Genomic DNA, 91,972 nt, shown 5'->3' with positions numbered 1-91,972 from the left:
GGTCGAGCTGAGGCCCGTGGACAGCGAGTTGATGCCGGTCGACGTCGAGGTGGACAGCGAGCCGATCGAGCTGTTAGCCGACGAGAGGCCGGTCGACAGCGAACTGATCGAGCTATTAGCCGACGAGAGACCGGTCGACGTGGAAGTCGACAGCGAGGCGACCGAGCTGTTGGCGGAACTGAGGCCCGTGGACAGCGAGTTGATGCCGGTCGAGGTCGAAGTGGACAGCGAGCCGATCGAGCTATTAGCCGACGACAGGCCGGTCGATGTGGAAGTCGACAGCGAAGCCACCGAGCTATTGGCCGAACTGAGTCCAGTCGACAGCGAACTGATACCGGTCGACGTGGAAGTCGACAGCGAAGCCACCGAGCTATTGGTCGAGCTGAGTCCAGTCGAAAGCGAGCCGATACCGGTCGACGTCGAAGTCGACAGCGAAGCGACCGAGCTATTGGCCGAGCTGAGTCCAGTCGACAGCGAACTGATACCGGTCGAAGTCGACGTAGACAGGCTGGCAATGCTCGACGTCGTCGTGCTGGCGACCGCATAAAGCTGGCTACCGTTGATCGCGTCCGTGCTGGTCGTGCTGACCAGGCCGGCGGCGACGTTCTGGATGCGCCGCTCCGCCCCGCCCGCACCGACGCTGACGACGCCCGCGGAGGAACTCGCGCCGGCGTAGGTGCCGAACGTCTGGCCGCCGATCGTCGTGCTGGTGACGGAACCCGTGCCGCCGGTCGCCGTGTTCGCGGCGCCGATCGTGGCGGCATTGGAGCCGAGCGCGACCGAGCCAGCCACGTTTGCATTGGCACCGGACCCGAAGGCCTGCGCGTTGGTGGCGCTGGAGACCGCGGTATCGCCGATCGCGACGCCGCCGGCCGCGGTGGCCGCGCTGCTGTTGCCCAATGCGACCGAGCCTTGACCGGTCGCGGAATTGGCATTGCCGATCGCGACGGCGCCCTGGCCGTTCGACGCGTCGTTTGCACCGAGCGCAACGGCGCCCGTACCGATCGCCGAGTTCGGGTCGCCGATCGCGACCGCGCCGTTGCCCGTCGCCGTTTGGCCGCGACCGATTGCCACGGCCCCGCCGATCGCCGTGCTGCTGTTGGCCGTCGTACCGCTCGAGCCGATCGCAACGTTCTGGCCGATCGCGCCGGACACGACGCCATCGCCTTGGGCGATGCCGAAGGCGCCGTTGACCGTCGCGCCGCGACCCATTGCAATGCCGGAAGTCGCGGTCGTCGCGACGGACGACTGGCCACCGATCGCGATGCCATCCGATGCGGCCGACGACGCGGCTGCCGTCGTATTGCCGCCGATTGCGATGGATCCTGCGCCCGTCGCCTTGGCGCCGGAATACGAGCCGGATGCGCCACCGCTGCCGATGGCAACCGAGCTCACGCCCGATGCAGTAGAAAAATTGCCATAAGCCGAGGCGGCCGTACCGCTGGCCGTTGCCGAATTGCCGGCGGCAATGGCGTTCGCACCGCTCGCGGACGAGAAATTGCCGAGCGCTGTGGTGAAGTTTCCGCTTGCGTTTGCCGTGTTGCCGTATGCCGACGCGTCCTGCCCGTTAGCGGTGGCCAGATAGCCGACCGCGGTTGCCGAGGTTGCGGACGCCGTACCCGTCGTGCCTTGCGCAAAGGCATTCTGGCCAATGGCGATATCGCCACTTCCGAGGGCTTTCGACGTACCGAACGCAATCGAGTTGCCGCCGGCACCCGTTGCCGACGAACCCATCACGACCGCATTGTTGCCACTGGCGGTCGATGCGACGCCGATCGCGATCGCCGACGTCGCGCCTGACGTGACTGACGACTGACCGCCGATCGCGATCGAGTCCGAAGCGGCTGCTTGCGCGCCCTTGGTTGCGTTACTGCCGATCGCGATTGCACCCGCACCCGATGCGATGGTCGAGTTTGCCTGGGACAGCGGCGTCGTGCCGTTACCGCCCGCGCCGCCGATCGCGACCGAGTTCAGCGCGTTCGCGGTCGAGCCGAAGCCGAGCGCGGTGGACCCGGCGCCGCTGGCGGTGGTTTCGAGGCCGGCGGCCGTGCCCCACAACGCAGCCGAGCTGAGGAAGCCCATGGCGGTGCCGCCCTTGCCGGTGACCTGAGAGTAGGTGCCGTAGACCGTCGCGGCGAGATTGTTGTTGCCGGATGCGTTACAGCCGGTCACGGTCGACCACGTACCCGAGCCGTCGGTCGGATACGAGTTGGTGTCGCCCATGGTTATGCGCCCGGCTGCCGTGCTGCCGCTGGAGGACGTACAGCTCGATGGCGAAAACTGTCCGAATCCGTTGACTGTCCCGGGGATGTAAGTCGCCGCGCTGGCGAACGATGGCAGACCGATCGTCAGCGCCGCGAGGGCCGCGACCACAACGGCGGACTTGTTCGGCTTGCCCCGTGCCGAATCGTGTTCGGATGCCGCGACCCAGGCGCCAAGGGCTTCGTTCCAGATCGAGCGGTATGTGCGGTTCATGTCCTACTACCTCCAAATATGCACGCCACACACCGGTCTCTTTCGTTAGAGGAATCTGCCGTGCGCTCGCGCGAATCTTAAAATTGATGGGCGGAGTTTATTTGAGGCGATATTTTGAGATTGACAAACAGTGATAAATCGAAGGTTTTGGAAGTTAAAAGATGGTTAATAGATTGTGTTTTGAGCTGTTGGTGTGTAAGAAAGTTGAAAATGACTGGAAGGTGGAGTGAAGGTCTCGTGCGGATGCGGTGATGGATGAAAAAAACCATAAAAATCAACGTTGTGACGTGGTTTTGTGTGTGTTGCCGCACATTTGGTAACCAAAAAAGTAAGACAAATGAAACGACAAACGTTTGCGGCAAACGTTTGCCTTTCTGTGTTGTAATGTTTGGCGGGACACTGGCTTGTATGCATTCGAGACTCTTGTTAATTTATTAATACGAGATTTGATGTGGATTTTTAATTGTATTTATTGATTTTCTGGGATATCAAAAAAAACATGAGCTCCAGATTGTCTGATTATGCTGGTTTGCGCATCTCATCGGCCGCGCGCGCCCGTGGGGCGGGCCTTCGCCGGCCGCCCGTTTCACAAAGTTGTAAAAAAGTGCTACAGGTGCATTGGTACGGCGATTGGGATTCCACTTCGGAATCTGTTCAATTGACGTACTTCATATGACGGGTTGGGGCAGGGGGAGACGAGGTGCCAGATCGCCCGCGCCGGGCAGTCTTGCAACCGGAGTCGTTGCGATGAGGTGGCGGGGCGTCCACGATGACGGCTGAAGACGCGAACGAAGGGGAGCAACGGGGAGCCGCGAGCAGGAAACCCGGATCTGCTTCACGGTGACTCGACCGCGCTGGCAAGGGGGCATTCCGCGGGAGAGAAAGACGATACGCAAGCGCGTCGGATGAGCACCGTCAGGCTGATGGGTGTCCGTTGACTGGCGTGATGTCGCACCCAAATCGCCGGATGCGAGCCGGGATGTGGTTCGTTCTCGTCCGCAAGGGGGAACCGCGATGAGGATGGCAGCCGCGGCAACGCGCCCCGGTTCTGCCACCCGGTCCGGGCGGCGCCGTACATCGTCCCGGACAATGCGCCGGCGGCCGGCCTGCACCGCCGGCAACCCGCCGCCGCAGCCTTATTTCCGCATGAATCGCAGCGCGAGGCGCGCCATGCGCGGCACGAACATCGGGCGCAGCAGCCGTTTGTCGTACCCGGCCATGCGCCGGTCGTTCTCGCTGACGCACAGTTCGATCAGTTCGCGCGGATTTAGCGCATCGCCGATGTCGGCAGTGCTCGTCGCCGGAAAGTTCGCGTCGTGCGCGACGCCGTCCGCATCGATCCCGCGCGCGATGCCGATGCGTTCCCGGATCAGGAATGCCCACACGGCCGCCACCCGCGCGAAGAACCACGGCCGGCGCCACCACGGCAAACTCCGCCAGTACCATGCATACCAGTTCACGAAGAACAGGATGTGCCGGCCTTCCTCCTGGATCACGGGCTCGAAGGTGTCGACGAGTTCGGGCGGGAAATAGCCGGAGCGTTGCGCGGAGCGGAACAGGCCGAACGCGAAGAAGCTGTCGATGCATTCGCTGAAGCCGGTCACCATCCACGACCACTCGGGGTCCTTCGGTGCCGGATAGGCCGGTTCGGGGGCGAGCTTGATGCCGTATGCCTGGACCAGCTTCGACAGCACGACCTTGTGCCGAGCTTCCTCGGCGCCGTCCATCTCGAGCGCCCGGCGCAGCAGCGGATCGCCGACGGTTGCGGCGAAGGTGGCGACGCGGATCGACGCGCGGCCTTCGGTCTGCACGGCGATGTCCCAGATCGGCAGCGACGTGAGCCGCTTGAGTTCGTCGGGCTTGAGCGGCGGCCAGTCGATGACGGCCGGTTTGTACGGGTTGTGCGTATCGAGCAGCATGCGGCAGAACATTTGCCTGTGCGCATCGGAACCGATCCTGACCGGACCTTGACGTTCGAAGGTCCAGTTGCGCATGGCGTGATCTGCCGCTGCATGGTCTTCCTGCAGCGTGTCGGACATGGCTGTTGTTATGCGATTACGAGACGAAAGATTCTTGCATAGCTTCCGTAATCGCGCATTTTCGAGCGGCCCTGCGCTGCCGGGTGCCGCGCTCAGGCCTGTGTATCGACCCAGAGGCGTCCCCAGCGGGACGCATATGCGAGCGCGTGTTCCTCTTCGAAGAAGAAATCGATTGCGTCGAACGATACGGCGCGCGGCGACGGGCCGCCGCTTGCCTTCTCGATCGTCAGGTTCGCGGCGAACAGCCCGTTCGGCAGCCGGGCGGCGGCGGGGGCGACTTCGTAGCCCTTGTAACGGATCGTGCGGTTCATGGCGTGCGCATGGAAGGTTCGGGCTTTCAGCGTACGAAAACCCGCGGCCCGCGTGAACCAATCTTTCGGCCAATGCAAATCACGTGGTGGGCCGGATCGTTATCGGGGTGGGGAGCCGGCATGAACCAGGCGGCAGCGCTGCGATGCGCGCCGGACTGCCAGACGCGCGCAGCCCGCGCGCGGCGAACGTCGTCGGCCGGGCGCGGGCTGCGGGGAGGCGGGGATTACTGGTTGGCGATCTTCAGCACGGGCGCGAGCGCGTCGACCGACGCGGCATGCGTGGCCGCGCGATGCGATGCGAACGCGAGCGCGAATTCGGCTGCCTGCGAGCCGACGGTCTCGAGCTGTGCGACGACCTTCGGATCCGAGCAGCTGTCGGCGCTCTCGAAGCGCGTTTCGAGCGTGTTCACGGTGGCGCCGAACGGGGTCGGCCAGCCGCGCAGCGCGTGGACGATCGAGCGCAGCGACGTCAGCACGGTGCCGGCGGCCTGCCAGCCGTAGGCCGTGACGATCAGGCCGACCGCGCGACCGTCGAGGTACGGGCGCTCGTCGGCGCGCAGTTCCTCGAGCGTGTCGAGCGCGTTCTTCACGAGGCCGGACACGCCGCCGTGATAGCCGGGCGTCGCGATGATGATCGCGTCGGCTTCGCGCACGGTGTCGATCAGTTCTCGCTGCGCGTCGGTCAGCGTCTTGTGTTCGGGGGCGTAGTGCGGCAGCGTATGCAGGAACGGGCCGTCGAACAGGCGCGTGCGTGCGCCGGCGGCTTGCGCGCCGCGCAGCGCGAACGACAGCGCGCGCTCGGTCGACGACGCGGCCCGGGTGGTGCCGCCGATGCCGACCACGAACGGGCGGCGGTGTTGATCGAATGCAGTCAAAGGGCGCTCCTTGGGGATGGCTTGCCCGGCTAAGCACAGGCTTAAAACCAGATGGTAACGACCCCGCCGCCACTCTGAAAACGACTTTTCGTTCTATCGATATGCCAGGCACGCGGGGCGCGCGTGCGCGCGGCGACGCAGATGGATAGCAGAAATGCTTGGTTGGGACGGCGAGCCGCGCTCGATAAGATGGACCCGTCTCCTCCATGAATGTCTCTACTGACATGGGTTGGCCCCGCCGCGCGGATGCAGGCGGGGCTTTTTTTAGTCCGGCGCCGGAAAGGGGGCGCGATGCGCGGGGTTACTCGAACACCGGCCGGAAGAAGCTGCGCTCGTAGCTGACGATGCAGCGTGTTTCCTCTGCATACCGGAATGCGGCCTGACACGCGGGATCGGCCTTCGAGCGTTCGCGATAGCGCTCGTACTCGGCGAGACTCGGGAACGAGAACATCGCGAGCGCGATGTTGCTGGCGCCCTCGGAAGGCAGGAAGTAGCCGTGGTGCGTGCCGCCGAATTGCTCGACGAGCGGAATCCACATCTTGCCGTAGGTTTCGAACTGCTCGAGTTTGTACGGATCGATGACGTAGCGAAGGAAGCAGGTGACCATGGGCGCTCGCGGTGCGGTGGAGGATCAGCGAGTCTGGAGCGCGTCGCCGGGTGTGTCAACGACGACGCGGGGCGCTCGCGCGGGGCATCGCAAGTCCGGAATCGCGCGGCATGGGGTCGGCGACGCAGTGTGCGTCACGCATTGCTTGCAGGCACAACGATCGGTGTGTCCGACCACGTGACCGAAGGCGCCGGACGCATGAAAATGCACACCGTCGCGCCATCGCCTCGCTTCGAATTCTCGTCTTTTTTACGACATTTTTTCTTGCGACGCCTCGCGGCGCGCTCCTAGACTTCGGTCATCCTGACCACGGAGCGCTGCCATGTCGATATCCCGGAACACGATCGCCGAACGTTCACCCGCCGCGCCACCTGCCGTGCGCGCCGACCGGGTCATCGTGCGGCGCTTCGATCCGGCAGTCGACAGCTACACGCAGCTCACCGCGCTGCTGCATCGTGCGTTCGCGCGACTCGGCGCGATGGGGCTCAACTGTACGTGTGTCGACCAGGCCGAGGAGGTCACGCGTCGCCGCGCGGAAGCGGGTGAATGTCATGTCGCGGTGTCTGGTGGTCGCGTCGTCGGCACGATGACGCTCTACGCCACCGATCCGGCGTCGCCGTGTTCGCTGTACCGTCGCGACGGCGTCGCGAGCGTGCGCCAGGTGGCCGTCGATCCCGGCTGGCAAGGCGGCGGGATCGGTGCGACGCTGCTCGCGTTTGCCGGGCAGTGGGCCGCGTTGCGCGGTTATTCGCTGCTCGCGCTCGATACGCCGCATCCCGCGTCGCATCTGCTGGCGTTCTACCGGGCCCAGGGCTTCGACGTCGTCGATATCGTGCGCTTCGCCGGCAAGCGCTATGACAGCGCGATCCTGTGCAGGCGTCCCGTCGCATGCGTCGCGCGTCGCATGCCGCCGGCATCGCGGCGGGGCGTACGGCCTGTCGTGACGGCGCAATCATGGGCGCTTCGCGCGATCGCGGCGATCCGGGCCGACTGGCGTGCGCGTCGCGGTACGCGCTCGCCGGCGATGGGGGCGGCCGGCGCGGCCAGCTGCCGCTCGTCGCCGTGGCGGCCGCGTCCGCACGGCCGCGTCGCGGCGCGAACGGTGTGAACGGTGTGAACTGCGCGAACGGTGCGAGCGGCACCGGCCTGATTCGGCGTGCCGGTGTGCCGGCGTGGTCCTACTCGTCGCGAGCAGGCGTGTCGCCGCCGCCGCGTGCGAGGCGCCATGCGATCGTGCCGAGCACGCCGACCGCGACGACCAGCGCACCCCACAGCACGTAACGGCGGGCCGCATCCGTATCGGCTGCCGGCCCGGGCGCGACCGCCGAGGCCGGCAGCGCCGCACCGACGCGCGCGGGCCGCACCTCAGGCGCCATTCCGACCAGCAGCGCATCGCGGCTCACGGCCGACGACGGCAGCGACGCATTGCCGACACCGAGCGTGAACGGCGGCGTGCCGCGCGCGACGAAGGTCAGGGCGGCCGGATGCCAGCCGACCGCGACGGCCGGCTGGCCGCCGCCGAGCCCGCCGTTGCGCATGTCGACGATGATTCGCCACGCGCGATCGGGATTCGATGCGAACGCCAGCGGAGGGTTGCGCTGTTCGCCGCCCTTGCCCTGCAGCCGGAACAGCACGGCATTGGCGACCTCGCGCCACGGCGCCTGCGCGTCGGGGCGACTCTGCAGCGTTGCGCGCGCAACCGTATTCGGTTGCGGCAGGTCGATGCGCACGCGGTCGACCGGATAGGCGCCATCGGTATCGAACAGATACTCGCCGGGCGCGCCGCCGGCCCGCACGTGTACGGCTTCGCGCCATTGACGCGGCACGGCAGCGGAGTCCGCCGTGCGCGCATCGTGCGGTTGCGTTTCGATCTCGATCGATCCGATCGCGGGCGCGCCGTCGAGCCAGTCGAGCCGCAGGTAGCGCGGTCCCGCGCCCTCGAGCGCGATGCGTTCCTGCACCAGCAGGTCGCCGCCGCGGCCGACCTTCAGCAGTTGCGTGCTGCCGAGCGAGCGCCAGCTGCGCAGGTCGTCGCTCGCTTCGACGGCGACACGGCCCTGGTAGCTGTCGTCGCTCACATGCACGAGCAGCGCGTCGACCTCGCCGTCCGCATGCGACAGGTCGACGAGATCGGCCGCATGTTTCGCGCGAGCCGGTGCGGTGACGGCCGCGCGCAGCGAGCCGTCCGGCGCGACCGACACGCCGAGCGGCGCCTGACCGTCGTCGGCGCGCGCGGGCGGCAGCGGGAACCAGTGCACCGGCGTGCGCGCCGGCGGCACGGCGGCCGCCGCAGGCGCATCGAGCGAATACGGCACGGGCTCGCCGGCGCCGTTGAACACGCGCACGTCGCCGAGATCGTCGCGCCGGCTGGCCGCATAGACGGCCTGCGGCACGGTGAGCTGGTAATACGCGGCGCTGCCGTCGAGATCGAGCGAGAAGCGCCGGGCGACGCGTTCCGCGCCGGGGGCGCCGTCGGCCGTCGCGAACGACGTCAGCAGGCTCAGGCCGAGCAGGGCTGCGAGTCGTTTCATGGTTGGGTGTCGCCCGGTTGGCCCGCGGCCTTCGGCGGCAGCGGCGAGAAATAGCCGATCAACAGCAGCAGGATGCCGATGCCGATGAACGACACGATGCGTTCGATGCCGGTGACGTGCGACAGGTCGAACAGGAACAGCTTGATCACCGTGAGCGCGAGGAGTGCGGCGCCGACGAACCACAGCGGACGCAAGCCGCGGCGTGTGGCCCAGATCATCGTCGCGAGCGCGCAGAGCGTCCAGTACACGGAGACCGACGCCTGCACGAGCGTCGATTCCGCCATCGCGTCGAATGCGTACGGCACGCCGGTCCAGTGATGCAGCGTGCGCAGCAGGATCGCGTTCAGCCACAGGAAGGCCGTTGCGCCGGCCACGCCGAGCAGTTCGACGCGATAGTTGCCGAACGGCCAGCCGAGCGTGCGCGCACGCACGAACCACGACGCGGCGAGCGCATAGACCACCACCAGCACGAGGTCGAGCGGATTGAGCAGAGGAATGCGCGCCCAGCTGCCGCCGTCCTGCGTGAAGTTCGCGTAGAAGGTCCAGGCCCACATCACGACGATCAGCGGCAGCGACGCGAGCGCGCACACGCGCGCGATGCCGTTGCGGCGCGTCAGCCACATGCCGGCGAACGCGAACAGGCTCCAGCCGACCATGAACACCTGCTGGACGCCGAACGACGACAGCACGGCGTCGATGTCGTAGGCCAGGTGGAAACGCTGATGCAGCGTGCGCAGCAGCAGCGCGTTGAACCACAGGAACACGGTCGCGAGCGCGGCGAGGTCGGCCGCCAGCGGATGCCAGGTGACCCCGAGCGTCTTCAGGCGGCGCAGCCAGGTGGCGAACGCGACGAAGATCAGCAGTTGCGCGACGTCGAGCGGATTGAGCAGCGGCAGCCAGAACAGCGGCGACGCATCGCCGTCGCTCGTCACGCTGGCGATGCTCCACAGCCACAGCAGCGCGGCGAGCGGCGCAGCCCCCCATACCTGATACGCGCGCGGGAACGCGGCGACCGGCCAGCGCAGGCGCGAGCCGGGGCCCGACACCAGCAGAAGCAGCGCGCCGAAGCCGTAGGCCCACGCGCTCCAGCTCCACGCGCCTTCGGGGACGAACGCGCGCAGGCGCCAGAAGCCCTCGAGCGAGAACAGCCCGCACAACGTCCAGAACATCAGCGTGTGCAACGGCGCGATCACGGGAACGGGGATGGCCGCCACGGCCAACGTGCCCGCCGCGCCCGCCGCGCCCGCCGCGCCCGCCGCGCCCGCCGCGCTCGCCGCCGGACCGGCTGCCGCCGTGCCGCGCGACTGCCGCAGCAGCAGCGCATAGCATGCGATGACGGCGATCGGCCACGCGAAGGCGCCCATGCCCGACAGCGGCGCCTCGTGCGAATCGAACGCGCGCAACGCGAGGAGCGCGAGCACCGGCGTCAGCGCGAGTGCCGGCCATTCGGCGATCGGCCACGCGAGCTTGCGGCGCGCGACGTGCGCGAGCCACGCGGTGCCGGCGGCGAACAGCGCGGTCGCGTCGACGACGAACCGGTCCGCATGCAGGTCGACGTGACGGCCCGCGTAGACGAGGATCTCGTGCAGTCCGCCGCTCAGCCACCACAACAGCCCCCACGCCGCGGCGGCCGCGCCGACGTCCGGCATCCACGCGTGCCACGCGCGCGCTTCGTCGCGTCCGTGCAGCCACCAGCCCGTGAACAGCCCGGCGAGCGCGATCAGCAGCATCGCGATGTATGCGCTGTTGAGCACCGGCAGCGCGTTCGTGTCGGCCGGGCCGAGCAGGCTCGTGAAGAATGCGCCGGCCGCGGCGATCTGCATCAGCAGGCCGAAGCCGAACGGCGCAAGGCGTTTCTCGCGCACGCCGACCCACACGATCGCCGCGCCTTCGATCGCCCACGCGGCACTGGTCGTCGGGCCCGAGAACGCGAGCGGCACCGCGAGCGTCGCGAAGATCACCGCGAGCGCGAGCATCGCTTCGAACAGCAGCGCGAGACGATCGCGGCGCCGCGCGAGCCAGGCGGCGATCGCGACATAGAACGCCGACAGCGCGACCGCGCTCCATGCGAGCCCGAACGGCATGTCCTTCACGAGCGACGCCTGCAGCGCGGTCGCGACGATCGGCGTGCCGAACACGAGCGTGCCGTCGACATAGTGACGCAGCGCCAGTTCGCGTTTCACCGCGTACAGCAGCGCGATGCCGACATACATCAGGAAGAACAGGATCAGGAACGGCTCGGTGGTCGCGAACAGCGCGGGGCGGTACGCCGTCACGCCCCACGCCGAGCCGATCGTGAACGTGAACACGAAGCCGAGCAGGTTCAGCGGACGCCAGGCCTTGAACCACGCGATCGCGAAGATGCCTGCGTTCAGCAGTGCGTAGTAGCTGAACAGCGCGACATGGCTGCCGTGGCCGGTCGACAGCAGCACCGGCGCGAGAAAGCCGCCCGCGCTGCCCATGAACGCGAGCGGCAGCGCGTTCTGCTTCACCGCGAGGAACGCGCTCAGCGCGCACACCGCGACCATCAGCGGGAACGCCGCGCCGACCGGCAGCAGCGCGTAGAGCTTGGTCGCGGCGAAGATCGTCAGGTACAGGATGCCGATGCCGCCACCCTGCAGCACGAGACCGTACGCCGCGCGGCGCGCACGCACGCGCCAGCCGATCGCGAGCAGCGCGGCCGCGGCGAGCGCCGTGCCGGCCAGGCGGAATTCGATCGGCAGCATGTCGTTGTCGGCCGCGTACTTGAGCAGGAATGCGACGCCGAAGAACAGCACGATGATGCCGACGCGCACGACCGTGTTGCCGCCGAGCAGCCAGTCGCGCGCCGCGCGGAGCGCGCGTTCGGCGATACCGGGTTCGCGGGGTTCGGGCGGGGCGGGTGGGGCGGGCGGCGTGGTCGTTGCGGGCGCACTCGTCGGTGCGCCGGCGGCAGCAGGTGCGGCGCTCGTCCGCGTGGCGACTGCCGGCGCGGGCGCGGGCGCGGACGTCGACGACGGCACGCCGGCGCTCGCGACCGCAGGCTGCACGGATGGTCGAGGCGGGATCGCGGCGGGCGCAGGCGTGATGGCGGAGGGAGGCGTCGACGGCACCTGCGCGGCGCTGCCGGTCGCTGCGGCACCGGCCTTCGCGCCTGCGAGCTGGCCGCGCAGCACGTCGAGCTCGCGCGTGAGCGCGTCGACCGTCGCTTCGAGGCGCGCGACGCGATCGGCGAGCGGCACGGGAGCGGGTTGCGGCGTCGCGGAAATCGCGAACGCGTCGGGGGGCGTACCGCCGTGCGTGTGCTTGCGTTGCTGCAGCGCGTAGCCGATGCAGAACCCGGCCGCCGCACCGAGCAGCGCGCCGTTGGCGGCGGAGAAATCCCCGAACAATGCGGCGATACCGCCCACGATGAAACCGATTGCGGCAAAAGCCCAATTCATCGCCTTGCTCCCTCTCTCATTTCGTTATCGTCCTTCGATCGTCGCGCGGCGCGATCGAGGCTGTTTCCGTATGGCCGGCAGGCGAACCGGCGTGCGCGGACTGCCGGCGCAGCGCCATGCGCAAGGCGCGCGGCGACGTCGCGATCGGCGTGTTTGCCGGAATGTATCACAATGGCCATGGGGGATTTTCTGGGTTGCGGGCGGGCCGCGAAGCATGGCTGCCGCGCGTTCGCGGCGCCTGTTTTCGTACGACCATTCTTTTTCCCGGCGCCGGGCAGGCGAGACGGTCCGATCGGACGTGGAATTGTCGTAAAGCGACGCGCGGTTTTTGCGGGTTGTCGTAAAACGCCGCCGCTCGCGCGTCGCGCTGCTGCGCACAAGTCACGCCCGCGATGCCCGCCGGTGCTGGCTGTGCGCGTATTGCGTCGCCGCAATCGGGGGCCGCCGAGCGCTGCGCCCCGTGGGGCGGGGCTGCGGGGTGTGTCGTATTTGCGCAAGCGTTTGTCGTAATTCGTCGGCAGGTCGGGGTTTTTTCTGGCAACTATGTAGGCACGTTGAGTCACACGCGTGAGTCCCCGCTACACGAGGAGAAGGTTTCGATGGATGCCCCCAAGGTCGTAGTCGAAGGTCTGTGCAAGGTATTTGGAAGCAACCCGCAGCAGGCGCTCGACATGCTCGCCGCCGGCGCAACGAAAGACGATGTGCTCAAGCGTACCGGTCAGGTCGTCGGTGTGCACAACGTTTCGTTCGACGTGCAGGAAGGCGAAATATTCGTGCTGATGGGCCTGTCCGGCTCCGGCAAATCCACGCTGATCCGCCTCGTGAACCGGCTGGTCGATCCGAGCGCCGGCAAGGTGCTGATCGACGGGCTCGACGTCGCGTCGGCACGCCGCTCGGCGCTGACCGCGCTGCGCCGCAAGGACATGAGCATGGTGTTCCAGTCGTTCGCGCTGATGCCGCATCGCACCGTGGTGTCGAATGCCGCGTTCGGCCTCGAGGTCGCGGGCGTCGGCAAGAAGGAACGCGAACGCCGTGCGATGGAGGTGCTCGAGCAGGTCGGCCTCGCACCGTTCGCGCACAAGCTGCCGTCCGAGCTGTCGGGCGGCATGCAGCAGCGCGTCGGCCTGGCCCGCGCGCTGGCCGTGAACCCGTCGCTGATGATCATGGACGAGGCGTTCTCCGCGCTCGATCCGCTCAAGCGCCGCGAAATGCAGGACGTGCTGCTGCAACTGCAGAAGGAACAGCGCCGCACGATCATGTTCGTGTCGCACGATCTGGAAGAGGCGCTGCGCATCGGCAACCGCATCGCGATCATGGAAGGCGGCCGGCTCGTGCAGGTCGGCACGCCGCAGGACATCATCGCGAACCCGGCCGACGACTACGTGCGCGCGTTCTTCGACGGCATCGACACGAGCCGCTATCTGACGGCGGGCGACCTGATGCAGACGGGCGCCGTGCCGACCATGTCGAAGTGCGACGCCGCGAACGTCGCGGCGACGCTGAACGGCAGTGCCGAATATGCGTTCGTGCTCGACGCCGCACGCAAGATCCGCGGCTTCGTCACGCGCGAGGCGATTGGTCAGGACACGCCGTCGGTGCGGCCGATCGAAAGCATCCGGCGCGATGCGTCGCTCGAACATGTCGTCGCGCGCGTCGTCGCGAGCCCGAATGCACTGCCCGTCGTCGACGACGACGGCTGCTACTGCGGCTCGGTCGACCGCGCTCTTATCCTGAAGGCCATCACGCGTTCGCGAGGCTCCCATGTCTGAAATGATTCCGCTCGGTACCTGGGTCGACCAGTCCGTTCACTACCTGCTCGATCATGACGCGGCGACGTTCGATGCGATCGGCCGCGCGATCGAGGGTCTCGCCGCCTTCGTCGAGCACAGCCTGCAGGCGATCCCGATGTGGCTGATGATGGCGATCTTCATCGGCGTCGGCTTGTGGCGCGTGGGCTGGCGCTTCGCGCTGTTCACCACCGCGTCGCTGCTGCTGATCTTCGCGACGGGCTTCTGGGATCAGACGGTCATCACGCTCGGCCTCACGCTGTCGTCGACGATCATCAGCCTCGTGCTCGGCATTCCGCTCGGCATCTGGGCCGCGAAGAGCAAGTGGGTCGCCGCGATCGTGCGTCCGATCCTCGACCTGATGCAGACGATGCCCGCGTTCGTCTACCTGATTCCTGCCGCGATGCTGTTCGGTCTCGGCCGCGTGCCGGGGATCCTGTCGACGGTGATCTTCGCGATGCCGCCGGCCGTGCGCCTGACGAGCCTCGGCATCCGTCACGTGAACCGCGAGATCGTCGAAGCCGGCCAGGCATTCGGCTGCACGCCGTGGCAGCTGCTGTACAAGGTGCAGTTCCCGAACGCGCTGCCGTCGATCATGCAGGGCGTGAACCAGACCATCATGATGGCGCTGTCGATGGTGATCATCGCGTCGATGGTCGGCGCGGGTGGCCTCGGCAACGACGTGCTCGCAAGTATCCAGCGCCTCGACATCGGCCTCGGCTTCGAAAGCGGTCTGTCGGTCGTGCTGCTCGCGATCATTCTCGACCGCATCACCGAGAGCTTCGGCCGCGCGCCGGGCACCGCGAAAGCACCGCTGTTCTCGGGCCTGAAGCAGCTGTTCCGCGCGAAGGCCGCGCCCGCGCAAGCGTAAGCAACCAGCGGCCGGTTCGACTTCCGGCCGCATCTTCCGATTCGATACCGGCTTCCGTGGCGTTTGCCACGGGGCTGGCTGCGTGCAACCTGCTCAACCGTTCGCCAGGAGCTCGATGTGACGTCCGCCGCCGCTGCCGCCGTGCCCGCCGCTCGCGTTTCACCGGTTTCGTCCCTTGCCCATTTCGGCTTCCTGACGCTGCCGCACTTCTCGATGATCGCGTTCTCGAGCGCGGTCGAAGTGCTTCGGATGGCGAACTACGTCGGGCGTGCCGATCACTACCAGTGGTCGATCTATTCGCTCGACGGCGCCCCCGTGCGGGCCAGCAACGGCATCGCGGTGCGGCCGACCCAGGCGCTCGACTACACGAACCTGCCCGACGTGATGATCGTGTGCGGCGGGATTCACATCCGCGAGGTGGTCGACGACGGCGCGCGCGACACGCTCGCGGCGCTCGCCGAACGCGGGCTGCCGCTGGGCGGCATCTGCACCGGCGCGTATGCGCTGATGTCGGGCGGCCTGCTCGACGGCTATCGCTGCACCGTGCACTGGGAGAACCTGTCCGCGCTGCATGCGGAGTTTCCGCAGGTGGGGTTCGCCGACGAGCTGTTCGTCGTCGATCGCGACCGGCTCACCTGCACCGGCGGCACCGCGCCGCTCGACCTGATGCTGAATCTCGTCGGCATGCGTTTCGGCCAGCAGCTCGCCGCGCAGGTGTCCGAGCAGTTCATCCTCGAACGCATCCGCAGCTCGACCGATACGCAGCCGATCCCCGTCGATGCGCGCGTCGGCTTCTCGCGCGCGGAACTGATCGAGGTCGTGCGGCTGATGGAAGCGAACATCGAGGAGCCGCTGTCGCTCGAGGAACTCGCGCGGCTCGTGCGGCTGTCGCAGCGTCACCTGCAGCGGATGTTCAAGGTGTACCTGAACGTGTCGCCCACTCACTATTACCTGACGCTTCGGCTGAAACGCGCGCGCGACCTGCTGCGCACGACGGATGCGTCGATCGCGCGCGTGACGACGACGTGCGGATTCCATTCGCCGTGTCACTTCAGCAAGGCGTATCGCGCGCAGTTCGGTCACGCGCCGAGCTACGAGCGACGGTTGCCGGGGCGCTGACGCAACCCGCGCGAACCATTCGGTCCGCGACGCCGCCGGGATCGCGGCGCGCGGCTTCAACCATCGATCCCGCCCCCATGAAAAACGACGTCACTTTGAGGAGAAGACAGATGAAGCGCCAATTGATCGCAGCGGTATGCGGGATCGGGATGGCCGCGCCGATGTCGGCGGTTTATGCGGCCGACCCGCCCGTATGCAAGAACGTGCGCTTCGCGGACGTCGGCTGGACCGACATCGCTGCCACCACCGGTCTTGCAGCGACGATGCTGCAGGGGCTCGGCTACGCGCCGACCAAGACGATCGCGTCGGTGCCGATCACGTTCGCGGGCATCAAGAGCAAGCAGATCGACGTGTTCCTCGGCTACTGGTCGCCGACGATGGACCCGATCATCCAGCCGTTCACGAAGGCCGGCACGATCAAGGTGCTCACCACGCCCAACCTGACCGGCGCGAAATACACGCTCGCGGTGCCCGACTACGTGTACCAGGGCGGCCTGAAGTCGTTCGCCGACATCCAGAAGTACGCCGACAAGCTCAACGGCAAGATCTACGGGATCGAACCGGGCAACGACGGCAACCTGCTGATCAAGAAGATGATCGACGGCAACCAGTTCGGCCTCGGCAAGTTCAAGATGGTCGAGTCGAGCGAGGCCGGGATGCTGGTCGAGGTGAACCGCGCGATCCGCGACAAGCAGTGGATCGTGTTCCTCGGCTGGGAACCGCATCCGATGAACGTGCAGATGAAGATCGACTACCTGAGCGGCGGCGACGACGTGTTCGGCCCGAACTACGGCGAGGCGAAGGTGCTGACGGCCACGCCGCCGGACTACGCGCAGCGTTGCCCGAACGTCGCGAAGTTCGTGTCGAACCTGCAGTTCACGACGTCGATCGAGAACCACGTGATGTTGCCGATCATGAACAAGGAAGACCCGAACAAGGCCGCCGCCGAGTGGCTGAAGGCGAATCCGCAGGCGCTCGACAAGTGGCTGGCCGGCGTGACGACGCTCGACGGCAAGCCGGGCCTGCCGGCGGTGAAGGCGTATCTCGGCGTGCATTGAGCGTCGACGTGACCGGCGCGCTCGCCGAAGGCGGCGCGCCGGCGTGATGAAACGCGGCCCTCCCGTATCGTGCGGGCGGGCCGCGTTGCTTTCGGGCTGCGCGTCGATCGGCGCGAAGCCGGCCCGCGAACACCTCGTCACGATTCCTTCGTCGCCGCCGGCACGTCGAACACGCGATCGAACGCCCACTGGAACACGAACGCGTAGCAGAAGAAGAACGCGAACAGCCCGATGTCGACGACGAACGCGTCGAACCACGAGATGTCGAGCCACCACGATACGACCGGCACGAGGATGAAGATGAGCCCGCCCTCGAAGCCGGTCGCATGCAGGATCCGTCGCGCGAGCGTGCGCGCGGGCTGCCGGCGCGACGCTTCCCAGCGCTCGAACAGCGCGTTGAAGATCATGTTCCACAGCAGCGCGATCGCCGACATCGTCGCGGACAGCGCGCCCGAATAGACCAGACCCTGCTTGAAGAGCGCCGCGATCGCGGGCGAGATGCAGGAAATGGCGATCGCTTCGTAGAGCACCGCCTGCGTGATCCTGCGCGGTAGGCCTTGCACGTTGGTTCTCCGGTTCGACGGTTGCTGGTGCGTCGATGGTTGGGCGGTGGGTTGGCCGCTACTGCGTGCCGCGGCCGCCGTGCCGCGACGTCCCGGAAGGCTACCCGCGTTGCGCGCGTGCCTCAATTCACCTAATCTCACGCGGATTGAATCGAATTCAACCCGGCCGGATCCGGCCCGCGAGGCGTCGTGTTCTCGAAAATTCCCCTGACCGCATTGCGTGTATTCGAGTCGTGCGCGCGGCTCGGCACGTTCAAGGCGGCCGCCGACGAACTGTCCGTGACGCCGGCGGCCGTGTCGCATCAGATCAAGTCGCTCGAAAGCCGGCTCGGCGTGCTGCTGTTCGAGCGCGGCGCGAGCGGCGTGCGGTTGACGGACGAGGGCGGGCAACTGTTTCGTGCGTGTCACGACGCGCTGCTCGGCATGAGCCGCGGGCTCGATGCGCTGCGGCCCGCGACGGCCGATGCGCGCACGCTGGTGCTGACCACCACGCCCGCGTTCGCCGCGATGTGGCTGATTCCGCGGCTCGGCCGGTTCCGGCGCGTCGATCCGCAGTTGCACATCAAGGTGGAAACCGGCAACGCGCTCGTCGATCTCGAACGCGACGCGCGGGTCGATCTCGCGATCCGCGCGACGTCGCGCGCGTTTCCCGCGCTGCACGAGATCGCGCTGATCGACGAGTATTTCGGCGCGTATGCGGCGCGCGGCCTCGACGTCGGGCGCGCGAACGAGCGTATCGAGCTGATCGAGACCACCTGGGATACGCCGCTTCCCGTGTCGATCGACTGGGCATCGTGGTGCCGTGCGGCTGGTCGCGAAGCATGGCTCGAGCGCGCGGTGTTCCGCCATTACGACGACGAGCATTACGCGCTGCAGGCCGTGCTGCATGGGCAGGGTGTCGGGCTGCTCAGTTCGGTGCTGGCCGCCGAGCACGTCGAACGCGACGCGCTGACGCCGATCGATGCATCGGTGCGGCTCGCCGGCGCGCGTTTCGTCGCGCTGTGCCGGCCCGGGCGAGAGCGCGAGCCGCGGGTCCGGCGGTTTCTCGACTGGCTTGAAGCGGAAATCGTGCAGACGCGCGACGCGGTCGCGCGGATCGCGCCGCCGACGTAAAGCAACGGGCGGGCGCTTGCCGTCGGCACGCGCTGCGTGTGAGTCGTTCGTTATCCGAAGCGCACGCAATACACCGGTGGCAAATGCGCGGAGACCTGCCGCCAGTTTTCGCCGCCGTCCGCGGAGGTCCATAACCCGCCCGTCGTCGACGCCATCGCGAGACGCGTGCCGGAGTCGTCCACCGCGAGCCCGTGCCGATAGACGAGATCGTAGGCCGGCGCAGGCGGCAACCCGTTCGACAGGCTCTCGAAGCTGCGGCCGCCGTCGCGCGTGCGCGTGACGACGAAGCGGCCGTTCACCGGAATCCGGCACGCATCCTTCACGGCGGGGACGAACCACGCAGTGTCGGGGTCTGCCGGATGCACGGCGACCGCGAAGCCGAAGCTCGATGGCTGCGCTTCGATCCGCTGCCAGTGCGCGGCACCGTCGGTCGAGCGGAAGATCGCGCAGTGATGCTGGGTCCACAGCACATCGGGGTTGGCCGCGCACTGGACGACGCGATGCGGGTCCTGCACGTTGGGTTCGCCGCGCCGCTCGGGCGGCATGTAGTCGGCCTCCATGCCGTCGGCGCTGACGCGCCAGGTCGCGCCGCCGTCGAAGGTCTGCCAGACGCCGCCGCACGAGATGCCGATCGTCACGTGCCGGCTGTCGCGCGGATCGACCATCACCGAATGGATGCCCGGCGCATCGTAGCCGCCACCGAACCACTCGGGGCGCTCCGGGCGATCCCACAGCGGGCGGTTGAGCGCCCACGAATCGCCGCCGTCATCGGAGCGGAAGAGGCCGCCCGGTATCGTGCCGGCCCACAATACGCCCGGTTCGTCCGCGCCGCCGGCTTCGAGCGACCAGATCTGCTGAAGCGTCCACGGCGGGCGGGGCGGGGTGGGCGCTTCGTCGTGCGCGTCGCCGGTGCCGGCATGGGCGCTGACGTCGGCGCGCGGTTCATCGGCGGGCTGCGGCGGATAGACGGGGACCGCACATTCTTCCCATGCGGTGGCACCGGCACGCCTGCGGTGCAGCTTGACCCCGAAATGGCCGAGATTGAGCGCCGCGTACAGCGTGCCGTCGCGCGGGTCGGCCAGTGCCATGCTGACCGGTTCGCCGACGAAGTGCGGCTCGCCGAGCGCCCAGCCGCCGTTGCCGTCGGCGTGCAGCACGAACAGGCCCTTGCGGGTCGCGACGAGCAGTCGATCGTTCATGTCGGATGTCTCCTGTGGGCGCGGCCGCGCGCTCGTTTGGATGGCGATGCGTCCCTTTATCCGCCGGACAGCGCCTGCACGACGTACACGCGGCTGCCGTTGCCGAGCGGATCGGACAGATGTTGCCGGTCGCGTACCGGCTGGCCGTCGATGAACACCGACAGGTGCTTTCGCAGCGCGCCCTGGTCGTCGACGATATAGCCGCGCAGCCGCGGCTGTTCACCGAAGACGGTTTCGAGCGCTTCGCCGAGCGTCCGTGCGTCGATGTCGCGCTCGGGCGTGTCGATATGGCGCTGGATCGACGCCGCGAAGAAGAGGTGTGCCATGGCGGTGGCTGGCAGGAGCCGTGCGGGGGGACGGTCTGTAGTGTAGGCGATCGATCGGGCCGGCAGCGACATTGCCGTACGGCCGGCGGCGCGGCGACGTTGCTGCGCCGCGCAACGGCCGTGGTGCCTGATCCCCGTCGATGCGCTATGCGTACTTGTCGCCGACCGTACTGCGGATCGGATAGGTGTCGTAGACGATGATCATGCGCTCGATGCGCGCGTCGTCGTCGAATTCGAAGACGTCGACACACTCGAATTGCACCGCGGTGCCGTCCTTCAGTCCCCAGTCGTAGACGAAATAGCCGGTGGCCCGACGTGCGCCCGTGGCGCTGACGCAAATGTCGATCGGCGTGATCCGGCTTTGTCCGGAGGCCGCCGCGACTTTTTCGAAGAAGGGCAGTGGCGACATCCAGCCGAGGAACGGCGAAAATATCTGCGCATCCGGCGTGAACAATGCGCAGATCGCGACGACGTTGCCGCTCTCGAGCGCTTTGAGGTAGGTATCGACCTGCCGCGTGTATAGTGCGTCGGACGACGAGACCATGGTATTTCTCCGCTGATTGTTGACGAGCCAGCCACGACAGCCGTCGCGAACCGGTTCAACCACGATAGCGATGCAGCGATGACCGAACAAACGAATAATCCGCAACCCGGGTATGCCGCCCGCGCATATCCGCTCGCGGATCTCACCCGTGCGCTGCCGCCGCTGACGGCATTCCAGGCGTTCGTCGCCGCCGCCGAACTCGGCAGCTTCAACCGTGCGGCCGAGCATCTGTGCCGGACCCAGGGTGCGGTGAGCCGTCAGGTGCAGCAACTGGAAGCGCATTACCGGTGCGCGTTGTTCGTCCGTCATGCGTCGGGATTGACGTTGACCGCGGAAGGCGGCGCGCTGCTGACGGTGGCCGTCGACGTACTCTCGCAACTGGCGCAACACGCGCGCGCGCATGCGCATGCCGCGTCGACCCTCACATTGCGCTTGCCCTCCACGTTCGCGATTCGCTGGCTGTTGCCGCGGCTGTCGGCGCTCAATCATGCGTTGCCGCGCACGGAGTTGCGCATTCACACGTCGGCGGACGACACGCCGGATTTCACCGACGCCGGTTTCGATGCGATCGTCGTGCGCGGCAGCGGAAGCTGGGCGGGCATGGTGGCCGTGCCGCTGTTCGACGAATGCCTCACGCCGATGTGTACGCGCGAGGCGGGCGCGGTGCTGAAGTCGATCGCCGATCTCGCGCACGCGACACTGCTGCATCCCGCCAGCAATCGCGACGAATGGCGATGCTGGCTGGACGCCGTCGGCGCAACGCAGGTCGACCCGGGCACCGGGCTCGTGTTCGATACGCTCGAGCTGACATTGACGGCCGCGTCGGACGGGCACGGCGTCGCGATCGGCGATCCGCGCATGGCGGCGGATCGGCTGGAAGCCGGCGCGCTGGTCGCGCCGTTTCCGGAGGTGGTGCGCAACGGTCTGGGCTACTACCTCGTGTACCCGTTGCAGCGCGCCGCTCAACCCGCGATTCAAGCGCTCACGGAGGTGCTGACGCGGCTTGCGCGCGAGGATTGACCGCAACGCGCGTGCGCCGGGCGGGTTGCTAGACCGGAATCGACCGCCCCCGCACCCTGATCCCGAGCCGCACGACGCCGATCACCGCATTCGACAGCCACATCAGCAAGCGCGGCATGCCGCGCCGGCGGATATCGAGCAGCAGCACGATCCGCACTTCGTCACTGTCGTTCCACACTTCGTGCACGAAGGTGTCGTCCCACAGCAGGAAGCAGCCTTCGTCGAGCCGGTAGTCGCGACCGTCGACCTTCAGCACGGCGGCCGGCGTGCCATCCGCGCGCTTCGGCATCGACAGCACCAGATAGCCGCGCAGGATGCCGCGGAACGGCCCGCGATGCGGCGGGATGTGTTTGCCGGGCGCGAGGAACGACAGCGATGCGGACAGCACGTCCGGCGACGCCGCGACGATCGATTCGACGGTCGGGCAGCGCGACAGGTTGCGCGGGAACGGCTGGCCGTAAGCCTGCATGATGAACATCCGCCAGTCGCGCGCATCGTTGGCCGAGATGTCGTGCTGCTCGCGCATGATCTCGTGGAAGCGCGGGATGCGCGGCAGGTCGCGCGCGACGGCCAGCGCTTCCGCGCGAATGGCCGGCCACGCACGAACGAATCGCTCGGCGTCGGGAAACGCGGCCGTATCGAGCACGGCGCCGCCGTCGAGATGGCGATCGTACAGCGTGCGAAGCAGGCCGGCTGCATAGTCGTAAGCGACGGACATGATCGAGGGGCGATCCACAAGGTGTCGTCAGTCTGCCCCACGCGCGGTGGGGCCTGCGTTACGTCAGGTTACGCCGGCTGACGAAAGAATGACAGATCGGTGAAGGTCCGGTGCGAGCGCTCCGGCATTCCGGGAATAAACGTACGCCCCGCGTCGTCATACGGGTGTAGCACCTCGTTTCGTTGACTTCCGAAGGAGTGGAGCATGAATACGCATTGGCTGGTGGCCGCCACGGTGGCGGCGATGTCCGTCGCGAGTGTCGCGACGCCTGCGTCGGCACAGGCACTGACGCGCGCGCAGGTCAGGCAGCAACTGATCGACGCCGAAACCAACGGGCTGCGCTTCGTGACCGATACGTCGTATCCGGACGTAAGTCCGCTGTTCCAGCAGCAGGCCGGGCAACTTCCTCGGCATCAGGCCGAAACCGCGGTCGGCGGCGATCCGGCGGGGACGTCCGATGCGGGCAGGCCGGCGGCGCAACCGACCCGTCCGCGCCCGGCCGCATGCGTCGGCCCCGAGAGCTTTTGCACGCCGTATTTCGGAAGCTGACGCAGCGGACCGCCGCGGCGGGTTCGACATTCACGAAGGTTGATCGGCACGCAACATTGAAGGAGTTGATGATGAAAACTTATATCGCACTACTGATGATGATCGGCGCAATCTCCGGTCAGTCCGCATTCGCGCAATCGAATGCGCCGCTCACGCGTGCCCAGGTTCGCGAGGAGCTGATTCGTCTGGAAGCGGCCGGGTACGATCCGTCGAAGGGGGACGACGGCGAATATCCGGCGGACATTCAGGCCGCGCAGGCGAAGCTCGCCGAGCAGGATCGCGCGAGGATGGCGGCTTCGGCTTCGGCCGCCGCGCCTGCGCCGGCCTCCGTCATGCCGGCGCAGGCCGGCAACTAGGAGCCGACATGTACGTGTGTGTCTTCAGGCCGTCGTGTTCGCGGTATGGCGATACGCATGCCGTTCGCGGCACGCGGCCCGGTCGAACGGCACGGACGGCCAGGCCGTCGATCGCGCGCCGCTTCGCGCGGCGCCGAGACCGTCTCGTTGCCCGATTCCGTTGGGCGCGCAGGTGGATCGCGGGATGAGCGGCGATGCGGGCGAGATGCGATCCGCGATCGCCGGACTGCTGTCCGCGATGGCGCGCAAGGATGCCGGCGGCGGGATTACCAGGGCATCATCCGCTGCATGACCTGGTCGCGCAGGATGAAACGATGCGCGACCGCGGCCGCGACGTGAAGGCAGATGCCGCCGAACAGCACCCACGCGAGGATGCCGTGCACGTCGCCCATCGCATGCCCGAATCCCGATCCGGCCGCCGACAGCGCAGGCAGCGGCACGATGCCGAGCAGCGTCACGGCCCAGGCACGCGACGACGCATTGATCCAGCCGAGCAACGGCACCGCGATCAGCAGCGCATAGAGCCCGAAGTGCGTCGCGCCGGACACGGCGCGCATCGCGGGCGACAGCTGGTCGGCGGGCGGACGATGCGTCACGCGCCAGAGTACGCGGCAAGCCATCGCGGCGAGCAGCGCGGTGCCCACGATCAGGTGCGCGGCGATCAGGCCGACCGGTTGCGTATCGCGATGCACGTCGGGCATCGTCCAGCCGATCGCATACTGCGCGACGACGAGCGCCACGATCAGCCAGTGGAGAAGGCGTGCGACTGCATCGTATCGGGCGGAGATAGACATGAAAGCTCCTGGCAAGCGGGTGGGGACCGTATCTTCCGGAGGATTCTACGGCCGAATCCTTAACAAAACGTTAAGCGTGCGGCCGCGCATCGGATTCGCCCCGTGACGCATGCGCGCTCTCGACCCGGGCGGCGTCGGCCGACGGCAACACGATCGCGACGCCGGGGCCGTATCCGCCGATGCCGGGCCCGAACCGCACGCGGCCGCCGAACCATCGCGCGATGCGCTGGATGATCGACAGCACGGACCCGCTGCCGGGCTGCTTGTGCGCCGGATCGTCGGTTACGAGCGCCACCAGGGAGTGTGTCGTGCCAGCCGGGCTGTTTGCGCCGCGCGTACCCGAAGCGTCTTTCACGGCGATGACATTCCGCATCCGGACCGTCATCGCGACCGCGATCCTGTCGGCCCGTAAGGTGGCCCACGCGGCGTTCAGGGCCGCGGACGTTCGCGGCTGTGTGAGCGTGACCGGAATCGATCGCCGCACGGTAGTCGTGTCATCTGATTGCGCGTACCGTCGGTTGGTCGTCCTTGATATCCGGCTCAACGGGAATCGACACGGCGGCGTGTCCGGGCGAGCGCGCGTTCGCGCGTGCCGGCCGGGGCGTCGCGGTCATTGGGCCACCACTGGGGAGAAGCATGATCCTGTTGCATCTGCTGCACGCGCTGGCCGGCGCGATGTCGATCGCCTGCGGACTGGGCGTGTTGCTCGGCATTGCCTACACGGTCACGGCCAGCGTGCTGGTCGGCCGGTTCTTTTCCCGCGCGCGGGCGGTGCCGTGCGATTATCCGGGCGTCACCGTCGCGAAGCCGCTGCACGGCGACGAATGGAATCTCGTACAGCATCTCGAAAGCTTCTTCGTGCAGGATTATCCGGGGCCGGTACAGCATCTGTTCGGCGTGCACGATGCGGGCGACGCGGCGCTCGCGGCCGTCGAAACGTTGCGCAGGCGCCATCCGGACGCGAACATCAAGGTCGTCGCCGACGCGCGACTGTACGGGCCGAACCGCAAGATCGCGAATCTCGTCAACATGCTCGAACACGCGGAACATTCAGTGCTGTGTCTTGCCGACAGCGACGTGCTGGTCGAGCGCGATTATCTGCGTGCCGTCGTCGGCGCGCTGCAGCAGCCGGAAGTCGGCATCGTGACGAGCGTGTATCGCGGCATCGCGTCGCCGGGCTTCTGGCCCGGTGTCGCCGTCGCGATGACGAACTACCATTTCCTGCCGGGTGTCATCACAGGGCTTTTCATCGGGCGCGCCCGTCCGTGCTTTGGCCAGACGATTGCGATCACGCGCGCGACGCTCGAACGCATCGGCGGGCTCGCGCGTTTCGCGCATCACCTGGCCGAGGATCACGCGCTCGGCGAAGCAGTGCGGCAGATCGGCGCGCAGGTCGTCGTCCCGCCGTTGGTCGTCGGGCACGCCTGTGTCGAAGAGACGTTCGCCACGCTGTACGCGCACGAATTGCGCTGGAGCTGCACGATCCGCGCGGCGGACCGGCTCGGTCACGCCGGGTCGGTGCTGATGCACCCGTTGCCGCTGGCGGTGCTGGCCGTGCTGTTTTCCGGCGGCACGCTCGCCGCCTGGGGGCTGGCGTTCGCGGCGCTCGTCGCGCGGGCGCTGCTGATGTTGAAGACGAGCCGCGCCACCGGCGCGGGTCTGCGCGGCGCGCTCTGGTTGCCGTTCGTCGATTTCCTGCAGTTCGTGGTGTTCGTGTCGAGTTTCTTCTCGTCGCACGTCGTCTGGCGCGGCACGCGCTTTCGCGTCGACCGCGAGGGCTTGCTGTCGCCCGCGGGGAAATCATGACGCACGACACGCATGCCGACCTCGAAGGCGCGGACCGGCGGTCCGAGCGTTGCGACGCGCGCCTGCGGCAAGCGGGGCGCGCGGCGGCGCTGGCCGGGCTGGTGCTCGCGGTGTGGCTGGTCTGGCGCGAGCATCCGCTGGAGATCCTGCACCGGCTGAGGATCGCCGGCGCCGGGTTGCTGGTCGCCGCGCTGGCCCACATCCTGCCGATGCTTGCGAATGCGTGGGACTGGCGGATGCTGATCCGCGGCCCGCGCCGGCCGTCGTTCGCGACGATGCTCAAGCTCGTGTGGATCCGCGAATCGATCAACGGATTGTTGCCGGTCGCGCGAATCGGCGGCGAGATCGTGTCGTTCGGCCTGCTGCGGCAGGCGGGCGTACGCCCGGCGACCGCCGTGGCGAGCCTCGTCGCCGACATGCAGCTGACGTTGATCAGCCAGCTCGTGTTCGCGCTGGTCGCGATCGGCTACGTGCTCGAACACGTATCGTCCGATGCCGCGCAGGTTGCCGCGCGCCTCGCCATCGGCATGGCGGCGCTGGTGCCGGTGCTGCTGCTGTTCGCACTGGTTCAGCACGCGCGGCCGTTCGAGCGCGCGATGCGCGTGGTCAACCGCGTCACGAGCGGCAAGGTGGTGGCGCTGGTCGGCGAATCGGCACGCACCGATCAGTCGATCCTTGTGATCTGGCGCAAGACGGGTATCGTCGTCCGCTATCTGGTGATCTGGCAGACGCTGCAGTTCGCCGGCTATGGGCTGGAAATCTGGCTCGCGCTGCGTTTTCTCGGCGCCGATCCGACGTTCGCGCAGGCGCTCGCGATCGAAGCGCTGATCCAGCTGCTGAGCAGCATCGCGTTCCTGATGCCGGGCGGGCTGGGCGTGCAGGAGGGCGGGTTCGTGCTGATCGGCGGGCTGCTCGGGTTCGACGCGCCGACCTGTCTGGCGCTCGCCGGCGCGCGACGGGTGCGCGATCTGCTGTTCTATCTGCCCGGATTGCTGGCGTGGCAGCATGCGGCCGGCGCGGCGCGCTCGCCATCCGGCGCGAAGCGCGCATCGATACACGTCGGGGAGTCCGCCGGGCCGCGCTGATGCGGCCGGGCGTTGCCGGCCTGCCGGGCAGGCGGCAGCGACGCCGGGGCGGTCGCTCGCCTGCCGGGCGGCGCGGCCGTCAACGCCGTTCGTCGGCGAGATGGCTGCGGATGACGTCCGCGAACGACGTGTCGCCTTTCAGCCCGAGCGCTTCCGCGCGCGTCGTGTCCCAGCGGCCCGGCCAGCTGCCGACGATCTTCTCGACGCGTTCGTCCGGCGCATGGCGGATCAGCTTCACGACCTCGTCGCCCGCGACTTCGCGCAGCGCCGCGATCATTTCGTCGACCGACACCGACAGGCCGGGCAGGTTGATCACGCGCTTGTTGCCGAGCTGCTCGCTGTCGAGCTCGCAACCGGCGACGAGCGCGTCGATCGCGCCGCGCGGCGACAGCAGCCACAGCCGCGTCGACCCCGGCACCGGGCACACGCTTTCCTCGCCGTTCAGCGGCTCGCGGATGATGCCGCTCGCGAACGACGATGCAGCCGCGTTCGGGCGCCCCGGCCGCACGCTGATGGTCGGCAGCCGCAGCACGCGGCCGTCGACGAAGCCGCGGCGCGCGTAGTCGCAGAGCAGCAGCTCGGCGATCGCCTTTTCCGCGCCGTACGACGATTGCGGATTCAGCGCGGTATCGTCCCGCACGACGTCGGGCAGCACGCCGCCGTAGACGGCCACCGAGCTCGTGAACACGACGCGCGGACGATGGCCGCGCGCGCGGCACACTTCGAGCAGCGTGCGCGACGCGTCGAGGTTGATCCGCATGCCGAGATCGAAATCGGCTTCGGCCTGCCCGCTGACGATCGCCGCGAGGTGGAAGATCGCGCCCGTCTGCGTGTCGATCGCGCTTTCGAGCACCGCGCGATCGGCGATGTCGCCGACGATCGACGTCACGCGCGCGTCGCCGAAATCGCTGCCCTCGACGACGTCGAGCAGCACCAGCTCGTCGATCCTGCTGCTCCGGCCGTCGGGGCCGGTCAGCTCGCCGCGTCCGAGCAGCTTGCGCGCGAGACGCTGGCCGAGAAAGCCGGCGCCGCCGGTGATCAGTACTTTCATGTTCTTTGCCCTCTGAGGAATACGGAAATTACAGGTACGGCCTGAGCCAGCCGAGGCCCTCGGACGTGCCGGCCTTCGGGCGATACTCGCAGCCGATCCAGCCGTCGTAGCCGAGCGCGTCGATCAGCGCGAACAGATACGGGTAATTGAGTTCGCCGATGTCCGGCTCGTGACGTTCGGGCACGCCGGCGATCTGGATGTGGCCGATGCCCGCGAAATCGCGCTTGAGCTTCATCGCGAGGTCGCCCTCGACGATCTGGCAGTGATAGCAGTCGAACTGCACCTTCAGGTTCGGCGCGCCGACTTCCGCGCGGATGTCGTGCGCATCGTCCTGGCGGCTCAGGAAATAGCCGGGCATGTCGCGCTGGTTGATCGGCTCGATCAGGATCGTGATGCCGTGCGCGGCAGCCGCCTGCGCCGCATGCCGCAGGTTCGCCACGTAGATGTCGCGATGGCGCGCGCGATCGGCGCCCGGCGCGACCATCCCGGCCATCACGTGCAGCTTCTTGTTGCCGAGCACGCGCGCATAATCGAGCGCCTGGTCGATGCCGCGCCGGAACTCGTCCTCGCGGCCCGGCAGCGATGCGATCCCGCGTTCGCCGGCGGCCCAGTCGCCGGGCGGCGCGTTGAACAGCGCCTGCTCGAGGTCGTGCGCGTCGAGGCGCGCGCGGATGTCCTCGGCGGCGAAGTCGTACGGGAACAGGTACTCGACGGCCTTGAAGCCGTCGTGCGAGGCAGCGGCGAAGCGTTCGAGGAACGCGTGCTCGGTGTACATCATCGAGAGGTTGGCGGCGAAGCGGGGCATGGCAGCGGTCCGGTGAATGAATGGGGCGGGGCGCCCGGCGCCCCGCGTCGAATGAAGGGTCAGCGGTTCACGAGTTTCGCGGGCGTGAGCCACACGGCGATCGCGCCGATCACGAGCATGCCGGCCAGCACGTACATGCCGGACGACGTGCTGTGCGTGACGTCCTTCAGGTAGCCGATCACGTACGGGCTCGCGAACCCGGCGAGGTTGCCGACCGAGTTGATGATCGCGATCCCGGCGGCCGCGGCGGAGCCGGCGAGGAACGCGGTCGGCAGCGACCAGAACAGCGGTGCGCAGGTCAGTACGCCGCCCGCCGCGAGCGACAGGAACACGATCGACACCGCCGTATTGTGCGAGTACGACGCGGCGACCGCAAACCCGACCGCGCCCATCAGCGCCGGCACGATCAGGTGCCAGCGGCGTTCGCGGCGCTTGTCCGCGCTGTGGCCGAACAGGTTCATCACGACGATCGCGACGACGAACGGGATCGCCGACAGCAGGCCGATCTGGAGCGTATCGGTGATGCCGGTCGATTTCACGAGGGTCGGCATCCAGAACGTGAGGCCGTACTGGCCGGTGACGAACGCGAAGTAGATCAGCGACATCCACCACATGCGCGGGTCGGCGAACACGGCCTTCAGCGAATGGCCGTGCTGCTGCTGTTCCTGCGGCTGCGCGGCGATTTCGTCCTCGAGCAGCTGCTTCTCGCGCGCGTCGAGCCACTTCGCGCTGCGGATGCCGTTGTCGAGATACAGGATCGTCGCGATACCGACGAGCAGCGCCGGCACGGCTTCGATCACGAACATCCATTGCCAGCCGTGAAAGCCCGAGCCGCCGTGGAAGCGCTCCATGATCCAGCCGGACAGCGGGTTGCCGAAGATGCCCGACACCGGAATCGCGGACATGAACACCGCGATGATCTTCGCGCGCCGATGCGACGGGAACCAGTACGTGAGGTAGAGGATCACGCCCGGATAGAAGCCGGCTTCCGCGAGGCCGAGCAGGAAGCGCAGCACGTAGAACTGCGTCGGCGTCTTCACGAACGCGAACACCGCCGACAGCAGGCCCCACGTGATCATGATCCGCGCGATCCAGATGCGTGCGCCGATGCGGTGCATCAGCAGGTTGCTCGGCAGCTCGAACAGGAAGTAGCCGAGGAAGAAGATGCCGGCGCCGAGGCCGAACACGGTTTCGCTGAACGCGAGGTCCTGCGACATCTGCAGCTTCGCGAAGCCGACGTTCACGCGGTCGAGATACGCGACCACGTAGCAGAGCATCAGGAACGGCACGATGCGCCAGAACACTTTCCTGTAGGTGCGGTCGAGCTCGGCCGATTGGGCGGGCGCGGCGGGCGAGCGGCTTGCGGCCGCGTCGAGAGCAGTCATCGTCGTCTCCAGATATGTCGTGTGCCGGCGGCGCGTAGGCCGCCGGATCGTGTGTGTGTGCTGACAGAAGGGCCCGCGCACACGGCGGGCATGGGAATCGCTACGGAGTCCTGCGTGATTCGTATACGCGACGCGTTGCGTTACCAGCGCGCGCCGAAGGCCTGGCGCAGTTCGTCGAGCGCGGCGTCGGACAGCGGCTCGGGCTTCGGGTCCGTCATCAGCCACAGCCGCGCGGTTTCCTCGAGTTCCTCGAGCGCATACGATGCGTGCGACACCGACGAACCCCACATCACCGGGCCGAGGCGGTCGAGCAGCACGCCGCGCACCTGGTCGGCGAGCGCCGCGACTTCGGCCGCGACGGCCGGGTCGCCGGGGCGGCGATAGCGGATCAGCGGAATGTGGCCGACCTTCATCACGTAGTACGGCGTGAGCGGCGGCAGCACGTCGGTGTCGCGCCACACGCCCGCGAGCGTCAGCGCGACGAGGTGCGTCGAATGCGTATGGACGATGCCGTGCGCTTGCGCGTTGCGCGCGTAGATCCCGCGATGCAGCGCAAGCGTCTTCGACGGCCTGCCGCCCGATACCGGCTGGCCGTCGAGGCCGACCTTCGCGATGTCGTTCGGGTCGAGGCGGCCGAGGCACGCGTCGGTCGGCGTGATCAACCAGCCGTCGTCCAGGCGCGCGCTGATGTTGCCGGCGCTGCCGACCGCGTGGCCGCGCGCATACAGGCTCGCGCCGACGACGCAGATCTCTTCGCGCAGTGTCGCTTCGTGACTCATCATGCGGCTCCGTCGAGTGCGCGCAGCGCCTTGTCGAAAAAGTCCACCGTGCCGAAGTTGCCGGACTTCAGCGCGAGGCCGAGCGGCTGCGCGTCGATGGTGGCCGTCGCCGGCACACCCGGATCGATCTGCGCGCCGATCTGCAGCGATTTCACGTCGAGCGCCTGCACGACCGCGCCGGACGTCTCGCCGCCGGCCACGACGAACTTGCGCACGCCGAGGTCGCGCAGGCCGCGGGCGATCGCCGCGAGCGTGCTTTCGACGAGATGGCCGGCCGCTTCGACGCCGAGCGCGTGCTGGACGGCCTTCACCTCGTCGGGCGTGGCGGTCGCGTAGATCAGCACGGGCTGCGGCAGGTGCGAGCGTGCGAACGCGAGGGCCGCGTCGACGACGGGTTCGCCGCGCGAGGCCGCGAGCGGATCGATCCGGAAGCTCGGCCGGCTTTCGCGCCACGCGGCGACCTGTGCGTTGGTCGCCTTCGACGCGCTGCCGGCGAGCACCGCCGACGATCCGTCGATGTGCGGCAGCGAGGCTGCGTTGTCGCGCTCGGGCAGTTGGTCCACGCGGCGGAAATTCGCGGGCAGGCCGAGCGCGACGCCCGAGCCGCCGGTGACGAGCGGCAGGCCCGCGCACGCTTCGCCGAGCACGTAGAGGTCGTGATCCGACAGCGCGTCCGCGATCGCGAAGCGCGCGCCTTCCGCGCGCAGCTGCTCGATCCGCTCGCGCACGGCGGCCGCACCCAGCGCGATCGTGTCGTAGCGGATCAGGCCGACTTGCGACTTCGTCTGCCGCTGCAGCACGCGCACGAGGTTCGCGTCCTTCATCGGCGTGAGCGGGTGGTTCTCCATTCCCGATTCGTTCAGCAGCACGTCGCCGACGAACAGGTGGCCGCGATAGATCGTGCGGCCGTTCTCCGGGAACGCCGGGCACGCAATCGTGAAGTCGCCGCCGGCCGCATCGAGCAGCGCGTCGGCCACCGGCCCGATGTTGCCCGCGTCGGTCGAATCGAACGTCGAACAGTACTTGAAGAAGAACTGGCGGCACCCTTGCGCGCGCAACCATTCGTAGGCGGCAAGCGATTGCGCGACGGCGTCGGCGGCGGGAATCGTGCGCGACTTCAGCGCGACGACGATCGCGTCGGCATCGATTGCGGTGCCGCCGGCGGGCACGCCGATCGTCTGCACGGTACGCATGCCGCTCTTGACGAGCATGTTCGCGAGATCGGTCGCGCCGGTGAAATCGTCGGCGATGCAGCCGAGCAGGGGGCGGGAAGCGGAAGCGGTCATGGCGGGAACGTCGTTCGAATCAGCGGGCGGGCGGCAGCGTGATGCCGGGGAAAGTCTTGATCACGGCGGAATCGTCCTCGCCGCCGTGGCCGGCGCTCGATGCGCTCATGAACATCTGGTGCGCGGTGGCCGACAGCGGCAGCGGGAACTTGCTGCGGCGCGCGGTATCGAGTACGAGGCCGAGATCCTTCACGAAGATGTCGACGGCCGACAGCGGCGTGTAGTCGCCGTTCAGGATGTGCGGCACGCGGTTCTCGAACATCCACGAGTTGCCGGCGCTGTGCGTGATCACGTCGTACAGCGCGTCGGCATCGACGCCTTCGCGCAGGCCCAGCGCCATCGCCTCGGCGGCCGCCGCGATATGCACGCCGGCCAGCAGCTGGTTGATGATCTTCACCTTCGAGCCGATGCCGTGCGCGTCGCCGAGGCGATAGACCTTGCCGGCGATCGCGGCGAGTACGTCGTCGCAGGCCGCATACGCGGCGGCGGGGCCCGACGTCATCATCGTCATCTCGCCGGAGGCCGCGCGTGCGGCGCCGCCGGATACCGGCGCATCGAGCATCTGCAGGCCTGCGGCCTCGATGCGCGAGCCGAGCGCAACCGCGAAGTCGGGCGCGACGGTCGCGCTCGCGATCACGACGCCGCCCGGCTTCATCGCCGCGACCGCGCCGCGCTCGCCGAACAGCACCGTTTCGGTCTGCGCGGCATTGACGACGAGCGTGACGACGACGTCGCACTGCGCGCCGAGTTCGGCCGGGTTCGCGCAGGCCACGCCGCCTTCGGCCGCGAATGCCTGCAGAACGGTGTCGCGCACGTCGCAGGCGTGCACGCGGAACCCCGCGCGCAGCAGCGAGCGGGCGACGCCGAGGCCCATCGCGCCGAGGCCGATGACTCCAACATTTCGTGACATGGTCAACCTTGATCGATTCGGAAAAGGTTCGGGACAACGACGGCGCCGGTTCGGCCCGGGCCGCCGCATTCGTTCATCAGCAGATGCCGGCTTCCGCGAGGCGGCGCGCGGCGTTGTACATGTGCGTGCGTGCCGCGTTGCGCGCCGCCATCGGGTCGCGTGCGCGGATCGCGTCCGCGATCGCCGCGTGTTCGTCGCGCACCTGCCGCGAGAAATCCTCGCGCGTCGCTTCGTTGCGCCGCGTGACCTTCACGCCGGCCTCGAGGTACTGGTTCAGGAACTGCAGCGTCTTCAGGAAATACGGGTTGCCGGTAACGGCCGCGATCGTGCGGTGAAACGCGACGTCTTCCGCGACGCCGTCGCGCCCTTCGGCCACCGCGTCGTCGATCTTGCGCAGCGCGTCGTCGATGTCGGCCATGTCGTCGGCGGTGTGATGCAGCGCGGCTTCGGCCGCGACTTCAGCCTCGATCGCGCGGCGCACCGCAAGCAGGTGCGGCAGCGAGCTCGCCTCGACGGCTTCCGCGTAGTCGATCCGCAGCGGCCGGATCGCGCCGTGCTGGTTCACGTACACGCCGCTGCCCTGGCGCGGCTCGACCACGCCTTCGTTCTTCAGGCGCGAGATCGCCTCGCGGATCACGGTGCGGCTCACGCCGAATTCCTGCGCGAGCACGGCTTCCGTCGGCAGCTTGCCGGTGGCCGAGAAACTGCCGGCTTCGATCTGCTTCAGCAGCTGCTGCGCGACGTGGTCGCTCATCGCACGGGCGGGAATTTTCTCGAACATGGCGCTCTGGTTTGTAAGGTGATGAGGTCATCATACAAATTTGAAGGTGCGTCAGCATCCGGAATAACCCTCGATCAATGAGTTGCAACGTCGGTCAAATGGATTGGAACCGGTTCCAAATGCCGGGGAAATGTGGCGATCGTGCCGGGTTCGATGTGCGGTTGGCGGGCGAAGGGAGGGCGGAGGTGAAGGGCGAACGGCGGGGCCGAGACGAAGGGTGAAGAGCGAAGAGCGAAGCCGCGCGCCGGCGGCGCGCGTGATCGTCAATCAGTCGGCGATGTCTTCCACGGGATCGGGATCGGTCGCCGCCGACATACCGCCTTCCGCGACTTCCCCGCCGCGCTCGCGATAGGTCGCCGGCGGCACGCCGAACTGCTTTCGGAACTCGCGGCCGAGGTGTGACGCGTCGGCGAACCCGCAGCTCGACGCGATATCGGCGACGGTGCGGTCGGAACTGGTCAGCAGCCAAGCAGCCGTGCGCAGCCGCACCTGCTTCGCGAACGCCTGCGGGCTCTTGCCCGTCTCGGCCTTGAACAGCCGCTCGAGCTGGCGGGTCGACATGTCCAGCTTGCACGCGAGTTCCTCGAGCGGCAGCGCGCGCCCGACATGCTGTTCCATCAGGAGAATCGCGCGCTTGACCTTCGGATGCGTGGCCGGCTCGAGGCCCGGCGGATGCGGCTGCGGCGCATTGCCTTTCTGCATCTCGCCGACCAGCAGGATGCGCAGCGCCTTCTGCACGGTCGCATGGTCGAAATGGCGCAGCAGGATCGCGGCGGCGACGTCGATCGACGCACGGCCGCCCGAGCAGGTGATCCGGCGCCGGTCGATCACGAACAGGCGATCGGCGATCAGCAGGTCAGGATCGGCGTTCGGGAAGCGCTCGATGAAATCCCAGTAGTGGAACCAGCTCACGCAGGTGCGGTAGCCGTCGAGCACGTTCGCGCGCATCAGCGTGAACACGCCCGTGCAGATGCCGACGACCGTCGCGCCATCCGCCGCCGCGCGGCGCACGAACTCGAGCGTTTCGGGGCCGGCTTGCGGCCCCGAATGCAGCAGCCCGCCGACCACGACCACGTAGTCGAACGGCTCGGCGCTCTCGAAGGTTTCCCACGGCGTGATCTGGATCCCGCAGCTCGCGCGCACCGGCGCCAGCGTTTCGCCGATCACGCTCCACGCGCAGCGCACCGGCTTGCTGTAGTCGCCGTCGTCGGCCGACAGCCGCAGCATGTCGACGAAACCCGAGAAGGCCGTGAGCGTGAAGTTCGGCAGCAGCACGATGCCGAAGCGGATGCGCCGCGGCGCAGGTTCGGCGAGGGGGAAAGCGGGTACGTCGGGTGTCATCGCGGTCAATCTCGTCACGCCGGGAAGGCGGGTCTCACTTGTTGCACTCTGCTTGCGGGCGCGCCGGCCGACTTGTGGTTTTGCGTCGCCGATCATCGTCAAAACGCACTTTCCGGCCGTCCTGCGCGGGGCTTGGCGGCGGTATCCCACGCCGATGCCGTTTTTGTTCTATCGGCCAATTTTACGCTTTGATGTACTGATGCCAACGACATTTCACGTACGCCCACCCAGAGGAAGCCAGATGAACGTCAGCGCGTTCGACCTGTTCAAGATCGGCATCGGCCCGTCCAGTTCGCATACGGTCGGCCCGATGATCGCCGCGTGCCGCTTCGCGTCGCACATCGAGGACGCGAACCTGCTCGGCTTCGTGCGCCGCGTGCGGGTCGAACTATACGGCTCGCTCGGTGCAACGGGCAAGGGCCACGGCACCGACAAGGCGGTGCTGCTCGGCCTCGAGGGCCACCTGCCGGACACGATCGATCCGGACCTGATCGAGCCGCGGCTGGCGGCGATCCGCGCGGAGAAGTCGCTGGCGCTGCTCGGCAAGCAGACGATCCGCTTCGACGAGAAGGAGAACATCGGCTTCTACCGCAAGCTGATGAGCGGCACGAGCATCGTGCATCCGAACGGGATGCGCTTCCAGGCGTTCGACGAGCACGGCCAGTTGCTCGTCGAGAAAGAGTATTACTCGGTCGGCGGCGGCTTCGTCGTGAATCGCGACGGCGATCGCGTGAACGGCGTGCGCGCGGCGGTCGAGGTGCCGTATCCGTTCCGCACCGGCGACGACCTGATGCGCCAGTGCCGTGAACACGGGCTGTCGATCGCCGAACTGATGCTGCGCAACGAATGCGCGCTGCGCCCCGAGGACGAAGTGCGTGCCGGGCTGCTCGCGATCTGGCGCACGATGGCCGCATGCGTCGAGCGCGGCTGCAAGGTCGAGGGCGAACTGCCGGGCCCGATGCGCGTGAAGCGCCGCGCGGCCGAACTGAACGGCCGCCTGCGCGCGCGTTCGGAGGAGTCGCTGCGCGATCCGCTGTCGATGCTCGACTGGGTCAACCTGTATGCGATGGCCGTCAACGAGGAGAACGCGGCGGGCGGCCGGGTCGTCACCGCGCCCACCAATGGCGCGGCCGGCGTGATCCCCGCGGTGCTGCACTACTACGTGAAGTTCGTGCCGGGCTCGAACGAAGCCGGCATCGTCGAATTCCTGCTGACGGCCGCGGCGATCGGGATCATCTACAAGGAAACGGCGTCGATCTCCGGCGCGGAAGTCGGCTGCCAGGGCGAAGTGGGCGTCGCGTGCTCGATGGCCGCCGCCGCGCTGGCCGCGGTGATGGGCGGCACGCCTGACCAGGTCGAGAACGCGGCCGAGATCGGCATGGAGCACAACCTCGGCATGACCTGCGATCCGGTCGGCGGGCTCGTGCAGATTCCGTGCATCGAACGCAACGCGATGGGCGCGATCAAGGCGCTGAACGCGTCGCGCATGGCGCTCAAGGGTAACGGCCAGCACTACGTCTCGCTTGATTCGGTGATCAAGACGATGCGCGAGACGGGGGCCGACATGAAGACGAAATACAAGGAAACGTCGCGCGGCGGTCTTGCCGTGAACGTCATCGAATGCTAACGAAGGATCACTAACATGAGCCGCTACTCGATATTCAGCCTGTTCCGCAACGGCCTCTCGTATCACGAGAACTGGGAAAAGCAGTGGAAGAGCCCGGAACCGAAGAAGGAATACGACGTCGTGATCGTCGGCGGCGGCGGCCACGGCCTCGCGACCGCGTACTACCTCGCGAAGGAGCATGGCATCACGAACGTCGCGATCCTCGAGAAGGGCTGGATCGGCGGCGGCAACACCGCGCGCAACACGACGATCGTGCGCTCGAACTACCTGTGGGACGAATCGGCCGCGCTGTACGAGAAGGCGATGAAGCTGTGGGAAGGGCTGTCGCAGGACCTCAACTACAACGTGATGTTCAGCCAGCGCGGCGTGATGAACCTCGCGCACACGCTGCAGGACGTGCGTGACACCGAGCGTCGCGTGAACGCGAACCGCCTGAACGGCGTCGACGCCGAATTCCTGACGCCCGCGCAGATCAAGGAAATCGAGCCGACGATCAACCTGAACAGCCGCTACCCGGTGCTCGGCGCCTCGATCCAGCGCCGTGCGGGCGTCGCGCGTCACGACGCGGTGGCCTGGGGCTTCGCGCGCGGCGCCGACCGCGCCGGCGTCGACATCATCCAGAACTGCCAGGTGACGGGCATTCGCCGCGAAGGCGGCGCGGTGGTCGGCGTCGACACGGTGAAGGGCTTCATCAAGGCGAAGAAGGTCGCGGTGGTCGCAGCCGGCAACACGACGACGCTCGCCGACATGGCCGGCGTGCGCCTGCCGATCGAAAGCCACCCGCTGCAGGCGCTCGTGTCCGAGCCGATCAAGCCGGTGGTGAACTCGGTAATCATGTCGAACGCGGTGCACGCGTACATCAGCCAGTCCGACAAGGGCGACCTCGTGATCGGCGCGGGTATCGACCAGTACACGGGCTTCGGCCAGCGCGGCAGCTTCCACATCATCGAAAGCACGCTGCAGGCGATCATCGAGATGTTCCCGGTGTTCTCGCGCGTGCGGATGAACCGCCAGTGGGGCGGCATCGTCGACGTGTCGCCGGACGCCTGCCCGATCATCACCAAGACCGACGTGAAGGGCCTCTATTTCAACTGCGGCTGGGGTACCGGCGGCTTCAAGGCGACGCCGGGCTCGGGCTGGGTGTTCGCGCACACGATCGCCCGCGACGAACCGCACCCGCTGAACGCCCCGTTCGCGCTCGACCGCTTCTACACGGGCCACCTGATCGACGAACACGGCGCTGCCGCCGTTGCGCACTAAACCCGACGACCATTGGAGAAAGAAACATGTTGCTGATCGAATGTCCGTGGTGCGGGCCGCGCGCCGAATCCGAGTTCACGTGCGGCGGTGAAGCCGACATCGTGCGCCCGGTGGCGAACGAGACCATGACCGACCGCGAATGGGGCGAATACGTGTTCATGCGCGAGAACAAGCGCGGCCTGCACAAGGAGCAATGGCTGCACACGCAGGGCTGCCGCCGCTGGTTCAAGGTGACGCGCGACACGGTCACCTACGATATCAAGGGCTACGAAAAGTTCGGTGGCGCAGCTGCCGGCAACGCACACGAAGAGGGCACGAGCAAATGAGCCAGAAAGACCGCCTCGGCACCGGTGGCCGCATCAATCGCGCGATTCCGTTGACGTTCACGTTCAACGGCCGCACGTACCAGGGCTTCCAGGGCGACACGCTCGCGTCCGCGCTGCTCGCGAACGGCGTGCACTTCGTCGCGCGCAGCTTCAAGTACCACCGTCCGCGCGGGATCGTGACGGCGGACGTCGCGGAACCGAATGCCGTCGTGCAGCTCGAAACCGGCCCGTACACGGTGCCGAACGCGCGCGCGACCGAGATCGAGCTGTACCAGGGCCTCGTCGCGACGAGCGTGAACGCCGAGCCGTCGCTCGAGAACGACAAGTACGCGATCAACCAGAAGTTCTCGCGCTTCATGCCGGCCGGCTTCTACTACAAGACCTTCATGTGGCCGCGCAACATGTGGCCGAAGTACGAAGAGAAGATCCGCGAGGCCGCCGGCCTCGGCAAGGCGCCCGAAGTGCTCGACGCCGATCGCTACGACAAATGCTACGCGCACTGCGACGTGCTCGTGGTCGGCGGTGGCCCGTCGGGCCTCGCCGCCGCGCATGCGGCAGCGATCGCCGGCGCACGCGTGATCCTCGTCGACGACCAGCGCGAACTCGGCGGCAGCCTGCTGTCGTGCCGCGCGGAAATCGACGCGAAGCCCGCGCTGCAATGGGTCGAGAAGATCGAGGCCGAGCTGCGCAAGCTGCCCGACGTGACGATCCTGTCGCGCAGCACGGCGTTCGGCTACCAGGACCACAACCTCGTGACGGTCACGCAGCGCCTGACCGATCACCAGCCGGTGTCGATGCGCAAGGGCACGCGCGAGCTGCTGTGGAAGGTCCGCGCGAAGCGCGTGATCCTCGCGACCGGCGCGCACGAGCGTCCGATCGTGTTCGGCAACAACGACCTGCCGGGCGTGATGCTCGCAGGCGCGGTGTCCACCTACGTGCATCGCTACGGCGTGCTGCCGGGCCGCAACGTGGTCGTGTTCACGAACAACGACCGTGCGTACCAGACCGCGCTCGACCTGAAGGCATGCGGTGCGAAGGTGACCGTCGTCGATTCGCGTGCGTCGTCGAACGGCGCGCTGCCCGCGGCCGCGAAGCGGCAGGGCGTGACGGTGATGAGCGGTGCGGTCGTGACGGCCGCTTCGGGCAAGTGGCGCGTATCGTCGGTCGACGTCGCGTCCTACTCGAACGGCCAGACCGGCGGCAAGCTGCAGTCGCTGCCGTGCGACCTCGTCGCGATGTCGGGCGGCTTCAGCCCGGTGCTGCACCTGTTCGCGCAGTCGGGCGGCAAGGCGTGCTGGAGCGACGAGAAGGCGTGCTTCCTGCCGGGCAAGCCCGTGCAGGCCGAAGCGAGCGTCGGTGCGGCCGCGGGCGAGTTCGGTCTCGCCCGTGCGCTGCGGCTCGCGGTCGACGCGGGCGCCGAAGCGGCGAAGGCCGCCGGCTTCACGGCCGCGCAGCGCCCCGTCGCGCCGCAGGTCGCGGAAACCGTCGAAGGTGCGCTGCAGCCGTTGTGGCTCGTCGGCAGCCGCGAGGCCGCCGCACGCGGGCCGAAGCAGTTCGTCGACTTCCAGAACGACGTGGCGGCCGCCGACATCCTGCTGGCCGCGCGTGAAGGCTTCGAGTCGGTCGAGCACGTGAAGCGCTACACCGCGATGGGCTTCGGCACCGACCAAGGCAAGCTCGGCAACATCAACGGGATGGCGATCCTCGCGCAGGCGCTCGGCAAGACGATTCCGGAAACGGGCACGACGACGTTCCGCCCGAACTACACGCCCGTGTCGTTCGGTACGTTCGCGGGCCGCGAGACGGGCGACTTCCTCGACCCGATCCGCAAGACGGCCGTGCACGAATGGCACGTCGAGCACGGCGCGATGTTCGAGGACGTCGGCAACTGGAAGCGGCCGTGGTACTTCCCGAAGAAGGGCGAGGACCTGCATGCGGCCGTGAAGCGCGAATGCCTCGCGGTGCGCAACGGCGTCGGCATCCTCGACGCGTCGACGCTCGGCAAGATCGACATCCAGGGTCCGGACGCGGTGAAGCTGCTGAACTGGATGTACACGAACCCGTGGAACAAGCTCGAGATCGGCAAGTGCCGCTACGGGCTGATGCTCGACGAAAACGGGATGGTGTTCGACGACGGCGTGACGGTGCGCCTCGCCGACCAGCATTTCATGATGACGACGACCACCGGCGGCGCGGCGCGCGTGCTCACGTGGCTCGAGCGCTGGCTGCAGACCGAATGGCCCGACATGAAGGTGCGGCTCGCGTCCGTCACCGATCACTGGGCGACGTTCGCGGTGGTCGGCCCGAAGAGCCGCAAGGTCGTGCAGAAGGTATGCCAGGACATCGACTTCGGCAACGACGCGTTCCCGTTCATGAGCTACCGGAACGGTACCGTCGCGGGCGCGAAGGCGCGCGTGATGCGGATCAGCTTCTCGGGCGAACTCGCCTATGAAGTGAACGTGCCGGCCAACGCGGGCCGCGCGGTGTGGGAAGCGCTGATGGCAGCCGGTGCCGAGTTCGACATCACGCCGTACGGCACGGAAACGATGCACGTGCTGCGCGCGGAGAAGGGCTACATCATCGTCGGCCAGGACACCGACGGCTCGATCACGCCGTACGACCTCGGGATGGGCGGGCTCGTCGCGAAGTCGAAGGACTTCCTCGGCAAGCGTTCGCTGTCGCGCTCCGATACGTCGAAGGAAGGCCGCAAGCAGTTCGTCGGCCTGCTGACCGAGGACGAACAGTTCGTGCTGCCGGAAGGCGCGCAGATCATCGCGAAGGACACGCAGGTGTCGGCGGTCGATCCGACGCCGATGATCGGCCACGTGACGTCGAGTTATTACAGCCCGATCCTGAAGCGCTCGATTGCGCTGGCGGTGGTGAAGGGCGGCTTGAACAAGATGGGCGAGAGCGTCGTGATTCCGCTGGCCAACGGCAAGCGCATCACCGCGAAGATCTCGAGCCCGGTTTTCTACGATACCGAAGGGGTGCGCCAGCATGTGGAATGAAACGAGAAACCAGACGCCGGTGGCGGGCGCGGGCGTGACGCTTGAATCGCCGTTCGTCGGCGCGGCCGATGTGCTGAAGCTGCACCAGGCACGCGCATCGAAGAAGTTCACGCTGCGCGAGCGGCCGTTCCTCGATCTCGTGAACGTGCGCGGCGAGCTGAGCGACCCGGCATTCGTCAGCGCGTTCGAGCGCGTGGTCGGCTGCCGGCCGCCGTCGGTGCCGAACACGGTCGCGCGCGGCGCCGAGTACGACGTGCTGTGGCTCGGTCCCGACGAGTGGCTCGTGCGCTCGAACGGGCCCGTGCAGGCGGGCGTGCTCGAGGCGCAACTCGCGGAGGCCGTGCAGGGTTCGTATGCGGCGGCCGTCGACGTCGGCAGCGGCTACACGGTCGTCGAGGTCAGCGGCGAACGCGTGCGCGACGTGATCGCGCGCGGCTGCCCGCTCGACCTGCATCCGCGCGTGCTCAAGCCGGGCCAGTGCGCGCAGTCGCACTACTTCAAGTCGCCGATCACGCTGATCCCGACCGGCGACGATACGTTCGAGATCGTGCTGCGCCGCAGCTTCGCCGACTATTTCGTGCGCATCATGCTCGACGCCGCGGCGCCGCTCGCATCATGAAGCCGTTCGACGAACCGTTCGTGGCGATCGACGCGCCGCGCCTGCGCGGGCGTGGCTGGAGCGTGTTCGTCGACGAACTGAAGGTGCCCGCGCGGATCGGCATTCACGCGCACGAGCACGAGGCGCCGCAGCCGATCGTGATCGATGCGCGGCTCGGGTATCGCTGCGAGCCGAGCGAGCAGGGCGAGTGGATCGACTACGACGGCTACTGCGCACGCGTCGCGTCGTTCCTGTCGCACAAGCCGCATACGCGGCTGCTGGAGACGCTCGTCGCCGATCTCGCGGTGCTGTCGTTCCGCGAATGGCCCGCGCTGGAGTCGCTGACGCTGTCGATGTACAAGCCGAAGATCCGGCCGGGGACGAAGCGCGTGGGCGTGTCGCTCGACTGGACGCGCGGGGATTACCTGCGGTGGACGGGGGCGGCGGGGCAGCTTTGAGCGGGTCGGCCGGTCGGCGGGATCCGGTCAGTGCGAGACGGCGGCGCGGAGGCGTCGCCGTTTCCATTTATAATTCCTGAAATATGCGAATAATCGACGGTCACGTGCCGCTCTCGATTTTATTCCTGAAATACCCGAACAATTGGCCGCTCGGCCGTTGAACCACTATAATTCCGATATTTACGTAACTATGCCGTCAGCTGCCTGTGACGGCGCTTTGTTCCTGAAATTTCGGAATTATGGCTCGAACCTTACCGCAACCCATCGCAGCACCCGACCCGTTCGCACCGGACCTTGCCGCCCTGGGCGCGCTCGTGCGCAACCGGCGCGCGCAGAACCAGATGCGGATCGACGATGCGGCCGACATGCTCGGCGTCTCCAAGGACGTGCTGTCGCGGCTCGAAAACGGCCGCGCGGTGAGTCTCGACAAGCTGTTCAAGGTACTGGACGGCTTCGGCCTCAATTTGCTCGTCGTGCCGAAACGCGACGTCCCGGTGGCGCGCAACGCATTGCGTGACACCGCCACGGTGCGCGCCGCTCCGCCAGGCTCGTCCGGTTTGCCCGAGGGCCCGTGATGATCCATCGTCTGCGCATCTCGGCCGATGGCTCGCCGGTCGGGCAATTGACTTACGATGCCCGCCGCGACGACTACGGCTTTTCCTACGATCCGGCGTGGCTGGCACGCGGCGATGCGTTTGCGCTGTCGCCGTGCATTCCGCTCGACGGGGGGATCCCGCCGTCGGGTGCGATCCAGCGCTTCGTGGGCAACCTGCTGCCCGAGGGCCGCGCACTCGACGTGGCCGCCTCGATGTATCAGATGTCGAAGGACAACGTTTTCGGCCTGATCCGAATGCTCGGCAAGGAGCCCGTCGGTGCGTTGAGCTTCGTTCCGGACGACGGTTCGCCCGCACGAGCGCCTGAGACCCTCGAACCCGTGCGCCGACCGATCTCCGCGGAGGAACTGACCGATCGGATCCGCAAGCGCGATGCGATTCCGTTTCCCGTCTGGGACGATCAGGTACGTCTGTCGATCGCCGGCCATCAGGACAAGCTGCAGGTGCTCGTCGAGGGCGAGCGGTATGCGCTTGTCGACGGGTCGCTCAGCAGCTCGCATATTCTGAAGCCCGAGTCGCGCAGCCCGCAGGCGCCGTTCATGGTGGCCAACGAGCATTTCTGCATGACGCTGGCGGCCCGCATGGGCTTGCCGGTCGCGCGTGTCGAGATTCGGCGCATCCCCGAACCGATTCTGCTGATCGAACGATTCGACCGGGTCGTGACGACCGATCCGGAGCATCCGCAGCGCGTGAGCGCGGTGCGGCGACTTCATGTCATCGATGGATGCCAGGCCCTCGACTTGCCGGCGACACTCAAATACGAACGCAATCTCGGCAACAACGCGGACGTACGCAATATCCGCGAAGGCGTGAGCTTCGAAAAGCTGTTTTCGCTGACGCCGTTTCTCGAGACGCCCGCCGCCGCGCGTTCGGCCATGTTGCGCTGGGCGTTGTTGCAACTGCTGATCGGCAACAGCGACGCGCACGGCAAGAACATTTCGTTTTTCGTCAGCAGCGGCGGGCTCGATCCGGCGCCGCTTTACGACCTGGTGTGCGTGTACGTCTACGGCGACGCCTATGTGCAGGACATGGCGATGGCGTACGGCGATGTGTTTCGCACCGAGGAGCTCACGGCTTTCGCGCTCGCAGACTTCGCGCATCGTGCGCGGATCCGGCCGGCGCTCGTTGCGCGTGAAATGACGCGGATGGCGACGCTGGCCGGGAAACTGGCTCCCGAACTGGCGAAATCCGGCGTGTACGCAGGCGATGAGCGTGCATGGGTACAGCGTATTTCGGAGTACGTGCGAGCTCAGGCCGAGCGCGTGCTGCGGATTGCGCCCATGGTGCCCAAGGTCAACGTCGAGCTGCTCTGACGCGCGCGGTGCGCTTACTTTGCGTTGCGGCTCGCGGCGGGCGCCGCGGTCGACGGATCGCTGACCGGCACCATGCGCGGGCTCGTGTCGTTCGAGCCTTTCGCGCCGTCTTCCAGTTCGAGCACGAAGCGGAACGTGTCGACCCGCTGCATCACCTTCGCCGCATACGCGTTGGAGCCGCCATAACTCCTCAGCCCGGCTTGCACGTTGCCACCGGCCGCCCGCACATAGCCCGACAGGATCTTGGAGCCCGCTTCGACGTTCGCATTCGGCTCGGTGAGGTCCTTCACGTCGCGCAGCATGCCGCGGTGTGCTGCCGGCACGACCTGCATCAGCCCGGTCGCGCCATGCTGGCCGCGTGCTTTTTCCTGAAAGCGCGATTCGATCGAGATAATCGCGTAAACGAGTGCCGGAGGCAGCGAATATTTCGTCGCAGTGACGCTCACGATGTCGGCGAGCTTCGCGGCGCGCTCTTTCGCGACGCCGAATTTCTTCGTCAGGTAGGAGGTGATGCGGCGGTTTGCTTCGTTCGGCTGATCGTTCGCGAGCGGGGCGGAGGCCTCGGCCGGCGCGGATGCGGCCGCTTCGGGCGCAGAGGCAGGCAGCGTTGGCGCCTGCTGCGCGGAGGCCTGTTGCGCAATGCCGAGCGAAAGCACGATCAGCCAGAGAAACCGTCGTCGCATGGTGGAGTGCGGGGAAATGAGAGGCGCATAGTATATCGGCCAATCGTCGTGCGCGTTCGAGCGCAGGCTCGAATGAAAGCACGATGTAGGCTTGTATCGATGCGCGCGGCGCGCAGGTGGGATCGTTGCACGAACACGCATCGGAGTCCGGATGAAGCGCATCCGGTTTTTTCGCGCCCCCTTTTTCGCCCGCGACGCAGCGACTGCGGGTGCGTAATCCGCCTGCCGCCTGCCCCGTGCTACGCCCGCCGCGCGCCCGCCACCCGCGCGATCGCCCCGATCGCATCGCTGACCAGCACCGCGAGCAGCCCGACGATCACGCCGCCCTGCAGCACGAACGCTGTGTTCGATGTCTGCAGGCCCGCGATGATCACGTCGCCGAGCCCGCGCGCGGCAACCGTCGAGCCGATCGTCGCGGTGCCGAGATTGATCACGACCGCGAGCCGGATGCCGTTGACGATCACCGGAAACGCGAGCGGCAGCTCGACCGACGCCAGTTGCTGCCAGCCGCTCATCCCCATTCCGCGCGCGGCGTCGACGACGTCGCGCGGCACGTCCTCGAGCCCCGCGATCGTGCTCTCGAAAACCGGCAGGAGCCCGTACAGCACGAGCGCGATCAGCACGGGTTTCAACCCGAAGCCGACGGCCGGTACCGCGAGCGCGAGCACCGCGACGGGCGGAAAGGTCTGGCCGATGTCGACGACGCTGCGCGCGACCGGCAGGAAATCCGCGCCGGACGGCCGCGTGACCGCGATCCCGGCCGCGACCGCGATCAGCGTGCCGAGCAGGCTCGACAGCGCGACGGTGCCGAGATGCGCGAGCGTGAGATCGAGCAGGCTCGCGCGATCGTAGATGACCGGCGCGCCGTTGTCCGCGAACGGCGCGAACACGCCCTGCAGCCACGCGGGGCGCAACAGCAGCACGAGCAGCAGCGCGAGCGCGACCGCGCGCGCGACATGCGCGGGCAGCCGCCGCGGCCGGGGCGAAAGCGAACGCGCGGGCCGCGTCGTCATGCGGGCTTCCTCGCGTGCGCGCGGATCGCGTCGAGCGTGATGCGGCGCGCGGCGTGCCCGTTACCGCCTTCGACCGGCAATGCGTCCGCTCCGCGCCACAGTAGTTCGGACACCGCGTCGCGCAGCGTGCGTGTCGCGGCGATCGGTTCGCCGTCGGCGTGACCGGGCTCGGCCACCGCGTCGATCGGCGTCAGCGCGAGCAGGCGCAGCGGCCGGTCGACGCCGGCGACGAGCTGTTCGACGACACCCGCTGCCGGCTTGCCGAGAATCTCGGCCGGCGACGCGACCTGCAGCAGCCGGCCGCCGTCCATCACCGCGATCGTGTCGCCGAGCTTCAGCGCTTCCTCGATATCGTGCGTGACGATCACGACCGTGATGCCGAGGCGGCGCTGCAGTGCGTACAGATCGTCCTGCGCCTTGTTGCGGATGATCGGATCGAGGGCGCCGAACGGCTCGTCCATCAGCAGCATCGCGGGCTCGGCCGCGAGCGCGCGCGCGACGCCGACGCGCTGCTGCTGGCCGCCCGACAGTTCGTGCGGCAGCTTGTCCGCGAATTCGGACGGCGCGAGATGAAACAGGTCGAGCAGTTCGCGCACGCGCGCGTCGATGCGCTCGGCCGGCCAGCCGAGCAGCCGCGGCACGGTCGCGATATTGCGCGCGACGCTCCAGTGCGGGAACAGGCCGTGCCCCTGGATCACGTAGCCGATGCGCCGCCGCAGCTGCTCGGGCGGCACGCTCGCGGTGTCGACGCCGTCGATGCGGATCGTGCCGCCGGTCGGCGCGATCAGCCGGTTGATCATCCGCAGCAGCGTCGACTTGCCGCTGCCCGATGCGCCGACGAGCGCGGTGATCGTGCCTTGCTTCATCGTCATCGATACGTCGTCGACGGCGACGACGTCGCCGAAGCGTTTGCCGATGCGTTCGATCTCGATCATGCGGTACGTCCCTTCGCGAGCGTGGTCGCGGCTTCGAACACGACGGCGGCCGCCAGCGCGAGTGCGATCGTCGGGATCGCGCCGAGCAGCACGAGATCGGCGGCCGATTGCCCGATTCCCTGGAAGATGAAGATGCCGAACCCGCCGCCGCCGATCAGCGCGGCGACCGCGGTCAGGCCGATGTTCTGCACCAGCACGATGCGCACGCCGCTCAGGATCACCGGCAACGCGAGCACGAGATCGACGCGCAGCAGCCGCTGCGCGCGTGTCATGCCCATCGCGCGTGCTGCTTCGGTCACGTGCGGCGGCACCTGCTCGAGCCCGACCACGACGCTCGACGCGATCGGCAGCAGCGAGTAGAGAAACAGCGCGAGCACGGCCGGCGCGACGCCGATCCCGCGGATGCCGAGCGCGGCCGCGAGCGGCACGTGCGCGGCGAGCAGGCCGAGCGGCGCCATCATCAGCCCGTACATCGCGATGCTCGGGATCGTCTGCACGATATTGAGCACCGGCATCACGACGGTGCGCACCGGCGCGACCCGCGCGCACGCGATGCCGAGCGGCAGGCCCGCGACGAGCGCGGCCGCGACCGAGCCGCCCGCGAGCGCGACGTGCCGGATCGCCTCGCGCCAGAAGTCGTCGTTGCGCACCGCGTATTCGCGCATCACCGACAGGCCGTCCCACCAGCCGCTCGCGAGCGGCAGCGATATCGCTGCCACGGCGACGGCGAGCGCGACGAGGCGTCGCCACGGGCCGAAGGCGAGCCGCGCGAGCGCGTCGGCGACGAGCACGGCCCACGCGAACAGCAGCAGCCACACGCCCGCCGCGGGCGATACGCGTGCGAGCGCGTCGTCGGGGGCGACGGCGTGCGTCGCGGCCGCACCGACCGCGTAGGCCAGCGTCGCGAGCCACGTGCAGCCGGCCGCGAGCCGCCATCCGGGACGGCTCGCCGTCATCGCCCACAACGCGCCGACGAGCCACAGCGCGGCGAGCGCGGCACCCTGAACGGCGGGCAGCGCGGCGAATACCGACAGCCCCGTGCCGGCCGCGATGCGGTTCGGCCGCAGCACCATGAACGGCATGCCGAACACCGCCACGATCGTCAGGACACCGATCAGGATACCGACCTTGTCGAGCGTGATGCGTCGCGCGGACGCCACCGCGCGACCCGTCACTTAACGAAGCCTTTCGACTTCAGGTAGCTTTTGGCCACGCCGGCCGCCGGTTCGCCGTTGATCTGGATGCGCGCGTTCAGCGCCTGCAGCGTCTTCAGGTCGAGGCTCGCGAACACGGGTTTCAGGAAATCGGCGATTTGCGGATGCGCATTCAGCACGGCTTCGCGAATCACCGGCGTCGGCGCATAGACGGGCTGCACGTGCTTGTCGTCGTCGAGCACGACGAGGCCGCTCGACGAGATGCCGCCATCGGTGCCGTACACCATCGCCGCGTTTACGCCGTCGGTCTGGTTCGCGGCGGCCTTGATCGTCGCGGCCGTGTCGCCGCCCGACAGCACGACGAGCTGATCGGGTTTCAGCTTGAAGCCGTATGCCTTTTCGAACGACGGCAGCGCGGATGCGCTGTTCACGAACTCGGCCGATGCCGCGAGCTTCAGCTTGCCGCCGCCCGCGATCCACTTGCCGAAGTCGGAGAAGGTCTTCAGGTGCTGCGCTTGCGCGACGGGCGCGAGCACGGCGACGCCCCACGTGTTGTTCGCGGGCGCCGGCGTCAGCCAGACGAGATGGTTCGCCGCGTAGTCGAGCTTCTTCGCGGTGTCGTAGCCTTGGCTCGCGTTCTTCCACAGGGGATCGTCGGCCTTGTTGAAGAAGAACGCCGCGTTGCCCGTGTATTCGGGGTAGATGTCGATCTCGCCGCTCGTGAGCGCCTTGCGCACGATCGGGGTCGTGCCGAGCGCGATCTTTTCGGTGACGGGGATGCCGTGGGCCTTCAGCACCTGTGCGATGACGTTGCCGAGCAGGTTGCCTTCGGTGTCGATTTTCGATGACACCACGACGGGCGTGTCGGCGTGCGCGCCGGGTGCGACGACTGCGGCGGCGAACGCGAGGCCCAGGATGCGGGCGGGCAGGGCGAGCTTCATCGGGGCCTTCTCCAGAACGGGGACGTACGCCGAAAGTTACTTGACTGAGTCGGCTTTGGCAAACCGCGTACGGCGGCACGTCCACAGCACGCGTGGGGGTAACCCGCATGCGTCGCACGCCGTTGTTACACTGGAGCGCATTCCCGCCTGCGGACACTTGCTGACATGAAACCCGAGCTACTGGTCCTTATCGCGCTGCGCGACGACGCGCACCGCCAGATCGCCGCGTCGTACGACGTCCACCATGCACCGACCGCCGAGGAACGCGAGCGCGCGATCGCCGAACACGGCCGCACGATTCGCGCGGTGTTGACCAACGGCAGCACGGGCCTGACAGCCGCCGAAATCGATCGTCTGCCGCAGCTCACGTTCGTCAGCGCGCTCGGCGCCGGCTACGAGCACATCGACGTCGCGCATGCGAAGGCGCGCGGCATCACCGTGGTGACCGGCGCGGGCACCAACGACGATTGCGTTGCCGATCATGCGTTCGCGCTGCTGCTGGCGGCGGTGCGCAACGTCGTGCAACTCGATGCGAAGACCCGCGCGGGCGTATGGCGCGACGCGCTGCCGATGCCGCCGAACGTGTCGGGCAAGAAGCTCGGTATCGTCGGGCTCGGCAAGATCGGCGAGAAGTGCGCGCGGCGCGCGGCCGGCTTCGACATCGAGATCGGTTATCACAACCGTTCCGGGAAGGATGTTCCGTATCGCTATTTCGAGCGCGTCGAGGCGCTCGCGCAATGGGCCGATTTCCTGATCGTCGCGACGCCGGGCGGCGCGGGCACGCGTCACCTGATCGACCGCGCGGTGCTCGATGCGCTCGGCCCCGGCGGGTTTCTCGTCAACTTGTCGCGCGGCAGCGTTGTCGATACCGCCGCTTTGGCGGATGCGCTGAGCGAACGGCGCATCGCGGGCGCGGGGCTCGACGTCTACGAAGGCGAGCCGGAGCCGCCGCGCGCGCTGACGGCGCTCGACAATATCGTGCTGACGCCGCACATGGGCGGCTGGTCGCCGGAGGCGCTCGATCGCTCGGTCCAGCAGTTTCTCGACAATGCGGCGCGGCATTTCGCCGGGGAGCCGGTGCTGACGCCGCTGTGAGGGTGGTCCGTGCGGCGCGCGGGCATGTATCCGCAACCCGCACGCGAAAATCGGAAAAATTCGCATCATGGCCGGCCATTTGGCGCCGGAACGTCGATCCCGCTGCAATGACATCGCATTCCATGCCGTCCGGCTGCTGCCGGACGTGTGCCGTTCATGGAGACGATCGATGACTATCGCTGCCGTACCCTTCGTGCCGAGCCGCGGCGCGATCAGCCGCCACCCGCGCGAACATGCCGGCGACGATCAGCGCGTCGAGCGCGCGAACGTGTGGCCGGATGTCGTGCCCAGGCGTGTTGCGGCGGGCTGAGCCGCGTTGCCGATGAAGAACGGCGCCACGCAACGGTGCAGCATCGCCGCGTGGCGCCCAGGGTGCGTTTCGTGTGGATTCGGGCGCGTGCGATCGTTCACGATCGCACGCGCATCCTTTGGGCCACCGCGCCCGTTTTGCGCGCTCCGGGTCAGGACGACACCAGCGGCACCGTCACCGACGTTCCTGCCGGGTCGAGCGCGAGCCCCGTGCCCGGTGCCGGTCGCAGCGTCGCCTCGTTGTCGCTCGACAGCACGACGAGGCCGAGCCTGTGACCCGCTTCGAGCGTGTAGTCGCGCGGCATGAACGTCAGCTTCAGGTCATACGGCATGCCCGGCAGCACCGGCGCCGAGATCCAGTCCGACACGCGGTTGCGCGGATCGGTCCATGCCCGCGAGACGATCGTCGCCGTGCCGTCCGGCGCGCGGTCGACCAGCAGCGCCGTCACGTTCGCGACGCCGGTGAAGGTCAGCCGCACGCGGGCGGTCGCGGAGCCGGACAGGCGCGTCGGGGTCGTGAACGGAGTCGTCTCGAAGCGGCTGCGATGCTCGCCGGTCGGCGCGTTCGCCAGCGTGAGCGCGGGAATCGACGCATCGTCGGTGAAGCGCGCGAGCGGGCCGCCGCTCGGCAGCCGCGACAGCGTGCCGGTGCCCGTGCCGTCGCCGCCCGCGAAATACGCGACCGGCGTGGCGCGCCGCGCGGCCCAGTCGGTTTCCTTCAGCAGCGTGCCGTCGGCCTGCGCGACCACCGCGCGCGGATCGCGTTCGACGCCGTTGTCGACGCCGATCAGGTAACGCGTGAACCAGCGGTTCACCTCGGCGGTCCACGCATCGGCCATCGCCGGCACGCGGGTCGGGTCGGTGTGCTTCAGGCGATGCAGCCACAGCTGCGTCGGCACGCCCTGACGCCGCATCGCGAGATACCACGACGTCGACTGGTCGACGCGCACGTTGTCGTCGGTCAACCCTTGCGCGACGAGTGCCGGCGCGACGGCGTGCTCGGTCGGGATGTCGCGCGCGGCCCAGAACGGCGAATAGTCGCCCGTCTTGCGGTCTTCCTGCTGCAGCGCTTCGTCGACCAGGTGCGTGCAGCGCTCCGGATGCGCATTCGTCAGCAGCGCCTTGATGTAGACGTCGACGTCCTCGCCCTGATAGCCCTCCGGCGCGCGCACGAGGCCGCCCGAGCGATAGTAGCCGTACATGTTCGACAACCCGGCGATCGGCACGATCGCATCGAGCCCGCGCGTGCGCAGGCTCGCGACCATCTTCGGCAGCGTGCCGTCGTACGACACGCCGTACATGCCGACGTGGCCCGTCGACCAGCTCGCGACGATTGCCTTGCCGCTCGCATCCTTCGCGGTCGCGTCGCGGCCGAGCCAGCGGATCACCGACGCCATCGCGACGGATTCGTCGCGCGTGAGGATCGTCGGGCAGCCGTCGGAGCCGGCGGTGCCGAGCGAGTCCGCATAGACGATGGTGAAGCCGCGCGGAATGAAGTAGCCCTCGATCCATGAACGGCCGGCGGCGGCCGCTTCGAGCTGCTGCAGCATCCGCACTTGCGGCGCGGCGGCCATGATCCGCGTGGACGCGCCGCCGGGGGCGACGGCCGTCGCAACGGGATGCGGCGAGCCGTCGAGCTCGACGTCGACATCGTGGTTCGGGCTGTCGGCAAGCCCCGCGTAGTACGGGCTCGCGAGCACGATGACCGGCGTGCGCGCGCCGTTGGCGGTTTCGGACGGACGCACGATGCGCACGTGAATGCGGTCGCGCGTGCCGTCGCCGTCGGAGTCGACCGGCGTGTCGATCCACGCGTTTTCCTCGATCGTGCCGCCGGACAGCGACGGCTGGACCTGGCCGTTGCTGATCACCGGTTTGTAGCGTCCGCCGCTCGCCGGGCTCGCGTACGGGACGCCGGACGGCGACACGCGCGCTGCGAGCGATTGAGCGCCGGCCGCCGATGCAGCGGCCTCGTCCTGTTGATTTTGCGCGAGCGCGGAGACGCCTGCCACGCTGCCGCCGTCGTCACCGCCGCACGCGGCGAGCGTCGCGGCCGCAACGAGCGCGGGTAGCCATGCGCTGCGCGATCCTCTGATATGAAATTGCATTGCCGACCTCGTTCTTTTGATTGTGTGGATACGACCGTTCCGCGATACGCCCCCTGCGGGCCGGGCCGATTACTGCATGCGACGAAGGGGAAACTGCACCATCGGGACAACGCCGGGCGTGATCCCGGCCGGAAAGCGGCGGCAGTGCATTGCAGTCATGCAGGACTACGAATCAAATGCGCGCATGCCACGCGTCCTTCCAGATGAAACGGAACGACATCATTCGATGAGACGGGGATGTTGCGAGCTGCGGTGCTGCGCTGCGAAAAAACACGACGCGACGCGCGTGCGGCGACGGAATGAAACGGATCGGCGGTTTCGGCCGCGCCGCGCATCGTGATGGCTTGCCGGTTCGCGTTTGCTTTCCGGAAGCTTGCGCAAAAGTTATCTCAGCGAAAACGGCGTGTCAAACTTTTTTAACCTCAGGTAAAAAAGTTTCGATGCGCATGCCGATGCGGCGCGCATAGTGCGATGACCTCGCGCATGTGCGGCGACGCGCTTGCCGTTGCTTCGCGCCCTGTCGCCCCAAGCAAAACGGGCGGTGACGAATCGCATTCGCCACCGCCCGCTCGCCGGATGCTCCCGGTCTTCCTTCCATTGATCAACGCCCGCGCGCGCCGTCACCCGTCATCCGCCTTCGCCTGCAGATCCTTCAACCCTTGAATCACGACCAGCAGTGCGCGCCCGTGCTCGTCGGAGCCGTCCCACGCGTCGACGATCGCGTCGCGCAGCAGGTCGTTGTAGCGGCGGCGCGCCGGGCCGGTATCGACGCCGTAGAAACTGCATAGCTTGTTGAATGGCGCGCTGCGCCGCAGCCGATGCCCGTTCGACAGCCGCAGCCGCGACACGGTCGGCTGGCTGACCCCGGAAAGTCGCGCAATTTCGCTGGACGAGCGCGTGTCCGCCATCAGACGGCGTAACAGGTCTTGTACAGGAAAATCGTGATCCGGGGCTTCCATGCGATGCATTATACCTATACAGTTACGGTTGTTGAATGGGCTTGCTGTCACCAGCGAGGCTGTATCCCGAGAAAGTTGATGACACTGAAACACCTCCCTCCCACGTTCTGCTGGACGAAGATCGGTACCGAGTCCGGCGAGGAACTGCCGACCGTCGTGCTCCGCAAGGAATGGGAGCGCCGGCTCGGAGGCGGCCGTTTTCTGTGGGGCATCAACCAGCCGCTCGGCAGCAGCGCGCAAGTCGCCGCGCATCGCACGGGCTCGCTGCTCGCGCTGTTCTCGCCGGTTGCGTCGCGTCCGCGGCCCGGCGAGCGCAAGCGCGAGGACGCGCTGCTGTGGAATGCCTGGGTCGACGCCAGCGGCCAGGTGCGGCCGCTGCCGCCGCACACGTTCATTGCAAGCCGCGCGACGCTGCCGTCGGGCCGGCGTCGCGAACAGCACTACGCGCTCGTCTGCGCATCGTCCACCGCGCTGACGGTCGGCACGCAACTGCGCGTGTGCCCCGATCACCTGCGCAGCGTGAGCACGGGCAAGCCGCTCGGCGTCGCGCAGGGCGCGGCCGTGGTCGACTGCATCGGGCGCGCGAAGGAACAGACCGGCAAGAGCTATCCGCTCGCGCTGTCGGTCGAACTCGAGGCACCGTATTTCGTGCGGCTCGCACAGCCGTGCGTGCTGAAGGCGCGCGATCTCGCCGAAGTGAACAAGGCGACGCGCGCCGGCGATTTCGACCGCTTCGTCGAACTGGTCGCGCGCTTGCGCGGCCGTTCGCCGACGGATGCCGTGCGCGGCGTCACGCGCGACCTGTTCGACGTGCCGCCGATCGAAACGGCGGCTGCCTACGTCGCGCCCACGCATGTCGCGCGGCTGCGCAGCCGGCCCGCGGCCGAGCATCCGGGCGAGCTCACCGGCGATCTGTTCGATCTGTCGCCCGGCGAAGCGGCCGCGTTCGGCGGTCTCGCGCATCCGCGCATCGGGCGCGCATGACGTTCGCGCCGCCGGTGCGCGGTGCGTGACGCAAGGCAGGGCAGATGAATGCGCGTGCAACGACGCGCATGCGTGTGGCGGCCATCTCGGCGCGCGCAAGAATTTGTTGCAATCTCGCCGTAGCGGATCGGCGGGTGCGGAGCGACAATCGCCACGAAGCGTGCCGCGCGGCGGCCGTGCATCGACAGGCTGCTTGCCGTCGTTCACGCCGCCGACATGCGCACCACGCACACTGGGCGTCGGCTTGCTTCACACAGCAACCCTGAGGGAGAAGTGTCGATGTCGACCCACACCTGTTCGCGGGAAGCCCGGGCCGCGCAACGCTTCGTCGAGGCGACGCGCAACGTCGACCAGGCGTTTCGCGCCGTGCGCGGCGAAAGCGACGACGACATCTCGTCGGCCGACTATGCACTTGCGATGTCGCGCCTCGATCGCGCGCTCGACGAACTGGCGCGCGCGCAGGAATTCTTCGATCGCGTGGTGGGCGCCGACGCCGCGCGCGGCAACTGAACAACTGAACTGAATTCGCGGCCTCTGCTTTTGCTTCGGCCGCGGTTGTCTGCCGTTTTTCGTTCTGATCGTTTCGCCGCGTCATGCGACGTTCGTCGGCGTGCCGACGTACCAGCATGCCGGACGACAACGTCCGGCATGTCAGTCGCTCATCCTCCGCCAACCGGCCATTACACCCGTCGCATCGTGCAGTCGGGCGGCGCGCACCCGGTTTCAGCAGACGAACATCAAACCTTCCGCCCTTCGACCGGATAACCGGGATCCGTGTACCCGTGTGTCGACGCATGTCCGGGCGGCACCAGCGAATCGACGAAGCGTTCGTCGTCGGGGCCGAGTTCGAGCGTCAACGCATCGATGTAGCTGTCCCAGTGCGCTTCGGTGCGCGGCCCGGCGATCGTCGAGCTGACGATCCGGTTCTTCATCACCCAGGCGAGCGCGAACGCGACCGACGTCGTGCCGCGCGCGGCCGCGTGCTCGGCCACCTGCTGCGCGATGTGCAGCGACTCGGGCCGCCATTCCGTCTGCTGGATGCGCCGGTCGCCACGGCCCGCGCGCGAATCGGCGGGCGGCTGCGCGCCGGGCGCGTATTTGCCGGTCAGCACGCCGCGCGCGAGCGGGCTGTACGGCACGACGCCGATGCCGTAATGCGCGGCCGCCGGCAACTGTTCGACCTCGGCCGTGCGATCGACGAGGTTGTACAACGGTTCGCTCGCCACCGGGCGATCGATGCCGAGCTGGTCGGCGAGGCGCACGATCTCGGCGATGCGCCAGCCCTTGAAGTTCGACAGCCCGACGTAGCGCACCTTGCCTTGCCGGATCAGGTCTGCCACCGCGCGCATCCCTTCTTCGAGCGGCGCATCGGTCAGCGTGCGGTGGAAATAGAGGATGTCGATGTAATCGGTGCCGAGCCGCTTCAGGCTCGCGTCGACCGATTCGTAGATCCATTTGCGCGACTGGCCCTGACGGTTCGGCCCCGCGTCCGGACCGGCCGGAAAGCCGAACTTCGTCGCGACGACCCAGCTGTCGCGATGCCGCGCGATCGCACGGCCGACGATTTGTTCCGAGCGTCCGGCGTGATAGACGTCGGCCGTGTCGATGAAGTTGATGCCCTGATCGAACGCCTTGTCGATGATGCGCGTCGACGTCGCTTCGTCGGTCTCGCCGCCGAACATCATCGCGCCGAGACACAGCGGCGACACTTTCAGCGCGCTGCGCCCGAGATAGCGGTAATCCATGGTGAAGCTCCATGCGGGCGAGCGCCCGCGTCGATTGAAGTCGGTTGAATGAGCGTGCGGTCCGGATGTGGCGCTCACACGCCTGCTTCGTCGAACACGCGCTTCGCGATCGGTAGCGCCGAGCTGGCGGTCGGCCAGCCCGAATAGAACGCGAGATGCGTGATCGCCTCGATCAGCTCGTCGCGCGTGATGCCGTTGTCGAGCGCCTTCTTCAGATGGAACGGCAGTTCGTTCACGCGATACAGCGCGACGAGGCTCGCGACCGTGATCAGGCTGCGATCGCGCGGCGACAGGCCGGGGCGCTGCCACACGTCGCCGAACAGCACGTTGTCGGTGTAGTCGGCGAGAGCCGGCGCGATTGCGCCGAAGGCCTGGCGCGCGGCGGAAGTCGGTTCGGACATCGAGGGCTCCGGAGGACGTGGAAGACATCGACGATGGTAGCCACCGACGCGCCTATCGATAATCCCCAGGAATGCGCATGCACTTATCGAACCGGTTCATGAATGGCCGGGATGGCGCAGCGCGTCGACGATCAGCGCGAAAGCCCGCGACGATTGCCGCCGGCTCGCGTAGTACAGGTGGTGGCCGGGAAAGGTGGGACACCAGTCGTCGAGCACGCTGACGAGCCTGCCGGTACCGACGTGCGGCGCGGCGAGTTCGGCCGGCACGTACGCAAGGCCGTAGCCTGCGAGCGCCGCGTCGAGCATTTCATAGGTGCCGTTGAACGTGACCTGGCCGTCGACGCGCACCTGCAGCGTGTCGTCGCCGCGCGCGAGTTCCCACGCGTACAGCGCGCCGTGCGTCGGCAGCCGCAGGTTGATGCAGTCGTGCGCGACGAGATCCTGCGGCTTCGCGGGGTGCTCGCGTTGCGCGAAATACGCGGGCGCGCCGACGATCGCCATTTTCAGGTCGGGCGAGATGCGCACCGCGATCATGTCCTTCGCGACCTGGTCTCCCAGTCGCACGCCGATGTCGAAGCGTTCCGCGACGATGTCGGACAGCCCGTAGTCGGTTACGAACTCGACCTTGAGGTCGCGGTAGTCGCGCAGGATCGGCGACAGCTTCGGCCACAGCAGCGTGCGGATCACGTAGTCGGTCGCGTTGATGCGCACGGTGCCGGCCGGTTTGTCGCGCAGTTCCGCGAGCGCCGACAGTTCGGCCTCGATTTCGTCGAAGCGCGGCGCGAGGTTGAGCAGCAGGCGCTCGCCGGCTTCTGTCGGCGCCACGCTGCGCGTCGTGCGCGTGAGCAGCCGCACACCGAGACGCGTCTCGAGCGAGCGGATCGTGTGGCCGAGTGCGGATTGCGACACGCCGAGCCGGGCGGCCGCGCGCGTGAAGCTGCGCTCGCGCGCGACGGCGATGAAGGCGAGCAGGTCCGCAAAGTTGTCGCGCGGCATGGAGGAAGTCGGGTGGTCGATGCCTGCGCATCCTACCATCGGGTCCGTCGCGCGCTGCGACGACCCACGGGCGCGGCAGCGCGATGCGCGTCAGGCTGCCCGCGTCACGCCGGCCGGATGGCGCGCGACACGGGTGGGCGGATCCTACGCGTAGCCGCCGTGCTGGAACGACGTCGCGAAGAACTGCATCTGGTAGCGGATCGCGTGCGCCCAGTAGTCCCACGTGTGACCGCCCGGACGCTCCGCATAGTCGTGCGGCACGCCGAGTGCGACGAGTCGTTGATGCAGCGTGCGGTTCGAGCTGACGAACGAGTCGTCGCGGCCGCAGTCGATCGTCAGGTCGAGATGCGCACGGACGAACGCGCGCGCGCTTTCGACGATCGCGTTGCGGTTCCAGAACGACGGATGGCGGACGGGATCGCCGAACACGTGGTCGATGCCGGGCTCGTCCTCGCAGCAGCGCGGATCGACCGCGCCGCTGATGCTGCCGACCGCGCCGAACGTGTCGGGCCGGTCGAGCGCGATGCGCAGCGCGCCGAAGCCGCCCATGCTGAGCCCGGTGATCGCACGTGCGCCCTTGGTCGCGATGGTTCTGAAGTGCATGTCGACATACGACACGACTTCGTCGCCGACGAAGGTTTCGTAGCGGCTGCCCGAGTCGAACGGGCTGTCGATGTACCAGCTTTCGTGTCCGCCGTCGGGCATCACCAGGATCACGTGATGGCGATCGGCCAGCGCGGCGATCCGCGTGTTCGCGGTCCAGTCGGTGTGGTCGCCGCCGGAGCCGTGCAGCAGGTAGACGACCGGAAAGCGCTCGACGGCGCGTTCAGGCCCGTGGCGCAGGCGCGCATAGTCGTCCGGCAGCACGACGGTCGCCTTCAGCGTCTCGTTCATCGCCGCGCTCGGGATCGCGACGACCCGCGTCTGAAAGGCGAGGGCCGGGCCCGCGACGGCGAGCAGCAGCAGTAGCCAGAACGTGCGGATCAGGTTCATGGAGCCTCGCATGTGTCGTTTCCGTTCGGCAGTCGGGCATCGGGAAAACCCTGTTTGGCGACTCTAGCAACCGTGCCTTTCAGCCAAATTTCGGCGAATCCTACGAGTTGTCAGGTGGCCGGCGCGCAGTCCGGCGGCCGCGCGCGTCAGCCGAGGCAGCGCGCCAGCGCCTCCCGGAACGCGGCGGGCCGCTCGGCCGGTATCAGGTGCCCGCAGCCGGCGATCGTCTCGAAGCCGGCGCAGCGCGCGAGCGCCCAGTCCGGCACGTGCCAGCCCGCGCGCGAGCGGTCGCCGGCGACGAGCCGCACCGGATGGCGCTCGAAAACTTCGGCCAGCAGCTGCAGATAGCCGGGTTCGCCCGTCGTCGCGACCACCGAGCGTCCCATCGCGCGCAGCGTCGACGCCGGCTGATGCGCGAGCCAGCGGCGCGCGTCGTCGAGCTGGCGCGGCGACGGTTCGTCGATCGCGCCGCGCAGCCAGCCGGATGGATCGCTGCGCAGGCCGTCGAGCATCGCGTCGGCTTGCGCGGGCGACATGCGGCCAACCGACGCCGACCAGAATGCGTCGTCGAGCGTGAAGTTGCCTTCGACGTTGACGATCCGGCGCACGCGCGCCGGGTGGGCATGGGCGAACAGCATCGCGATCGCGCCGCCGACCGAGTGACCGACGAGATCGACCGGCTGCGCGCCGTAGTGCGTGTCGACAGCCTGCCGCAGATGCTCGACCTGCGCGGCGAGCGTGATCGCGTCGAACGGCGTGTCGCGATGGACGCCGTAGCCGAGCAGGTCGGGGGCGAGATGCGGGCCGGGCCATGCGGGCACGTCGAACGTGCCGATGAAACCGTGGACGAAGACGACGGGCGGGGCGGGCTGGCTCATTGGGCGGTCGACGACGGAAGGGGCGGCAATTCGAGTTCGGCGAGCAGTTCGTCGAGTTCGAGCACGTGGGTGCGATCGTGGTCGAGCAGCTCGCGCACGAGTTCGTCGAGCGACATCCGGCGGATGCCGTCGCGCAGCCCGCAGCGCGCCAGTTCCGACGGTTGCAGCGCGGCGGCCGTCGCACACAGCGCGGCGCGCCCGGCGTGGAACGTGGCAAGCGCGTCGTCGAGCGGCTGTGCCAGGTAGTCGCGCTGCGCGGCGAGTGCCGTCCCGTCGACGGAGGCGATCACCGGCAGCTCGTGCGCGCGCACGACTTCGATGCGTTCGGCGAACACCGCGTCGAGGTCGCGCAGGTGGCATGCGTGCTCGACGAGCGAGAAACCCGTACCGGCCGGGCGGCGCGTGACGAGCATGGCGGGAAAGTGCGCGGCATACGCGGCGATCCGCGCAGGCATCGCGGCCAGCCTGGCGACGACGTCGGCGAACGGCAGCACCTGCGGAAATGCGCTGAATACCGCGCCGTAGCTGAACAGCGCGCCGCCGATCCGGCCGCGCGCCTGCACGACGTCATGCCCGTGGCGGCGCATCACGTCGGCGACCATCGCGCCGCAGAACTGCCGGGCCGTCGTATCGGCTTCGATTTCGGGGAATTTGTGCGCGATTTCGTGCTGGATCGCGCCGATCGCGGCGACGCCGACACGCGACAGCGCCGCGAATTCGACATAGCGCTCAGGCCGCGCGATCAGCGCTTCGAGTTGCGTGCCGAGCGGCGTCGCGCGAAAACGGTCGAAACGGGAATGCATGATGGAAAGCGTTTGTCGGTCCAGTAACGTGTCAAAACGATACGTTACTGGACCGACAGCGTCAACCGGCGCGCTTCGGGCAACGCGCTGCATTACTCCTTGCCGGTGCCCCGGGCTGCCTGTTCGATCAGCTTCGCGACTTCAGCGGGATGCGAGATGTAGGCGACATGGCTCGACTTGAGTTCGATCGTCCTGCTGCCGGCGCGTTGCGTCATGAAGCGTTCGAGCTCGGGGTTGATCGCGCGGTCCGCGGTGGCGACCACCGCCCAGCTCGGTTTCGTCCGCCATGCGGCGTGCGTGATCGGAACGCCGAACGACTGCGCGGCCGGCGTGACTTGCGAGATCGCCATGAATTTCGCTTGGGCGGCCGGCACGTCGGCCGCGAAGTCGGCATGGAACGACGCTTCGTCGAAATACAGATGGCCGTCTTCGGTGGCCTTGATCGCCTTTGTCGCGGGCGGCGTCTTCTTGGTCAGTTCGAGCGGGCTTTCGCCGGTGTCGGGCTGGAATGCTGCGACGTAGACGAGGCCCGCGACCTTGTCGTCGTTGCCGGCTTCGGTGATCACCGCGCCGCCGTAGCTATGGCCGACGAGGATGCTCGGGCCGTCCTGCGCGTCGACGACGCGCCGGGTTGCCTTCACGTCGTCGTCGAACGACGTTTCCGGCTGCTGCACGACGGAAACCTTGTAGCCGTCACGTGTCAGGATGTTCGAGACGGCTTGCCAGCCCGAGCCGTCGGCGAAGTAGCCATGAACCAGCACGACGTTCTTGACGGGGGCCGCGACGGCCGCATGCGAGCCGAGTGCGGCGGCGGTCAGGGCGAGTGCCGCGGCGATCTGGCGGACTTGGGAAAAGCGCTTCATTTTCATTCTCCAGAAGGAAGACAGGGTAGGAACCGTCGGATATCGACAGGCGTCTTGTTCCGTCGATGAAATCATCCTACTAGTAGGTAGTGTGATGTGCAAGAAGAAATCACGGCTGGAAAAGAGTATCTCAGGGAGGTAAACTATCCATGTTTTTCATCCGACTAGATGGTAGGCAAGATGACGGTATCAGGGGACAGTACGGCGGGGCGCATACTCGAAGCCGGGCGGCAACTGATCATGCGGCGCGGCTACAGCGGGTTCAGTTATGCCGACATCGCCGACGCGATCGACATCAGGAAGGCGAGCATTCACCACCACTTTCCGACGAAGGCGGATCTGGCGGTCGCCGTGCTGCAGCAGTCGCAGGCGAAATTCGATGCCGACATGGCGTTGCTCGACGCGAGCGGTGCCGACGCGCTGGTGCAGATGCGCGCATACATCGGCTACTGGGAACGCTGCATCGCGGACGACAGCGCGCCGTTCTGCGTCGCCGGCATGCTCGGCGCGGAGTTGCCGGCGCTGCCCGACGAAGTCGCGCGGGCGGTGAAGGCGCATTTCGACGACCTTGCGGCGTGGCTGGTGCGTGTGCTCGACACAGGGGTGAAAGACGGCGTCGTGCAGCCGGGCGTGTCGGTGCAGACCGAGGCCGCGACGTTCGTGTCGCTGGTCTATGGCGCGATGCTTGCCGCGCGGGCGTACGGCAATGCCGGGATGTTCAGGGACGTGACCGCTGGGGCGGTCGAGCGGCTCGCGGTGCCGCGCAATCGCGCGTGAGCCATGCACGCGTCGGCGGGTAGCGAAGGCGCCCGGCGGTCATGTGGAGTCGCCAGACGCCACACGGCTTACGTGCGCTTCCCGGCCTCGGCTTGCGCGCTCAGTGTCGCTTTCAGCGCCTGCAGTTCGGCCGTGAATGCCGGGCTGAAGTCCTCGGCTTCGAACAGCGGGCGGATTTCGATGTCGGAGTCGCCGCGCATCGGATTCGGGCAGCGCTTCACCCATTCGACCGCCTCTTCCATCGATTTCACTTGCCACAGCCAGAAGCCGGCGACGAGCTCCTTCGTTTCGGCGAACGGGCCGTCGATGACGGTGCGGTTCTTGCCGGCAAAGTGGACGCGCTTGCCGCGCATGCTCGGCTGCAAGCCGTCGGCGATCAGCAGGATGCCGGCCTTCGCCAGCTCCTCGTTGAAGCGGCCCATCGCAGCGAACATTTCAGGGTCGGGCATCCGGCCGGATTCGGAATCGGCGGTGGCCTTGACGATTACCAGGACGCGCATGGTCGTATCTCCTTGGGGTGGGTGGTCGGATGACCGTCCGCCGGAAGGCGAACGGGGCTTACGACATCAGGACGGCCGGCAAGCAGGGAAATCGACAACGGAGGTGAAAAAAAAGCGCCGAAGGGCAGGCTGGAACGGCGGGTGGCGCGGTGCCGGGGCGCGATCGACCCGAGACTTTCCGGGCGGGTCGCCGCGCACGGCTGCGAGGCGGCCCGCCCGGCGGGCAGGTCAGTGCGCTCCGTCAGTTCCCGGCCGGCGGCGCCTTCGGGCCGTCGCCGAGTTGCGCGCGCAGCCGCGCTTCCTGCTCCTGCAGCTCGGGCGTGAATTCCGCGCCGAAATCCTCGGGCGAGAACACCTGGCGGATCTCGATGTCCGATTCGATCGGCATCGGGTTCGGACAGCGCTTGACCCATTCGACGGCTTCTTCCATCGAGTCGACCTGCCACAGCCAGTAGCCGGCGATCAGTTCCTTGGTTTCGGCGAACGGGCCGTCGATGACGGTCCGGTCCTTGCCGGAGAAGTGCACGCGCTTGCCGCGCGAACTCGGGTGCAGCCCTTCGCCGGCCAGCATCACGCCGGCCTTCACGAGTTCCTCGTTGTACTGGCCCATCGCGGCCAGCAGTTCGGTATCGGGCATCGCGCCCGATTCGGAAATGGCCGTTGCCTTGACGATTACCATGACGCGCATCGTTGTGACTCCTTGAACGGGAAAGGGAAGATCCGCGACCGGCCGGCCGTGCGGACGGCAAATCGATCGGTTACGACACTACGACGCGCGACGATCGCGCGAATCGACATCGCGCGAAAAAAATCTCGATGCCCGATGACGCGGCGAGTCGCGCAAGCCGGTTGATTCCGGTACGGGTCGATCGTGCCGCGGCGCGCTGGAGCCGCCGGTCAAAACTGGTATGCTGGTCTGCATTACGTTCATGCGGAGGGCGCCATGGCAACGAAGGAAGTCTCGAAGAAAAAGTACCTGAAGATTCTGAACAAACGCCTGCGGGCAGAGCCGGATGCGCCGGCCGGCGCGTCGTTCGTGTTCTTTCCGCTCGGCGCGAAGGCCAAGCATGCGACGGGCGTCGTGGCCGGCGAGCCGCGCAGCAAGCGCGAACTCGCGGTGATGGCCGCGGTCCAGAGCAAGGCGTCCGCCGAATTCGTCGTGACCGGCGCCTGACCGGCGACGGGTGACGGGCTGCCGGCTGCCGCACGCGACAGCGCGTGCGCTATGCCGCGGCCGCGTCGCAATGCGCGATCACACCGGCGATCACGCGCGCAATGTCGTGCGTGATCGCCGGGCCGTGCATCGGCAGGATGATGTCGAGATCGAGCGCCTGGATGCGGCGCAGTGCGCTCGCCAGGTGCGCGAGCGACGGCAGGTAGTCCGAGCGCGTGATCGCGTCGAGGATCGCCGGCAGCGGGTCGTCGGTTTCCTCCCTGCCGAAGCGCATCAGGATGTCCGACGACAGCAGCGCCTTGTACGCCGGCAGGTACACGACGAGCGAATCCCACTGATGCACGTGTTTCGTGAAGACCGGCACGACGTCGATGCCCGACAGCGTCCTCGGTTCACCGTCCGTCAGCGGAACCGCATGTACGCCGAATACGTCGGCAAGCCCCCAGGTACACATCGGATGCCCGTACGCGACGAGCGCCGGGTTGGCCGCGAGGAAGTCGGGCAGCGCGCCCATTTCGTCGGCCTCGAAGTGCGGGACGATCACGCTGCTGACCATCGACGGCGCGATGCCGATGGTGTTGAGTGCCGCGCTCAGTTGGGTGAAATTGGAACGGGTGCCCGTTTCGACGCACAGCACGTCGCCGTGCGGCGATCGTACGAAGAACTGGCTGAAGCTCAGGTTCAGCGTTTCGACGTAGGACGTGGCGCGAAACAGGCCGTCGCGGACGACGTCGATTCGGGAGGCGCTCATCGGGGATCCTCGCGCAGGGAAGGGAGCCGGGCCGTCCGCGCGTCGCGGGTTGCGGCGCGGCAGACGGCAGCAGTCGATCTTCCGATCCAGTCTAGCAGCGCGGCTCCGAATCCGCGAACCGCGGCGCCCCCTTGGCCGAGCCGCGTCAGTTCTTCAGCTTGTAGCCGGTGCGGAACATCCACGCGACGACTGCAAGCAGGATCGCGAGGAACAGCGAGGTCGCCGCGAGGCTGATCCCCACGTGCACGTCGGCCAGCCCGTAGAACGACCAGCGGAAGCCGCTGATCAGATAGACGATCGGGTTGAACAGCGTGACGATGCGCCACGCGGGCGGCAGCATGTCGACCGAATAGAAGCTGCCGCCGAGGAACGTGAGCGGCGTGATGATCAGGAGCGGCACGAGCTGCAGCTTCTCGAAGCTGTCGGCCCAGATGCCGATCACGAAGCCGAACAGGCTGAAGGTGATCGACGTCAGCACGAGGAACAGCACCATCCAGAACGGATGCAGGATGTGCAGCGGCACGAACAGGCCGGCCGTCGCGAGGATGATCAGCCCGAGCAGCAGCGACTTCGATGCGGCCGCACCCACATAGGCGATCACGATCTCCCAGTACGACACGGGCGCGGACAGGATCTCGTAGATCGTGCCCGTGAAGCGCGGGAAGTAGATGCCGAACGACGCGTTCGAGATGCTCTGCGACAGCAGCGACAGCATCACGAGGCCCGGCACGATGAACGACCCGTAGCCGATGCCGTTCACGTCGCTGATGCGCGAGCCGATCGCCGAGCCGAACACGACGAAGTACAGCGACGTCGAGATCACCGGCGCGATGATGCTCTGCATCAGCGTGCGGCGCGTGCGGGCCATTTCGGCGCGGTAGATCGCGCGGATGCCGTGGAAATTCCAGTTCGCCATGTGCGTTAGGCCCCTTGTGCGCCGTTGCGGCGGTTGTCGATCAGGCTGACGAAAATGTCCTCGAGCGAGCTCTGCGTCGTATGCAGGTCGCGAAAGCCGATGCCGGCCGAGCCGAGCGCGTTGATCAGCGTCGCGATGCTCGCGTCGTCGCGCTGCGAGTCGTAGGTGTAGACGAGCGCGTTGCCGTCGTCCGCGCGTTCGAGCCCGAACGCGGCGAGATCGGCCGGCACGGTCGCGAGCGGATGCTCGAGCTGCACGGTCAGCTGCTTCTTGCCGAGCTTGCGCATCAGCTCGCGCTTCTCTTCGACGAGCACGAGCTCGCCGCCGAGGATGATGCCGATCCGGTCGGCCATTTCCTCGGCTTCCTCGATGTAGTGCGTGGTCAGCAGGATCGTCACGCCGCTTTCGCGCAGCGAGTCGACCAGCTTCCACATGTCGCGGCGCAACTCGACGTCGACGCCGGCCGTCGGCTCGTCGAGGAACAGGATGCGCGGCTCGTGCGACAGCGCCTTCGCGATCATCACGCGGCGCTTCATGCCGCCCGACAGCGTCATCAGCTTGTTGTCGCGCTTGTCCCACAGCGACAGCGCCTTCAGCGTCTTCTCGATGTACGCGGGATCGGGCGCCTTGCCGAACAGGCCGCGGCTGAACGATACCGTCGCCCAGACGGTTTCGAACGCGTCGGTGGTCAGCTCCTGCGGCACGAGGCCGATCATTTCGCGGGCGGCGCGGTACTGGTCGCGGATGTCGTGACCGCCGACCGTCACGCGGCCTTCGGTCGGCGTGACGATGCCGCAGATCGAGCCGATCAGCGTGGTCTTGCCCGCGCCGTTCGGGCCCAGCAGCGCGAAGATCTCGCCGGGGCGGATGTCGAGGGTCACGTGCTTCAGCGCCTGGAAGCCGGACGCGTATGTCTTGGAGAGGTCGGAGACGGAAAGGATCGGTTGCATGCTCACGGATGGCACGGCCGGTCGGTCCGACGCTGCGCGCCGCGCGTGCCCGGAGCCGCCGCGGCGAAGCGGCGGGGCGGGGGCGGCATGGCGAACGGGCGTCATGTCGAACGGCGTTGTGGTGCGGGATCGCAGGACCGCCATATTAGCAATCGGAAGATGGAAATGCATTTCAACGGCAAGGACATGCGATGCCGGTGCGGGATTTGCGTGAAATGCGCGCGTTTGATTCAATAAAGCGACGCTTTATTGGAATCGAGTGAACAATGCGCGCGGTTTTCGGGCAATTGGATGACGCTCGCGCGAGCGCGTGGCGGCCGGCACCACTGTGCTGCCCGGTCGACGCCGCGCCGTACCGGGACGGCGTGCGCCGCGCTCGCGATAATGCGTTCCTCTCACGTCCCAGGAGCGGTGCGCATGTCTTTGATCGATTTCAAGTCCGTCGCGGCGGCCCAGGCCGTCGCATGGCAATCCACGATCGTCGGCGAAGTCGGCCCGGCCCGGATCAAGGTGCTGCGCATGGACGCGCAGCCGTACGAAGCGGAAGTGCACGATTACAACGAGGGGCTTCTGGTGCTCGACGGCAGGCTGATGCTCGAGGTCGACGCGCAGACGGTCGTTGTCGAGGCCGGACAGATGTATCTCGCGGTCGCCGGCACGCGTCACGCGGTGCTGCCGGGCAGCCACGGCACGCTTGCGATCATCGACGTGTGAGCGTGCGCCCTCGTGCGTGAGGCCCGCCTGAGGCCCGCACGCCGGGCCTCGCGTGGGTCGGGCGCCCTCGTTCGAACGCGCGTTGTACAGCCCCGGTATTTGTCTGAGCAAATAAAATGAAGGCCGTTTGAAAAATTGTCAAACGCCCTGCTCGCACTAGGCGCGCGCGGTTCGGCGCGTTTGGAACTCTGCATCCATTTACTTGTGCGTATCGTCCGATCATAGTCTCGACCAACGACGCATCACGATAACGAATCAAGCGTACGTATGGAGACCACACCATGAGACGCCTTTCCGAGGGGCCGGCCGGACGGCCGTTTTGCTGCTTTTCGCCGGATGCGGGCGCGACGCGAGTCGCGTGCCTGCGTCATCACATCGCGTTGCCGCTGTAGCGACGCTCCACTTCCCGTTTCGATTGCTCCGACGGTGCCGTGCCGCATGACGGCGCCGCCGGAGAGCGCTTGCCTGCCGCGGCGGTCCTGATCACGTTTGCCCGACCGGCAACGCGGCGCGCATTGCGCGCATCGTCATGCGCCGCGCGCCGTCGCGCCGTCGCGGCGGCACGATACCAACCGGCGGGCCACGCAGCCCGTCCGGACGAGACTTGTCGTACCTCAAAAGGAGGGGTTGATGCTTTGCATTCCTGAATGGCGGAAGGCGATCCTGTCGTGCGCCGTGCTGGCGCTGCCGTTCGTCGCCGGTTGCGGCGGCGGCGACGATCCGGGCCCGATCAACGTGCCGCAGTGCTCGGGCAGCGCATGCGGGCCGAGCGGCGCCGAGACCACACCGCCCTCCGTGAAGAAGCTGTGTCCGGATTCGCTCGACTACACGACGACCTACACGGGCGGCGCCGGCAGCGGCGAATACGTGAAGGTGAAGTTCGACACGACGAAGCTGACGTATCAGATGCAGTTCATCGAGTCGTCGGTGCCGACGTCGGCGGGGCAGGTCAACGACACGCGTGCGGGCCTGACGATCAGCGGCGCGTTTCACCATCCGGCCAATCTGCCGACCGCCGAGCAGAACCGCTGCGCGTTCGTGCTCGACAGCGGCGCGACGAGCGACGGCGCGTATGCGGTGACGATCAATCGCGCGGACCCGCCGATGCTGTTCGTCGGCAACGGGGTGGTCGGCGGCGGGATTCCGGGCGCGACGATCGCGTTCGCCGGTCTCGAGCCGTTCCCGGGCGTCGTGCTCGGCACCGTGCCGTCGCGCACCTTCGATTTCTATCCGTTCATCGGCTTCACCGACACCGAAACCGACTTCTCGAAGGTCGCCGGCAACTACAACGAACTCGGCATCCACCTGTCGCCGGTCGGCGGCAGCGCGCAGAGCAGCACGGGCGCCGTCGGCTGGCAACCCGATGTCGTCAACTGGAACCAGACGTTCAATGCCGACGGCTCGTGCACCGTCACGGCGGGCAGCGACTACTCCTGCCAGACCACCGGGACGCCGTGGGCGTTGCGCAAGAATACGGACGGTTCGTCCGACAACGTGTTCGTGAGCCACCCGGTGGCGAAGGCGGGCGGAAACCTCATCTATCCGTTCGCGGGGCAGGGCTCGGCAATCGTCATCGTCGCACCGAGTCAGGCGAAGGGCATCATGATCGTCGGCAAGCTGAACGGCGTGCTGGTGCCGATCGTGATTCGCGTGGGCTACACGCATATCGACGCGAGCAACCTGCTGGCATCGGTGGCCGATGCCGAGGTGGGGATCTCGATGCTGTCGCGGACCACGGCCGTCGGCGCGAATTCGCTGAAAGGCGGGTTCATCGGCGCAACGAGCGCGTCCGCATGCGGCGTCGTGGCACCCAGCACCGCGACGTTCGCGATCGCGACGTCGGGGCCGAGCTTCAACAACAACGTCCCGCATCCGGATCTGCCCGGCACCTTCGACGGCACTTTCTTCCTGGCGCAGGCCGGCAGCTGCAACGACGGCACCGCCGTGTCGACGATGGCCGCGAACTATACGTCGACGCTGTTCCAGGGCGCCACCGCGGCGTTCATCGATCCGCAGACGTCGTCGGTCACGTCGCAGTTCGCGCTCGACTACACGCAGGTGACGCCCGGCAAGATCAAGGTCACGGCCTCGCAGGACTTCGACGCGAAGGGGGCGAACGGCAACGTGGCGATCTTCGGCAAGGGCGACACGGGCTGGCTCGTGACGGCCGGCAACGTCTACGCGATGGTCGTCAACAACAGCAAGGTCAATCCGTTCTTCACGGTCGGCGCGTTCGTCCAGTAACCGCGGACTGAACCCGGAACACCGGCGGCGCACGCGTCGCCGCCGGCGAATTGAAATTCAAGAGGATTCCTATGAATGTGAAGAATTGGATGGCCGCGGCGTCGCTCGCGCCCGTGCTGGTCGCGTGCGGCGGCGACGGCGACCCGCCGCACGCACCGGTGGTCCGGCTGTGCCCGCAGGCCATCGACTACGGCACGGTGTTCGTCGGCGGCTCCGGCTCGGGCGAACTCGTGAAGGTGCAGCTCGACACGACGAAGATGACGTACCGGATGACCTACCTCGCATCGCCGGTGCCGACCGCCACCGGCACCGTGCAACCGACGCGCGACACCGCGCCGGCCAACGTCGTCGACGGCACGCTGGCCGACGAAACGGGCCTGCCGACCGTGAAGCTGAACCAGTGCACGTTCCGGATGCAGAACGCGAGCCTCGACCCGAGCCGTCCGGCGCGCCTGTTCCTCGGCGAAGGTGTGCTCGGCGGCGCGATTCCCGGCGCGACGATCCAGTTCGACGGCGTGATCGGTGTCGGCAGGATTCCGAAGACGACGTTCCCGTACTACCCGTTCATCAGCTTCTCGTCGCTCGAAACCGATCTGTCGAAGATCGCCGGCACGTACAACCAGCTCGGCTACCACCAGGTGCCGTCGCAGAACTTCCAGCCGGTGGCGCTCGACCAACAGGTGACGATCCACGCGGACGGCAGCTATGTCGAGACCGACAACTTCGGCAAGAAGAACGGCGGTCAGCCGCTCGCGTCGAGCGCGACCGTGAACCAGCCCTTCACGCTGCGCGCGGACGCCCCGGCGTTCCAGTCGCTGAACTACCAGCCGCAGATTGCGCCGACGCTCGCCGCGCTCGATCCGGCGAAGGCCGGCAAGGGGATCCTGATCGTCGGCAAGCTGCGCAACCAGCTCGTGCCGGTTTTCATCCGCACGGGCGCCGCGAACGCGGACCTGACGCAGGGCCCGCCGAGCGCCGACGACGAGTCGGGCATCTCGTTCCTGAGCCCGCAGGCGGCGATCGCGCAGGGCTCGCAGAACGGCGAGTACACGGGCGTCGACAGCGCGTTCAACTATCGCGCGACCGCGCTCGTCGGTGCGCAGGCGACGCTGCTCGATCCGTTCAACGCATCGCAGGCCGCGCTCACGCGTGCGCTGGACCTCGATTACACGCAGAAGGTGCCGGGCGTCGTGACGACCGTGCACGCGGACGCGGCGTCGGGGCCGGCGACCGGCAAGTTCGTGTTCACCGGCGGCGTGTTCGGGTTCCTCGACATGGCCGATACGCGCAATCCGTACTTCACGGTCGGTGCGTTCGTGCAGTAACCGCGCATGGATGGAGACACGGCGGTGCCGCGCGCAACGGCGCGGTGCCCGGACGAAACGAGGGGAGACTTGATGAAGAAGCTGATTGTCGCGGGTGTCGTCGCAGGCGTGTCGACGCTCGCATCGGCCCAGCAGGCGGGCGACAACGTCGCGACGCTGGGCTGGTTGCACATCATGCCGCAGGATTCGACCAACGGGCTGACGACGAATCTCGCGAGCATGCCGATCAACGGGCCGCTGCGGCTGCCCGGTTCGTTCACGTCGCCGGGCACGAGCCTGACGGTCAACAACGCCGATACGGTCGGCCTCACGCTCACGCACTTCTTCACCGACCACATCGCGGTGACGTCGGTGCTCGGCGTGCCGCCCGAGTTCACGCTGACCGGGCACGGCGTGATCAGGCCGCCCGGTCCGGCCGGTTCGCTCGGCAACGTCGACATGGACAAGCCGGCGAACCAGCCGGCCGTGAAGAACGCACGGCAATGGAGCCCGACGATCATTCTGCAGTACTACTTCAATGCACCGACCGCGAAGTTCCGTCCGTTCGTCGGGATCGGCGTGGCCTACAGCTGGTTCAGCAACATCGAACTGAACGGCAACTTCGCGAAGGACATCAACGAGAACCTCGGCAGCGTGCTCGCGGCCGGCGCCGGCAAGCCGGGGCCGACGTCGGTGGAGGGCAAGGCGTCGTCGTCGTTCACGCCGGTCTACAACGTCGGCGCGAGCTATGCGATCGACAAGCACTGGGGGCTCACGGCGACGCTGACCTACATGCCGCTGAAGACTTACTCGTCGCTCGTGATCAAGGCCGCCGACGGTTCGACGCTCGCGACCACGCGCACGCGGCTGAAGGCGGACCCGCTGATCACGTTCGTCGGTGTTTCCTACAGGTTCTGAGCCGTCCGGCGTGCATCGCGCACGCCGGCGGCTTCCTGCGACCGCGCGGCCGGGCGAATCCGGCCGGCGTGTCGCGTTCCTGGCGGCGTGCCGCCAATTGTGAAGAGAGAGGGGGCAGTTCAAATGAGCATTCGCAAACTCGTATCGCTTGTTGCTGCAGTGGCATTCACCGTGGTTTCGGCCGCGCCTGCTTTCGCCGTGACCGTTTCGCGCGTCGACGGGCACGCGATGAACCCGAACGGGGAACCGTTCTCCGCGACGGGCCTCACGGTCCTGGCCAAGGGGGCGATCAACGCGAGCTGCAACGCGACGTTCAACGGCACGATCAGCTCGACGGGCATCGTCAACATCACGTCGACGACGTTCGCGGGCGGCGCGACGTGCGGCCTGATCAGCGGCAGCGCGACCAGCGCGGCACCGTGGACGGGGCAGGCCGACAGCGCGACGCAACTGACGATCAACAACGCGAAGGTGACCGTGACGCTGCTCGGTACCTGCGGGCCGAGCAAGATCGTGACGACGTGGAGCGATCCGAACTCGTCGCTGACGTTCAACAACGCAGTGCTGACGCCGGACTGCACGGTCAGCGGCACGGTTGCCACGTCGCCGAAGTTCCACGTGCAGTAAGCGGCACCTGATCGAGGCCGGACGCCCGCCATGGACGAGGGCCGTGCAGGGATGCGCGGCGGGCGTTCCGGTTTCGCGATGCATCCGCGTCGTCGCGCGTAGCGGCGCGACGGCCGGCGGGCCGCCTGCCTCGCGATCCGAGGCGGGCGGCCGTGCAGGGGGCCGGTGCGGCGCATCGTGCCGCCTGCTTCGGCCGATACAAGACAACCATTCCGGACCCCCCATGCTTACCGACCCAGCGAAGTATGGCGATGCCCGCGGTGCGACGCTCGACCGGCTGCGCACGGCCGCGTGGCTGCAGTATCTGATCGAACACCTGGACGAAGCGGTTTGCGTGGCGACGGCCGACGCCGACGCTGGCGCAACGGCCGTCCTGCCGGCGCGCGCGGCCCGCGGGCGAGCCGGCGCGAACCTGTCGCGCGAAGCGATCGCCGTCCTGCACGAACTCGCGCCGTGGATTGCAACGGACGGCGGCGGTTGCGCGTGCGACGCGAGCGATCCGCTCGGTGCCTGCCTGCACATTCCCGACACGGCACAGCTCGCGCATGCCGAGCGACGCTGCCGCGGATCGCGCGCGGTATTCGATTCGGCGCACGGCTTCGTCGATGCATGGGCTTTCGACGATCCCGACGACGGCTGGGCCGCGCTCGAGCGGATTGCCGGCGGTGTCGAACCCGGCGGTGACGATGGCGGCGAGCACGAAGTACGGGAACCATCCGCGAACGGCGAAGCACCGCCCGCGAAGAACCTGAGAGAACGACGCGCGGCCGTCGCGGCAGCTTGCGTGGCGCCGTCGGCGCAGCCCGGGGCGATCATCGACGCGATCGTGCTGCGCGTCTGCGGGCCGCGCGACGATGCCGCGCGCGTCGACGAGATGGCCGCGCTCGCGATGTTCTGCGCGGAGCTTGCCGCCGGCAACGGGGTGTCCTTCGCTGCGTACGGCGGTCGGCACAACCTCGTTGCGCGCGCGATTCGCGAACGGCGCACCGATCTCGCGTCGATGGACGGTCTGCTCGCGGCGGTGTCCGTATGCCGGCTCGACCGGCTCGTCGGTGCGGGCAGCTTCTGGGCGTATTACCTGCTGGCGGGCATCGTGATCGCGGCGCCGGGCATCGTGCGCGAATTCGCGCGCCGCTTTCACGGCGACGAGTGGCAGACGTGGCTCGATGAAGCGCTCGCGTGGCCGGCGGTCGGCCGCTTCGGACCGACGGAGAATGTCGCGTTCGATCGCTTGCGCGGCGCGATGAGCCTGACGTCGCGCTCGAATCCGATCGTGCGCGCGAAACGCGTGCAGCCGAGGGCGGCTGCGACCACGCGGTTCAATACGGGCGGCGAGCGCGCCCGATGAAACGAAAAACGGCTCGCGGTGAAAACACCGCGAGCCGTGCAGGTTGCTGCTGCGCCCCGGGGAGGGCGCTTGCGCGGTTACGCCGTTTCAGGCTGCCGCACCGCCTTCGCGACATTGCGCGCCATCGCGCCGTTCGCGACGAAGTAAGGCACGTCGACACGCGCGAGCGGCTTGCGTCCGCGGATCTTGTCGGCGATCTTCTCCGCGATCATGATCGTCGGTGCGTTCAGGTTGCCGGTCGTGATGATCGGCATGATCGACGCGTCGACCACGCGCAGCCCGTCGAGCCCGTGCACGCGGCCTTCCTCGTCGACCACGGCCATGTCGTCGTAACCCATCTTGCACGAGCACGACGGATGGAACGCGGTTTCAGCGCGGGCCCGCACGAATGCGTCGAGTTCCTTGTCGGTCTTGCAATCGGCGCCCGGGTTCAGCTCGCGGCCGCGATAGCGGTCGAGCGCGGGCTGCCGCATGATCTCGCGCGTCGCGCGGATCGCATCGCGGAACTCGCGCCAGTCGAGCGCTTCGGCCATGTAGTTGAACAGGATGCTCGGATGATCGTTCGGGTCGCGCGAGCGCAGCTTCACGCGGCCGCGGCTCGGCGAACGCATCGAACCGACGTGCGCCTGGAAACCGTGCATCTCGATCGCGTTCGAGCCGTTGTAGTTGATCGCGACGGGCAGGAAGTGATACTGGATGTTCGGCCACAGGTCGTCGTCGCGCGTGCGGATGAAGCCGCCCGCCTCGAAGTGGTTGGTCGCGCCGAGGCCGGTGCCGTTCAGCATCCATTCGAGGCCGATCTTCGGCTGGTTCCACCACTTGAGCGCCGGATACAGCGACACCGGCTCCTTGCACTCGTACTGGATGTACATCTCCAGGTGATCCTGCAGGTTCTGGCCGACGCCGGGCAGGTCGAGCACGACGGGGATGTCGAGTTCCTTCAGCCACGCGCCGGGGCCGACGCCCGAGCGCTGCAGCAGTTGCGGCGATGCGATCGCGCCGCTGCACACGAGCACTTCGCGGCGCGCATGGGCGGTCGCGCGCTCGCTGCCGCGCAGGTACGTGACGCCCGATGCGCGCTTGCCGTCGAACAGGATGCGATCGGCGAGCGCGTGCGTGACGATCTCGAGGTTCGGCCGCGCGCGCGCCTGGTCGAGGTAGCCGCGCGCGGTGCTCGCGCGACGGCCTTTCGGCGTGACGGTGCGGTCCATCGGGCCGAACCCTTCCTGCTGATAACCGTTCAGGTCGTCGGTGCGCGGATAACCGGCCTGCACGCCCGCATCGACCATCGCCTCGAACAGCGGATTCACGCCCGGCTTGCTGGTCGTGACCGACACGGGGCCGTCGCCGCCGTGGTAATCGTTCGGGCCGACGTCGCGCGTCTCGGCCTTCTTGAAGTACGGCAGGCAGTCGAGATACGTCCAGTTCTCGAGCCCCTTGTGCGTCGACCAGTTGTCGTAGTCGAGCGCGTTGCCGCGGATGTAGCACATCCCGTTGATCAGCGACGAGCCGCCGAGCCCCTTGCCGCGGCCGCATTCCATCCGGCGGTTGTCCATGTGCGGCTCGGGGTCGGTCTCGTAGGCCCAGTTGTAGCGACGGCCCTGCAGCGGATAGGCGAGCGCCGCCGGCATCTGCGTACGGAAGTCGAAGCGGTAGTCGGGGCCGCCCGCTTCGAGCAGCAGCACCGTGACATTCGGATCTTCCGTCAGGCGCGTCGCGAGCACGTTGCCCGCGGAACCGGCGCCGCAGATGATGTAGTCGTATTCGCGTGTCGTCATGACGGGGAATCTCCTCTCGTTCTCAAAACACCGGGTTGTAACGGCCGAGCTCGACCTGTACCGACTTGATTCGAGTGTAGTGTTCGAGCGTCGTGATGCCGTTCTCGCGTCCGACACCGGATTGCTTGTATCCGCCAACCGGCATCTCGGCCGGCGATTCGCCCCACGTGTTGATCCAGCAGATGCCGGCTTCGAGGCGGTGGATCGTGCGGTGCGCGCGCGACAGGTTCTCGGTCACGACGCCGGCCGCGAGGCCGTAGTGCGTGTCGTTCGCGCGGGCGATCACTTCGTCTTCCGATGCGAATTCGAGGATGCTCATCACCGGCCCGAAAATCTCCTCGCGCACGATCTTCATGTCGTCGCGGCAGTCGCCGAACACGGTCGGCGCGACGTACTGGCCGTTGCCGAAGTGGCCGTCGGTCAGGCGCGTGCCGCCCGCAAGCAGCTTCGCGCCTTCGGCCTTGCCGCTCTCGATGAAGCCGAGCACCTTGTCGAGCTGCGCGGCCGACACGAGCGGGCCGAAGTTGGTGTCGGCATCGGTCGGCTTGCCGACGCGGATGCGCTTCACGCGTTCGAGCACCTTCTGCGTGAACGCGTCCTTCACCGAGCCGTGCACGAACACGCGCGTGCCGTTGGTGCAGACCTGGCCCGAGCTGAAGAAGTTGGCGGTGACCGCGATGTCGGCCGCGCGGTCGAGGTCGGCATCCTCGAACACGATCAGCGGCGACTTGCCGCCGAGCTCCATCGTCACTTCCTTCAGCGACGATGCGCCGGCCAGCGACATCACCTTCTTGCCGGTCTCGACGCCGCCGGTAAACGACACCTTCGCGATGTCCGGATGGCCGGTCAGCAGCGCGCCGACCGAACCGTCGCCCTGCACGACGTTGAACACGCCGGCCGGCACGCCGGCTTCCGTATAGATTTCCGCGAGCTTCAGCGCGGTGAGCGGCGTGACTTCGCTCGGCTTGAACACCATCGCGTTGCCGGCCGCGAGCGCGGGTGCGGTCTTCCAGCAGGCGATCTGGATCGGGTAGTTCCATGCGCCGATGCCCGCGCACACGCCGAGCGGCTCGCGGCGCGTATACACGAACGACTCGGCGCGCAGCGGCACCTGCAGCCCCTCGATCGCGGTCGCGAGGCCCGCGTAGTACTCGATCACGTCCGCGCCGGTGACGATGTCGACCGCGAGCGTCTCGCCGATCGGCTTGCCGGTGTCGCGCGTCTCGATCGCCGCGAGTTCGTCGTTGCGTTCGCGCAGCAGGTCGACCGCGCGCCGGAGGATGCGCGAGCGCTGCATCGCGGTCATCGCGGCCCATTCGCGCTGGCCTTCCTGCGCCGATGCGACCGCGCGGTCGACGTCGGCCGCGCTCGCCTGCTGCACCTGCGCGAGCAGTTCGCCGGTGGCGGGATCGAAGGTGTCGAAAGTCTTGCCGCTGGTGGCGTCGACGTAACCGCCGCCGATGTAGAGGCGCTGCAAACCGTATACGGACATGAGGATCTCCTTGAGGGCGAGTGCGCGACGCGTCAGTCGGACGCGAGCAGCAGGTCGATGTAATCGTGGGCGAGCTTCAGTGCAGCCCGGGTGTCGATCGGGCCGCCGGCGAGCGCGCCGCGCAGCCACAGGCCGTCGATCAGCGCGGCGAGGCCGCTGGCGGCTTCCCGTGCTTTCGCGCGCGGCAGCGCCTTGGCGAATTCCGCGCACAGGTTCGAATGGAGGCGCCGCGTGTTGACGTGCTGCAGGCGCTTGAGCATCGCGTCGTGCATGCTCTGCGACCAGAACGCGAGCCAGGTCTTCATCACGGGCGTGCTGACCTGCGTGACGTCGAAGTTCGCGGCGGCGATCGCGCGCAGCCGGGAGCGCGGGTCCTTGCGGGCGGCGACGCGGCGGCGCGTGGTGGCCGCCCACAGATCGCGCAGCACGTGCCGCATCGTGGCTTCGAGCAGGCCGTCCTTGTCGCCGAAGTAGTGGCTGACGATACCCGTCGAGATGTTCGCGCGCTGTGCGACCGAGGCGAGCGTCGTGCCGGGCAGGCCGGCTTCGTCGATCGAGCGCAGCGTCGCGTCGATCAACTGCGCGCGACGAATCTCCCGCATTCCGACTTTCGGCATCGCGACTCCTTCGCCCGGACGGGCCGTTCCTGGAAGTCGAGAGCTTAGCGGTTTTTTATTGACCGTTCAATCAATAAAAAATCGGGGTCCGACGGTAGATGGGAGGTGGCGGAACAAAGCCGATGACGCCGCCGCGATTGTGCAGGTGCGGAAAAAGCGATTGAAAGGTGGTTAAATAATTTGAAGTTTGTTTAAAACGGTTTCGGTAAAGACGGCGCAATGGGCGCGAATGTTTCCGGATTCGATTTATTACTGAACGAAAGAATGTCGAGCTATGTGAAATTCTCGTAAATCCGGAAATTCGAATGCCCTGCGCCGCTAACGGAAATTTCTGGAAATTCGTTTCAATCGATCGATTTAAACTTTTTATCTATCTGAATTTAAAGGAAATAATTGTGTCGTTCGGTTGATTGAAGGCTCGCTCGCAAACGATTGCCGCCACCTTCTGGTCGATTCCGCATACCATAAAAAATGCCAAAAATATTCGAATCTGGCGTATTTCCAGGTGGAGTAGAGGGGATCGTTGGAATGACTTGAGTAAGTAATATTGCCCGTATTAGTATGGCGCCGCACCACAAGGAATGAATCGGCGCCGCGGGTTATTCCCGCGGTGCGTCGGCAATGGGCGCGGCCAACGACCGCGACAGGGCCGGCGCCCGCCATTGCGCACCTGCAGCATGCCGCGACGCCGAGACGCCGCATCCACCGGAGAACGACGATGCCGACCGAAAAATACGTGGTCCCGCTACCGAATGGTCTGAAGGTCTACGTCGAACGGAACGTGTTCGATCCGTCGTTCGACACGGCGATGCTCGTCAACGGCGCACTCGCGACGACCGCCTCGTTCGGGCAGACCGTCCAGTATCTCGGCGAGCGGATGAACACGATCTGCTTCGACCTGCCGTACGCGGGGCAGTCGCGCCAGCACAACCCCGGCTGCTTCATCCTGACCAAGGACGACGAGGCCGCGATCCTCCAGCATCTGGTCGAGCGTTTCGCGCCCGCGTTCCTCGTGTCGGTATCGTGGGGCGGCGTCGCGTCGCTGTTCGCGCTCGCGCGCGGCTGCCCGAGCGTGCGGCGCGCGGCGATCTGCTCGTTCTCGCCGTTCCTGAACGACGCGATGGTCGACTACGTGACGCGCGCCCGCGACCACATCGCGGCCGGCGAGAACCTGAAGGCCGCGCAGCTGCTGAACGATACGGTCGGCCGCTACCTGCCGCGCATCATGAAGCTGTACAACTACCGGTATCTGACGCGGCTGCCGCGCGACGAGCAGGACCAGGTCGCGTTCCACGTCGACCAGATCCTGTCGCTGCAGCCGGAACGCTACCTGAGCGAGTTCTCGAACATCGGCTGCGAGCTGCTGTTCCTGAACGGCGAGCGCGACGAATACACGACGCCGGCCGACGTTCGCCAGCTGGCCGCGCACGTGCCGCGCGCACGCTTCGCGACGATTCCCGACGCCGGCCATTTCCTCGACATCGAAGGCCGCGCGCAGCGCGAAGCCACGCGGGCGGCGCTGCTCGACTACTTCTGCGACGCGCCGCCCGTTGCCGCGGGCATCGCGCTCGGCGCCGCGCATGCGTGCGTGCCAGCGCCGATGCCGGCGCTGTCGTCGTGACGCAGCACGTCGCGCACCGGGCACGCCGGGTGCATCCGAATTCTCATCCACACGAGGCAGGCCAGCCGTGAATATCGTTCAGACCATCGCCATCGTCGCTCCGTGGGCCATCTGGCTCGCCTACTGGATCGCGACGTCGCAGGCCGTGAAGACGACCGTGCGCAAGGAGGCGTCGCGCTCGCGCACGCTGCAGTCGATTCCGCTGATCGTCGGCGGCGCGCTGATCATCCTGCCCGATCCGTCGTGGCAGGCGCTCGTGCCCGATTGGCAGCGCTTCGGCCTGCAGGCGCAATGCGGGCTCGCGGTGCTCGTCGCGGGGCTGCTGTTCTCCGTGTGGGCGCGGCTGCATCTCGGCACGAACTGGAGCGTGTCCGTCACGCTGAAGGAAAACCACGAACTCGTTCGCACCGGCCCGTACGGCCTCGTGCGTCATCCGATCTACACCGGCTGCCTGATCGCGCTGGCCGGCGCCGCGCTGATCGGCGGCGAGTGGCGCGGCGCGCTCGGCGTCGCGCTCGTGTTCGCGTCGCTCGCGTACAAGGTGCGTGTCGAGGAGAGCTGGCTGACCGGCCATTTCGGGCCGGCGTACACGCAGTATCGCCGCGAAGTCGCGGCGCTGATCCCCGGCTTCTACTGACTCCCGCGAGGCGCGCGATGGCGAAGGTGATCGTGACCGCGATCGGCTCGGCGGGCGACGTGCATCCGCTGCTCGGCGTCGCGCGCGCGCTCGCGACGCGCGGCCACGACGTCGTGTTCTGCACGCATCCGCCGTTCGAGGCGGCCGCGCGCCGCTGCGGCTTCACGTTCGTGCCGGTCGGCACCGCGGCCGAGTACGAGGCCGCGATGGCGAACCCGGCGCTGTGGGATCCGCGCACGTCGTTTCGCACGCTGTGGCAGGTGATCGCGCCCGTGCTGCGCCCGCACTACGACGCGCTGCGCGCGCTCACCGATCGCGATACCGTGCTGGTCGGCACGCTGTGGGCGTTTTCCGCGCGCTTCATGCAGGAGCTGCACGGCACGCCGTACGTGTCGGTGCAGGTGTCGCCGTCGACGTTGCTGTCCGCGCACGTTCCGCCGACGCATCCGCGCCTGACGATTCCCGCGCGCTGGCCGCTGCCGGTGAAGGCGGCGCTGATGACGCTGATCGAGCGGCAGGTGCTCGACCGCGTGTGCGGGCCGGCGCTCAACGCGGTGCGCCGCGATCTCGGGCTCGCGCCCGCGCGGCGCGTGCTCGGCCGCTGGCTGCATTCGACCGACGGCGTGCTGTGCCTGTTTCCCGACTGGTTCGCACCGGCGCAGCGCGACTGGCCGGCCGGTCATCTGCAAAGCGGTTTTCCGCTGTTCAACGACATCGCGACGCCCGACGACGATCGCGCGCTCGACGCGTTCCTCGCGGCCGGTGAGCCGCCCGTCGTGTTCACGGCCGGGTCGACACGGGTCGATCACGCCGCGTATGCGCGCGCGGTCGCGGACGCGCTGCATGCCACCGGCGCGCGCGGCATCCTGCTGAGCCCGCACGATGCGGCACCGGCCGGCGACCGGCTGCTGGTGCGCCGCTTCGTGCCGATGCGCGCGCTGCTGCCGCGTTGCCGCGCGCTCGTGCATCACGGCGGGATCGGCACCGCGGCGCTCGCGTTCGAAGCCGGGATCCCGCAGGTCGTGACGCCGTTCGCGCACGACCAGTTCGACAATGCGCAGCGCGTCGCGGCGAGCGGCGCCGGCGTGCGCATCGACGGCCCCGTCGACGGCGCGCGTCTCGGTGCGGCGCTCGCGCGCGTGCTGGATGAGCCGGAATTCGCGGTGCATGCGGAACGCACGCGTGCGCTGATCGATGCGGCGCCGGACGGCTGCGAGCGCGCCGCCGATTTCATCGAGCGCTTCGCGCCTAACCACGGACGCGCGCGGGTGCAGGCCTACCTCGCGACGGCGGGCGCATGAGCACCGCAGCGCCGCTTCAGGACGCGCCCGCCGCCGTCGATGCACGCGAACCCGTAGCCGCCGCGCGGCCGGTGCGCGGCGCGCGGCTCGCGCTGCTGACGTTCGCGCTGTCGCTCGCCACCTTCATCGAAGTGCTCGACTCGACCGTGACGAACGTCGCGGTGCCGGCGATCTCCGGCAGTCTCGGCGTCTCGAACAGCCAGGGTACGTGGGTGATCAGCTCGTATTCGGTCGCGGCCGCAATCGCGGTGCCGCTGACCGGCTGGCTCGCGCGGCGCGTCGGCGAGCTGCGGCTGTTCGTCGGCGCGGTGCTGCTGTTCACGCTGACGTCGCTGCTGTGCGGGCTCGCACGCGACCTGCACGTGCTGGTGGTCTGCCGCGCGCTGCAGGGGCTGTGCTCGGGGCCGATGGTGCCGCTGTCGCAGACGATCCTGCTGCGCACGTTCCCGCCGGGCAAGCGCACCGTTGCGCTCGCGCTGTGGGCGATGACGGTGCTGCTCGCGCCGATCTTCGGGCCGGTGGTCGGCGGCTGGATCGTCGACAGCTTCTCGTGGCCGTGGATCTTCCTGATCAATTTGCCGATCGGGCTGTTCTCGTTCGCCGTCTGCACCGCGATGCTGCGCCCCGACGCGCAGCGCGGCGCGGCCGGCCCGATCGACGTGCCGGGCATCGTGCTGCTCGTGATCGGCGTCGGTTCGCTGCAGGCGATGCTCGATCTCGGTCACGACAAGGGCTGGTTCGATTCGCCGCTGATCGTCACGCTCGCGGTGGTCGCGGCGCTCGCGATCGTGTCGCTGCTGATCTGGGAGGCCGGCGACGCGCATCCGGTCGTCGACCTCAGCCTGTTTCGCGACCGCACGTTCTCGTTCTGCGTGCTGATCATCTCGCTCGGGATGATGAGCTTCTCGGTGGTGGGCGTCGTGTTCCCGCTGTGGATGCAGGCGGTGATGGGCTACAACGCGTTCCACGCGGGGCTCGCCACCGCGTCGCTCGGCGTGCTCGCGCTGGTGTTCTCGATTCTCGTCGGCCTGCACGCGCATCGCTTCGACGCGCGTGTGCTTGCGACGTTCGGATTCCTGATATTTGCGGCCGTACTCGCATGGGACGCGCATTTCACGCTGAAGATGACGTTCGTGCAGATCGCCGCGCCCGGGTTGATCCAGGGGATCGGGCTGCCGTGTTTCTTCATTCCGCTGACGGCCGCGACGCTGTCGCGCATCCCGGACGACCGGCTCGCGGCCGCATCGAGCCTGTCGAACTTCCTGCGCACGCTGTCCGCCGCATTCGGCACCGCGATGAGCGTGACGCTGTGGGACAACCGCGCGACCTATCACTACGACGTCGTGTCGCAATCGGTCACGCACGCGTCGGCGAACACGCAGCGCTTCGTGCACACGCTGAACGCGATGGGCGTGGACGGCGTGCGCGAGCTGTCCACGCTGCACCAGATCGTGATGCAGCAGGCGTACATGATGGCGACGGGCGACATGTTCTGGATGGCGAGCATGACCTGCCTCATGCTCGCCGCGATGATGTGGCTCACGCGGCCGAAGCGCGGCGCGGCCGCTTCGTTCGGACATTGAGGAGAGCGGTATGACGACACTCGGCGCACTCGTGATCCTGTATCACCCGAGCGACGCGCAGCTCGCGGCGCTCGGCGCGTGGCGGCACGCGTGCGACGCGCTGCTGGTCGTCGACAACACGCCGCAGCCCGATGCGCGCGCTCGCGACGTGTGCGCGCGCGACGGCATCGCGCTGCTGCATCACGGCAATCGCGGCGGAATCGCGGGCGCCTACAACGCGGGGCTCGCGGCGCTGTTTCGCGACGACGTCGACGCGGTCGCGCTGTTCGACCAGGATTCGTCGGTGCCGGCCGGTTACTTCGCGACGATGCGCGACGCCTGCACGGGGCTCGCGGGGCGCGCGTTCCTGGCCGGCCCGCGCATCTTCGACGAGAACGCGCGCAGCTTCCTGCCCGAACTCGCGACCGACGGGATCGCGTTGCGCCGGCTGCATCTCGCGCCCGACGCGCCGCCGCAACGCTGCGCGTTCCTGATCTCGTCGGGCTGCGTCGTGTCGCGCGCCGCGTTCGACGTGCTCGGCCGCTTCGACGAGACGCTGTTCATCGATCACGTCGATACCGAGTACAGCTTCCGCGCGCTTGCGCGCAACGTGCCGCTCTACGTCGTGCCGTCGCTGGTGCTGCCGCACCGGATCGGCGCGAAGCAGCGGCACGCGTTCGGCCCTTTCGAAATGACGTCGATGAATCACTCGTGGCAACGGCGCTACTACAGCGCACGCAATGCGGTGCAGCTCGGGATGCAGTACGGGTTGCGCTTTCCGGTGGCGATCGTGCCGAACCTGCTGACCGTGTGGCAGGTCGTGCAGATCGCGCTCGTCGAGCGCGACAAGCGCGCCAAGCTCGCGGGCATCGCGTTCGGCATCGCCGACGGCCTGTTCGGGCGGCTCGGTCCGCTCGAGCGCACGCGGCCGCGTCTCGCCGCGCGCGCGCGGCGCGTCCAGCAGGGGTGAGGGCGGCGATGGAACGCATCATGAAAGCGGCGCGAGCCGCTCGGCCGGCGCGGCGCGGGCAGGGCGGCTGGGCGATCGTCGCGGCCGCCGCGCTGCTGGCGCTGGGCGGCTGCGTGCCGTCGGGGTTCCTGCCGTCGCTGTCGCTGCGCGCACCGGCCGGCGACGCGCTCGCTCGCACCGCGGGGCCCGGCGCGGATGGCGCATGGCCCGCGCCCGACTGGGTGAAGCAGCTGCAGGATCCGCAGCTCGACGAACTGGTCGTGGAGGCATCGCAGAACAATCCGGATCTGCAGGTCGCGCAGGCGCGGCTGCGGATCGCGCAGTCGCAGCTTCAGCAGTTCGATTCGCTGACGGGCTTGACCGGAACGGCCGGCGCGACGGTCAGCCGCGCGCGGATGCCGAAGCCGGGCGACATCGCCGACGTGACGGCGGGCGGTTATCGCGTGCCGGTCGAGATCTTCGGCGATCCGGTCGTGTCGCCGTCGTCGGTGTTCGTCGGGCTGAACTACCAGCTCGACCTGTGGGGCAAGAACCGCGCGGCGACGAAGAGCCTGATGTCGCTGCGCGACGCGGCCGGTGTCGAGGCCGAGCAGGTGCGGCTCACGCTCGCGGTCGCGATCGTCACCGTGTATTGCCAGCTCGATGAGGCGTACGCGGTGCGCGACCTGCTGCAGCAGAAGCTGAAGATCAGCCAGCGCGTGACGGCCGTGCTGCGCGAGCGCACCGCGCGCGGCCTCGACAATGCGTACGACGCGAGCGACGCGTCGATCAAGCGCAGCCGCCTGCTCGCACAGATCGCGCTGAACGACGAACAGATCAAGCTCGCGCAATTGCAGCTGGGCGTGCTGTCCGGCCGCGGGCCGGAGCGCGGGCTCACGTTGCAGCGGCCGCGCGTCGGCGCATTCGCCGGCGGCGCGCTGCCCGCGCGGCTGCCGGCCGATCTGCTCGGCCGCCGGCCCGACATCGTCGCCGCGCGGCTGCGCGTCGAAGCCGCGTTCGCGAATGCCGATTCGACGCGCGCGCAGTTCTATCCGGACGTGAACCTCGTCGCGCTCGGCGGCGTGTTCGCGCTGACGCCCGCGTCGCTGTTCTCGCGCGATTCGCTCGCCGGCTCCGTCGGCCCGGCGATCTCGCTGCCGGTGTTCGATCGCGGCCGGCTGAAGGCGAAGCTCGGCGCGGACGTCGCGCAGGCCGACGTCGCGATCGGGCTGTACAACAAGACCGTCGACGACGCGCTCGGGCAGGTCGCGCAAGTCGTCACGTCGCTGCAGACCGCGCAGACGCTCGTCGTGCAGCAGCAGGATGCCGTCGCCGCCGCGCAGAAGATCGTGCAGATCGCGGCTGATCGCCATCGGCGCGGCGTGTTGATGCAGAAGGATGTCGATGTCGCGGACCTCACGCTGATCGACGAACGCGCGCAGCTGATCGCGCTGCTCGGGCGGCAGCGGACGCTGCGCGTCGGGCTGGTCGGCGCGCTCGGCGGCGGGTTCGATGCGAGCGCAACGACTGCGGGTGCGGCGATGCCCGCGGCGCGTACCGCGCAAGGCGCGCGGACGAAACGCGGCGCGACGGTGAACGCCGCTGCCCGCGGTAGCTCGGCGGACACCAGCGCGCAAGTGCGGCGCGCGGCGGTGTCAGGTAGCGGCGCCGCGCCGCGTGCCGCGCGGATCGATCCGCCGGCGGTGTCGGTCGCGCCGCGTAGTCCGGCTGTCGATGCCGCGAATGTGAGTGTGAGTACCGGCGCGAGTACGAGCGCCAGCGCAAATACCAGCACGAGCACGAGCACGAGCGTCGGCGTCGGCTCGCGCCGCGCGCCCCCCACCGTTGCCGCCGACACGCGCGCGTCCGCGCTCCCCCTGTTCCAGCATGACCGCCTGATCGTTACGCAAAGCGACTGATGCACCACGACAACCTTCACACCGCGGCGCAGCCGGCCACTCTGAACGACCCCGCACTCGACGCGCGCCGCGCGACGCGTCGCAAGCGCTTCATGCTGTTCTTCGCGATCGTGATGCTCGCCGCGCTCGTCTGGATCGCGTTCTGGCTGCTACGCGACCGCTATTACGAGGATACCGACGACGCGTACGTCGCCGGCAGCATCGTGCAGGTCGCTGCACAGATTCCGGGCGCCGTGACCGACGTGCTGGTCGCCGATACGCAGCCCGTGCGCGCCGGGCAGACGCTCGTGCGGCTCGACGATACGGAAGCGTCCGTCGCGTTCGCGCAGGCGAAGGCGCAGCTCGCGCAGGCCGTGCGGCAGGTCGCGAACGCGAAGATCTCGAACACGATGTACGTGGCAGCCGTGAGCGCGCGCCAGGCCGACCTGTCGCTCGCGCAGCGCGCGCTTGCCGCGCGTTCGGGCGCGTCGGTCGAGATCGTCGCGCCGGAGGAGCTGGCGCGCGCCCGCGCGGCCGTCGCCGGCGCCCAGGCGAACCTCGCGGCCGCGCAGGCGCAGCTCGACGCCGCGCGGGCGCTCGGCAGCAAGCTGCCGGTGGACGAGAGCCCGGCCGTCGTGCAGGCCGCCGCGCAGTTCAAGCTCGCGTACCGGAACCTGAAGCGCACGACGATCGTCGCGCCGGTCGACGGCACGGTCGGCCAGCGTTCGGTGCAGGCGGGCCAGCAAGTCGGGCCCGGCGTGCCGCTGATGTCGATCGTGCAGTTGAACCGGCTGTGGATCGAGGCGAATTTCAAGGAAGGGCAGATCCGCCACATGCGCGTCGGCCAGCCGGTCGACGTGGTGTCGGACCTGTACGGGTCGCGCGTCGTCTATCGCGGCCGCGTGCAGGGCTTCTCGGCCGGCACCGGCAGCGCGTTCTCGATGCTGCCGTCGCAGAACGCGGCCGGCAACTGGATCAAGGTCGTGCAGCGCGTGCCGGTCGTGATCGCGCTCGATCCCCGCGATCTGGCCGCGCATCCGCTGCGGGTCGGGCTGTCGATGCGCGCGACGGTCGATACGCGCAACCGCGACGGCCATGCGCTCGACAGCGAACCGCCGACGCCGGCCGTCAGCACGCGCGTGCACGACGGTGTCGCAAGCGACGCGGAAGCGGCTGCTGCCGCGATCGTCCGCGAGAATCAGGGCGGGTGAGTTTCCGACGCCGACGCACGCAGAAAACGCACGAACCAATTCGGGTGACAGATGGCGGGGGCGGGTGACCGGTGCATCCGACCAACGCGCCCGAATAGGGCACCCGATCGGCGCCCCCGGATCAAGGCCCCGATCAAGGTACCAATCAACGCACCCGACCAACGCACCCGCCCAACGCACGGATTGGCGGGTCGTTCGCGCCGATCGGCGGCTCCGGCGGCTCCGGCGGCCTCGCGGCCTGCATCTCCTGCAGTCCCCACCCCGAACCCCTTTTCCGGCCCGACTTTCGCATTTCCGCCACCGATGTCGGCACCGATCAAACGCGTGTCGCGTTTGAGACATCGACGCCCCCACCTCCGGGACTACTCTCGAACAGCACGTTGCGTAGCACCGCATCTGCCGGCGCACAGCAGCGCCATCCAACGAGACATGGAGACAATACGATGAGCAGCAATCGAGGTGTCGTCTATCTTGGGCCGGGCAAGGTCGAAGTTCAGAAGATCGATTATCCGAAGATGGTCGATCCGACCGGCCGCGCGATCGGCCACGGCGTGATCCTGAAAGTGGTCAGCACGAACATCTGCGGTTCCGACCAGCACATGGTGCGCGGCCGCACGACCGCGCCGATCGGCCTCGTGCTCGGTCACGAGATCACGGGCGAAGTGGTCGAGGTGGGCCGCGACGTCGAGACGCTGAAGATCGGCGATCTCGTGTCGGTGCCCTTCAACGTCGCGTGCGGCCGCTGCGCGATGTGCAAGGACACGCATACGGGCGTGTGTCTGAACGTGAACCCGTCGCGAGCCGGCGGCGCATACGGCTACGTCGACATGGGCGGCTGGATCGGCGGCCAGGCCGAGTACGTGCTCGTGCCGTACGCCGACTTCAACCTGCTGAAATTCCCGGACCGCGACCAGGCAATGGCGAAGATCCGCGACCTGACCTGCCTGTCCGACATTCTGCCGACCGGTTATCACGGTGCGGTGAGCGCGGGCGTGAAGCCGGGCTCGACGGTCTACATCGCGGGCGCGGGCCCGGTCGGGATGGCGGCGGCCGCATCGGCGCGCCTGCTCGGCGCGGCGGTCACGATCGTCGGCGACATGAACGCGGAACGCCTCGCGCACGCGCGGGCGATGGGCTTCGAGACGGTCGACCTGTCGAAGGACGCGTCGCTCGGCGAGCAGATCGAGCAGATCCTCGGCGTGCCGGAGATCGACTGCGCGGTCGACTGCGTCGGCTTCGAGGCGCACGGCCACGGTTCGTCGGGCCATTCCGAGGAAGCGCCCGCGACGGTGTTGAACTCGCTGATGGAAATCACGCGTCCGGCCGGCGCGATCGGCATTCCGGGCCTGTACGTGACGGACGATCCGGGCGCGAAGGACAAGGCCGCGCAGCACGGCAGCCTGAGCATCCGCTTCGGCCTCGGCTGGGCGAAGTCGCATTCGTTCTTCACGGGCCAGACGCCGGTGCTGAAGTACAACCGCAACCTGATGCAGGCCATCCTGTTCGACCGTCTGCCGATCGCGAAGATCGTCAACGTCGAGGTGATCTCGCTCGATCAGGCGCCGGAAGGCTACAAGAAGTTCGACGGCGGCGCGCCGCGCAAATTCGTGATCGATCCGCACGGCTTGCTGGCGGCCTGACGCACGAACGGGCGGAACATGAAACGGGCGGTACCGGAAACGGTGCCGCCCGTTTTTGCTGTGGGCGGGCGCTGCCGGCGCAGGCGAACCCCGATCGCCACGGCCCGCGATTGCTGCGATACGGCGTGCGGCACGAGACCGATCGCCGCGGCCAACCGGCCGCCGAACGCCGACACGAACGGCCGGACGCTCGCCGGCTTGCGCTTCGAGTCGTATGCGGCGATCCCGTACGACAGCATCGCGGCCGCGATCGCGCCGAATTCCGGCGCGCCCGGCGCTCAGTGCGCGCGATAGACCATGGCCACTTGGGTCGCGCTTGCCGTCGCGCGCCGACCGTGGCGCGTATGCAGGCTCACGCGGCGGATCGCGTGCGCGTGTCGCGTCGCGGTAGCGCCGCCTTTCCAGTTGACGACGCGAGTACCGCTGCGCGCGCGCACCACTGGTGCGTGCCGCGCGACCGTGGTTGCCGTGCGTCCGGTCATGTGCCGGCTCGTGCCGGCATAGCCTGCTCGATCGGTTGCGTCCAGCCGGTCGGCGGCGGCAAGCCGGTCGGGGTCGAGCGCCGGGTGGTCGGCCGGATGAAATGCATAGACGGGCGCGGGCACGACCGGCAACGTCTGCGCGTCGGCCGCATGCAGACTGGCGTCGTTTGCCGCTGGCGCCGGCGCGCCCTGGCCGCGGCAGACCGGGTCGGCCTTGCACGTCCGGTCGAACGTCACATAGCCGCCGACCAGCAGCACGAGGGTCAGGATGCTCAGCAGCGGCGCGCTCGACGCGCTCGGCCGCCGGATCGCCGCGCTGCGCACCGCGGCGCCGATGCGCGACGACCATGTCGGGACGGGGAGCGCGTCGTGCGGAGGAGCGGCCTGCGCCTCGTCGCTCTGGTTGCTCTGGTCGCTCGATTCCCTCGATTCCCTCGATTCGCTCGATTCGCTCAGCGGCGCGAACGGCCAGTCCCCGAGTCCGCAGACGGGGCATTGCTCGGTGGCGCGGAATGCCATGAAGCCGCATTGCCGGCAGCGCTGGCTGACGGCATCGCGCGGCTCGGCGCGCAGGTTCAGTGCGCCGCGCAACGTGTCGCGCGTGCGGACTTTCCGGATGGGCAGGACTTGCATGGTCGTTGCTACCTCGTCTGTCGTTGCCGCCCCGCGAGCGTCCCGAGGGTTTGCATCGCGTCCTCGACGGCAGGGGTCCACGGCCGGCCGTAGTTCAGCCGGACGTAGCGGTGAAAGGCGCCCGTCATGGAAAAAATCGGCCCGGGCGCGAGGCTGACGCCGTTTTTCATCGCGTCGCCGAACAACCGCATCGCATCCACATGCGGCGGCAATTCGATCCACAGGAAATACCCGCCGCGCGGGGCATGCACCGCCGTGTCGGGCGGGAAGTACGCGCGGACGGCCGCCAGCATCTGTGCCTGGTGCGCCGCCAGGTTGCGGCGGAGCCTGCGCAGGAAGCGGTCGTACGCGCCGTTGAGCAGGTAGCGGGATACAGCCATCTGCGCGGGCACGTCGGCCGCCGGCGCGCTCGCGTTCTTCACCTGCCTGATCTGCTTCACGTAGCGTCCGGCCGCGACCCAGCCGACCCGGAAACCGGGGGCGAGGCACTTCGAGAACGAACCGCAATGCAGCACCAGCCCGCTTTCGTCGTACAGCTTCGCGGGCCGCGTGGGCGTCGGGCCGAAGTGCAGTTCGCCGAACACGTCGTCCTCGATCAGCGGCACGCGGTGCGACGCGAGCAGCTCGATCAGCGCGCGCTTGCGCTCGTCGGGCAGCGTCGCGCCGGTCGGGTTGTGGAACGAGGTCATGAACCAGCAGGCGCGCACCGGATGCGTGTCGAGCGCGTCGGCGAGCGCATCGAGATCGAGGCCGGTGCGCGGATCCACCGGAATTTCGATGGCCTTCAGATGCAGCCGCCGCACGGCCTGCAGTACCGCGTGGTAGGCCGGACGTTCGATCGCGACGATGTCGCCGGGGCGCGTGAGCGCCTGCAGGCTCAGCGTCAGCGCTTCGGCCGCGCCGGTCGTGATGACGATCTCTTCCATCGGCAATGACGCGCCCGCGTTCAGGTAGCGCAGTGCGATCTGGCGGCGCAGCGCTTCATGGCCGGGCGGCAGTCCGGCCAGCAGTTTCGCGCGGTCCATGTTGCGGGCCGCCGCCGCCGCATACCGCCACAGGCTGCTCATCGGAAACAGCGAATAGCTCGCGAATGCGGAACCCAGCGGCACGATGTCGTCGAATTTGAGCGAGTCGAGCAAGCGGAACAGCACATCGTTGTCGCCGGCCTGCGGCGCAGCCGGTTTGCGCGGGGTGTCGTGACCCGCGCGCACGCGCTTGTCATCCAGGTTCGCAACGAAATATCCGGAGCGCGCACGCGCGGTGATCAGGCCCTCGCTTTCGAGCTTGTAGTACGCGCGAAACACGGTGGATGGACTTACACGGTAAGCGCGGCACGCTGCGCGCACGGTCGGGATACGCGCGCCGGGCCCGAGGTCGCCACGCCGGATCGCGTCGCCAATCGTCTGAGCCAGCGCCGCATAACGCTTCATGCCTGCCCTCCGGCCGATCGCGGCCGTCGTGAAAAAAGAGTAGCACGGCCTCCGCCGCGTTCAATCCCGCCCTCAAACGCTGATGCGCCTGTCGCTGATCCGGTTGTTTTCGACTCGCTTTGAGCCTTTTCTTCAGACGAGCGAGCAGGCATCCTGCGCAAGTTTCATTCCCGATGCGTGATCGATACCGAGTTCGCGCCCTCCGATGGCGGACCCGTGACCCCCGTGCACCGTGTGCGGGACCCGGGCCGCTCCGTCCCTACCTTTCCCGGAAGCAATCAGCGTGAAATCGAAGTTCCTCGCTGCGGGCCTCGTGGCCGGCATCGCTCTCAACCTGTCCAGCGGTGCCGCCGAAGCGGCCTGCATCAGCAATCCTCCGACTCAATCCAACGCGTCGTTTCCCGCGGCGCTGACCGGCAAGCTCGTCTATCACAGCTACGTCAACTACGGCGACGGCACGAGCCAGCTGTTCCTGTACGATTTTTCGGCCCATACGCTCACGCAGCTGAGCAAGAGCAGCTGGGGCATCACCGATCCGATGAACGGCGTGTTCAGCCCCGACGGCAAGTGGCTCGCGTTCATGGGCATCAGCAATGGCGCATGGAACGTGTTCATGCTGCAGCTCGGCGCCGGCACGCCGCCCGTGAACCTGACGAACAGCACCGGCGCGACGCGCAACGAAGATCCGAAATTCAGCGCCGACGGCAAGACGCTCGTGTTCAAGCAGAACGGCGACGTGAAGCAGGGCACGCTGTCGTACACGAGCGCGGGCCCGGTGTTCACGTCGGTCGTGAGCCTGACGAACGCACCGGCCGGCGCCGAATACTCGATGCCGTTCCTCGCGCCGGACGCGAGCGCCGTCTACTACGCGACGGGCACCGGCTCGAACATGGGGCTGATGAAGCGCACGATCGCGACCGGCGCGACCGCC

The 91,972-nt window shown here is 67.8% G+C and carries 85 protein-coding genes and 1 pseudogene (1 of these 86 only partly in view); 40 read left to right on the top strand and 46 right to left on the bottom strand.

The annotated features are described in order from the left end of the window. The 5 genes from DIE02_RS07175 to DIE02_RS07155 form a co-directional block, all read right to left on the bottom strand. Positions 1–2,475 (bottom strand): ESPR-type extended signal peptide-containing protein (locus tag DIE02_RS07175; RefSeq protein ID WP_260441489.1); only part of this gene is annotated, 2,475 nt, incomplete at its 3' end. Positions 2,476–3,611: 1,136 nt separating this feature from the next. After that, complete coding sequence (locus tag DIE02_RS07170) at positions 3,612–4,514, bottom strand: ferritin-like domain-containing protein (RefSeq protein WP_124485089.1); 903 nt, start codon at positions 4,512–4,514, stop codon at positions 3,612–3,614. Positions 4,515–4,606: 92 nt separating this feature from the next. Then, positions 4,607–4,825: a hypothetical protein gene (locus tag DIE02_RS07165; protein WP_006749916.1), complete on the bottom strand. Its 219-nt coding sequence runs from the start codon at positions 4,823–4,825 to the stop codon at positions 4,607–4,609. A 224-nt stretch (positions 4,826–5,049) separates the two neighbouring features. Then, on the bottom strand, positions 5,050–5,700 hold the full coding sequence (locus DIE02_RS07160; RefSeq protein WP_044844444.1) for an NADPH-dependent FMN reductase: 651 nt from the start codon (positions 5,698–5,700) through the stop codon (positions 5,050–5,052). Positions 5,701–6,001: 301 nt separating this feature from the next. Next, a complete protein-coding gene (locus DIE02_RS07155) occupies positions 6,002–6,307 on the bottom strand; it encodes an NIPSNAP family protein (RefSeq protein WP_124485090.1) in 306 nt (101 codons plus the stop codon). A gap of 322 nt (positions 6,308–6,629) precedes the next feature. Here DIE02_RS07155 and DIE02_RS07150 point away from each other — a divergent pair, with 322 nt between their 5' ends. Next, complete coding sequence (locus tag DIE02_RS07150) at positions 6,630–7,415, top strand: GNAT family N-acetyltransferase (RefSeq protein ID WP_124485091.1); 786 nt, start codon at positions 6,630–6,632, stop codon at positions 7,413–7,415. Between the two features lie 70 nt (positions 7,416–7,485). Here DIE02_RS07150 and DIE02_RS07145 read toward each other — a convergent pair whose 3' ends face one another. Both DIE02_RS07145 and DIE02_RS07140 read right to left on the bottom strand, forming a co-directional pair. Further along, positions 7,486–8,838 (bottom strand): DUF3999 domain-containing protein, encoded by a 1,353-nt coding sequence (locus DIE02_RS07145; RefSeq protein ID WP_124485092.1) that lies wholly within the window; start codon positions 8,836–8,838, stop codon positions 7,486–7,488. Then, on the bottom strand, positions 8,835–12,260 hold the full coding sequence (locus tag DIE02_RS07140) for a DUF2339 domain-containing protein (RefSeq protein WP_124528856.1): 3,426 nt from the start codon (positions 12,258–12,260) through the stop codon (positions 8,835–8,837). Before DIE02_RS07140 ends, DIE02_RS07145 begins: the two co-directional genes overlap by 4 nt. Positions 12,261–12,617: 357 nt before the next feature. Here DIE02_RS07140 and DIE02_RS07135 point away from each other — a divergent pair. The 4 genes and pseudogenes from DIE02_RS07135 to DIE02_RS07120 all read left to right on the top strand — a co-directional run. Beyond that, positions 12,618–14,029, top strand: a pseudogene (locus tag DIE02_RS07135) (glycine betaine/L-proline ABC transporter ATP-binding protein); the annotation flags it as partial. Beyond that, positions 14,022–14,918: a choline ABC transporter permease subunit gene (choW, locus tag DIE02_RS07130; RefSeq protein WP_044844439.1), complete on the top strand. Its 897-nt coding sequence runs from the start codon at positions 14,022–14,024 to the stop codon at positions 14,916–14,918. The pseudogene DIE02_RS07135 and the gene choW, both read left to right, overlap by 8 nt. A gap of 117 nt (positions 14,919–15,035) precedes the next feature. Next, entirely contained in the window at positions 15,036–16,037 is a 1,002-nt protein-coding gene (locus DIE02_RS07125) for a GlxA family transcriptional regulator (RefSeq protein WP_044844438.1), read from the top strand. Between the two features lie 110 nt (positions 16,038–16,147). Next, positions 16,148–17,095 (top strand): choline ABC transporter substrate-binding protein, encoded by a 948-nt coding sequence (locus tag DIE02_RS07120; RefSeq protein WP_124485094.1) that lies wholly within the window; start codon positions 16,148–16,150, stop codon positions 17,093–17,095. 137 nt (positions 17,096–17,232) lie between these two features. Here the strand turns inward: DIE02_RS07120 and DIE02_RS07115 are convergent, their stop codons facing one another. Continuing rightward, a complete protein-coding gene (locus tag DIE02_RS07115) occupies positions 17,233–17,658 on the bottom strand; it encodes a PACE efflux transporter (protein WP_124485095.1) in 426 nt (141 codons plus the stop codon). A gap of 189 nt (positions 17,659–17,847) precedes the next feature. Between DIE02_RS07115 and DIE02_RS07110 the strand changes: the two genes are divergently transcribed. Beyond that, the gene (locus tag DIE02_RS07110; protein WP_124485096.1) at positions 17,848–18,771 is read left to right on the top strand and encodes a LysR substrate-binding domain-containing protein; all 924 of its coding nucleotides are present in this window, start codon (positions 17,848–17,850) and stop codon (positions 18,769–18,771) included. A gap of 50 nt (positions 18,772–18,821) precedes the next feature. On the opposite strand, the gene DIE02_RS07105 is transcribed toward DIE02_RS07110, so the two are convergent. The 3 genes from DIE02_RS07105 to DIE02_RS07095 form a co-directional block, all read right to left on the bottom strand. Further along, the gene (locus tag DIE02_RS07105; RefSeq protein WP_124485097.1) at positions 18,822–19,970 is read right to left on the bottom strand and encodes an exo-alpha-sialidase; all 1,149 of its coding nucleotides are present in this window, start codon (positions 19,968–19,970) and stop codon (positions 18,822–18,824) included. 56 nt (positions 19,971–20,026) lie between these two features. Further along, on the bottom strand, positions 20,027–20,296 hold the full coding sequence (locus DIE02_RS07100; RefSeq protein WP_044844433.1) for a MoaD/ThiS family protein: 270 nt from the start codon (positions 20,294–20,296) through the stop codon (positions 20,027–20,029). Between the two features lie 145 nt (positions 20,297–20,441). Further along, positions 20,442–20,840: a nuclear transport factor 2 family protein gene (locus tag DIE02_RS07095; RefSeq protein ID WP_124485391.1), complete on the bottom strand. Its 399-nt coding sequence runs from the start codon at positions 20,838–20,840 to the stop codon at positions 20,442–20,444. Positions 20,841–20,918: 78 nt separating this feature from the next. Between DIE02_RS07095 and DIE02_RS07090 the strand changes: the two genes are divergently transcribed. Beyond that, on the top strand, positions 20,919–21,860 hold the full coding sequence (locus tag DIE02_RS07090) for a LysR substrate-binding domain-containing protein (protein ID WP_124485098.1): 942 nt from the start codon (positions 20,919–20,921) through the stop codon (positions 21,858–21,860). Between the two features lie 28 nt (positions 21,861–21,888). Here the strand turns inward: DIE02_RS07090 and DIE02_RS07085 are convergent, their stop codons facing one another. Continuing rightward, positions 21,889–22,578: an aspartyl/asparaginyl beta-hydroxylase domain-containing protein gene (locus tag DIE02_RS07085; protein ID WP_044844430.1), complete on the bottom strand. Its 690-nt coding sequence runs from the start codon at positions 22,576–22,578 to the stop codon at positions 21,889–21,891. Positions 22,579–22,782: 204 nt separating this feature from the next. Here DIE02_RS07085 and DIE02_RS07080 point away from each other — a divergent pair, with 204 nt between their 5' ends. Further along, a complete protein-coding gene (locus DIE02_RS07080; protein WP_044844429.1) occupies positions 22,783–23,127 on the top strand; it encodes a DUF4148 domain-containing protein in 345 nt (114 codons plus the stop codon). 71 nt (positions 23,128–23,198) lie between these two features. Further along, positions 23,199–23,483 (top strand): DUF4148 domain-containing protein, encoded by a 285-nt coding sequence (locus DIE02_RS07075; protein ID WP_124485392.1) that lies wholly within the window; start codon positions 23,199–23,201, stop codon positions 23,481–23,483. Positions 23,484–23,749: 266 nt separating this feature from the next. On the opposite strand, the gene DIE02_RS07070 is transcribed toward DIE02_RS07075, so the two are convergent. Both DIE02_RS07070 and DIE02_RS07065 read right to left on the bottom strand, forming a co-directional pair. Then, positions 23,750–24,277: a cytochrome b gene (locus tag DIE02_RS07070; protein WP_124485099.1), complete on the bottom strand. Its 528-nt coding sequence runs from the start codon at positions 24,275–24,277 to the stop codon at positions 23,750–23,752. A gap of 70 nt (positions 24,278–24,347) precedes the next feature. After that, positions 24,348–24,662 carry a hypothetical protein gene (locus DIE02_RS07065; RefSeq protein WP_124485100.1) on the bottom strand — a complete coding sequence of 105 codons (315 nt, stop codon included), beginning with the start codon at positions 24,660–24,662 and terminating at the stop codon, positions 24,348–24,350. Between the two features lie 251 nt (positions 24,663–24,913). On the opposite strand from DIE02_RS07065, the gene hpnI reads away from it, so the two are divergent. Continuing rightward, the gene (gene hpnI, locus DIE02_RS07060) at positions 24,914–26,083 is read left to right on the top strand and encodes a bacteriohopanetetrol glucosamine biosynthesis glycosyltransferase HpnI (protein WP_124485101.1); all 1,170 of its coding nucleotides are present in this window, start codon (positions 24,914–24,916) and stop codon (positions 26,081–26,083) included. Then, positions 26,080–27,168 carry a lysylphosphatidylglycerol synthase domain-containing protein gene (locus tag DIE02_RS07055; protein ID WP_124485102.1) on the top strand — a complete coding sequence of 363 codons (1,089 nt, stop codon included), beginning with the start codon at positions 26,080–26,082 and terminating at the stop codon, positions 27,166–27,168. Before hpnI ends, DIE02_RS07055 begins: the two co-directional genes overlap by 4 nt. Before the next feature lie 79 nt (positions 27,169–27,247). On the opposite strand, the gene denD is transcribed toward DIE02_RS07055, so the two are convergent. The 8 genes from denD to DIE02_RS07015 all read right to left on the bottom strand — a co-directional run bounded on the left by denD (position 27,248) and on the right by DIE02_RS07015 (position 35,506). Continuing rightward, the gene (gene denD, locus DIE02_RS07050; RefSeq protein ID WP_124485103.1) at positions 27,248–28,219 is read right to left on the bottom strand and encodes a D-erythronate dehydrogenase; all 972 of its coding nucleotides are present in this window, start codon (positions 28,217–28,219) and stop codon (positions 27,248–27,250) included. Between the two features lie 28 nt (positions 28,220–28,247). After that, the gene (gene otnI, locus DIE02_RS07045; protein ID WP_124485104.1) at positions 28,248–29,024 is read right to left on the bottom strand and encodes a 2-oxo-tetronate isomerase; all 777 of its coding nucleotides are present in this window, start codon (positions 29,022–29,024) and stop codon (positions 28,248–28,250) included. A 59-nt stretch (positions 29,025–29,083) separates the two neighbouring features. Then, complete coding sequence (locus tag DIE02_RS07040) at positions 29,084–30,409, bottom strand: MFS transporter (protein ID WP_044844420.1); 1,326 nt, start codon at positions 30,407–30,409, stop codon at positions 29,084–29,086. A gap of 140 nt (positions 30,410–30,549) precedes the next feature. Further along, positions 30,550–31,188 (bottom strand): aldolase, encoded by a 639-nt coding sequence (locus tag DIE02_RS07035; RefSeq protein ID WP_124485393.1) that lies wholly within the window; start codon positions 31,186–31,188, stop codon positions 30,550–30,552. After that, on the bottom strand, positions 31,188–32,474 hold the full coding sequence (otnK, locus tag DIE02_RS07030) for a 3-oxo-tetronate kinase (RefSeq protein ID WP_124485105.1): 1,287 nt from the start codon (positions 32,472–32,474) through the stop codon (positions 31,188–31,190). Before otnK ends, DIE02_RS07035 begins: the two co-directional genes overlap by 1 nt. A gap of 19 nt (positions 32,475–32,493) precedes the next feature. Beyond that, the gene (ltnD, locus tag DIE02_RS07025; protein ID WP_124485106.1) at positions 32,494–33,384 is read right to left on the bottom strand and encodes an L-threonate dehydrogenase; all 891 of its coding nucleotides are present in this window, start codon (positions 33,382–33,384) and stop codon (positions 32,494–32,496) included. Positions 33,385–33,460: 76 nt separating this feature from the next. After that, a complete protein-coding gene (locus DIE02_RS07020) occupies positions 33,461–34,165 on the bottom strand; it encodes a FadR/GntR family transcriptional regulator (protein ID WP_044844417.1) in 705 nt (234 codons plus the stop codon). A gap of 267 nt (positions 34,166–34,432) precedes the next feature. Continuing rightward, positions 34,433–35,506, bottom strand: coding sequence for a GlxA family transcriptional regulator (locus DIE02_RS07015; RefSeq protein WP_124485107.1), 1,074 nt, complete (start codon positions 35,504–35,506; stop codon positions 34,433–34,435). A 241-nt stretch (positions 35,507–35,747) separates the two neighbouring features. On the opposite strand from DIE02_RS07015, the gene DIE02_RS07010 reads away from it, so the two are divergent. From DIE02_RS07010 to DIE02_RS06975, 8 genes are all read left to right on the top strand, one after another. After that, positions 35,748–37,133: an L-serine ammonia-lyase gene (locus tag DIE02_RS07010; RefSeq protein WP_044844415.1), complete on the top strand. Its 1,386-nt coding sequence runs from the start codon at positions 35,748–35,750 to the stop codon at positions 37,131–37,133. A 15-nt stretch (positions 37,134–37,148) separates the two neighbouring features. Further along, positions 37,149–38,393, top strand: coding sequence for a sarcosine oxidase subunit beta family protein (locus DIE02_RS07005; RefSeq protein ID WP_034180813.1), 1,245 nt, complete (start codon positions 37,149–37,151; stop codon positions 38,391–38,393). A gap of 26 nt (positions 38,394–38,419) precedes the next feature. Then, a complete protein-coding gene (locus tag DIE02_RS07000; RefSeq protein ID WP_124485108.1) occupies positions 38,420–38,719 on the top strand; it encodes a sarcosine oxidase subunit delta in 300 nt (99 codons plus the stop codon). Continuing rightward, positions 38,716–41,727 carry a sarcosine oxidase subunit alpha family protein gene (locus DIE02_RS06995; RefSeq protein WP_044844413.1) on the top strand — a complete coding sequence of 1,004 codons (3,012 nt, stop codon included), beginning with the start codon at positions 38,716–38,718 and terminating at the stop codon, positions 41,725–41,727. Before DIE02_RS07000 ends, DIE02_RS06995 begins: the two co-directional genes overlap by 4 nt. Then, a complete protein-coding gene (locus DIE02_RS06990; protein ID WP_124485109.1) occupies positions 41,717–42,346 on the top strand; it encodes a sarcosine oxidase subunit gamma in 630 nt (209 codons plus the stop codon). Before DIE02_RS06995 ends, DIE02_RS06990 begins: the two co-directional genes overlap by 11 nt. After that, entirely contained in the window at positions 42,343–42,783 is a 441-nt protein-coding gene (locus DIE02_RS06985) for a dihydroneopterin aldolase (protein WP_006749884.1), read from the top strand. The genes DIE02_RS06990 and DIE02_RS06985 overlap by 4 nt, the downstream gene beginning before the upstream one ends. A gap of 239 nt (positions 42,784–43,022) precedes the next feature. After that, positions 43,023–43,358: a helix-turn-helix domain-containing protein gene (locus tag DIE02_RS06980; RefSeq protein WP_124485110.1), complete on the top strand. Its 336-nt coding sequence runs from the start codon at positions 43,023–43,025 to the stop codon at positions 43,356–43,358. Continuing rightward, entirely contained in the window at positions 43,358–44,710 is a 1,353-nt protein-coding gene (locus DIE02_RS06975) for a HipA domain-containing protein (protein ID WP_124485394.1), read from the top strand. The genes DIE02_RS06980 and DIE02_RS06975 overlap by 1 nt, the downstream gene beginning before the upstream one ends. A gap of 14 nt (positions 44,711–44,724) precedes the next feature. On the opposite strand, the gene DIE02_RS06970 is transcribed toward DIE02_RS06975, so the two are convergent. The 5 genes from DIE02_RS06970 to DIE02_RS06950 all read right to left on the bottom strand — a co-directional run bounded on the left by DIE02_RS06970 (position 44,725) and on the right by DIE02_RS06950 (position 49,436). Further along, positions 44,725–45,393, bottom strand: coding sequence for a lytic transglycosylase domain-containing protein (locus DIE02_RS06970; RefSeq protein WP_124485395.1), 669 nt, complete (start codon positions 45,391–45,393; stop codon positions 44,725–44,727). Between the two features lie 239 nt (positions 45,394–45,632). Beyond that, positions 45,633–46,406 carry an ABC transporter permease gene (locus DIE02_RS06965; RefSeq protein ID WP_124485111.1) on the bottom strand — a complete coding sequence of 258 codons (774 nt, stop codon included), beginning with the start codon at positions 46,404–46,406 and terminating at the stop codon, positions 45,633–45,635. Then, entirely contained in the window at positions 46,403–47,341 is a 939-nt protein-coding gene (locus tag DIE02_RS06960; protein WP_124485112.1) for an ABC transporter ATP-binding protein, read from the bottom strand. Before DIE02_RS06960 ends, DIE02_RS06965 begins: the two co-directional genes overlap by 4 nt. Next, positions 47,338–48,516: an ABC transporter permease gene (locus DIE02_RS06955; RefSeq protein ID WP_124485113.1), complete on the bottom strand. Its 1,179-nt coding sequence runs from the start codon at positions 48,514–48,516 to the stop codon at positions 47,338–47,340. Before DIE02_RS06955 ends, DIE02_RS06960 begins: the two co-directional genes overlap by 4 nt. Further along, positions 48,513–49,436: an ABC transporter substrate-binding protein gene (locus tag DIE02_RS06950; protein ID WP_124485114.1), complete on the bottom strand. Its 924-nt coding sequence runs from the start codon at positions 49,434–49,436 to the stop codon at positions 48,513–48,515. The genes DIE02_RS06955 and DIE02_RS06950 overlap by 4 nt, the downstream gene beginning before the upstream one ends. Before the next feature lie 165 nt (positions 49,437–49,601). On the opposite strand from DIE02_RS06950, the gene DIE02_RS06945 reads away from it, so the two are divergent. Continuing rightward, a complete protein-coding gene (locus DIE02_RS06945) occupies positions 49,602–50,531 on the top strand; it encodes a 2-hydroxyacid dehydrogenase (RefSeq protein WP_124528854.1) in 930 nt (309 codons plus the stop codon). A 169-nt stretch (positions 50,532–50,700) separates the two neighbouring features. Next, on the top strand, positions 50,701–50,841 hold the full coding sequence (locus DIE02_RS35435; RefSeq protein ID WP_185702602.1) for a hypothetical protein: 141 nt from the start codon (positions 50,701–50,703) through the stop codon (positions 50,839–50,841). A gap of 151 nt (positions 50,842–50,992) precedes the next feature. Here DIE02_RS35435 and DIE02_RS06940 read toward each other — a convergent pair whose 3' ends face one another. Together DIE02_RS06940 and DIE02_RS06935 are read right to left on the bottom strand one after the other, a co-directional pair. Next, the gene (locus tag DIE02_RS06940) at positions 50,993–52,945 is read right to left on the bottom strand and encodes a Xaa-Pro dipeptidyl-peptidase (protein ID WP_124485116.1); all 1,953 of its coding nucleotides are present in this window, start codon (positions 52,943–52,945) and stop codon (positions 50,993–50,995) included. 620 nt (positions 52,946–53,565) lie between these two features. Further along, positions 53,566–53,904 carry a helix-turn-helix transcriptional regulator gene (locus tag DIE02_RS06935; protein WP_044844401.1) on the bottom strand — a complete coding sequence of 113 codons (339 nt, stop codon included), beginning with the start codon at positions 53,902–53,904 and terminating at the stop codon, positions 53,566–53,568. A gap of 78 nt (positions 53,905–53,982) precedes the next feature. Here DIE02_RS06935 and DIE02_RS06930 point away from each other — a divergent pair, with 78 nt between their 5' ends. Together DIE02_RS06930 and DIE02_RS06920 are read left to right on the top strand one after the other, a co-directional pair. Beyond that, complete coding sequence (locus DIE02_RS06930; RefSeq protein ID WP_124485117.1) at positions 53,983–54,888, top strand: hypothetical protein; 906 nt, start codon at positions 53,983–53,985, stop codon at positions 54,886–54,888. Between the two features lie 279 nt (positions 54,889–55,167). Beyond that, on the top strand, positions 55,168–55,398 hold the full coding sequence (locus DIE02_RS06920) for a hypothetical protein (RefSeq protein WP_124485119.1): 231 nt from the start codon (positions 55,168–55,170) through the stop codon (positions 55,396–55,398). A 227-nt stretch (positions 55,399–55,625) separates the two neighbouring features. Here DIE02_RS06920 and DIE02_RS06915 read toward each other — a convergent pair whose 3' ends face one another. The 7 genes from DIE02_RS06915 to DIE02_RS06885 all read right to left on the bottom strand — a co-directional run bounded on the left by DIE02_RS06915 (position 55,626) and on the right by DIE02_RS06885 (position 61,567). After that, complete coding sequence (locus DIE02_RS06915) at positions 55,626–56,633, bottom strand: aldo/keto reductase (RefSeq protein ID WP_124485120.1); 1,008 nt, start codon at positions 56,631–56,633, stop codon at positions 55,626–55,628. A gap of 74 nt (positions 56,634–56,707) precedes the next feature. Then, positions 56,708–57,034 (bottom strand): carboxymuconolactone decarboxylase family protein, encoded by a 327-nt coding sequence (locus tag DIE02_RS06910; protein WP_059466882.1) that lies wholly within the window; start codon positions 57,032–57,034, stop codon positions 56,708–56,710. A 96-nt stretch (positions 57,035–57,130) separates the two neighbouring features. After that, a complete protein-coding gene (locus DIE02_RS06905; RefSeq protein WP_124528852.1) occupies positions 57,131–58,030 on the bottom strand; it encodes a LysR family transcriptional regulator in 900 nt (299 codons plus the stop codon). A gap of 144 nt (positions 58,031–58,174) precedes the next feature. After that, positions 58,175–59,023 carry an alpha/beta hydrolase family protein gene (locus DIE02_RS06900; RefSeq protein ID WP_185500329.1) on the bottom strand — a complete coding sequence of 283 codons (849 nt, stop codon included), beginning with the start codon at positions 59,021–59,023 and terminating at the stop codon, positions 58,175–58,177. Between the two features lie 146 nt (positions 59,024–59,169). Then, positions 59,170–59,901: an alpha/beta fold hydrolase gene (locus tag DIE02_RS06895; protein WP_124485123.1), complete on the bottom strand. Its 732-nt coding sequence runs from the start codon at positions 59,899–59,901 to the stop codon at positions 59,170–59,172. Next, entirely contained in the window at positions 59,898–60,704 is an 807-nt protein-coding gene (locus tag DIE02_RS06890) for a DinB family protein (protein ID WP_124485124.1), read from the bottom strand. The genes DIE02_RS06895 and DIE02_RS06890 overlap by 4 nt, the downstream gene beginning before the upstream one ends. Before the next feature lie 92 nt (positions 60,705–60,796). Next, complete coding sequence (locus DIE02_RS06885; RefSeq protein ID WP_124485125.1) at positions 60,797–61,567, bottom strand: alpha/beta hydrolase; 771 nt, start codon at positions 61,565–61,567, stop codon at positions 60,797–60,799. Positions 61,568–61,747: 180 nt separating this feature from the next. Here DIE02_RS06885 and DIE02_RS06880 point away from each other — a divergent pair, with 180 nt between their 5' ends. Beyond that, positions 61,748–62,344 (top strand): TetR/AcrR family transcriptional regulator, encoded by a 597-nt coding sequence (locus DIE02_RS06880; protein ID WP_124485126.1) that lies wholly within the window; start codon positions 61,748–61,750, stop codon positions 62,342–62,344. A 68-nt stretch (positions 62,345–62,412) separates the two neighbouring features. Here DIE02_RS06880 and DIE02_RS06875 read toward each other — a convergent pair whose 3' ends face one another. Beyond that, positions 62,413–62,844 (bottom strand): YciI family protein, encoded by a 432-nt coding sequence (locus tag DIE02_RS06875; RefSeq protein WP_044844390.1) that lies wholly within the window; start codon positions 62,842–62,844, stop codon positions 62,413–62,415. A gap of 241 nt (positions 62,845–63,085) precedes the next feature. Beyond that, complete coding sequence (locus tag DIE02_RS06870) at positions 63,086–63,532, bottom strand: YciI family protein (protein ID WP_124485127.1); 447 nt, start codon at positions 63,530–63,532, stop codon at positions 63,086–63,088. Between the two features lie 255 nt (positions 63,533–63,787). Between DIE02_RS06870 and DIE02_RS06865 the strand changes: the two genes are divergently transcribed. Next, positions 63,788–64,018, top strand: coding sequence for a hypothetical protein (locus DIE02_RS06865; RefSeq protein WP_044844388.1), 231 nt, complete (start codon positions 63,788–63,790; stop codon positions 64,016–64,018). A gap of 49 nt (positions 64,019–64,067) precedes the next feature. On the opposite strand, the gene DIE02_RS06860 is transcribed toward DIE02_RS06865, so the two are convergent. The 3 genes from DIE02_RS06860 to DIE02_RS06850 form a co-directional block, all read right to left on the bottom strand. Beyond that, positions 64,068–64,769, bottom strand: coding sequence for an MBL fold metallo-hydrolase (locus DIE02_RS06860; protein WP_124485128.1), 702 nt, complete (start codon positions 64,767–64,769; stop codon positions 64,068–64,070). 145 nt (positions 64,770–64,914) lie between these two features. Further along, positions 64,915–65,685, bottom strand: coding sequence for an ABC transporter permease (locus tag DIE02_RS06855; RefSeq protein WP_124485129.1), 771 nt, complete (start codon positions 65,683–65,685; stop codon positions 64,915–64,917). A 5-nt stretch (positions 65,686–65,690) separates the two neighbouring features. Beyond that, on the bottom strand, positions 65,691–66,635 hold the full coding sequence (locus tag DIE02_RS06850; RefSeq protein WP_124485130.1) for an ABC transporter ATP-binding protein: 945 nt from the start codon (positions 66,633–66,635) through the stop codon (positions 65,691–65,693). A 417-nt stretch (positions 66,636–67,052) separates the two neighbouring features. Here DIE02_RS06850 and DIE02_RS06840 point away from each other — a divergent pair, with 417 nt between their 5' ends. The 6 genes from DIE02_RS06840 (at position 67,053) to DIE02_RS06815 (ending at position 73,790) form a co-directional block, all read left to right on the top strand. After that, on the top strand, positions 67,053–67,349 hold the full coding sequence (locus tag DIE02_RS06840) for a cupin domain-containing protein (protein WP_044844384.1): 297 nt from the start codon (positions 67,053–67,055) through the stop codon (positions 67,347–67,349). Between the two features lie 630 nt (positions 67,350–67,979). After that, positions 67,980–69,593: a DUF2957 domain-containing protein gene (locus tag DIE02_RS06835; protein WP_124485131.1), complete on the top strand. Its 1,614-nt coding sequence runs from the start codon at positions 67,980–67,982 to the stop codon at positions 69,591–69,593. Between the two features lie 71 nt (positions 69,594–69,664). Further along, positions 69,665–70,918: a DUF2957 domain-containing protein gene (locus DIE02_RS06830; RefSeq protein WP_124485132.1), complete on the top strand. Its 1,254-nt coding sequence runs from the start codon at positions 69,665–69,667 to the stop codon at positions 70,916–70,918. 72 nt (positions 70,919–70,990) lie between these two features. After that, positions 70,991–71,815, top strand: a complete 825-nt coding sequence (locus tag DIE02_RS06825) for an OmpW family protein (protein ID WP_124485133.1) — start codon at positions 70,991–70,993, stop codon at positions 71,813–71,815. A gap of 123 nt (positions 71,816–71,938) precedes the next feature. Then, positions 71,939–72,442: an activator protein gene (locus tag DIE02_RS06820; RefSeq protein WP_124485134.1), complete on the top strand. Its 504-nt coding sequence runs from the start codon at positions 71,939–71,941 to the stop codon at positions 72,440–72,442. 223 nt (positions 72,443–72,665) lie between these two features. Next, positions 72,666–73,790: a hypothetical protein gene (locus tag DIE02_RS06815; protein WP_124485135.1), complete on the top strand. Its 1,125-nt coding sequence runs from the start codon at positions 72,666–72,668 to the stop codon at positions 73,788–73,790. A 77-nt stretch (positions 73,791–73,867) separates the two neighbouring features. Here DIE02_RS06815 and betA read toward each other — a convergent pair whose 3' ends face one another. Genes betA through betI form a run of 3 tightly spaced genes read right to left on the bottom strand, consistent with a single transcriptional unit; the run spans position 73,868 to position 77,677 of the window. Beyond that, the gene (gene betA, locus DIE02_RS06810) at positions 73,868–75,568 is read right to left on the bottom strand and encodes a choline dehydrogenase (RefSeq protein WP_044844378.1); all 1,701 of its coding nucleotides are present in this window, start codon (positions 75,566–75,568) and stop codon (positions 73,868–73,870) included. A 22-nt stretch (positions 75,569–75,590) separates the two neighbouring features. Continuing rightward, complete coding sequence (gene betB / locus DIE02_RS06805; RefSeq protein WP_044844377.1) at positions 75,591–77,060, bottom strand: betaine-aldehyde dehydrogenase; 1,470 nt, start codon at positions 77,058–77,060, stop codon at positions 75,591–75,593. 32 nt (positions 77,061–77,092) lie between these two features. Further along, positions 77,093–77,677, bottom strand: coding sequence for a transcriptional regulator BetI (betI, locus tag DIE02_RS06800; RefSeq protein ID WP_124485136.1), 585 nt, complete (start codon positions 77,675–77,677; stop codon positions 77,093–77,095). Between the two features lie 718 nt (positions 77,678–78,395). On the opposite strand from betI, the gene DIE02_RS06795 reads away from it, so the two are divergent. The 8 genes from DIE02_RS06795 (at position 78,396) to fdhA (ending at position 88,496) form a co-directional block, all read left to right on the top strand. Beyond that, positions 78,396–79,298, top strand: a complete 903-nt coding sequence (locus DIE02_RS06795; RefSeq protein WP_124485137.1) for an alpha/beta fold hydrolase — start codon at positions 78,396–78,398, stop codon at positions 79,296–79,298. A 67-nt stretch (positions 79,299–79,365) separates the two neighbouring features. Beyond that, positions 79,366–79,935 (top strand): isoprenylcysteine carboxylmethyltransferase family protein, encoded by a 570-nt coding sequence (locus tag DIE02_RS06790; RefSeq protein ID WP_124485138.1) that lies wholly within the window; start codon positions 79,366–79,368, stop codon positions 79,933–79,935. A gap of 17 nt (positions 79,936–79,952) precedes the next feature. Further along, entirely contained in the window at positions 79,953–81,236 is a 1,284-nt protein-coding gene (locus DIE02_RS06785) for a glycosyltransferase (protein WP_124485139.1), read from the top strand. Then, positions 81,233–82,819, top strand: coding sequence for a DHA2 family efflux MFS transporter permease subunit (locus DIE02_RS06780; protein ID WP_124485140.1), 1,587 nt, complete (start codon positions 81,233–81,235; stop codon positions 82,817–82,819). Before DIE02_RS06785 ends, DIE02_RS06780 begins: the two co-directional genes overlap by 4 nt. 10 nt (positions 82,820–82,829) lie before the next feature. Further along, the gene (locus DIE02_RS06775) at positions 82,830–83,768 is read left to right on the top strand and encodes a glycosyltransferase family 2 protein (RefSeq protein WP_124485141.1); all 939 of its coding nucleotides are present in this window, start codon (positions 82,830–82,832) and stop codon (positions 83,766–83,768) included. Positions 83,769–83,788: 20 nt separating this feature from the next. Beyond that, positions 83,789–85,666, top strand: a complete 1,878-nt coding sequence (locus DIE02_RS06770) for an efflux transporter outer membrane subunit (protein ID WP_260427241.1) — start codon at positions 83,789–83,791, stop codon at positions 85,664–85,666. Continuing rightward, entirely contained in the window at positions 85,666–86,856 is a 1,191-nt protein-coding gene (locus DIE02_RS06765; protein ID WP_124485143.1) for an efflux RND transporter periplasmic adaptor subunit, read from the top strand. The genes DIE02_RS06770 and DIE02_RS06765 overlap by 1 nt, the downstream gene beginning before the upstream one ends. Positions 86,857–87,299: 443 nt before the next feature. Beyond that, complete coding sequence (gene fdhA / locus DIE02_RS06760; protein ID WP_044844368.1) at positions 87,300–88,496, top strand: formaldehyde dehydrogenase, glutathione-independent; 1,197 nt, start codon at positions 87,300–87,302, stop codon at positions 88,494–88,496. Between the two features lie 278 nt (positions 88,497–88,774). Here fdhA and DIE02_RS06750 read toward each other — a convergent pair whose 3' ends face one another. Together DIE02_RS06750 and DIE02_RS06745 are read right to left on the bottom strand one after the other, a co-directional pair. Continuing rightward, positions 88,775–89,611 (bottom strand): ATP-dependent serine protease, encoded by an 837-nt coding sequence (locus DIE02_RS06750; protein ID WP_124485144.1) that lies wholly within the window; start codon positions 89,609–89,611, stop codon positions 88,775–88,777. 8 nt (positions 89,612–89,619) lie between these two features. Continuing rightward, the gene (locus DIE02_RS06745) at positions 89,620–91,041 is read right to left on the bottom strand and encodes a PLP-dependent aminotransferase family protein (protein WP_124485145.1); all 1,422 of its coding nucleotides are present in this window, start codon (positions 91,039–91,041) and stop codon (positions 89,620–89,622) included. Between the two features lie 283 nt (positions 91,042–91,324). Between DIE02_RS06745 and DIE02_RS06740 the strand changes: the two genes are divergently transcribed. Further along, on the top strand, positions 91,325–91,972 hold the 5' portion of the coding sequence (locus tag DIE02_RS06740) for a discoidin domain-containing protein (protein ID WP_044844365.1). It continues 765 nt past the right edge of the window; 648 of the gene's 1,413 nt are visible here — the first part of the coding sequence; the start codon lies at positions 91,325–91,327; its stop codon lies off the right edge, out of view.

The organism is Burkholderia sp. Bp8991 (assembly GCF_003853795.1).
Classification (GTDB): domain Bacteria; phylum Pseudomonadota; class Gammaproteobacteria; order Burkholderiales; family Burkholderiaceae; genus Burkholderia.
This window is presented reverse-complemented; position numbering and strand designations above follow the sequence as displayed.

Excerpts from the sequence above, each read along its gene's own strand:
- DIE02_RS06850 (WP_124485130.1), bottom strand. The coding sequence starts at position 66,635 with ATGCAACCGATCCTTTCCGTCTCCGACCTCTCCAAGACATACGCGTCC.
- DIE02_RS06965 (WP_124485111.1), bottom strand. The coding sequence starts at position 46,406 with ATGACGACGCGGCCCGCGCGTTCGCTTTCGCCCCGGCCGCGGCGGCTG.
- DIE02_RS07040 (WP_044844420.1), bottom strand. The coding sequence starts at position 30,409 with ATGACTGCTCTCGACGCGGCCGCAAGCCGCTCGCCCGCCGCGCCCGCC.
- DIE02_RS06960 (WP_124485112.1), bottom strand. The coding sequence starts at position 47,341 with ATGATCGAGATCGAACGCATCGGCAAACGCTTCGGCGACGTCGTCGCC.
- choW (WP_044844439.1), top strand. The coding sequence starts at position 14,022 with ATGTCTGAAATGATTCCGCTCGGTACCTGGGTCGACCAGTCCGTTCAC.
- DIE02_RS07100 (WP_044844433.1), bottom strand. The coding sequence starts at position 20,296 with ATGGCACACCTCTTCTTCGCGGCGTCGATCCAGCGCCATATCGACACG.
- ltnD (WP_124485106.1), bottom strand. The coding sequence starts at position 33,384 with ATGTCACGAAATGTTGGAGTCATCGGCCTCGGCGCGATGGGCCTCGGC.
- DIE02_RS06855 (WP_124485129.1), bottom strand. The coding sequence starts at position 65,685 with ATGGCGAACTGGAATTTCCACGGCATCCGCGCGATCTACCGCGCCGAA.
- DIE02_RS06905 (WP_124528852.1), bottom strand. The coding sequence starts at position 58,030 with ATGCCGCGCGACAACTTTGCGGACCTGCTCGCCTTCATCGCCGTCGCG.
- DIE02_RS07165 (WP_006749916.1), bottom strand. The coding sequence starts at position 4,825 with ATGAACCGCACGATCCGTTACAAGGGCTACGAAGTCGCCCCCGCCGCC.
- betA (WP_044844378.1), bottom strand. The coding sequence starts at position 75,568 with ATGACGACACGCGAATACGACTACATCATCTGCGGCGCCGGTTCCGCG.
- DIE02_RS06980 (WP_124485110.1), top strand. The coding sequence starts at position 43,023 with ATGGCTCGAACCTTACCGCAACCCATCGCAGCACCCGACCCGTTCGCA.
- DIE02_RS06820 (WP_124485134.1), top strand. The coding sequence starts at position 71,939 with ATGAGCATTCGCAAACTCGTATCGCTTGTTGCTGCAGTGGCATTCACC.
- DIE02_RS07005 (WP_034180813.1), top strand. The coding sequence starts at position 37,149 with ATGAGCCGCTACTCGATATTCAGCCTGTTCCGCAACGGCCTCTCGTAT.
- DIE02_RS07095 (WP_124485391.1), bottom strand. The coding sequence starts at position 20,840 with ATGGTCTCGTCGTCCGACGCACTATACACGCGGCAGGTCGATACCTAC.
- betI (WP_124485136.1), bottom strand. The coding sequence starts at position 77,677 with ATGCCGAAAGTCGGAATGCGGGAGATTCGTCGCGCGCAGTTGATCGAC.
- DIE02_RS07105 (WP_124485097.1), bottom strand. The coding sequence starts at position 19,970 with ATGAACGATCGACTGCTCGTCGCGACCCGCAAGGGCCTGTTCGTGCTG.
- DIE02_RS06780 (WP_124485140.1), top strand. The coding sequence starts at position 81,233 with ATGAGCACCGCAGCGCCGCTTCAGGACGCGCCCGCCGCCGTCGATGCA.
- DIE02_RS07085 (WP_044844430.1), bottom strand. The coding sequence starts at position 22,578 with ATGTCCGTCGCTTACGACTATGCAGCCGGCCTGCTTCGCACGCTGTAC.
- otnK (WP_124485105.1), bottom strand. The coding sequence starts at position 32,474 with ATGACCGCTTCCGCTTCCCGCCCCCTGCTCGGCTGCATCGCCGACGAT.
- DIE02_RS07070 (WP_124485099.1), bottom strand. The coding sequence starts at position 24,277 with ATGTCTATCTCCGCCCGATACGATGCAGTCGCACGCCTTCTCCACTGG.
- DIE02_RS06865 (WP_044844388.1), top strand. The coding sequence starts at position 63,788 with ATGGCAACGAAGGAAGTCTCGAAGAAAAAGTACCTGAAGATTCTGAAC.
- DIE02_RS06910 (WP_059466882.1), bottom strand. The coding sequence starts at position 57,034 with ATGTCCGAACCGACTTCCGCCGCGCGCCAGGCCTTCGGCGCAATCGCG.
- DIE02_RS06830 (WP_124485132.1), top strand. The coding sequence starts at position 69,665 with ATGAATGTGAAGAATTGGATGGCCGCGGCGTCGCTCGCGCCCGTGCTG.
- DIE02_RS07170 (WP_124485089.1), bottom strand. The coding sequence starts at position 4,514 with ATGTCCGACACGCTGCAGGAAGACCATGCAGCGGCAGATCACGCCATG.
- DIE02_RS06900 (WP_185500329.1), bottom strand. The coding sequence starts at position 59,023 with ATGAACCTGATCCGCACGTTCTGGCTACTGCTGCTGCTCGCCGTCGCG.
- DIE02_RS06795 (WP_124485137.1), top strand. The coding sequence starts at position 78,396 with ATGCCGACCGAAAAATACGTGGTCCCGCTACCGAATGGTCTGAAGGTC.
- DIE02_RS07140 (WP_124528856.1), bottom strand. The coding sequence starts at position 12,260 with ATGAATTGGGCTTTTGCCGCAATCGGTTTCATCGTGGGCGGTATCGCC.
- denD (WP_124485103.1), bottom strand. The coding sequence starts at position 28,219 with ATGAAAGTACTGATCACCGGCGGCGCCGGCTTTCTCGGCCAGCGTCTC.
- hpnI (WP_124485101.1), top strand. The coding sequence starts at position 24,914 with ATGATCCTGTTGCATCTGCTGCACGCGCTGGCCGGCGCGATGTCGATC.
- DIE02_RS06860 (WP_124485128.1), bottom strand. The coding sequence starts at position 64,769 with ATGAGCGCCTCCCGAATCGACGTCGTCCGCGACGGCCTGTTTCGCGCC.
- DIE02_RS35435 (WP_185702602.1), top strand. The coding sequence starts at position 50,701 with ATGACTATCGCTGCCGTACCCTTCGTGCCGAGCCGCGGCGCGATCAGC.
- DIE02_RS06745 (WP_124485145.1), bottom strand. The coding sequence starts at position 91,041 with ATGAAGCGTTATGCGGCGCTGGCTCAGACGATTGGCGACGCGATCCGG.
- DIE02_RS06950 (WP_124485114.1), bottom strand. The coding sequence starts at position 49,436 with ATGAAGCTCGCCCTGCCCGCCCGCATCCTGGGCCTCGCGTTCGCCGCC.
- fdhA (WP_044844368.1), top strand. The coding sequence starts at position 87,300 with ATGAGCAGCAATCGAGGTGTCGTCTATCTTGGGCCGGGCAAGGTCGAA.
- DIE02_RS06990 (WP_124485109.1), top strand. The coding sequence starts at position 41,717 with ATGTGGAATGAAACGAGAAACCAGACGCCGGTGGCGGGCGCGGGCGTG.
- DIE02_RS07155 (WP_124485090.1), bottom strand. The coding sequence starts at position 6,307 with ATGGTCACCTGCTTCCTTCGCTACGTCATCGATCCGTACAAACTCGAG.
- betB (WP_044844377.1), bottom strand. The coding sequence starts at position 77,060 with ATGTCCGTATACGGTTTGCAGCGCCTCTACATCGGCGGCGGTTACGTC.
- DIE02_RS06970 (WP_124485395.1), bottom strand. The coding sequence starts at position 45,393 with ATGCGACGACGGTTTCTCTGGCTGATCGTGCTTTCGCTCGGCATTGCG.
- DIE02_RS06895 (WP_124485123.1), bottom strand. The coding sequence starts at position 59,901 with ATGAGCCAGCCCGCCCCGCCCGTCGTCTTCGTCCACGGTTTCATCGGC.
- DIE02_RS06870 (WP_124485127.1), bottom strand. The coding sequence starts at position 63,532 with ATGCGCGTCATGGTAATCGTCAAGGCAACGGCCATTTCCGAATCGGGC.
- DIE02_RS07120 (WP_124485094.1), top strand. The coding sequence starts at position 16,148 with ATGAAGCGCCAATTGATCGCAGCGGTATGCGGGATCGGGATGGCCGCG.
- DIE02_RS06985 (WP_006749884.1), top strand. The coding sequence starts at position 42,343 with ATGAAGCCGTTCGACGAACCGTTCGTGGCGATCGACGCGCCGCGCCTG.
- DIE02_RS06935 (WP_044844401.1), bottom strand. The coding sequence starts at position 53,904 with ATGGAAGCCCCGGATCACGATTTTCCTGTACAAGACCTGTTACGCCGT.
- DIE02_RS06765 (WP_124485143.1), top strand. The coding sequence starts at position 85,666 with ATGCACCACGACAACCTTCACACCGCGGCGCAGCCGGCCACTCTGAAC.
- DIE02_RS07075 (WP_124485392.1), top strand. The coding sequence starts at position 23,199 with ATGAAAACTTATATCGCACTACTGATGATGATCGGCGCAATCTCCGGT.
- DIE02_RS06890 (WP_124485124.1), bottom strand. The coding sequence starts at position 60,704 with ATGCATTCCCGTTTCGACCGTTTTCGCGCGACGCCGCTCGGCACGCAA.
- DIE02_RS06815 (WP_124485135.1), top strand. The coding sequence starts at position 72,666 with ATGCTTACCGACCCAGCGAAGTATGGCGATGCCCGCGGTGCGACGCTC.
- DIE02_RS07150 (WP_124485091.1), top strand. The coding sequence starts at position 6,630 with ATGTCGATATCCCGGAACACGATCGCCGAACGTTCACCCGCCGCGCCA.
- DIE02_RS07145 (WP_124485092.1), bottom strand. The coding sequence starts at position 8,838 with ATGAAACGACTCGCAGCCCTGCTCGGCCTGAGCCTGCTGACGTCGTTC.
- DIE02_RS06945 (WP_124528854.1), top strand. The coding sequence starts at position 49,602 with ATGAAACCCGAGCTACTGGTCCTTATCGCGCTGCGCGACGACGCGCAC.
- DIE02_RS06770 (WP_260427241.1), top strand. The coding sequence starts at position 83,789 with ATGAAAGCGGCGCGAGCCGCTCGGCCGGCGCGGCGCGGGCAGGGCGGC.
- DIE02_RS07055 (WP_124485102.1), top strand. The coding sequence starts at position 26,080 with ATGACGCACGACACGCATGCCGACCTCGAAGGCGCGGACCGGCGGTCC.
- DIE02_RS06835 (WP_124485131.1), top strand. The coding sequence starts at position 67,980 with ATGCTTTGCATTCCTGAATGGCGGAAGGCGATCCTGTCGTGCGCCGTG.
- DIE02_RS06995 (WP_044844413.1), top strand. The coding sequence starts at position 38,716 with ATGAGCCAGAAAGACCGCCTCGGCACCGGTGGCCGCATCAATCGCGCG.
- DIE02_RS06750 (WP_124485144.1), bottom strand. The coding sequence starts at position 89,611 with ATGCAAGTCCTGCCCATCCGGAAAGTCCGCACGCGCGACACGTTGCGC.
- DIE02_RS07035 (WP_124485393.1), bottom strand. The coding sequence starts at position 31,188 with ATGAGTCACGAAGCGACACTGCGCGAAGAGATCTGCGTCGTCGGCGCG.
- DIE02_RS07090 (WP_124485098.1), top strand. The coding sequence starts at position 20,919 with ATGACCGAACAAACGAATAATCCGCAACCCGGGTATGCCGCCCGCGCA.
- otnI (WP_124485104.1), bottom strand. The coding sequence starts at position 29,024 with ATGCCCCGCTTCGCCGCCAACCTCTCGATGATGTACACCGAGCACGCG.
- DIE02_RS06940 (WP_124485116.1), bottom strand. The coding sequence starts at position 52,945 with ATGCAATTTCATATCAGAGGATCGCGCAGCGCATGGCTACCCGCGCTC.
- DIE02_RS07000 (WP_124485108.1), top strand. The coding sequence starts at position 38,420 with ATGTTGCTGATCGAATGTCCGTGGTGCGGGCCGCGCGCCGAATCCGAG.
- DIE02_RS06930 (WP_124485117.1), top strand. The coding sequence starts at position 53,983 with ATGACACTGAAACACCTCCCTCCCACGTTCTGCTGGACGAAGATCGGT.
- DIE02_RS07015 (WP_124485107.1), bottom strand. The coding sequence starts at position 35,506 with ATGACACCCGACGTACCCGCTTTCCCCCTCGCCGAACCTGCGCCGCGG.
- DIE02_RS06920 (WP_124485119.1), top strand. The coding sequence starts at position 55,168 with ATGTCGACCCACACCTGTTCGCGGGAAGCCCGGGCCGCGCAACGCTTC.
- DIE02_RS06880 (WP_124485126.1), top strand. The coding sequence starts at position 61,748 with ATGACGGTATCAGGGGACAGTACGGCGGGGCGCATACTCGAAGCCGGG.
- DIE02_RS06825 (WP_124485133.1), top strand. The coding sequence starts at position 70,991 with ATGAAGAAGCTGATTGTCGCGGGTGTCGTCGCAGGCGTGTCGACGCTC.
- DIE02_RS06775 (WP_124485141.1), top strand. The coding sequence starts at position 82,830 with ATGACGACACTCGGCGCACTCGTGATCCTGTATCACCCGAGCGACGCG.
- DIE02_RS07065 (WP_124485100.1), bottom strand. The coding sequence starts at position 24,662 with ATGACGGTCCGGATGCGGAATGTCATCGCCGTGAAAGACGCTTCGGGT.
- DIE02_RS06885 (WP_124485125.1), bottom strand. The coding sequence starts at position 61,567 with ATGAAGCGCTTTTCCCAAGTCCGCCAGATCGCCGCGGCACTCGCCCTG.
- DIE02_RS06975 (WP_124485394.1), top strand. The coding sequence starts at position 43,358 with ATGATCCATCGTCTGCGCATCTCGGCCGATGGCTCGCCGGTCGGGCAA.
- DIE02_RS07010 (WP_044844415.1), top strand. The coding sequence starts at position 35,748 with ATGAACGTCAGCGCGTTCGACCTGTTCAAGATCGGCATCGGCCCGTCC.
- DIE02_RS06915 (WP_124485120.1), bottom strand. The coding sequence starts at position 56,633 with ATGGATTACCGCTATCTCGGGCGCAGCGCGCTGAAAGTGTCGCCGCTG.
- DIE02_RS06785 (WP_124485139.1), top strand. The coding sequence starts at position 79,953 with ATGGCGAAGGTGATCGTGACCGCGATCGGCTCGGCGGGCGACGTGCAT.
- DIE02_RS06875 (WP_044844390.1), bottom strand. The coding sequence starts at position 62,844 with ATGCGCGTCCTGGTAATCGTCAAGGCCACCGCCGATTCCGAATCCGGC.
- DIE02_RS07080 (WP_044844429.1), top strand. The coding sequence starts at position 22,783 with ATGAATACGCATTGGCTGGTGGCCGCCACGGTGGCGGCGATGTCCGTC.
- DIE02_RS06840 (WP_044844384.1), top strand. The coding sequence starts at position 67,053 with ATGTCTTTGATCGATTTCAAGTCCGTCGCGGCGGCCCAGGCCGTCGCA.
- DIE02_RS07020 (WP_044844417.1), bottom strand. The coding sequence starts at position 34,165 with ATGTTCGAGAAAATTCCCGCCCGTGCGATGAGCGACCACGTCGCGCAG.